This is a genomic window from Streptomyces sp. JLBT605 (assembly GCF_058215555.1).
Genome location: NZ_CM177087.1, coordinates 4090661 through 4203719 on the forward strand (window position 1 = coordinate 4090661; position 113059 = coordinate 4203719).

Sequence of the window (113059 nt, forward strand, 5' to 3'; positions counted from 1 at the left end):
CTGGGCGTTCGAGGTGATCGCTCCGGCGGTGGCCGGGGCGGTGCTGCTGGCGGTGCTGCTCGCGGTGGGCTGACATCTGGAGGCACTGTCGCCCACCTCGCTCCGCAAGGGCGAGGGCATGACAAGACCCCGGACGACCTGGTCCGGGGTCTCGCATTCGAAGTTCAGACGCTGGTCATCGAAGGGCCAGCACCATGGCGTCGTACAGCGGAGAGTCATCGAACGGCTGCATCTGGCCGACCTTCCGGTAGCCCCAGCTCTCGTACTTGGCACGGACCCTCGGGCGCGCACTGTCCACGATCAGCGAAGCGCGGGCCTCCCGACGCTGGCCCATCAGCTCGTCGTGAAGGCACCGCGCGATCCCTTTCCCGCGCCACGGCGCACGTACCATGATCTCGCACAGGCCGAAGGTGCCCTCGTCACCGTACTTCCGGACGCCTGCGTCGATGGGAGTCAGGACCTCGCGCCACTCACGGTCGCTGTCGAGTCGTCCATACGCATAGCCAATCGACTCGCCACCGATCTCGCCGAGGACACACGCCCAGCTGGAGCCCGAGGCGTGACCGGACAGCCGCTGCTCGAAACGCTCAACGGAGAAGAACGGGTCTGCCGCTGCCTTCTCGGAGTACACCTCTGCGTATACCTCCACGAGCGTGTCACGTATCTTCGGCAGGTGTTCGCGTGAGTAGTGGCTCACCGTGAGCACGTCTGCCGTCATTTTGTCGCCTTCCTGTATCGGTCTGCGAAGTCCGCGGTGCCTTGCGGAGCGCAGCTCAGCACGTCATCGCGGAAGTTCGCCAGATGAGTGCTCCAGCGCTGACTCCGCACCTGTGGAAGCAGTTTGAGGGCGTCGTGTCCGGCTTCCAGGGCTCCATCAGCGTCGCCGGTCGCCAGGAGGTTGCGAGCCAGGCTGACATGGGTGGCGAACTCGTTCCGGCGGAACGTGTTCGGTGCGACTAGCCTCAGTGAGTCGCGGTCGGCCTTGGCTGCCCGTGCGTAGTCGCCAAGGTGGTAGAAGCACAAGGCTGTCTGTCCGACCAGTTCATCCAGGCCGCAAAACTCCAGCCACGCGGGCGCTGGGCCGGAGGCTCGGTCCAGCTCCTGCTCAGCACGGTGCAGAGATCGTACGCAGCGGCCTTTCTCTCCTTCTACAGAGTGTCCCAGGGCAACCCGGGTGTGCAGAAGTGCGGACAGGCGCGGATCCCTGCGACCTCGGGTGGTCGCCAATGCAGCTCGGGCGATGGCGACGGCTTCACCGCCGTGCCCGAGGTCCGCAGCCTGCCGGGACATGCCGGCCCAGATTCTGGCCTGAAGCATTGAGTCCCCTGCCAGCAGTGCGTAGCGCAGCGCGGTGTCCCAACGGCTCTGCGCCTGACCCTGCCGCCCGCAGTCGTAGGCCAGCCAGGCTGCCTCGTCGCACATCTCGCCCAGCGCCTGGTGCAGTTGGGTCTGCACCCGCCCGCCGTACGTGCATCGCCGCATGACGTGCTCGACGTGCTCCACGTACCGGCCGGCCATGTCAGCCAATTGAGCACTGCCGTACCTGCGGTCAAGCTGTACCAGCTGCGCCTCTGCTGCCCGGACTCGGGCGACATCGCTCATGCCCAGACGGCCCGACTCAGGGAGGGCAGGTAAGGCGATGAGGGTGCCGAGACCAAGAACGAATTTGCGGCGAATCACGGGCGAATCCTGTGGAAGGGCGGGTGGTGACGTCGGCGCGGCAGCCCCGACGGTAGCCGAAGCAGGAGGTCTGAATCCCAGTTCAACAGCAGATCGGCCGAATACCGCCTCCAGGGGCAACCGACTGGCGGTCCTTGGCCACGCCACCTCGCCCTTCAGCCAGCGGCCTACATGACGTGCGGTGCAGTTCCCCCGCTGACCGAAGCGCCGTTCGGCCGAGTCGTTCAGCGCCTCGGCCAGCCCCTCGCGAGTGAAGCCATGCTCGGCCATGAGCCGCCGGAGCGTCAGATTCGGGTGCAGGTGTTCTGGCATCAGTTCTCCCGGAAGCGACCTGCATCACCGTAGCGGTGTCGTGACGATGAGTGAAGAAGAGTGTCCCGCTCGGCTGAAGTAGGTGGAGACGCGACTGTCCTTTCACGGGGGTCCCCGCCGCGCGACCGTTGTCGCAACGTCGAAGAGAGGCGACAACATGGCTCCAGAGCAGCACCACTCGGAGGAAAAACCGCCCGTACTGGCGTTCATCTACGACCGCCACGCAACCCCCGACGCGAAAGCGCTCAATGAGCGCATCGCGGCATGTCGCGGCTACGCCGCCAAGCGCGGATGGGAGGTCGCGGGCCAGTACATCGACTACGGGGCCAACGCCATCGGCGGTCGGAGGCCCGCGCTGAAGTTCCTCGCGGCGGAGATCGGGTATCGCGCGAGCTTCGACCGCACGGCGGTGTGCCTGGTCCACGACTGGGACCGAATCAGCAGGGACGCCGACCAGTCTCTGGTACTGCGCCGCCGGATCACGCTGGTGGGTGGTCACTGCGTGACGATCGACGGCGTGGACGACACCGGCGAGGGTGCCGGGCGCGGCTTGCTCAGTGCGCCGATTTCCGTTGTGCGGTACATCGGTGAGCCGCCGCGACGCATCGGTCGTGAGATTTCGCCGGGGGCCATCCTGACGCCTCCGAGCCTGAAGTGAGAGCCGCGCAGGTTGTCTTCAAGGCTGAGCAGCCCCAGCCGACCCAACAGGCGGCCGCTCCCGCGCCGGTCGCCGGCACGGACGACCACAGCAGAAGCCGGAGCCAACAGCTCCCTTCGTACTCCCGTCCCAGCCGGAACCTTGGCCGGACACGGCTGGGACGGGCCGCCCCCTCTCGGGGGCTCGGCAGTGCACAACCGGCGCAGCGGGTTGCCGTGCGCCCGTCCTACACAGGAGATCACCATGCGACAGCCGATGGGTCGGGTCAAGCCCGGCGTGGCCAATCACGATCCCGAGGACGAGAGTCCGGACCGCGACGCCCCCAGTGAACCGACCGGCAGCGGGTGCGGTGACGGCCAGGGCTGCGGTCGTAGCTGACCTGCTCGAAGCCCGTTGAACCGGACACCCCTCGCCTTCCGGCCGGGGGTGTCCCCTGCTTGGAGGAGCACGATGGCAGGTACACCACACCACCACGCCTACGAGTGGCTCGGGCCCGGTCGGGAGCTGATCAGGCCTGGCGACGCGGTACGTCGGCCTCATCATCCTGAGTTCGCGTCCACGGGGATGATGCCCTTGGAGTGTGCCGACTGGCTCAGGAAGCCCGTCCGCTTCATCCGGGCCACCTTCGGGGCTCCGGCCGAGGCGGTCGGCTGGTTCTCTGAGCGGATGGACGAGCACGGTCAACTGTTCAAGGAGCCGTACAGCCCCTTCGGCGGCTGGGAGGGAGTCCAGCGGCGTCTGATCGCGGGTGAGGACTTCGTCGGCGGCTGGTACGTCACGGGCGATCGATTCCTGTCACTAAACCTGATCGCATGCCCGAACCGGTTCCGGCCCGAGTACGCATGTCCCCTTCACTAGTTCACTAGCGCATCGCTGTGCTGTCCGTCCGCCGGCCACCAGGTCCGTCGGATCTCCGTTCGCCGCGCGGTGGGCGGGCGTCAGTGGCGCCGGGAGCCTCACGGCGCGCTCGGCCAGACCAGGGCCATGTACGCGCCGAAGTACGCCGAGGACAGCGCCGCGCCGCCGATCACCAGGATTTTGGTGCGCGCACTGCCGTGGGCCACGGCGAGTGCGATCGGCAGCAGCAGCGGGAAACCCGGGAGCAGGAAGCGGGCGCGCGGGAAGTAGACACCGCCGCTGCCGAGCCCGATCAGCAGCAGTATCCCGGTGAAGACCAGCAGCGGCAGCGGCTGCCGGTCGGCCAGCGAGAGCAGGTAGAGCAGACCGGCGGCGACCAGGCTGACCGAGACGATGACCAGGAACAGCTCCGGCCGCGACTGATACATCAGGTTGGCGCGCAGGTCGCGCAGGGTCCGCACCCCCCAGTCCAGCTCGTTGGTCCAGGTCCGCTGGACCGCGAAGTAGCCGTCCCAGCGGTGCAGACGCAGCCCCACCCAGGTGATGTAGCCGAGCCAGCCGAGCGGGGCGAGAGCCGCGCCGAGGGCGATCCGCGCCCGCCGCGTCCCGGCCGTACCGCGCCGCCGCCACAGCAGGATCAGCGCGCAGACGGTGACGGCGGTGGCCACCGCTATCCCCGTCGGCCGGGTGAGCCCGGCCAGCAGGGACAGCGAGCCGGCCCACACCCAGCGGCCGGTCAGCACGGCGTACAGCGACCAGGCCGCCATCGCCGTGAACAGCGATTCGGTGTAGCCCATCCACTGGACGAGGGCGACCGGCGTCGAGCCCCACAGGACGGCGAGGATCGCCCCGACGGCACGCCCGTGGAGGCGGTCGCCCACCGCGAAGATCCCCCAGGCGGCGAAGAGCGAGGCGAGCAGCGAGAGCAGCAGGCCGATGGTGGCCCGGGAGCCCGGGGTCACCCCGGCGACGCCCTTGACCAGCACCGGATAGAGCGGGAAGAAGGCCAGATCGCTGCTGTCGCGGGCGCCGGTGAGCACCCGGTCGTAGCCGTGGTCGGCGATGCCCAGATACCACTTGGAGTCCCACTGCGCGGCGAGCTGCGGCCACAGCCCGTGGCCCTTGGCGTGCGCCCACAGGGCCAGGACGACGAGGCCGAGCAGCCGGACGGCCGCGTAGCCGATCAGCGCGGGCGCGGCCCGGCGCAGCCGCCGGGCGAGTCTGGCACGGTGGCGACGGAACCGGTCGCCCCGTGCGGGCCGGAGCGGCCGGACGGCGGGGACGCCGTCCGGGCGCGGGGAGGTCTCAGGGGATGCGGAGGGGAGCAAAGCGGCAACTCCTGTGACGGGGACCTGTGAGTTCAGCGTGTCCCGGGCGGAGAGTCGGCGCGTGGGGGAGGTGCGGCAGGCGCAGTAGGGGAGTCACCGGTTCGGGTGCGGGGGAGGGGCGGGGGGTTTGAACCGGGGGAGGTGGGAGTGCGGGCTGGGATGGGCGCGGAAACGGGTGGGGCCCGGCCTTGCGGACACCAGCAGTGTCCTGAAGGCCGGGCCCCTGCCCGTGACGGCCCGTGAAGGCCCGTGAAGCGGCGGCGCGACGCCGGGTCAGATGCCCGCGGCGGCGGCCAGGTCCGTCTTGAGCGCGTCCAGGACGGTGCCGGCCGTGCGGCGGGCGGCGGTCAGGTCCTGGGCCGTGGGGACGTCGACGACGACCTCCAGATAGCACTTGATCTTGGGCTCGGTGCCGCTGGGGCGGACGATGACCCGGGCGGCGCGGACGCCCCCCGGCGCCTCGCCCCCGGTGGCGGCCAGCTGGTAGCGCAGGCCGTCGGTGGGCGGCAGGGTCTCGGTGCCCTGGGTGAGGTCCTCGGCCGAGGTGACGGTCAGTCCGGCCAGCTCGGTCGGCGGCTGTTCGCGCAGCCGCCGCATCGCGTCCGCGATCAGCGAGAGGTCCTCCACGCGCGCCGACAGCTGGTCGGTGGCGTGCAGACCGTGCTTCATCGCGATGTCGTCGAGCAGGCTCGACAGGGACCGGCCCTCCGCCTTGAGGGTGGCGGCCAGCTCCGCGACGAGCAGCGCGGCGGTGATGCCGTCCTTGTCGCGTACGCCGTCCGGGTCGACGCAGTAGCCCAGCGCCTCCTCGTAGGCGAAGCGCAGCCCCTCCACCCGCGACAGCCACTTGAAGCCGGTCAGCGTCTCGTCGTACGGGAGCCCGCCACGCGCGGCGATACGGGAGAGCAGCGACGAGGAGACGATGGTGGTCGCCAGGGTGCCGCTCGCGCCCTTGCGCACCAGGTGGGTGGCGAGCAGCGCGCCCACCTCGTCGCCGCGGAGCATCCGCCAGCCGGACTCGGTACCGGGCGCGGGCACCGCCACGGCGCAGCGGTCGGCGTCCGGGTCGTTGGCGATGATGATGTCCGGACCGGCCTCCCGCGCCGTCGCGAAGGCCAGGTCCATCGCGCCCGGCTCCTCCGGATTGGGGAAGGCCACGGTCGGGAAGTCCGGGTCCGGGTCGGCCTGCGCGGCGACCACGACCGGCTCCGGGAAGCCCGCGCGGGCGAACGCGGCGGTGAGCGTGGTCCGGCCGACGCCGTGCATCGGGGTGTAGACCACCCGCACCTCGCGCGGCGAGCCGGGGGTGAGCACCGCGTCGGTGCGCGCCAGGTACGCCTCGACCACCTCGTCACCCAGGGTCTCCCAGCCCTCGGACGGGCGCGGGACGTCGTTCAGGGAGGCGACGGCGGCGATCTCGGCGGCGATCTCACCGTCGGCGGGCGGCACGATCTGGGAGCCGTCGCCGAGGTAGACCTTGTAGCCGTTGTCGCGCGGCGGGTTGTGGCTGGCGGTGACCTCCACGCCCGCGACCGCGCCCAGGTGCCGGATGGCGAAGGCGAGGACGGGCGTCGGCAGCGGCCCGGGCAGCAGGGCCGCCCGCAGTCCGGCGCCGATCATCACCGCGGCGGTGTCCCGGGCGAAGTCGGCGCTCTTGTAGCGGGCGTCGTAGCCGATCACCACCAGGCCGCCGGTGTGGCCCTGGCCACCCAGGTACGCGGCGAGCCCGGCGGCGGCGCGGATCACCACGGCGCGGTTCATCCGCATCGGCCCCGCGCCCAGCTCCCCGCGGAGTCCGGCGGTGCCGAACTGGAGGGTGCCGGCGAAGCGGGCGCCGATCTCCTCGGTGTCCTCGGCGTCGAGCAGCTTGCCCAGCTCGGCGCGGGTGTCGGGGTCGGGGTCCTCGGCCAGCCAGGCTCGGGCACGGGCGATCAGTGCGGACTCCACGGATCCTCCTCCGGAGGGGTCGGGTCTGGACGGGGCCGGGCGGTTCACGTGCACCGCCCGGCGGTGTGCCGGAAAACTGCCCGCGGGGCGGGGCGGGGTGGTGCGGGGCGCACCGGGGTGGTGCGGTGGGTGTCGCCATGGTGCGGCGGGCACCCGTGCGGGTGTCGCCACGGTGCGGCCCGCACCTGTGGGTGCTGCCGCGGCACGGCGCGCATCCGTGGGGTGTGGCCCCGTGTGGCGCGCACCTGCGGTGGTGCCGGCACGGCGCGGCGTGCCCGTGGCGCGCCCCGCTGCCGGCGCGCGGTGCGGCGTGCGCCGCGTACGCCCCGGGCGGATGCGCCGCCATGGCTCGCACCCGTGCGGGGGTGCGGCCGCGGCATGCACATCGTGCGCGTGGTACGTCGCGTCCGCACCCGGGATGGGCGGTGCGGCCGCGGCACCCAGGTCGCGCATGGTGGTGCCACGCGCGCCCCGGGACGGTGGTGCGGTCGGATCACCCCCGTCGTGCGTGGCGGCGCCCCGCGCGCCCCACGGTGACGTGGCCCGCGCGCCCCACGGCGACGTGGCCCGCGCGCCCCACGGCGACGTGGCCCGGACACCGTGCGGTGACGCGCCCGCGCACGAACCGGGCGTGGGTGACGCGCCCGCACACCCCGCGGCGACGTCGTACGCACACCGCGCGGTGACGCGCTCGCACACCGCGAGGTGGCGCGCCCGCACACCGCGAGGTGGCGCGCCCGCGCACGGACGGGTCTCGGTGACTCGCCCCTCAACCCGGTGCGGCGCCGCGCACAGGCGTGCGGGGCGCCGCACCGGGTCGGGGGGAGGACCGCTCGGTGGCGCGGGGTGGACGGACTCCGGCCACCGAGCGGCGTCGTCGGGACCAGCCTGCCGCACGGTGCGCGGCGCGCACCGGGGGACCGGTCAGATCCGGTCGAGGATCTGCGCCAGCAGGCTGCCCATCCGGGTGGCGGAGTCGCGGCCGGCCTGGAGCACCTCTTCGTGGTTGAGGGGCTCACCGGTCATGCCCGCGGCCAGGTTGGTGACCAGGGAGATGCCCAGCACCTCGGCGCCGGCCTCGCGAGCGGCGATCGCCTCCAGCGTGGTCGACATGCCGACCAGGTCCGCGCCGAGGGTCCGGGCCATGCGGATCTCGGCCGGGGTCTCGTAGTGCGGGCCGGGGAACTGGAGGTAGACGCCCTCCTCCAGCGACGGGTCGACCTGCTTGCACAGCGTGCGCAGCCGCGGCGAGTACAGGTCGGTGAGGTCGACGAAGTTCGCGCCGGCGATCGGCGAGGTGGCCGTCATGTTGATGTGGTCGCTGATCAGCACCGGCTGACCGGGGCGCATGCCCTCGCGCAGGCCGCCGCAGCCGTTGGTCAGCACGATGGTCTTGCAGCCGGCGGCGACGGCGGTGCGCACGCCGTGGGCGACGGCGGCGACGCCGCGGCCCTCGTAGAAGTGGGTGCGGCCCAGGAAGACCAGGGCGCGCTTCTCACCGATCTTGTACGAGCGGATGGTGCCCGAGTGGCCCGCGACGGCGGGCGGCGGGAAACCGGGCAGTTCGGTGACGGGGAACTCGTGCTCCGGCGTACCGAGAGCGTCGGTGGCGGGGACCCAGCCAGAGCCCATGACGAGGGCCACATCGTGGGTCTCGGCGCCGGTCAGCTCGCGCAGTCGCGCGGCGGCGGCACCGGCAGCGGCGTGGGGGTCGCCCTGGATGTCCGAAGTAACTGATGCGTTCACGCGCATGAGGGTAGCCGGAAATCGCCTACGCGCGTAGACATTCCAGATGGTGGTATTCGGATCGTTGTCTTCCACCTGGCCGCACGCGGGTTCCACGACCCTCTCCGGCCCAGGTCAGCGGGGCACGGCCACCCGGTCCGGGGACGGCTCCCAGACAGCCGAATGAGGCCAGGCTCACGCCGCGATCCGGGCCGACGGCCGAAGGGGTCGGCGCGGGGCAGGCCCTCGGGCGCGACCCGCGGGGAGCCCCGGTCAGCAGGGGCGCTTGCGGAGTTCCATGACGTAGTCGTGCGGGGCGCCGGCCGACTCCGCGGCGTCGGCGACCTCGCCCAGGTAGCGGGCCGAGGGCAGCCCGCCCTCGTAGCCGTTGAGCACGTACAGCCACGCGGTCTCGTCGCCGTCGAGGGTGTGCACCCGCACCCGCACCCGGCGGTATATGCCGAGGCCGACGCCCTCCCAGCGGTCCAGCGACTCCTCGTCCATCGGTGCGACGTCGTATAGCGCGACGAAGACCTGTGAGCGGGGGCCGTCCTGCTCGCGGTCCGGGCCGGAGGCGGGCGGGTCCTCGACCACGGTGGCCAGGGCGCCCTCCCATCCCATCTGCTCGCCGCCGAAGGTCAGCCGCCAGCCGGTGAGCCAGCCCGTGCCGCGCAGCGGTGAGTGCGGTGCGCGGCGGGACATCAGCCGCGCGTCGAGGTTGCCGGCGTACGCGGCGTAGAGCGACATGGTTCCGAGGGTACGGGAGTGCGGCGGATCGGCATTTGAGGTGGCAGGCTCGTAGAGAGATTCATACGAAAACCGGACGCGGGCTGCCGGGTGTGGCTCACTGAGAGTGTCGAGTGCGGGTCGAGCGGTCCCCGAGTGGGGCGCGAACGGTCGTATGGGGAAGACGCCGGGAAGACGCGGGGAAGACCCCGGGGAGAGCCCGGCGAGGCCCGAGGGGGCCATCGGTGGGGGCTCGAGTGGGCCCCAGGGGAGCCCCGAGCGGAGCGGCTTTGATGGGTGCGGGACAATGGAGCATGTGACTCGGATCGTGATCATCGGTGGCGGACCCGGCGGCTATGAGGCGGCGCTGGTCGCTGCCCAGCTCGGTGCGGAGGTGACCGTCGTCGACTGCGACGGTCTGGGCGGGGCGTCGGTGCTCACCGACTGCGTGCCGTCGAAGACGTTGATCGCCACGGCCGAGGTCATGACCACCTTCGACTCTTCGTACGAGGAGTTGGGGATCATCGTGGCCGATGACACCCCGCCGCTGGAGCAGGCGGCCCGGGTCGTCGGCGTCGACCTGGGCAAGGTGAACCGCCGTGTGAAGCGGCTGGCGCTCGCCCAGTCACACGACATCACCGCCTCGGTCACCCGCGCGGGTGGCCGGGTGCTGCGCGGACGCGGCCGGCTCGCCCCCGGGCAGGCGCCGGACGGGTCCCGGCAGGTGATCGTCCGGGCGGCGGACGGCTCCGAGACCACGCTGACCGCGGACGCGGTGCTGATCGCCACCGGCGCGCACCCGCGGGAGATCCCGGACGCGCTGCCGGACGGCGAGCGCATCCTCAACTGGACGCAGGTCTACGACCTGGACGAGCTGCCCGAAGAGCTGATCGTGGTCGGCTCCGGTGTGACCGGTGCCGAGTTCGCCGGCGCGTACCAGGCGCTGGGTTCCAAGGTGACCCTGGTCTCCAGCCGCGACCGGGTGCTGCCGGGCGAGGACCCGGACGCGGCCGCGGTGCTGGAGGACGTCTTCCGGCGGCGCGGGATGAACGTCATGGCGCGGTCCCGCGCGCAGGCCGCCAAGAGGGTCGGCGACCGGGTCGAGGTCACGCTGGCGGACGGCCGTACCATCACCGGCTCCCACTGCCTGATGGCGGTCGGCTCCATCCCCAACACCGCGGGCATCGGTCTGGAGGAGGCCGGGGTCCGGATGCACGAGTCGGGGCACATCTGGACCGACAAGGTCTCGCGCACCAGCGCGCCCGGCGTCTACGCCGCGGGCGACTGCACCGGCGTCTTCGCGCTGGCCTCGGTGGCGGCGATGCAGGGCCGGATCGCGATGTACCACTTCCTGGGCGACGCGGTCGCGCCGCTGAACCTCAAGACGGTCTCGGCGAACGTCTTCACCGACCCGGAGATCGCCACCGTCGGCTACTCCCAGGCGGACGTGGACGCCGGCAGGATCGACGCCCGGGTGGTGAAGCTGCCGCTGCTGCGCAACCCGCGCGCCAAGATGCAGGGCATCCGGGACGGCTTCGTGAAGATCTTCTGCCGCCCGGGCACCGGCATCGTGGTCGGTGGCGTGGTCGTCGCGCCGCGGGCCAGTGAGCTCATCCACCCGATCTCGATAGCGGTCGACAACAACCTCACCGTCGAGCAGATCGCCAACGCCTTCACGGTGTACCCGTCGCTGTCCGGCTCGATCGCCGAGGTGGCGCGGCAGCTCCACACCCGCAAGACGCAGAGCGAGACTTAAGGGCCCGGGGGCCGTCCCGTCAGTCGCCTGGACTGCTCCCGTATCAGCTGGCGCTTATACCACTGAGTGAACTTTCTTGCGCTCAACTTCCGTAATTTGGTGCAAGCTGCTGAATGTAGACGGTCGTTGGGGTTACTGTCAGTTTCGTGTTCGCTGCAGAACGTCGCCAATTGATCCTTGAAATGGTGCGAGCGAATGGAGCGGTTTCGCTCCGTGAGCTCGCCCGTGTCGTCCAGACCTCAGAAGTGACCGTACGGCGGGACGTGCGCGCGCTGGAGGCAGAGGGACTCCTCGACCGCCGGCACGGCGGTGCGGTGTTGCCCGGTGGCCTCACCAGGGAGTCCGGCTTTCCACAGAAATCCCATCTAGCGACCGCGGAGAAGACGGCCATCGCCGACCTCGCCGCCGGTCTCGTCCAGGAGGGCGAGGCCGTGGTGGTCGGCGCCGGGACCACCACGCAGGAGCTGGCCCGCCGGCTCGCGCGTGTCCCGGGGCTGACCGTGGTCACCAACTCCCTGCTGGTCGCGCAGGCATTGGCACATGCCAACCGAGTCGAGGTCGTGATGACCGGCGGCACCCTGCGCGGCTCCAACTACGCCCTCGTCGGCAGCGGAGCCGAGCAGTCCCTCCAGGGGCTGCGGGTCTCCCGTGCCTTCCTCTCCGGCAGTGGGCTGACCGCGGAGCGCGGGCTGTCCACCTCCAACATGCTCTCCGCCAGCGTGGATCGGGCGCTCGTCCAGGCCGCCGCCGAAGTGGTCGTCCTCGCCGACCACTCCAAGCTGGGCACCGACACGATGTTCCAGACGGTGCCCACCGATCTGATCACCCGGCTGGTGACCGACGAGCCGCCGCCCCACGACGACCGGGCCGCCACCGAGCTCCAGGCCCTCGCCGACCAGGGCGTGCAGATCGCGGTGGCCGGACCGGGCTCGGCATCCGGCCTCGTGCCCGGCGGCCCGGTCGGCATGGAGCAAGGTCCGGCGGGGCGGCCGGGGCGGCTGGCACCGGGGCAGCACCCCTCGGGCCGCGGCGCCGAGGACGGCATGCCACTCCCGGGACAGCGCCGCACCCACCCGCAGACGCCCACCGGGCCCCAGCTACGCGGTGCGATGCCCCTGATCGAGAACGGCGGCCGGGTCGCGGACCTGGCCCCCCGCCGCCGCTGACGGCCCTGCGGAAGGCGTGCACTGGACGCCTCAGGGCGGGACGGCGGAAAGGTGCGCGTCGGCGGAAGGGGGCGTACCAGGGCACTCCCCGCAGCCCGGCGAACCGATCGTCGCTCACCTCGCGATCGGCCCGTCGGGTTCGCCGGGTGAGGAGATGCCCCGGTGGGCCCTCGACCCACCACCCGGCGCGGCGCACCACCCGGCGCGGCGCACCACCCGGCCGGCCGACCGCGTCAGCGCGCCTTCAGCCCCGAAAACGTGAGCGCGAGCAGGCGGTCGGCCAGCCCCGGATCGTCCGGGGACTGCTCGACCGCCAGCGCGATCGCGTTGGTCAGCTGCATCAGGTCGGTGATCTCCACATCCGACCGCACCGCCCCCGCCTGCTGCGCGCGGACCAGCAGCGACCGGCCTGCCTCGCGCATCGGCTCACTGCACCGCGACAGCTCCGCACTCTCCTCGGCGGAGGCGGAGAGAAACGCCTGGGACAGCCCTCGGTAGGTGCTGGCGTGATCGATGACCGCGCGCAGCCAGTCCACCAGCGCCCGGCACGGCTGCGCCGCCTGCGCCAACTCCCGCGCGCTCGCCATCAGCGCGTCGATCTCGCCGTAGAAGACCGCACCCATCAGCGCGGTGCGGTTGGGGAAGTGCCGGTAGAGGGTGCCGATGCCGACCCCCGCGCGGCGCGCGATGTCCTCCAGCGAGGCGTCGGTGCCCTGCTCGGCGAAGGCGGTACGCGCCTCGGCCAGCAGTCGCTCGTAATTGCGACGCGCGTCGGCGCGCATGGGCCGCCCCGGGGGGCAGCTGTGCCCGTGCGCCGTCTCGGTCGCCATCGCCGGTCCTTCCCGTCCTTCCCTCAGCTTCCACGGGCCCGCCGGACTCCCGCCCGGCCCGTGGCTCAAGGATGCCATCCAACGGCCCGCGGCCGCTGACGGAGTGTACGGCCGGTGACACCCGCGCGAACCAGGTGGACGCGGAAGAGACAGGAAGGGGAACAGCACGCGAATTCCCCGATCTCGGGCAACGCCGTTTCGATCAAGCGGCATCAAACAAGGCGTTGAGCACGGGGAGCGGAGAAACCATGATGGAACTGACCAGCCGGACACTCGAATACACGGTGACGGGCGTGGCCGTGATCAGCGTGGGGATGACGGTCTGGCTGTGGCCCCGCCTGGCGCGCCGCTCGGTCCCCGCTGTGCTGGGCAGACTCGGCGCGATCGCCTTCACCCAGGTGGCGATCGTCTCGGCGCTCGCACTCGCGGTCAACCAGAACTTCCAGTTCTACGGCACCTGGGCGGAACTGCTCGGCAATGACGACGCGGCGCCCGCGGCCCTGGCCAAGTGGGGCGACAACGGCGGGCCGGGGCGGGCCGGGGACCCGTCGGCCGGGTTGGTGCAGCCCGCGGGCCCGGACGGGCTGGACCGGGTGCACGGGCTGCCCGAGGGCCCGGCGGCCCGGAACGGCAAGGTCGAGTCGGTGAAGATCGTGGGGCGCCGCAGCCAGGTGGCCAACCCCGCCTACGTCTACCTGCCGCCGCAGTACTTCCAGCGCCAGTACAACCGGCAGCGCTTCCCGGTCATCGTCACCATCAGCGGCTACCCCGGAGGCTCGTTCCTGCTCGGGCAGCATCTGCGGGTGCCGCAGACCGCCGGCAAGCTCATCCGCGAGGGCAAGCTGCCGCCCAGCGTCATCGTGATGATCCGGCCCACCATCGCCCCGCCGCGCGACACCCAGTGCGTGGACGTGCCGGACGGGCCGCAGGCCGAGACCTTCTTCGCCCAGGACCTGCCGGAGGCGCTGAAGGGCCACTACCGGGTCGGACACGACCCCGGAGCCTGGGGCGTCCTCGGCTACTCGTCCGGCGGCAGCTGCGCCCTCCAGCTCGCCATGCGCCACCCGGGCACCTACCCCGCGGCGGCGGCGCTGTCGCCGGACTACCGGGTGCGCAACGACCCGACCACCGGCAACCTCTTCGGCTCCGGAAAGGGCAGGGTGCGCCGGATGCGGGAGCACGACCTGATGTGGCGGCTCGCTCATCTGCCGGCGCCCCGGGTGTCGGTGCTGGTCGCCACCAGTCGCGCGGGGGAGAAGAACTATCCGCAGGCGCGGGAGTTCCTGGACGCGGTCAAGCCGCCGATGCGCGCCGAGTCGATCGTGCTGGACCGGGGCAGCCACAACTTCCGGACCTGGCGGCGCGAGTTGCCCGCGACACTGGAGTGGATGGGCCGTCAGCTGACCTTCCCGCAGGACGTGACGGGGGACTGAGGCGGCGCGGCGAAGGCTCCTGACGGGGCCTCAAGCGCCTTTGCCGTCAGGTGTGGGAACGGGTGGGCCCCGGCCGGAGATCCGGCCGGGGCCCACTCGCTGTAGCGCGCTACGGCTGTCCCGAAGGTCAGTCCTTGATTTCGCAGATGACGGCGCCGGAGGTGATGGACGCGCCGACCTCGGCGGCAAGGCCCTTGACGGTCCCGGCCCGGTGGGCGTTGAGCGGCTGTTCCATCTTCATCGCTTCCAGGACCACGATCAGCTCGCCTTCCGCGACGACCTGACCCTCCTCGACCGCGACCTTCACGATCGTGCCCTGCATCGGCGAGGCCAGCGCATCACCCGACGCGGCCGACCCCGACTTCTTCGCCGCCTTCCGCTTCGGCTTCTTCCCCCCGCCGCCGGCGGCGGCCCCGGCCGAGACCACACCGAGCGAGGCGGGCAGCGACACCTCCAGCCGCTTGCCCCCCACCTCCACAACCACCGTCTCCCGCACATCCGGCTCGGCCTCATCGGTCGCGGGGGCGGCGAAGGCAGGGATGTCGTTGACGAACTCGGTCTCGATCCACCGCGTGTGCACGGTGAACGCACTGCCGTCGGTGGGGGCGAAGGCGGGATCGGTGACCACGGCACGATGGAAGGGGATGGCGGTGGCCATGCCCTCCACCTGGAACTCGCCCAGCGCCCGCGCGGCCCGCTGCAACGCCTGCTCACGAGTGGCACCGGTGATGATCAGCTTGGCCAGCAGCGAGTCCCACGCCGGACCGATCACCGACCCCGACTCCACCCCTGCGTCCAGCCGCACACCCGGACCCGCCGGCGGGTTGAAGACGGTCACGGTGCCGGGGGCGGGCAGGAAGTTCCGGCCCGGGTCCTCACCATTGATCCGGAACTCAAACGAGTGCCCGCGCACCGGCGGGTCGTCATAGCCCAGCTCCTCGCCGTCGGCGATCCGGAACATCTCCCGCACCAGATCGATGCCGGTGACTTCCTCGGTGACCGGGTGCTCCACCTGAAGGCGGGTGTTGACCTCCAGGAAGGAGATCGTGCCGTCCATACCGACCAGGAACTCCACCGTCCCGGCACCGACGTAACCGGCTTCCTTCAAAATCGCCTTCGACGCCGCATACAGCTCCGCGTTCTGCTCGGGCGACAAAAACGGCGCGGGGGCCTCCTCGACGAGCTTTTGGTGCCGGCGCTGCAGCGAGCAGTCACGGGTGGAGACCACCACCACATTGCCGTGGCTGTCGGCCAGGCACTGGGTCTCCACATGCCGCGGCTTGTCCAGGTAGCGCTCCACGAAGCACTCACCCCGGCCGAAGGCGGCCACCGCCTCCCGCACCGCGGAGTCATACAGCTCCGGGACCTCCTCCAGGGTGCGGGCCACCTTCAGACCACGCCCACCACCACCAAAAGCCGCCTTGATCGCGATCGGCAGACCATGCTCCTTGGCGAAGGCCACCACCTCCTCCGCCCCAGAGACCGGATCCGGAGTACCGGCCACCAGCGGAGCACCGGCCCGCTGCGCGATATGCCGGGCCGCGACCTTGTCACCCAGATCCCGGATCGCCTGCGGCGGCGGACCGATCCAGATCAGCCCCGCGTCCAGCACCGCCTGCGCGAACTCCGCGTTCTCGGAAAGAAAGCCGTAACCAGGGTGGATCGCGTCCGCCCCCGACTCCGCCGCCGCGGCCAGCACCTTCGCGATATCCAGATAACTCGCCGCCGGGGTGTCACCACCCAACGCGTAAGCTTCGTCGGCCGCGCGTACATGCACCGCGTCCCGGTCCGGATCGGCGTACACCGCCACACTCGCGATCCCCGCATCCCGACAAGCACGGGCAACGCGGACAGCGATTTCGCCACGGTTGGCGATGAGCACCTTGCGCACGATGGCTCCCTCCTTGAAACAAGCCGAGTTTAGGTACTGGCGACACTGCGCGCCGAGAAGAACCCAGGGGTGAGCTTGACCACACGGAGGGTTAAGTGGTCTCCGGGCAGCGGTCCGATTCCCCTGTCGCTCCACGGTACGCCCGTAATTCGGGGCCTCGGGCGGCTCTCGGGTGTGGCCTAGGTCTCCGCTGAGGCGTGCGACGCCTGTTGGCGATTCTTTGTGGAATCCCTACGAATGGGGGACGGAAACTTTGCCGCGGCCTCTCGCCCGTACGGCGGTGTCACGGGCCTGCCGCAGACCTCTTGTCGCCAGGCTTACCCGTTAGTAGCGTGCCGGTGTCGAAGATACTCCCGGTAACGGGGGTCGTGGGGAGGGAGAGGTGAGCGGGGTGGCACGCAGACCGGTGGCCGCGGTGGCGGCCGTGGTGTTGATGGGGGAAGCCGTCGGCATCGCCCTGCTCAACTGGATCCTGGGCCTGGTCGTCGACCGGCAGAGCATGTCCATGGGCGGCATGGATCCCGACGTGATGTCCGTCGGCACCTGGGTCATGGGCGGCGTCTTCGGCCTCTACCTGCTCTTCTGCGGGCTGGTCCTGCTGCGCGCGGCCCTCCGAGACCGCGGCCCGGGCCGGTTCGCCCGCATCCTGCTCATCAGCTGCGCCGTGGTGCACGGGGTGCTGGGCGCGCTGACGGTGGGTCTGGTGGGCTGGCTGGCCTTCGCGTTCATGATGATCGTGCTGGGCCTGATCGTGCTCTCGCTGATGGCGTACGACGAGGGCGCCGCCGCCGACGGAAGCACGGACGCGGACGCGGCCGGGGACGGCGGGCAGCTGCCGGCCGAGCCGGGGCCGACTCCGGCCTGAGCGGCCTGAACGCTTAAGACTGGTCCGCGGAGGCCCACAGGTCGGTGATGGAGATGCCCAGCTCGGCCAGGAGCCGGCGCAGCAGCGGCAGCGACAGGCCGATCACATTGCCCGGGTCGCCGTCGATCCCGTCGATGAACGGCGCCGAGCGGCCGTCCAGGGTGAACGCGCCCGCCACGTGCAGCGGTTCGCCGCTGGCCACGTACGCGGCGATCTCCGCGTCGCTCGGCTCGCCGAAGCGGACCGTGGTGGAGGCGGTGCCGGAGGCCCGTCGTCCACTCACCGTGTCGATCACGCTGTGCCCGGTGCGCAGCACCCCGGAGCGGCCGCGCATCGCCTTCCAGCGGGCGGTGGCCTCCTCCTCGTCGGCCGGCTTGCCGAGCGCCTGACCGTCCAGGTCAAGCACCGAGTCGCAGCCGACGACGAGCGCGCCCGCGGCCTCCGGGCGGTCCGCGACCACGCCCGCCTTCGCCTCGGCCAGCAGCAGGGCCAGCTCGCCGGGCGAGGCGGCCTCGATGGCGTCCTCGTCGAATCCGCTGACGATCACCTCGGGCGCCAGCCCGGCCTGGCGCAGCAGCCCGAGCCGGGCGGGTGAGGCGGAGGCGAGGACGAGCGTGCGGGAATCAGCCATGCGGCCTAGCGTATCGGGGTGCCGCCCGGGCGCCGGTCCGCCGCTTGTGTGAGGCGCTGGTCCGCCGCTTGTGCGACGGGAGTCCGCTCACCGGTGCGACTGGAGCACCGCCTCCATGACCTGCTTGGCGATCGGGCCCGCGAGCCCGCCGCCGGAGATCTGGTCGCGCGGGATGGAGTCGTCCGGGTCGATCATCACCGCGACCGCGACCGGCGAGCCGTCGCCCTGCTTGGCGTAGGAGATGAACCAGGCCAGCGGCGGGGTGCGGTTGTCCACTCCGCGCTGGGCGGTGCCGGTCTTGGCGCCGACGGTGACACCGGAGATCCGGCCGGGCCTGCCGGTGCCCTTCTCCGCGGTGTCCTCCATCATCCGCTGGACCTTCTTCGCGGTGTCCTCGGAGACGGCCTCGGACATCACCTCGGGGTCGTGCTTCTCGACCGTGTCGAGATCGGCGTCGCGCAGCTCCTCGACCATGTACGGCTTCATCATCGTGCCGTTGTTGGCGATCGCGGCGGTCATCATCGCGATCTGCAGCGGGGTGGCGCGGACGCTGGACTGGCCGATGCCGGACATCGCGGTCTGCGGGCGGTCCATCTCCGCCGGGAAGACGCTCTCCGCGGCGCGGGTCGGCGTGTCGACCTCGGGGTCGTTGAAGCCGAACTTCTCCGCCGTCTCGCGCATCTTCTCCTTGCCGAGGTCGGCGCTGATCTTGCCGTAGACGTTGTTGCAGGAGCGCTGCATGGCCACGGTGAGGCTGGCGTCCCGGCACGCCCCGCTCTTGTCCTGGTTGGGCAGCACCGTGGTGGTGTCGGGCATGGTCCACGGGTCGGGGGACCTGGTCGGGGTGTTGATGTCCGTGTACAGCTCGTGCTCCAGGGCCGCGGCCGCCGTGATCACCTTGAAGGTGGAGCCGGGGGGATAGACCTCCTTCAGTGCCCGGTTGGTCATCGGCTTGCGCGGGTCCTTCTCCAGCTTCTCCCAGGCCTCGGTGTCCTTCTTGCCGGCTCCCGCGAAGGCGGACGGGTCGTAGGACGGGGTGGAGACCAGGGCGAGGATCTTGCCGGTGGTCGGCTCGATGGCGACCACCGCGCCGGTCTTGTCCCCCAGCCCTTCGAACGCGGCCTTCTGCGCCTTGGGGTCGATGGTGGTCACCACGTCCCCGCCGCGCTTCTTCTCGCCGGTGAGCATGGAGACGGTGTTCTGCAGGAAGAGCCGGTCGTCGGTGCCGCTCAGCAGCTTGTCGTTGAGCGCTTCCAGGTGCTTGGCCCCGTAGAGCTGGGAGGAGAAGCCGGTGACCGGCGCGTACATCGCGCCTTCCTTGAAGACGCGCTTGTACTTGAAGTTGATGCCGCCGGTCTCCACCGAGCCGGTGATCGGGCGACCGCCCACGATGATGTCGCCGCGCGGGTGGGCGTAGGCGGCGATCTTCACGCGGTCGTTGTGGTCGTGCTCCGCCAGCTCGTCGGCCTGCTGGAACTGCAGCCAGGTGGAGCGCAGCAGCAGCGAGAGGACCAGCAGACCGGCGAAGACGGAGATATGGCGTATCGGTCGGTTCATCGGTCGGCTGCGCTCCCTGATCCGGCTGCGATGGACGGCCTTGTCGAGAAGATGGTGATCTTCTTCGGAAGATGCCGGATCCGCCCGTGGCGTTCCTTCAGGCCAGGATCAGGACGAGCAGTGTGATCACCATCGCGGTCGCCAGCACGGCGCGTGCGCGGCGGAGCATCGCCTGGGCCTCGCGCAGCTCCTCGGGCGGCTCGTCGGACGGGTCGGACCACAGCATGTGTCGATCCTGCCGCCGGCACGCGCGTGGCGCCTGAGTACGGGTACTCAGGCGCCACGGTGAACAGTGGTGGTCAGGCGGGCCAGAAGCTCGTGCGCCAGGACGTCGGCCCCGGGTGCGGGACCCGGCTGCCGGGGATGGTGCGGGCCGGGTCGGCCCACTCGTCCGGCACCCGCAGCCCCGGCGCGGCGGCGGCGGTCGCCGCCGCGCGGGCTTGGACCACCGCGAGGGCGGCGGCCAGCTCCTCGGGGGTCGGGTTGCCACGGAGAACCTTGATCATGGAAACAACCCTTTCTAGAGGGGGATGTTGCCGTGCTTCTTCGGCGGCAGTGCCTCGCGCTTGTTCCGCAGGGCGCGCAGCCCGCGCACGATGTAACGGCGGGTCTCGGACGGCCGGATCACCGTGTCGACATAGCCGCGCTCTGCCGCGACGTACGGGTTGAGGAGGGTGTCCTCGTAGTCCGCGATCAGCTCCGCGCGGGTGGCGTCGACGTCCTCGGCCTCGGCGAGGGTCCGCCGGTGCAGGATGTTCACCGCGCCCTGCGCGCCCATCACCGCGATCTGCGCCGTCGGCCAGGCCATGTTCAGGTCCGCGCCCAGGTGCTTGGAGCCCATGACGTCGTACGCGCCGCCGTATGCCTTGCGGGTGATCACCGTGATCAGCGGGACGGTGGCCTCCGCGTAGGCGTAGATCAGCTTGGCGCCGCGCCGGATGATGCCGTTGTACTCCTGGTCCGTGCCCGGCAGGAAGCCCGGCACGTCCACGAAGGTCAGCACCGGCACGTTGAAGGCGTCGCAGCTGCGGACGAAGCGGGCCGCCTTCTCCGAGGCGTCGATGTCCAGGCAGCCGGCGAACTGCATCGGCTGGTTGGCGACGATGCCCACCGGCTGGCCCTCGACGCGCCCGAAGCCGGTGATGATGTTCGGCGCGAACAGCGGCTGGGTCTCCAGGAAGTCGCCGTCGTCCAGCACATGCTCGATGACCTTGTGCATGTCGTACGGCTGGTTCGCGGAGTCCGGGATGATCTCGTCCAGCTCCCGGTCCTCCTCCGAGAGCTCCAGATCGGCCTGCTCGGGGAAGGCCGGGGGCTCGGAGAGGTTGTTGGAGGGCAGGTAGGACAGCAGCGAGCGGACGTAGTCGATGGCGTCCTTCTCGTCGCCGGCCATGTAGTGCGCGACACCGGAGGTGGTGTTGTGGGTGCGGGCGCCGCCCAGCGCCTCGAAGCCCACGTCCTCACCGGTGACGGTCTTGATCACGTCGGGGCCGGTGATGAACATGTGCGAGGTCTGGTCGACCATGACGGTGAAGTCGGTGATCGCCGGGGAGTAGACCGCACCGCCCGCGCAGGGGCCGACGATCAGGCTGATCTGCGGGATCACGCCGGACGCGTGAACGTTCCGGCGGAAGATCTCGCCGTACGCGCCGAGGGCCATGACGCCCTCCTGGATGCGGGCGCCACCGGAGTCGTTGATGCCGATGACCGGACAGCCGGTCTTCAGCGCGAAGTCCATCACCTTGACGATCTTCTCGCCGTAGACCTCGCCGAGGGCGCCGCCGAAGACCGTGAAGTCCTGGGAGAACACCGCCACCGGGCGGCCGTCGACCGTGCCGTAGCCGGTGACGACGCCGTCGCCGTAGGGGCGGTTCTTCTCCAGGCCGAAGTTGGTCGAGCGGTGCCGGGCGAACTCGTCGAGCTCGATGAACGAGCCCTCGTCGAGAAGCAGATCGATGCGCTCACGCGCGGTCAGCTTGCCCTTGGCGTGCTGCTTCTCCACCGCACGCGCGGAACCGGCGTGGGTGGCCTCTTCGACGCGGCGCTGCAGATCCGCGAGCTTCCCCGCGGTGGTGTGGCTGTCGGGGCTGTCGGGGGCAATCTCCGGCTCGGACATCGGGATGCGGCTCCTGCTCGTCCTCGGTTACGTGGGTCACGGGTTCGGGGGGCGGCGCGACTTAGGACACGGCGGCGGCTTCGCACCCCGCCAACTCGGCACTGCGGCGTTTCACGGCGTTGCTGGGCACTGCTGGCACTCATGAGGGGTAAAAGTGACATACGGGGTTTTCCGGGCGGGTGTCCTCGGCTACCGGCTCGTAGCGTATCGGCGTGAGATACGCCGTGGCACTGCGTCGTTGGCCACACCTCCTGACCCTAGGCTGGCCCGTATGAGCCCTTCTGACACCCATGGCAGCCGGTGGAACGATCTGGATCGGCCACCGCTGAACGCCGCCGCGCTGCGCCGGGCCCTGATCCGGCCCGACGGGCTGTGGACCACCGTCGATGTCGTGGCCGCGACCGGCTCCACCAACACCGACCTGGTCGCCAAGGCGGCCGAAGGCGCGGCCGAGGGGACGGTGCTGATCGCGGAGCAGCAGACCGCCGGCCGCGGCCGGCTGGACCGCAGCTGGGTCGCCCCAGCCCGCTCCGGCCTCTTCTTCTCGGTGCTGCTGCGCCCCGCGGACGCGGTGCCGGTGGCCCGCTGGGGATGGCTGCCGCTGCTCGCCGGAGTCGCGACGGCCACCGCCCTCTCGCGCGCCGCCGGGGTGGACACGGCACTGAAATGGCCCAACGACCTGCTGCTGGCGGTGGAGGGCGAGGAGCGGAAGTTCGGCGGCATCCTCGCCGAGCGCGTCGACGGTGGCGTGGTCGTCGGCATCGGGCTCAACGTCTCGCTGCGCGCGGACGAGCTGCCGGTGCCGGCCGCCGGCTCGCTCGCCCTGGCGAACGCGGTGACCCTGGACCGCGATCCGCTGCTCCGCGCCGTGCTGCGTTCGCTCGAACAGTGGTACGTCAAGTGGCGGGATGCCGGCGGCGATCCGGCCGCGAGCGGGCTCCAGGAGGCGTACGCGGCCGGCTGCGCGACGCTCGGCCGGAAGGTGCGCGCGGAGCTGCCTGGCGGACGGGAGCTGGTCGGCGAGGCGGTGGCGGTGGACGGCGACGGCCGCCTGGTGCTCGCCACCGGCGGCGGGGTGCAGGAGCCGGTCGCCGCGGGTGACATCGTGCATCTGCGCGCCGCCTCTGCGGATGAGTGACCCCAACGCGGCAGAGTGAGCCCCTCGCGGGAGAGTGAGCTACGGCACACCTGCCGTATCGTTGAGGCGGTCCGCCCAGCTCGGCGCGGACCTGGGTGATCCGTAACCGGAAGAGGGAAGCGGCAGGCAGTGCGCAGGACTCGGACAGGGGGCGGGTGGTGACCGTCGATGGCGGCGCGGATCCGGACGCGGTGAGCCCCGGTGCGGAGGGTTCCGGTTCGGGGAGCTCGGGTTCGGGGAGCCCTGGTTGGGCCGGGGCCGGTGCGCCCGGAGCCGGTGCGTCCGGGGCTGGTGCGGACGCGGTGAGCTCGGGTGCGGACGCGGTGAGCTCCAGTGCGGACGCGGTGAGCTCGGGCGTGGACGCGGTGGGCTCTGGTGCGGAGGGCTTGGCGGCGGGGGAGCCGGACGAGGACGAAGAGGACTCGATCGCGCTCCGGCTGGAGCAGCTGATCCTCGGCGCCGAGCGGCGCTACACGCCCTTCCAGGCGGCGCGCAGCGCCGGGGTCTCGGTGGAGCGCGCCACTCGCTTCTGGCACGCGATGGGCTTCGCCGACATCGGGCAGGCCAAGGCGCTGACCGAGGCGGACGTGCTGGCCCTGCGGCGGCTCGCCGGTCTGGTCGAGGCCGGGCTGCTGAGCGAGCCGATGGCGGTCCAGGTCGCCCGCTCCACCGGGCAGACCACCGCGCGGCTGGCGGACTGGCAGATCGACTCCTTCCTGGAAGGGCTGACGGAGCCCCAGGAACCCGGAATGACCCGCACCGAGATCGCGTATCCGCTGGTCGAGCTGCTCCTGCCGGAGCTGGAGGAATTCCTCGTCTACGTCTACCGGCGCCAGCTGGCCGCCGCGACCGGTCGGGTGGTGCAGGCCCAGGACGACGCCGAGATGGTCGACCGGCGGCTGGCGGTCGGCTTCGCGGACCTGGTCGGCTTCACCCGGCTGACCCGGCGGCTGGAGGAGGAGGAGCTCGGCGAGCTGGTCGAGGCGTTCGAGACGACCGCGGCGGATCTGGTCGCCGCGCACGGCGGCCGGCTGATCAAGACGCTCGGCGACGAGGTGCTGTACTCCGCGGACGACGCGGGGACGGCGGCGGAGATCGGGCTGCGGCTCATCGAGACGATGGCGAACGACGCGACCATGCCGGAGCTGCGGGTGGGGATGGCGTTCGGCACGGTGACGACCCGGATGGGCGACGTTTTCGGCACGACGGTGAACCTGGCGAGCCGGCTGACATCGATAGCGCCGAAGGACGCGGTGCTGGTGGACGGGGCGCTGGCGGAGGAGCTGACCCGTACGGGGGAGGCGCCGGTCTCCGAGGCGGAGGCGGCGGAGGCGGCGGCGGCCGCGGAGAAGGAAGGCGAGCAGGGGCCGACGTATCGGTTCGCGCTGCAGCCGATGTGGCAGCGGCCGGTGCGTGGGCTGGGGGTTGTGGAGCCCTGGCTGCTGTCGCGGCGGGGTTAGGCCGTTTCGCGGGTGCGGGTTGCTCTGCGGTGCGCGGTGTTCGTGTGTGGGTCGGGTGCGCACCGGGGCATCTCTCCCCCAGACTCCGTCCGGGGGTGCCCCCACGGCGGCGCAGACGACTGGTACCTCGCGGAGTGACCCTGCGTTGTCTGCGCCTTCTGCGGGGACTGCCCCGATACGCCCCCTCCCGCCGTCCTGCGCCCAACCGCCGGTGGCCCGTCCCGCGCCTGGGATCCGGCATCCGCTCATGTCCTACGCGGTGCCAGACCGGCCCGCCAGGCCTCGTCTCCTGTTGTCGGCCGGTATTTCCAGCCCGTCCGGCGATTGAGGACAGGAACGGGATGGGGCGGGGTGGGGAAAGGTGACTCGGGGCGGTAGCGGGGCGTGGCGCTGGGCTGGGATGATCCCGGTCAACGATCGTTAACATCCACCGGGAGGGCGACGGTATGACGGAGCAGCGGTTCGGCGAGTGGGTCGAGGTGCGGCGGCACGGGCACGCGGCCGAGCTGGTACTCGACCGGCCCAAGGCGATGAACGCGGTGTCCACCGAGATGGCCCGCTGCATCGGGGCGGCCTGCGATGCGCTGGCCGGTGATTCCTCGGTGCGGGCCGTGGTGCTGACCTCCACGCACGAGCGGGCCTTCTGTGTCGGCGCCGATCTGAAGGAGCGCAACTCCTTCACCGACGCCGAGCTGGGGCGGCAGCGCCCGCTGGCCCGGGCGGCGTACACCGGGGTGCTGGAGCTGCCGATGCCCACCATCGCCGCGGTGCACGGGTTCGCGCTGGGTGGCGGCTTCGAGCTGGCGCTGGCCTGCGATGTGATCGTGGCGGACAGCACGGCGGTGGTGGGGCTGCCCGAGGTGTCGGTGGGAGTGATCCCCGGTGGCGGCGGCACCCAGCTGCTGCCGCGCCGGGTGGGCGCCGCGCGGGCCGCAGAGCTGATCTTCACGGCGCGCCGGGTGGCCGCCGAGGAGGCGCGGGAGCTGGGCCTGGTGGATCAGCTGGTCGGCGAGGGGCAGGACCGGGAGGAGGCCCTGGCCCTGGCCGCGCGGATCGCGGCCAATTCGCCGGTCGGGCTCCGGGCCGCCAAGAAGGCGCTGCGGCTGGGGCACGGGCTGGATCTGCGGACCGGTCTGGAGGTGGAGGACGCGGCCTGGCGTTCGGTGGCCTTTTCCGGGGACCGCGCGGAGGGAGTGGCGGCGTTCAACGAGAAGCGCACCCCGCAGTGGCCCGGCGAGTGATGTCATGAGGGTCCGGGTGGTGCGTGCCGCGGCGTAATGCGCGGGTAAAGCGCGGAATGCGCAGAGTATTCCTACGCTGGATGGCGCGGGTGCGCACGGTGAGGGAATGCGAGGCGCGGTGACGGGCGAGGTCAATGGGCGGCTGAGGGCCGTGGTGGGGCTGGCGCAGGCCATGGCGGCGGCGCACACCGCGCGGGACGCGGTGCGTGCCGCGGCGGTGGGCGCGCGCCGGGCTCTGGGTGGGAATTTCGCGGCCGTCTCTGTCTGGGAGCGGGAGCTGGGGCGGCTGCGTGTCCTGGTGAACGTCGGCGAGCTCGCCGACGGGGAAGAGGAATTCCCCGAGGACGAGTGGTACCCGGTCAGTGAATTTCCGGAGATCACCGAATTTCTGCACGACAACTGGGCCCGCGGTGGCGAGCCGCACGCCTGGGTGGAGGTGGCGGATGCCCCGCGCCGCCACGGTGCCGGGCCGTGCGACGGCTCGTACGGGGCGTACTGCCACCAGAGGGTGGAGGCGTTGCGGCGGCGGGGGCGGGGGAGCTGTGTGGTCGCCCCGATCGTGCTGCACGGACGGGCGTGGGGCGAGCTGTATGTGGCGCGGCCGTCCGGGGCCCCGGTGTTCGGGCGGCCGGACGCCGATTTCGCGACCGTGCTGGCGGCGGTGACGGCCGCCGGGATCGCCCAGACCGAGCGGCTGGAGGAGGCCAGGCGGCTGGCGTTCACCGACTCGCTGACCGGGCTGGCCAACCGCCGGGCGGTGGACATACGGCTGGACGAGGCGCTGGAGGAGTACCGCGCCGACGGCACCGTGGTGACCCTGGTGGTGTGCGACCTGAACGGCCTGAAGAGGGTCAACGACACCCAGGGGCACGCCGTCGGCGACCGCCTGCTGGAACGATTCGGCACGGTGCTGTCGCTGTGCGGCGCGATGCTGCCGGGCGCGCTCTCCGCGCGGCTGGGCGGCGACGAGTTCTGTCTGCTGGCGGTGGGTCCGCCGGCCGACGAGGTGGTCCGGGTGGCCGAGCAACTGTGCATGAGGGCCGCGGAGTTGGAGCTCGGCGAGGGGGTGGCCTGCGGGGTCGCCTCGACCGGTGACCCGATCGGCCCGGTGCGCAGCGCCCGCCGGCTCTTCCGGCTGGCGGACGCGGCGCAGTACCGGGCGAAGGCGGCGCGCGCGGTGAAGCCGGTGGTCGCCGGGCGCGACGGCGGCCCGGAGGATCCGGTGGTGCGGCTGGCCGACTCGCCGCCCCAGGTGCCGGCGGCGGAGCGGCGCCGCTTCCGGGGTCAGTCGCCTCCCGGCGAGGAGCCCTGAAAACCGGGTGGTGACAGTTAGCGATTCAGTCTCTAGGGTGCCTGAATATGGATATGCACTCTGTGGTGGTGGGGTCGTCCGGGACGACCGCCGACGATGTCATCGCTGTGGCCCGCGGTGCCGCGCGGATCGAGCTGTCCCCCGAGGCGCTGGCCGCCGTGGCCGCCTCGCGGCAGGTCATCGACGACCTGGCGGCCAAGCCGGAGCCGGTCTACGGCGTCTCCACCGGCTTCGGCGCCCTCGCCGTCCGGCACATCAGCCCTGAGCTGCGCGCACAGCTCCAGCGCAACATCGTGCGTTCGCACGCCGCCGGCATGGGCCCCCGGGTGGAGCGCGAGGTGGTGCGCGCGCTGATGTTCCTGCGGCTGAAGACCCTCGCCTCCGGGCGTACCGGGGTCCGGCCGCTGGTCGTGGAGACCATGGCCGCGATCCTGAACGCCGGCATCACCCCGGTCGTGCACGAGTACGGCTCGCTGGGCTGCTCCGGCGACCTCGCGCCGCTGTCCCACTGCGCCCTGACCCTGATGGGCGAGGGCGAGGCCGAGGGGCCCGACGGCCGGGTGCGGCCCGCCGCCGAGCTGCTCGCCGAGCACGGCATCGAGCCGGTGGAGCTGCGCGAGAAGGAAGGGCTGGCGCTGCTCAACGGCACCGACGGGATGCTCGGCATGCTGGTCATGGCCTGCGCCGACCTGGCCCGGCTCTACACCTCCGCCGACATCACCGCGGCGCTCTCCCTGGAGGCGCTGCTCGGCACCGACAAGGTGCTCGCCCCCGAGCTGCACGCCATCCGCCCGCACCCCGGCCAGGCCGCCAGCGCCGACAACATGCTGCGTGTGCTGGCCGGCTCCGGCCTCACCGGGCACCACCAGGACGACGCGCCGCGCGTCCAGGACGCGTACTCGATCCGCTGCGCCCCGCAGGTCGCGGGCGCCGGCCGGGACACCCTCACGCACGCCCGGCTGGTCGCCGACCGCGAGCTGGCCGCCGCGGTCGACAATCCGGTGGTCCTCCCCGACGGCCGGGTGGAGTCCAACGGCAACTTCCACGGCGCGCCCGTCGGCTACGTCCTGGACTTCCTGGCCATCGCCGCCGCCGACCTGGCCTCCATCGCCGAGCGCCGCACCGACCGGCTGCTGGACAAGAACCGCTCGCACGGTCTGCCGCCGTTCCTCGCGGGCGACGCGGGTGTCGACTCCGGGCTGATGATCGCTCAGTACACCCAGGCTGCGCTGGTCAGCGAGTTGAAGCGGCTCGCGGTCCCGGCCTCGGTGGACTCCATCCCGTCCTCCGCCATGCAGGAGGACCACGTCTCCATGGGCTGGTCGGCGGCGCGCAAGCTGCGCACCGCCGTGGACAACCTGGCGCGGGTGATCGCCGTCGAGCTGATGGCGGCGACCCGGGCGATCGAGCTGCGCGAGGGGCTGACCCCGGCTCCGGCGAGCCAGGCGGTGCTGGCCGCGGTGCGCGCGGCCGGCGTGCAGGGCCCCGGCGAGGACCGCTTCCTGGCGCCCGACCTGGCCGCCGCGGACGCGTTCGTACGCTCCGGTGGGCTGGTCGCGGCGGTGGAGACGGTGACCGGGCCGCTGGCCTGAGGTCCGCGGGGGCGCGGGCGGTGGCCGCTGACGGCCGCCGCCCGCCTTCGCGGGTCGGGCCGGCCCGCTTCCGTGCAGGCCGGCCGCTCGCCCGCCTGGGCGGGGTCGGTGCGCGGGTCAGTAAGCGGTGGGGCGGGTGCGCCGCACGGAGGCGGTGACCATCGCCACGCCGAGGCCGAGGAAGGCCGTCCCGCCGACCAGGTACGGCGTGACGTCGATGCTGCCGGAGTCGGCGAGGTCGAGGCCGTCCGACTCCCCGGTCCCGGCCGGCGCCTGGTCCCCGACGCGGGTCGGTGAGCCCTGGGTGGTCTGGGAGGTCTGCGCGGCGGGGGCGCCGCCGTCCCGGTCGGCCGTCGCGTTGGCCGACGGCACGAACCACAGGGCGCACAGCATCGAACCCGCGGCAGCGGCGGTCAGCAGCGGTCGGCGTGCGGACAACGGAATGCATCCTCCTTGAGGCTGCGGCGAATTGGCCCCGTCCGGCGAATCGTAGTGACAACTGCGGGTCGCACGGAAGCGAGGGCGGCCGCGCCTTACGCTCCGTGCCATGAACACAACGGAAACATCACGACATGTACGGCTTCGGGTCGAGCTCGTGCTGGAGGTCACCGATCCCGGGGCGCTGACCGGGGCCGCCCTGGAACACATCGAGGGTGATGACTTCATGCTGGACGAGGAGCGCGGCCACGCCCGGGACGCGGTGCTGGACGACGCGGCGGAGGCGCTGGCCTATCTGGTCGACCCCGTGGACCTGGTCGACGGGGTGCCGGGGATCGAACTGGCGCAGGCGTCGTGGACGAGCGAGGGCACCGCCTTCGATCCCCAGTCGGCGGACTGGCGGCTGGACGACGAGGACGGCGATGGCGGCGAGGAGGACGAGGACGAGGAGACGCGCGTCTGATCGGGCTCGTCCCGGCGCCGGTCGGACCCCGGGCCCAGGAGGGGGTCTCCAGGGGGCTCTGACCGGCGCCTTTGCTAAGTGGTGTTGGGCACAGTTTTACTGAATGTGGAACCGGCCGGGCAGTGACGGCGTTCCTTATGGAGTGCCGGAGCTCTTGTGGGACGAGTGTTCCGGTTCGGGGTTTTTGGGGTCCAGTAGCAATGGAGATACCTGTGATGACGGACGGCAAGCGCCGCAAGGGCATGGTGGCCGTGGCCGCCCTGCTCGGTGGCGTGCTCACCCTTTCCGCGTGCGGCGGGGACGGCGACAAGAAGGACGAGGGCGGCAGCCAGCACGGGAAGTCGCAGTCCCAGGTCGACGAGGCCGCGGCCAAGGACGCGTCGGACGCCAAGATAACGATCTCGCCCAAGAACGGCGTCACCAACGCCGGTATCAACCGTGACGTGAAGGTCAACGTCAGTGGCGGCAAGCTCACCAGCGTGGTGATGACCGCCCCGGCGACCGGCGCCACCATCGCCGGCACCATCTCCCAGGACGGCTCCGGCTGGAAGCCGAGCACTCAGCTTGAGCGCTCCACCCAGTACAAGATCACCGCGATCGCGAAGGACGCCGAGGGCCGCAAGGCCACCGAGAACTCCTCCTTCACCACCGTCTCCCCGTCCAACAGCTTCATCGGCAACTTCACGCCGGAGGACGGCTCGACGGTCGGCGTGGGCATGCCGGTGTCGATCAACTTCGACAAGGCGGTGACCAACAAGAAGGACGTGCAGTCCCACATCACCGTCTCCACCACCAGCGGCCAGCAGGTCGTCGGGCACTGGTTCAGCCCCACCCGCCTGGACTTCCGCCCGCAGGACTACTGGAAGGCCAACTCCACGGTCACCATGAAGCTGAACCTGGACGGTGTCGAGGCGTCCGACGGCGTCACCGGTGTCCAGGACAAGGTCGTCACCTTCAAGATCGGCCACTCGCAGGTCAGCACGGTCGACGTCAAGGCCAAGACCATGAAGGTCGTGCGTGACGGCAAGCCGCTGAAGACCATCAAGATCTCGGCCGGCAGCCCGGCCAACCCGACGTACAACGGCCAGATGGTGATCTCCGAGAAGTTCAAGGAGACCCGGATGAACGGTGCCACCGTCGGCTTCACCGACGGCGACGGCAAGGGCGAGTACGACATCAAGGACGTGCCGCACGCCATGCGCCTGTCCACCTCCGGCACCTTCATCCACGGCAACTACTGGGGCTCCGACGGCATCTTCGGCGCGGTCAACACCAGCCACGGCTGCGTGGGCCTCAACGACGTCAAGGGCGCGGGCGACCCGAACCAGGACGGCGCCTGGTTCTTCGACAACTCGCAGATCGGCGATGTCGTGGTGGTCTCCGGCTCCCCGGACGAGACCATCAAGCCGGACAACGGCCTCAACGGCTGGAACATGAGCTGGGACCAGTGGGTCGCGGGCAGCGCGACCGGCGCCTGACAGCCGGTTCCTGACAGAGCGTGACATCGGGAGCGCGACCCCCCGGAGCCTGACCCTCAGGCGCGAACCGGACCCCAAGGGCAAGCTCCCCTCCCACCACCGCCGGGCGGCGGTCGGCAGCGATGCCGGCCGCCGCCCGGCGGCATGTGCGGGGCGGCGGCGCGTCACCCGGCCTGGCGTGCCCGGCGCAGCTCCCGGCTGCGGACGATCCGCAGCCCGCAGGCGTCGTCGTACGGATCGCCGTCCGCGCCGACCAGGCTCCGCAAGGGCTGCATCGGTATCCAGGTGAGCCCCATCAGCCAGCGCAGCACGCTCTGCCAGAAGCGCGGGCGTCCCGCGTCCGCCTCCCGTACCACCCGGGCGAAGAACAGGAACTTGCCCACCGTGCCCCGGAACAGCACGCTGCCCAGCACATGGTGGGCGAAGGACACCCCGAACACGCAGACGAGCACGGCGAACACCGAGATGTGCGCCTTGCTGGTGGTGATGGTGCCGATCTGCGATACGCCCAGGTCCGTCCCGTCCGGCAGCGCGAGCGCGATCACAGCACCACCGAGCAGGGTGAGGAAACCGTCGACCAGGGCCGCGCACATCCGGCGGAAATCCCCGACCCCGTCCGGCACGAAGCGGGGCGCCGATCCCGGCCGCGGCTGCGGCGGTGCGTACGGAGTCGGCTGCGGGTAGGGACTCGGCTGCGGGTGCGGCGCGGAGGGCTGCTGCTGGTACGGATGCCGGTACTGAGGCTGGTGAGTGTGGGCTGTCTGAGGATCGTTCACGGAGCGCCATCTTGCCCTGCGGCTGTGACAGCCGCTTCTCAGCTTGATCGCCGGCCGGTATCGGAGAGATCGGGGAACTCGGCCGGCGGTGCGGCGCCGAAGGGGTTGTCGATCACATAGCGCCAGTGCCCGTCGGGCCCGCGGCGGGCGACATCGGTGGCGGTGGCCGTGATCTCGACCCGCTCCCCGTCCGGCCCGGTGCCCGCTATCTCCCAGTCGACCACCAGCAGGGCGAGACCGCAGTCGGTGGTGTGCACGCTGCGCGGCCGCACGGTGATCGGCAGCCCCAGCCCGAGGAACTCGGCATTGGCCTCGGCGATCGCCTCCGGGGTGCGGGCGGCCGGGCCGGACGGCGGCACGAACACCGCCCCTGGCTCGTAGAGCTCCTGGACGGCCCGGGCGTCACCGCTGTTGAAACGGGCGGCGAACGCGGCGGGCAAGTCCTCCGCGGCGAGCGGAAGCGCTCCGGAATGGCTGGAATAGGAGGGCATGACGGGCTCCTTGTGAAGAGGTGAAGGGGTTGAGGGGTGACAGCGGCCGGCGCCCCGACGGCCCGGGCCCGGCACCGGCACCGGCACGGACCACGCTAGGAGGCGCGATCGTGGCTCACCCAACGGTTGGCTACGGCAGGGCGGTTGGTGCCGGCCTGCCGGACGACCCCCGCGCGCGGGTGCAAGAGCCCGCCCCCGGCTGCCCGGTCGAGATCACCCTCGGCGTGCTGCGCGGCCGCTGGACCACCCTGGTCGTCCGGGAGCTGCTGCGCGGCGAGCACACCTACAGCGAGCTGGCGGCCGCGCTCCCCGCGCTCTCCGACAAGGTGCTCACCGACCGGCTCAGCCAGCTCACCGAGGCGGGCGTGGTGCGCCGCCACCGCATCCCCGGCTGGCCGCCGACCGTCCGCTACCGGCTCACCCCGAGCGGGCGGGAGCTGGGCCCGGTGCTCCAGGCCCTGTGGGATTGGGGCGCCGCGCATCCCCCGGGCCCCGGCGAGGCGCGGAGCTGACTCCCCGCGGACCGGGCGCCTGCGGGCCGGGCGAGAATGGTCCGGTACAGCAGCGGGGCATGGAGAGAGAGCCGGATGAACGAGCGCGACCGGGACCGGGGCGGGCAGCGGGGCCGCGCCGGGGGCGGCCCGGGGCAGCGCCCCGGGGCGGGCGAGCAGCTCCGGCAGACCGCCGAACTGCTCGAACGTGTCCTCGGCACGGTGCGCTACGCCCCCGACGACGGCCTCGACGACGCCCTGGACGCCGGGGCCTCCGCGCTCACCGCCGCCCCCGCGGGCTGGGAGACCGTCAGCCGCGCGCTGATCGCCGCCGGCCAGGACGCCGTGCGGCGCTGCTGGGACGGCGGCTGGCAGCCGGCCGACCTGGTGCGGATCGTGCGGCGGCAGCGCGGCGCCGACCGGGTCCGGTTCGTCACCGACCTGATCGCCGCCGAGGCGCGCCGCGGCGGCGGGCCCACCGGCGGCGGCCGGGCCGACGAGCGCTGGGCGGCGCAGATCGAGGAGGTTCAGGCGCGGGTCTGGTGGGATGGCGATCAGAGATACCTGGACGCGCTGGCCCGCCAGGAGCGCACCAGCCGCTTCGAGACCGCCTCCTGCGTGCTGGACGCCCTGCGGCTGGTCGGCAGGCTGCCCCGGATCCCGGCCGCCGGGCGGCAGCCGGCGCGCCGGACCGGCGGCGATCCCCGGGCGCTGGGCCGGGTCCGCGCGCTGCTCGCCAAGGCCGAGTCCAGCTCCTTCCCGGCGGAGGCGGAGGCGCTGTCCGCAAAGGCGCAGGAGCTGATGGCGCGGTACAGCATCGACGCGGCGCTGGTGGACGCCGGCGGGCCCGCGGCCGGGGGCGCGGACGGGCCGGGCTCCTGCCGGATCGGGGTCGACGCGCCGTATGAGTCCGCCAAGGCGCTGCTGCTGGACGCGGTGGCCGAGGCGAACCGCTGCCAGGCGGTGTGGTCGAGCGAGCTGGGCTTCTCCACCGTGGTCGGCTTCGAGGCGGATCTGGAGCTGGTCGAGCTGCTCTACACCTCGCTGCTGCTCCAGGCGACCACCGCGATGAGCCGGGCGGCCGACCGGCACCACGCCAGCGGCCGGGCCCGCCGCACCCGGGACTTCCGGGAGTCCTTCCTCATCGCGTACGCGGGCCGGATCCGGGACCGGCTGACCGCGGCCACCCGGCAGGCGACCGACGAGGCGGCCCGGGAGATGGCGGGTGGCGGCGCGCGGCCGGGCGCCCCCGGGGTGCTGCCGGTGCTCGCGGCCCGTGAGGTGGCGGTCGGGGAGGCCGCCGAGCGGATGTTCCCCTCGACCACCGCGCACCGGCTCAAGGGCCGGGACGCCGAGGGCTGGGCGCACGGCACCGCGGCCGCGGACCGGGCCGATCTGGCCTAGGGGGTGTCCGGCGGGGCACGGTCGGAGCCTTGTCAGGCTCTTGCGGGCAGCTCTGCCGCGAGCCGGTCAGAGGCCGAGGACGGACGGGTCGGTGGCGAGCGCCCGCAGGTAGTCGTCCGGGGACTCCACCAGGCGGCGCTCGGTGAGGTCCAGCATGCCGCCGACGCTGACGATCTCGGCGGAGAGGGTGCCGTCGGTCTTGTGGATGGTCTGCTCGATGGTGAAGGTCTTGCCGCTTCGGAAGGCCAGCGCGCAGCTGACGTCGACCTCGTCGCCCGCCCGCAGCTCCCGGAGGTACTTGATGTTGGTCTCCAGGTTGACCGGGCCGACCCCCTTGCTCAGCAGGGCGTCCTGGGTGATGCCCGCCGTCCGGAAGAACTCCCAGCGCGCGTGCTCGGCGTACTGGATGTACACGCTCATGTTGAGGTGGCCCTGCGAGTCGGTCTCGTACCCGCGGACGGCTATCCGCGTGGAGAACGGCTGTGTCACCGTGGTCCCTTCAGTCGGAGGACGTGAACGCCCCCTGCCGTGCCGACGTGGTCGTACACCACGCCGGGGTGGAGCTGGCGGGCGTACTCCGTCATCTGCTCGGCCGTGCGCACCCCGTCCTCCTTCAACGCGATGTACTCCGGCGCGATTCCCTGGCTGCCGCCGACCCAGAACACCCGGCAGCGCTCGGTGAGCCGGCTGATCGGCCCGACATTGGCCTCGACCGAGGCGCCGTCGGGTATCCGGGCCAGCAGCCGGTCGGCGGCGGCCACCGTGCTGGGCTTGCGGTAGGTCTCGGGTTCGGTGAGCCGGTACAGCGGCAGCGAGGCGGTGAGCGCCAGCGCGGCGGCGGCCACGGCGACCGGCAGCTGGCGGGCGTAGCCGCTCAGCCAGGCGCGCGGGCTGTTGCGGGTGCGGCTGATCGCGTCCACCAGGGCCAGGAAGACCACCGGCATCAGCACCGCGCTGTAGTGCCAGTCGGTGCCCCAGTAGTGGTCGTCGTGCGAGACGAAACGCCAGCCGAGGGTGGGCAGGGCCGCCAGCAGCAGCGGTGAACACAACGCCAGCAGGCCGGTGGTGGGCAGCAGCACCCAGGCCAGGGTGCGCAGCGCGGTGTCCAGCGGAATGGTGGCGTCGGTGGCGCCGCCGTCCATCTTGGACCAGTAGTCGTAGGAGCCGCCGTTGTTGAATCCGGGGATGACGATGCCCAGCGCCACGGCGGAGGCGATGACTCCGAAGGCCGTCAGCCCGATGGCGAGGAGCGACAGCCGGGGCTCCCGCCGCCGCCAGCTGCGGATCAGGATGATGGCGCCGATCGCGGCCACGGTCGCTCCCAGGTCCTCCTTGACGAGCACCAGCGGGGCGGCCCACAGCGCGGCGGCGAACCAGCGTTGGACGATGACCGCTTCGAGCGCGAAGGCCAGCAGCGGGACGGCGAAGGCGATCTCGTGGAAGTCGAAGTCGACGGCCCGCTGGACGCCCCAGGACGTTCCGTAGGCGATGCCGATCAGCAGGCCGCGGCCGCGTCCCAGCAGCCGGGCGGCGACCCGGGTGACGGGCACGGCGGAGATCGCGAACAGCGCGGCCTGGGCGACGAGCAGGGTGACCGGGCCGGGGAAGAGCCGGTAGAGGGGGGCGAGCAGCGCGGTGATCGGGCTGAAGTGGTCGCCCAGTATGTTCGCGCCGGGCCCCTTGAGGTCGGCGACCGGGGTCTTCAGGTGCGCGTAGGCGCGTATCGCCTGTTCGAAGATGCCCAGGTCCCAGGACATGTTCTCCATGCGGCGGTGGCGGGTGACCGACAGCGCGGCGAAGACGGTGAACAGGGCCAGGCTCAGCCAGTACGGATCCATCGAGGGCCGGCGCAGTGCGGCGGCCCGGCTCCGGATGCCGGTGGGGACGAAGGAGCCGTCGGGGCGGGCGGTGGGGCCGGGGGGTGCCGCGGCGGCCGTGTCCATCAGGCTCCAGGTCCTTATCGTGTGGTCGTCTGTGCGAAAAGATACGCGAACGGAAAGTGGGCCTGGTCGTGCGGAGAAGGATTCAGCGGCGGGGCCGGTCGCGGGTGGTCGTCCTCGCCACGACGGCCGTGCTGGGTGTGGCCGGGCTCACCGGATGTACCGTCGATCAGCGGGCCGAGGACTCCGGTACCCGGCCCCCGGCGGGGAGTTCGGCCGGGGTCAGTCCGCTGCGGAACCCGGACGGGACCGGGCCGGGGCTGGCGCCGATCACCTCGGATTCCGACCGGGCGGCCGCCCGCGGGATCATCGACCGGGTCCGCACCGCCGGCCGCGGACCCCGGACCGGCTACGAACGGGACGAGTTCGGCTATGCCTGGACGGACCGGGCGGACGGGGTGGCGCTGGCCCGCAACGGCTGCGACACCCGGAATGACCTGTTGGCCCGGGACGGCCGGGACATCCGTTACCGCGCCGGATCGGACTGCGTCGTCATCGCCATGACGCTGGACGATCCGTACACCGGCAAGCGCGTCGAGTGGCGGAAGCGGCGGGCCACCGAGGTGCAGATCGACCATGTGATGCCGCTGTCGTACGACTGGCAGCTGGGCGCGTCGAGGTGGAGCCGGAGCAAGCGCGAGCGGATAGCCAACGACCCGCTGAACCTGCTGCCGGTGGACGGCCGGGCCAACTCCGCCAAGCGCGACTCCGGTCCGGCCTCCTGGCTTCCGCCGAACCGGACGATCCGCTGCTCCTACGCGGTGCGGTTCGCGCAGGTGGCGCTGAAGTACCAGCTGCCGGTGACGGCCCCGGACAAGCGGATGATGCTGCGGCAGTGCGGCGGTTGACCGCAGGTCGCTGACCGAAGGGCGCGGTGGCCGGACGCGGGGGCCGCGCGCCCGGGGCCGGGCGCGCGGGGCGGGGCCGGGATCCGTCAGAGCGCGTCGAGGTCGACGATGTCGCCGGTGGGGGCGGTGGCCTTGACCGGCTTGCCGAAGTCGCTGAAGGCCATGGTGCCGGGCTCGTCGCCGCCGGTGGTGGCGACCTTCAGGAGATAGGGCTTGCCCTCGGCCGCGACGTGGACCGTGGTGGTCTCCTTGCCGTCCCGCTCGGTGAGCGTGATCACCTTCCGGCCGTCGACCGTGGTGATCTCGCCCTTCTCCACCAGGGTGGGGCCGGTCTCCAGCTCGGCGAGCAGCTCCTTGGTGTCGCAGGCCGCGGTGAGGTCCTTGGCATCGGGGCTGGAGGCGGCCGTCTTGGTCCAGCGGTCGCCGATCGCCTCCGCGGCGGCCTCGCCGTCCGCGCCCTGGGACTTCCAGAAGGCGGCGTCGTACTTCACATAGGCGGTGGCGCCGGTCCTGATCAGCCGCATGGTGCCCGCGTCGCCGATGCCCATGGTGCCGGTGCACTCGCCCTTGCTGTCCGAGGCCATGTGGTACCGGACGCGGGTGCCGTCGCTGACGGCGTCCATGTCCACCTTCAGCGAGCCGGCGGACTTGGTGGCCTCGATGGCCTTGTTCAGGATCTCGGGCCCGGAGAGCTTCGCCACCCCGGCGTCCTCGGCGCCGTGGGACGCCCGGGGGGCGGACTTCCCGGCGGCGTCCTTCGCGCCGTCCTTGGCGTCGTCCTTGTCATCGCCGCCGCAGGCCGTGAGAGCGAGGACGGCCGCCGTGCACAGTGCCGCCAGGGGAAGGGTGGAACGCATCACTTGGTCTTCTTCCAGTTGTTGCAGTCGTTGGTCTTGAAGTAGGCGTCGCCGGGGGCGATGGTCACGACGGCGTCGCCGGTGACGTTCTCGTTGGCGATGATCGAGTCCAGGCCGTGCACCGCGTCCTTCTCCCGCTCCCAGTAGCAGCCGGCGTCCTCGGTGTTGCCGGTGGACTTGTAGGTGCCGGGCGCGATGTCGGCGCCGACGCGGAACATGCCGCCCTTGCCGGAGATCTCGGTCTTGGGAGTCCCGGTGGCCTTGGCCGGGACCGCCTCCCAGTCCTCGCAGCTGTCCGACTTGAAGATCTTGTCGGTGGCCTTGATGGTCACGTAAGCGCTGCCGGAGACGTTGTCGTTGGCGAGGATGGAGTCCGTCTCGCCGGTGGAGTCCTTGGCCCGCTCCCAGTAGCAGCCGTCCATGGCGTCGTTGCCGCTGGTCCGGTAGGTGCCGGGCTTGATGTCGGAGCCGACCTGGAAGGTGCCGTCGCCCTCGAAGGCGGCCTTCTTCTCCTCTTTCTTCTTCTGCTCGCCGCCCTTCCCGCCGCTCTCCGCCGGGTCGGAGCCGCTGGACGCCGAGCTCTCCTTGCCGCCGTCCCCGCCGCCGCTCGCCGCGACGCCTCCGATGGCGATGACCGCGACGACCGCGCCGAGGCCGGTGAGGACCTTGTGCCGGGCGAACCAGTTCTTCTGCTGAGGAGCCGGGGCGTGCTGGGAGTGAGACATGAGAGCACCTTTCGGTGGGTTGGGTTCCCTGCGAACCGACGAGTCAATAACAGCATGAGCTGTGAACCGAGTCAACACGGTTCACAGGAGTTCACGGGTTCACGATGTGAAGGGGTCTCCTTCTGCTTCGTGGGTATGCTCGGCAACACAGCAGCCCAGCGGGCATGGGGACGGGAGCCAGTCAGGTGCCGGAGAACGCAGCGGAGAAGCCGACCAAGCCGGCACCGAGGACGACGGTCGCCGCCACCGGCACCGGTACCGGCACGGGCGCGGCCGGGGCCGGGGCCGGGGCCGGGGCCGCTGAGGGTGTCGGCACCGAGGTGACCGCCGCCGGGATCGCCCGCCTCGCCGGGGTCGGCCGCGCCGCCGTCAGCAACTGGCGCCGCCGGCACGCCGACTTCCCCCGGCCCGTCGGCGGCACCGAGACCAGCCCCACCTTCGCCCTCGGCGAGATCGAGGCGTGGCTGCGTGCCCAGGGCAAGCTCGCCGAGGTGCCGCTGCGGGAGAAGGTCTGGCAGCTGCTCGCCGGACACCCGGCCGGGACCGCCACCGGCCTGCGGCACGCCGGTGCCGTGCTGCTGCTCGTCCACCACCGGCCCGCCGCCTGGCAGGAACTCGGCCCCGCCACCGACGCCCAGCTCGCCCGGCTGCTGCCGACCGCGCTCGCCCCGGTCCTCACCGCCCGGCTCGGCGAGCACCATCCGGTGCGCGTGCCGGGCAGCGCCGAACTCCTCGCCGACGCCGCCCTGGTGCGCGGCGCCGCCGAACTCGCCGCGGAGCTGGGCCCCCGGCAGGCGTTCGAGTTCCTGCTGGGCCGTCACCTCGACGCCAACCCGCGGCAGTACACGCTCACCCCGCCGGGCCCCGCCGCGCTGATGGCCGAGCTCGCCGGGGTCACGTCCGCCGGCGACGGCTCAGCTGCCGCGGACGGCGCGGACGCCTCGCGCGGCACGAGCGGGGCAGACGCCTCGCGCGGCGCGGACGCCGCACACGGCCCGAGTGGCGCGGACGTTTCGCGCGACTCCGGCGGCTCCATCGGCGAGGGCCGCGGTATCGGCGGCGACGGCGGCCGCACCGTGCTCGACCCCGCCTCCGGCACCGGCGGACTGCTGCGCGCCGCCACCGCCGCCCGCGCCATCCACGCCCAGGAGGCGGACCCCGAACTCGCCGCGCTCACAGCCCTGCGCCTGGCTCTGGGCTCCGATGCCGCGATCCGGGTCAGCGCCGCCGACAGCCTGCGCGCCGACGCCTTCCCCCGGCTCGCCGCCGACGCCGTGATCTGCCACCCGCCGTTCAACGAGCGCAACTGGGGCCATGACGAACTCGCCTACGACCCGCGCTGGGAGTACGGCTTCCCGGCCCGCACCGAATCCGAGCTGGCCTGGGTGCAGCACGCCCTGGCCCGACTGCGGGACGGCGGCACCGCCGTGCTGCTGATGCCCCCGGCCGCCGCCTCCCGTCGCTCCGGCCGCCGCATCCGGGCCGATCTGCTGCGCCGCGGGGCACTGCGCGCGGTCATCGCACTGCCCGCCGGTGCCGCGCCGCCCTACGGCATCCCGCTCCACCTGTGGGTGTTGCGCCGCCCCGGCGCCGGGCAGCCCGCCGCCCCGCGGCTCCTGCTGGTGGACGCGGCCGAACTCGCCGCTCCCGGCGGCGGCGGCACCGGACGCGACAAGCTCGACTGGCAGTCCGTGCACAGCACCGTGCTGACCGCCTGGCGGAACTTCGACCGGCCGGGGCGGGACCTCGACCGGCCGGAGCCGGCCGCGGACCCGGCCCAGGGCGCGGGCCTCGCGGAGATCCCCGGTGTCTGCCGGGCGCTGCCGGTCATCGAACTCCTCGACGACGACGTCGATCTGGCCCCCGCCCGTCATCTGCCCCGCCCGGCAGCGGGCGGTGGCGTCGCCGAACTCGCCGCGGTGCGCGACCGGCTCACCGCCACCCTGGCCCGTACCGCGGAGCTGACCCCCGGCGCTCCGGTCGCCCCAGGCGGCGGAGGGGCGGCCGAGCCGCGGACCGCCACCAGCGGCCGCTGGCCGATGACCACCGTCGGCGAACTGGCCCGGGCCGGCGCCCTGGTGCTGCGCACCGGCGGCACCGGCATCACGCCCGGCGGCGGTGGCGCGGCGGGCGCCGACGCCCTGCCCGCCCTCCCGGTGCTCACCGAACACGACGTGCTCGCCGGAACCGCTCCCTCCGGCACGCTGCCGCACGGCGGCGGCGCGGGTGGTGGCGCGGGCGGTGGCTCCACCGGGAGCGCGGCCGGGGGCCGGGCCGAGCGGGCCGGGGCGGAGGAGCCGGTGCTGACCGAGCCCGGCGACGTCGTCCTCCCGGTGCTCGGCGGTGGCACGGTCGCCCGGGTCGTCGACGAGACCACCGCGGGCGCGGCGCTGGCCCGCAACCTGTGCCTGCTGCGCCCCGACCCGGCCGCCCTCGACCCGTGGTTCGTGGCCGGATACCTGCGCGGCAGCGCCAACCAGCGGCAGGCCAGCAGCTACGCCTCGACCGCGACGCGACTCGATGTGCGGCGGCTGCAGCTGCCCCGGCTGCCGCTCGCCGACCAGCGGCGGTACGGCGAGCGGTACCGCGCCCTCGCCTCCTTCGAGGAGGCGCTGCGCCTGGCCGGACGGCTCGGCGAGCAGCTGGTCCAGGGTCTCTACGACGGCCTCGCGGACGGCACGGTCACCCCCGGCTGAACGAACGCCGCCGGGCGTCCGGCCGGGAACACCCCCGGACGGCCGGCGGGGCGCACCGGCGGGAGGGCATCGGCGGACGTCCGGCGCGAGGCACCGATGGACGGCCGGCAGTGACGAGCCCCACGTCCGATCCGTACAACCTCGGCCGGGCTCCCCGCGTCGGATATACGCTCAGGCCGACTGTCGCACTTCAGGAGCAGCAATGTATGGCCCCGGCCCTGGCTTCGTGCCGCCGCAGCACCGCCCGCGCTCGCGTACCGCGGTGATCGTCCTGCGCGTGGTCTTCGCCGTCGTGCCGCTGCTGTCCCTGGGGTTCCTCTCCTGGGTGGCGATGCTGCGGCTGGCCATCATGCGCCGGCGCGGGCTGGACTGGGCTCTGTTCTGGGCCGAGCTCGCGGTCGTCGTCGGGTGTCTGGTGACCCTGGAGGACCACTTCGCCGACCACTGGATATCGGACGTCGGCATGGCCACCCTGCTGATCACCGCCGCCGGTGTCACGGCTTACTACCTGGTCGCCGACATCCGCCACCACCGGCCGGCCGCGGCCGGCCCGCCGCTCGGCGCGCCCGTCGGCCCCTACGGGGCGTACGCCCACCCGCAGCCGGCCCCGGCGCCCCCTTCCCTCCACTCCGCGCACGGCTACGGCTACCCGCCGGTCCACCCGCACCCGCAAGCCCAGCCCCAACCCCAGCCGCAGTCCCCGTCGCCGCTGCCTCCGCCGCAGCCGCCGCACCCGCAGCCACAGGCCACCCCCCAGCCGCAGCGCATCAGCCAGGTCCGGGCCGAGCTCGATGAGCTGAGCGACTTCCTCCGCAAGGAGCAGGGTCGTTGAACGGACGCCTGATCGCGGACCGGTACGAGCTGGCCACCCTGATCGGGCAGGGCGGCATGGGCCAGGTGTGGACCGCGTACGACCGGCGGCTGGACCGCCGGGTCGCGGTCAAGCTGCTGCGCCCCGACCGGATGGCCGGCCCGTCGGCCGACGGCACCCAGGACGCCGCCGAAGAACTCCGCCGCCGCTTCGTCCGCGAATGCCGGGTCACCGCCCAGGTCGACCACCGCGGGCTGGTGACCGTCCATGACGCGGGCAGCGACGGCGACGACCTGTACCTGGTGATGAGCCTGGTCCAGGGCGCGGACCTCGCCGACCACCTCGCCGAACACGACCCGTACCCCTGGCAGTGGGCGGTCTGCGTGGCCGCGCAGCTGTGCGCGGTGCTCTCCGCGGTGCACGCGGTGCCGATCGTGCACCGCGACCTCAAGCCCCGGAACGTCATGGTCCGGCCGGACGGCACGGTGACCGTCCTCGACCTCGGCGTGGCCGCGGTGCTGGACACCGACACCACCCGGCTCACCCACACCGGCTCGCCCATCGGCAGCCCCGCCTACATGGCGCCCGAGCAGGCGATGGGCGGCGCCGTCGGCCCGTACACCGATCTGTACGCGCTCGGTGTGCTGCTGCACGAACTCCTCGTCGGCACCGTCCCCTTCGCCGGGTCCACCGCGCTCGGCGTGCTCCACCGCCACCTCTACGAGCCGCCGGTGCCGGTGCGGCAGGTCCGGCCGGAGATCCCCGAACCCCTCGAAGCGCTGGTGCTGCGGCTGCTCGCCAAGGACCCGCTCCACCGGCCCGCCGACGCCCAGGAGGTCTACCAGGCGCTGGCGCCGCTGCTGCCCTCACCCGGCATGGCCTCCGCCCTTCCCGGGAACGCCGCGGCCCCGGCCGGCCCGATGGACCCCACCCGCCCCTTCCTGCGGCCGCACGCCCCCTGGCCGGACCGGCCGGCGGTACCCGTGGCCCCGCCGGCCGCGGTGCCCGCGGCCGGGCCGGCCGGGCGGCCCGACCTCGCCGCCGCCGTCGACGAGGTCAGGCAGCTGCTGGACCTGGGCCGGATCACCCAGGCCGTGGACCTGCTCGGCGGCGTGCTGCCGACCGCCGCCGCCCAGCACGGCGAGCACTCCGCGGTCGTCCGGTCGCTGCGCAAGCAGTACGCGGCGACCCTGATGGACGACGGGCAGTACCGCCGGGCCCTGCCCGAGCTGCGCCGGCTCGCCGACCAGTACGCCACCGAGTCCGGCCCGGACGCCACTCGCCAGTCGCTGCGCTTCCGCTACGAGGCCGCCCAGTGCCTGGAACAGCTCGGCGAGGCCGCCGACGCGCTGGTGGAGTACCGCACCCTGCTGCCGTACTTCGAGCAGTACGCGGCGACCGACCCGGGCGAACCGCTGGAGATCCGCCGCCGCATCGGGCAGTTGCTGCTCTCCCTCGGCGACCGCCCCGCCGCCCACGACACGCTCGCCCGGCTGCTGTACGACGCGGAGCGGGTGCACGGCCCGCACCACCCGTTCCCGGCCGAGATCCGCCGCACACTGCACTGGCTGGGTCAGGTCCGGGGCTGACCGCTACCCACCCACTTGTGAATCGTTGGTCCCGGCAGTAGCTACCGGCGCTCCGACTCCATACCATCGATCAACGTCAGTCGTTCCATCGCTCAGCTGGTCGCCAGCCCGCCCGTCACCCGACCGCCACCACCGCTCAACCAGGGCTTCGCCCGCCGCTGTTGTCTGGACCATTTCCAAGCCGGGAGGCTCAACGATGATCCGCCGTCGCACCGCGCTCACCGTCTCCGCCGCCTCCGCGCTGCTGCTCGGGACGCCGCTGCTCACCGCCTGCGGCAGCGACGCGCATCCGGGCGCGGCGGCGGTGGTGGACGGGAATCGCATCACCGTCGCCCAGCTCCAGGCGACGGTGAAGGACGTGCGGGAGGCGCAGCAGGACTCCCCGCAGGCCAAGGAGTTGGTGGCCGGTTCCGGTCGGCTGAGCAAGGACACCCTGGTGCGGCTGATCCAGGACCGGGTGATCGAGCGGACGAGCGAGGACCACGGCATCCGGGTCACCCGGCGCGACGTCCAGGAGGCGCGCCGGAAGACCGAGGCGCGGGAGGGCGGAGCCCGGATGCTCCGCGCCCTCTACCTCCAGCAGGGCATCGCGCCCAGCCAGATCGACCAGCAGGTCCGGATGGACCTGCTCCGCGCCAAACTGCTGCAGAAGCTGGGCCCGGAGCGAGCCAACGCGGCGTTCGCGAGCACCTCCAAGGCGCTGCACATCGACGTCAACCCGCGCTACGGGAAGTGGGACGACACCCAGGGCACCGCCACCCTCGCCCAGGAGCCGTGGCTGAAGACCGCGGAGATCGGCCGGCCGCAGGCATAGCCCACCCGCGAGCCGCAGCCGATCAGCCCGGCTGCGGCTCGCTCGGCGCGGCCCACAGCGCGCGAACCTGGTCCAGGTGGCGGCGCATGCACTGCTCCGCCGCCTCCGCGTCCCCGGAGACCATCAGGTCCAGCAGTTCCAGGTGCTCCTTGGCGGACGCGATCAGTCCGCCGCTCTCGTCCAGCCGGGCGAGCCCGAACTGCCGGGAGCGCTTGCGCAGCTGGTCGACGACCTCCACCAGCCGCTCGTTCCCGGCGAGGCCGAGCAGCCGCAGATGGAACCGCCGGTCCGCGTCCAGATAGCCGACGAGGTCATGGCGGGCCGCGGCGGCCACGATCTCCTCGGCGAGCGGCCGCGCCGACTCCAGCTCCTCGGCGGAGGCGGTGCGGGTGACCTGGCCGATGACCGGCACCTCGATCAGCTCCCGCAGCTCGACGCACTCGTCCATGTCGCGTGCGGAGACCTCGGTGATCCGGAAGCCCTTGTTGCGGACCGGCTCCACCAGGCCCTCCCGGGCCAGGGTGAGCATCGCGTCCCGCACCGGGGTCGCGGAGACGCCGAGCCCGGCGGCCAGGGCCGGGGCGGAGTGCACGGTGCCGGGTTGGAGTTCGCCGGAGCCGATGGCCGCGCGCAGTGCGTCGGCCACCTGGTCGCGCAGTCGCTCGTGGACCACGATGAGATTGCGTCGCCGCCGGTCGGTCACGAACCGCCCGCCTTTCTGGATCGCCCGGGACACTCCCGTACCGCCCAGTGTAATTTCACACCGCACCCATTCCGGCCGGGCCGCGCGGAGGATCGCGCCACCGCACCCTGCCCGTACCGCTGCCGCCACGCCGCCCAGGCCGCGCGGAACACCGCGCCGCCCCCGGTCCGGGTGGGGCCAGGACCGGGGGCGGCGCTGTCAGGGGGAGTGCGTGCGGGGGCGAGCGGGGCCGGTCAGGCGGCCGCGCAGCCTCCCTCGGCGCACTCGGTCAGCCACTGGTCGAACTCCCCGTCATAGGCGGAGCCGATGGATCCGCTCAGGTAGGACCGGGCGGTCTCCCAGTCACCGCTGCGGTAGTAGCCGAGCACGGTGTCCACCTCGGAGCGGTGCTTCTCCAGCATGAAGCGGACCGCGAGGTAGCCCCACTGGTAGGTCCGCGTGGTGTTGGTGTTCTCGTAGGTGGTGTCCCACAGCTGGCTGAGCCGGTAGCTGTGCTTGCCCGCCTCCTCGATCGCCTTGTCGTAGTCCTCCTCGCGGTAGGAGTACGACACGTACTCGGCGAAGCCCTCGATCCACCAGACCGTCGGCGTGGTGGTCCCCGCCGTGAAGTCGCCGTGCATGTCGAACCGGCCGTCGAGGTAGTGGGTGTACTCGTGGTTGAGGTTCCAGATGGCGAACTTCGGCCGCAGCCACTCCGCCTCGTAGGCGATGAACCGGGGCTGGTTGCCCGCCGCGGCCGGGTCGCCCTCGAGGTACATGCCGCCGTTGTTGGTGTCGATGCCGTAGATGATCCCGGCGTACGTCTGGTAGTCGGTGCTGGAGTTGAAGGCGATCACCTCGATGGTCTCGTTGTGATCGTCGGCCACCGGACCGTTGTCCCGGACGATGTTGTGGAAGAAGGCGTTCTGTCCCTGCAGGCTGCGGCAGGTGTCGGACAGCTGGGTGCTGTTGACCTCCTGGGCGCGGATGGTGATGCCGCCGCCGCAGTCGTGCCGGACCGGCAGGACCTTCTTGATCAGCCGGTTCCGCAGGTCGCAGGTGCCGTAGTACGAGCAGTTGGCCTTGTCGTACTCCTGGGTCATCTCGGCCACGCCGACCCACAGCGGGGCGGTGCGCCCGGTGATGCGGCTGCGGTCGAGCAGGTGCTTGGCCAGCGGCTTGACCGAGCTGCGCAGCGTGTCGTGGCGGAGGAAGCGGGCCAGCTCACGTCCGGCGTTGGAGGTGAGGTAGCTCTGCTTGCCGCCCAGCAGGTCGAGGTGGTCGATGGCGAAGCGGCGCAGCGTGGTGAGGACGGACGGGTCGCGCTCCACCGCGGTGACGAACTCGGGCACCTGGTGGCCGCGGAAGAGCACGGTGTAGACGTTGTTGACCGCGCTCAGCATCCACCAGGAGTTGTCGTAGCTGCTGTTGTAGCCCTTCAGCATCCGCTTGACGATCGGCAGGTAGCGGGCGTTCTCCGCCGAGCTGTCGATGAGGGTGACGGCCTCGGCGAGCGTCTCGCCGTTGGCGTCGCTGACGTCCTGCGAGTGCGGGGCGGCGAAGAAGGCGTCCAGACCGCCCTGGATGGCCTTGCGCAGGTTGGGCCCGTACTGGCCGACGTCATCGGGGTGGTTCCACTGGACGTAGTACCCGGCCCGCAGGAAGAGCACGATCTGCGGCATGCTCGTGGAGGAGTTCCCGGGGTAGTTCGCGGAGCCGGCGCGCAGCGCGTCCGCGACCGTGACCATCTGCTCCTCGCGGAACGCCCCCCGAGCGTCGGCGCCGGTGACGCTGAAGAGGGTGTTCACGCACTCCGTGGTGGCGCCCTTGATCTTCTCGACCAGGGCGCTGCCGGTGTTGTTGGTGAAGTCGCTGATCCGGCACTCCGCCGCGCCGAGCCCGGACCCCAGCCGCATCGAGGGCCGCTTGCGCGGGCTGGGCTTGTCCCGCCGGTCGTAGTCGACGCGCAGCGCGTCCTTGGCGAACGTGGTCAGCGGCGGCCGGTCGGCCGCCCGCCGCGCCTGCTCGTCCACGTGGTCGGCGTGCTCGGCGGTGGGGGCGGTCGCCAGCTGGGCCTGCGGGCTGGTCCCGACGCGGGGGGTGGGCGGAGCGGACGGGGGGGTCGCGTGCCCCGGGGCGGCCATGAGCCCGCCTCCGATGGTGAGCGCTATCGCGAGGGCCGCGAGTGGCCCTGAGCGTCTGCGTGCCAAAGGCATTCGCATGTTTGCTCTCCCGTGGGGGGTGAGTGAGTGAGAAACGAACAAGGAAACGCGGACGCGGCGCCGCATCCGTGTGCAATGTAAAATTTCACACGTCACACTTCGCATGGGAAGAGGTGTGCAACGGGAAATTCGAACAAGCTGCTTGCGGGGGTGGGCGCTTGCAGGTGCGCGGCATTGGTGAGGTCCCCTCGCCGTCACCCGTACGGCGGGCTGCGCTACGTTCGAAGCGTGAACGCTCCCCGCCTCAGCGGCCCCGGCCGCCTGGTCCTGCTCACCACCAGCCACCGCGTCGCCCCCGGGCTGCTGTCCTGGCCCGCCTGGCAGGCGCTCCGCGGCGCCGATCGCGTGCTCTGCGCCGATCTCGACCATCCGCAGCTGCCGTATCTGCGGGAGGCGGGCGTCGACGTCGAGCGGGCCGAGCCGGAGGCCCGCGAGCTGGTCGACTACTGCACCGACGGCGGGCGGATGGTTGTCGTGATCACCTCCGCCGAGGGGGAGTCGGCGCTCACCGACGGTCTGGCCCGGCTGGCCGGGTCGGGGCGCCGGCAGATGCCCGACCTGGAGCTGCTGCCCGGCTCCTACGACCTGCCCGGCGCCCGGCTGATCGACCTCGTCCAGGTGATGGACCGGATTCGGGGCGAGTGCCCGTGGAGCGGCTCCCGGACCAACGAGGAGCTGGTGAAGTACGGCATCGAGGAGGCGTACGAGCTCGTCGAGGCCATCGAGGAGGGGGACCGCGAGGCGCTCCTGGAGGAGCTCGGCGACGTGCTGCTCCAGGTCGTCTTCCACTCGCGGATCGCGCAGGACGACGCGGACGCGCCGTTCTCGATCGACGATGTGGCCGGCGGCATCGTCGACAAGCTCATCCACCGCCATCCGCACGTCTTCGGCGAGGAGACCGCCGAGACGGCCGAGGAGGTCAAGGCGCACTGGCTGCGCACCAAGGCCGAGGAGAAGCGGCGCAACTCGGTCACCGAGGGCATCCCGCTCGGGCAGCCCGCCCTGGCGCTCACCGCGAAACTCGCCTCCCGGGCCCGTACCGCCGGGCTCGAGGTGTCCCTGCCCGAGGGGGAGGGGCTCGGTTACGAGCTGCTGGCGCTGGCGGTGCGCGCGGAGGCGGCGGGCGTCGAGCCGGAGACCGCGTTGCGCGCGGCGGCCCGCACCTACCGGGACGCGATCCGCGCGGCCGAGAGCGAGAACCCGGCGGGCTGACCAAGAGGCGGCACTCCACCCCATTCGGTGGCGTCTATTCCTTCTGTCCGATCTGTCGCATTACCCACGCCAAAGGGGTATGACATAGGTATGGGTATGAACGACAGCGTCTCGCTCGCCGTCCGGGACCACCTGGTGGGTATCGGACCGCTGGTCGCGGGGGTCGGCATCACCATCATCCTGATCCTGGCCGTCGTGCTGGGGATCAGGGTCATGATGAGGGAGAACCCGCGCCCGCAGGGGCCCCAGCCACGCGCCGGCGCCTGGGAGACCGAGCAGGAGCACGAGAGCGGTCACCCGACGTCGCCCGACCACGGCCCGGGGCACCAGGACTCGCATCCGACCCCCACACGGACGCAGCGCCGCAAACCGATGGAGGTCCCCCAGGACGGCGAGCGGCACATGCCGTACGAATTCGGCAATTTCGGCAGCGAGGAGTGGGATACCGACGAGCCGCCGCCGAAGTGGACCCCCGGACACAGCGGCTCCTTCGGCAACGGCTGAGCACGGCTGAGCACGGCGGTTCGCGGCTGATCGGAAGCGGTGACGGATCCTGCCGGAGGTCTCCGTGAAGGACTCCGGCGCGGATCCGTCGCCGCGGCGTGCGCGAGGCCCGCGATACGGTCGGGAGGTGTTCGACCAGCCCGCCGCCGACCAGCCCGCTCGCCCCTCGCGCGCCGATTCCGGCCCGCCTGCCTCCGGCCCGTCCGCCGCCGACTCCGGCCCGCCTGCCGCCGACTCCGGGCCGCCCGCCTGCCCTCGGCGCGGCGCCGCCGACCAGCCCGCGCCGGAGCTGTTCACCTGGGAGTTCGCCACCGACCCCTACCCCGCCTACGCCTGGCTGCGGGAGCACGCTCCGGTGCACCGCGCCGAGCTGCCCAGCGGGGTGGACGCCTGGCTGGTCACCCGGTACGCCGACGCCCGGCAGGCCCTCGCCGACGGCCGGCTGTCGAAGAACCCCCTCCACCACAGCGAGAACGCGCACGGCAAGGGCAAGGTGGGCATCCCGGGGGAGCGCAGCGCGGGCCTGATGACGCACCTGCTCAACATCGACCCGCCGGACCACACCCGGCTGCGGCGGCTGGTGTCGAAGGCGTTCACCCCGCGCCGGGTGGCCCAGTTCGCGCCCCGGGTGCAGGAGCTCACCGACCGGCTCATCGACGGCTTCGCCGAGCGCGGCGAAGCCGACCTCATCCATGAGTTCGCCTTCCCGCTGCCCATCTACGCCATCTGCGACATGCTCGGCGTCCCGCCCGAGGACCAGGACGACTTCCGCGACTGGGCCGGCATGATGATCCGACACGGAGGGGGTCCCAGGGGCGGCGTCGCCCGGTCGGTCAAGAAGATGCGGGCCTACCTGGCCGAGCTGATCCACCGCAAGCGCGAGTCCCTGCGCGAGGACGGGGCCGACGACCTGATCTCCGGGCTGATCCGGGCCAGCGACCACGGCGAGCACCTGACCGAGAACGAGGCCGCCGCCATGGCCTTCATCCTGCTCTTCGCCGGTTTCGAGACCACCGTCAACCTCATCGGCAACGGCACCTACGCGCTGCTGCGCCATCCGGAGCAGGGGGCGCGGTTCCAGCGGGCCGTCGCCGAGGACGACACCGCGCTGCTCGGGTCCGCCGTGGAGGAGCTGCTGCGCTACGACGGTCCGGTGGAGATGGCCACCTGGCGTTTCGCCACCGAGCCGGTCACCCTCGGCGGGCAGCGCATCGCCGCCGGCGACCCGGTGCTCGTGGTGCTCGCCGCCGCCGACCGCGACCCCGAACGTTTCCTCCACCCCGACGCGCTCGACCTGACGCGCCGTGACAATCAGCATCTCGGCTACGGCCACGGCATCCACTACTGCCTGGGCGCCCCGCTGGCCCGGCTGGAGGCCCAGACCGCCCTCGCCACCCTGCTGCGCCGCCTCCCTGACCTGCGACTCGCGGCAGATTCGGATGATTTGCGATGGCGCGGCGGGCTCATCATGCGCGGACTGCGTTCGCTGCCCGTGGAGTTCACGCCCGAAAGAACCTGACGGTCAGACAGATGCGTTGGTGACGCTCTGTCAGGCTGTGATCTTCGCGTGACCCCCGCTACATCGACTTGTGACTCACCGGCGGCCCGATTATGTTCATCCGACAACTCAGCCGCCACACGAGAGGCAGACCGCATGCGCTCCGGGAACGGTAGACACCGCCGACCCCGTCAGGCTCCGGCCATCGTCGTCGCCGCGGGGGTGACCGGAGCGAGCATCGCGATGCCGCTGCTCGCGGCCACCGGCGCCCACGCCGCCGACAGCGAGACCTGGGACCGCGTCGCGGAATGCGAGAGCGGGGGGATGTGGAGCGCCGACACCGGCAACGGCTTCTACGGCGGTCTGCAGTTGACCCTCGACATGTGGAAGGACTACGGCGGCACCGCCTACGCCCCGCGCCCGGACCTGGCCAGCCGTTCCCAGCAGATCACCGTCGCCGAGAACATGCTCGCCGACACCGGGCCCGAGGGCTGGCCGCGCTGCGCGCTGAACGCCGGGCTGACCGAGGACGGCCAGGCACCCGATGTGAACCCCGGCAGGACCGAGTCCCCGGCGCCCGAGCCGAGCGAGAAGCCCACCGACGGGCCGACCGGCACGCCCGACGACGACAGCTCCGGATCCTCCAAGTCCCGCGACGGGGCGGACGGATCCCGCGACTCCGACGACTCCGCTGACTCCGATGACGCCCGCAAGCCCGGGGACGACGAGCGGAACACCCCGTCCTCCGGCTCCGATGCCAAGCCCGGCAAGGACGGCGACGGCTCCGGCGAGGACGGCGCGAAGCCGGACCCGGACCCGTCCGGCGACAAGGGCGGCGAGCACGGCGAGCCCGGCAAGGGCGACGAGGACGGCAAGACCGGCGACTCCGGCCACGGCACGGACCAGGACCAGGGCAAGGGCGAGCACTCCACCCCGGCTCCCGGCAGCGGCAAGCACCGGGGCCCGTCCGACGACCGGACCGAGAAGGACGGCGACCGGCCCGCCGGACGGCACGCCTCGCGCGGCGAGGGTCGCCAGACCCCGGTGGAGCACGGCCCGGCCGACTACACCGTGCGCCCCGGTGACAACCTGTCAGCCATCGCCGAGGAGCATGAGGTCGCCGGCGGCTGGCCCGCCCTCTACGAAGCCAACGAGAGCGTCATCGGAGACGACCCGGACCTGATCCTGCCCGGCCAGGAGCTCGTCCTGGACGGCGAAAAGTGAGACATGAGTCTCTTCGCACCGCGGGGCGTGTCTGGCATGTCCGGCCTGAGTGGATCACGTCTGACCTGCACGGATAGCTATTCCTTGAGCGCAAACACGGCTGAGTCTCCGTAACTGTCGGGGTTTGAGCTCTCCGGGCGGCTGTGCTTACGGTCGTGACCGCTCGCCACCGCGGGCACCGCCGACCGGCACGCCGAGTCCTGCCACCGGCCGGGGGGTTGTCGACGCGCAAGCGCCGAAGGCAGGAGCGGGGGACCCAGGATTTGCGCCGGTCCGACCGGCTAGGGGTGAAGCCGGGTGCTTGAGAAAAAAGCACCCGGCCGGGCCAGCTCACACGCCCGAACCCGACAGCTCACCTCGTAGGCGTCGGTGAGGAAACGAACCAACCATGCTCAAGTCCAAGGGCAAGCATCGTCGTCCGTCCAAGGCCGCTCGGATCGCCACCCTCGCCGGTGTCACCGGCGCCGCGATCGCCGCTCCGCTGATGGCCGCCACCGGCGCCTCCGCCGCGACCACCGACCAGTGGGACCAGGTCGCCCAGTGCGAGTCCGGCGGCAACTGGTCGATCAACACCGGCAACGGTTACTACGGCGGCCTGCAGTTCTCGGCCTCGACCTGGGCCGCGTACGGCGGTACCGCGTTCGCCCCGACCGCCGACAAGGCCACCAAGGACCAGCAGATCCAGATAGCCCAGAAGGTCCTGGCCAGCCAGGGCAAGGGCGCCTGGCCGCATTGCGGGGTCAACCTGACCCAGGGCGGCTCCCCGGCCCCGCAGACCCAGCCGCAGCAGCAGAGCAAGCCGCAGGCGCAGCCGAAGCCGCAGGCCCAGCCGCAGCAGCAGCAGAGCAAGCCGCAGGCCCAGCCCGCGCCGCAGCCGCGCGCCGAGCGCGCCGAGTCCGCGCCGGCCAACCGGTCCGAGCACCGCACCGTGCGCCAGGGCGACGGCGAGTACACCGTCAAGGCGGGCGACACCCTCTCCACCATCGCCGCCGCACAGCACGTCCAGGGCGGCTGGCAGCAGCTGTACAAGCTGAACGACGACATCGTCGACGACGCCGATCTGATCTACCCCGGTCAGCACCTCGACCTGCGCTGACCTGCTCCGCACATCTCCGGACGGGCCGGCCGCGACCCTATGCGGCTCCGCCGCGTGGCCGGCCCGTCCGGAGGCCGGGGCCCGGGGCCCGCGGCGGAGCCCCGGCGCGGCAAGCCGCGCCCGCCGTCTCGTTCGGCGGGCGCAGCGCGAGCGCAGCCCGCTTCGCCGGTTAGGCTCATGCTGCAGACGCAGACCCACACGAAGGAGATCCTCGTGCCGTCCATCGACGTCGTCGTAGCTCGCGAGATCCTCGACTCGCGAGGCAACCCCACGGTCGAGGTCGAGGTCGGCCTCGACGACGGCAGCACTGGCCGTGCTGCCGTGCCGTCCGGCGCCTCGACCGGCGCTTTCGAGGCGCTTGAGCTGCGTGACGGGGACAAGAACCGCTACCTCGGCAAGGGCGTCGAGAAGGCCGTCCTCGCCGTGATCGAGCAGATCGGCCCGGAGCTGGTCGGCTACGACGCCACCGAGCAGCGGCTGATCGACCAGGCGATGTTCGACCTGGACGCCACCCCGGACAAGTCCTCGCTCGGCGCCAACGCCATCCTCGGCGTCTCGCTCGCCGTCGCGCACGCCGCCTCCGAGGCCAGCGACCTCCCGCTCTTCCGGTACCTGGGCGGCCCCAACGCCCACCTGCTGCCGGTCCCGATGATGAACATCCTCAACGGCGGCTCGCACGCCGACTCCAACGTGGACATCCAGGAGTTCATGATCGCGCCGGTCGGCGCGGAGTCCTTCTCCGAGGCCCTGCGCTGGGGCACCGAGGTCTACCACACCCTCAAGGCCGTGCTGAAGGCCAAGGGCCTGTCCACCGGCCTGGGCGACGAGGGCGGCTTCGCCCCGAACCTCGGCTCCAACCGCGAGGCCCTGGACCTGATCCTGGAGGCCATCAAGCAGGCCGGCTACACCCCCGGCCAGGACATCGCGCTCGCGCTGGACGTCGCCGCCTCCGAGTTCTACAAGGACGGCTCGTACAACTTCGAGGGCCAGTCCCGCACCGCCGCCGAGATGACCGAGTACTACGCCGAGCTCGTCGCGGCCTACCCGCTGGTCTCCATCGAGGACCCGCTCTTCGAGGACGACTGGGACGGCTGGAAGACCATCACCGCCAAGCTCGGCGACAAGGTCCAGCTGGTCGGCGACGACCTGTTCGTCACCAACCCGGAGCGCCTGGGCCGCGGCATCGAGGAGGGCGCCGCGAACGCCCTGCTGGTGAAGGTGAACCAGATCGGCTCGCTGACCGAGACCCTCGACGCCGTCGAGCTGGCCCAGCGCAGCGGCTTCAAGTGCATGATGTCGCACCGCTCCGGCGAGACCGAGGACGTCACCATCGCCGACCTGGCCGTCGCCACCAACTGCGGCCAGATCAAGACCGGCGCCCCGGCCCGCTCCGAGCGCGTCGCCAAGTACAACCAGCTGCTGCGCATCGAGGAGATCCTCGACGACGCCGCGGTGTACGCCGGCCGCTCCGCCTTCCCGCGGTTCAAGGGCTGAACACCCCGGTCCAAGGGCTGAACGCCCGGCACGCGCGAAGAGCCGGCAGGCACGGCAGGGGCTGACCGGCCCCGGCTGACCGCCCGTCGTCCGTCCGTCCCCGCACCCGGTCCCGTACCGTGGGCGGGGACGGACGCGCGTGGCGCGGCCGGTCGGGCTTTGACGCACCAGGCGACGCATCGGGCGCCACGCAGGCAGGGGAGGCGGACATGGGCGCGGACCGGGCACGGTTCTCCACCGCGACCAGGCTCAAGGCGCTCGGCGAGCACGCCGCCGCCCGCGTCTACCGGGCGCGCGGCCGGCGCAACCGCCTCACCGGCCGGGCGGCGCTGCTCGCGCTCGTGCTGTGCTCGCTGGTCGTCGCCCTCGCCTACCCGATACGGCAGTACGTCTCCCAGCGCGCGGACATCGCCGAGCAGCGGCGGCTGGCCGAACAGGAGCGCCGGGAAGCCGACCGGCTGCGCGACCAGAAGGCCCGGCTGAAGGACCCCGCGTACATCGAGCGGCTGGCGCGCGAGCAGCTGCACTATGTGCGGCCGGGCGAGACCGGCTTCAACATGGTGGGCCAGGGCCCAGGCGCCGACCGCGCCGACGGCCGCAGGGCCGCCGACCAGCCCTGGTACCGCAATCTGCTGGACGGCCTGGAGGCGGCGGACACAGCTCCGCGACCGCGGCGCTGACCCACGCCCCCGCGTCCCGCGCGCGGGCGTGCCGACGCTCCGCCCGGCCGTCCTGCCCTCCCCGCCTCTCCGCATCCGCACCGCATCCGCACCGCATCCGCTTCCGTCCGTCCCGACACGACACGAAGAGAACCGCCACTCATGGACACGCCCCCTCCGCAGACGGAGCCCACCCCGCCCACCGCCGCGGACGTCGCCGCCTTCAAAGAGCAGCTGGGCCGCCCGCCGCGCGGTCTGCGCGCCATCGCCCACCGCTGCCCGTGCGGCAACCCGGACGTCGTCGAGACGGCGCCGCGCCTTGAGGACGGCACGCCGTTCCCGACGCTGTACTACCTGACCTGCCCGCGCGCCGCGTCCGCCATCGGCACCCTGGAGGCGGAGGGCGTGATGAAGGAGATGCAGGCCCGGCTCGCCACCGACCCGGAGCTGGCCGCCGCCTACCGGGCCGCCCACGAGGACTACATCGCGCGCCGGGACGCCATCGAGGTGCTGGAGGGCTTCCCCAGCGCGGGCGGCATGCCGGACCGGGTGAAGTGCCTGCACGTGCTCGTCGGCCACTCGCTGGCCGCCGGCCCCGGGGTCAACCCGCTGGGCGACGAGACCATCGCGATGCTGCCGGAGTGGTGGCGCAAGGGCCCCTGCGTCACTCCGTGCGCCGAGTCCGCCGAGGGCACGGAGCACCCTGCCGGCGCCGAGGGTGGCGACCAGTGAAGCGCGTCGCCGCCATCGACTGCGGCACCAACTCCATCCGGCTGCTCGTCGCCGACATCGACCCGGCGACCGGCGAGCTGACCGAGCTGGACCGCCGGATGCGGATCGTCCGGCTGGGCCAGGGCGTGGACCGCACCGGCCGGTTCGCTCCGGAGGCGCTGGAGCGGACCTTCGCGGCCTGCCGCGAGTACGCCGCCGTGATCAAGGAGCTGGGCGCCGGCAGCCTCCGCTTCGTCGCCACCTCGGCCTCCCGGGACGTGGAGAACCGGGCGGACTTCGTCCAGGGCGTGCTGGACATCCTGGGCGTCGAGCCCGAGGTGATCACCGGCGACCAGGAGGCGGAGTTCTCCTTCACCGGCGCCACCCGGGAGTTGGTGGCTCTGGAGAGAGGGGCGGGTGCGGAGCGCCCTTCGGTTGAGGGTGGTGGTGGGCGACGGGTGGGCCACGTCGAGAAGCCGTATCTGGTGGTGGACATCGGCGGCGGCTCGACGGAGTTCGTCGTCGGTGAGGAGCATGCCCACCCGTCGCCCACCACCACCCTTGCCGGAGGCTCCCCCAGACTTCGTCCGGGGGGACCCCCATCGCGCCACCCCTCGCTCGCCGCCCGCAGCGTGGACATCGGCTGTGTGCGGATGACCGAGCGCCATCTGGTGGTGGACGGCCGGGTCACCGACCCGCCGGCTCCGGAGCAGGTCGCGGCCATAGAGGCGGACGTCGAGGCGGCGCTCGCGCTCGCCGAGGAGACGGTGCCATTGACACGGGCCCGTACCCTGGTGGGACTGGCCGGCTCGGTCACCACCGTCGCCGCCATCGCGCTGGGGCTCCCGGAGTACGACTCCACCGTCGTCCACCACGCGCGGATCTCCTACGACCAGGTCCGCGACATCACCACGCGGCTGCTCGCCTCCACCCACGCCGATCGGGTGGCGATCCCGGTGATCCACCCGGGACGGGTCGACGTCATCACCGCCGGCGCGGTCATCCTGCTGAAGATCATGGACCGGATCGGTGCCGAAGAGGTCGTGGTGAGCGAACACGACATCCTCGACGGGATCGCTTTCGCCGCGGCTGCCGACGAGGCGTAGCACCCCCGGCCAGGGGTCGTCTTTCAGCCGTTTCGGACCCCTTCCGGGGCGGCTGGGGGCCTCCTCCGGAAAAAGGGTCGTGAAATCCTTCACATGAAAAAGGGGTCCGACAGTCGCATCTGGAGGCCGTCGGACCCTGTTTCCGGGGTCTCGCAGGGGTGTTGGGTGTGAAACGCCATGTTTCCGAAGGGTCGCCGAACCGCCCCCGAAACCGCTGGTTCACCCGGCTCGGCAGCCCCAAGCGCAGATCAGTGGGGGTGAACAACGCGCCTGGCGGGGAGGTGGTTCCCTCCCGGGGGTATGGCGTGGGTCACGGTGGCGGCGGAGTGTAGCAGATGCCTTCGCGATGCTTGTGAAGGGGCTCACGAGCACCCCTCCAATGGGTGCTGGATACTCGAAACATGAGCACCACGGAGCGTCCCAGGATCCTCGTTGTAGGCGGTGGGTACGTAGGCCTGTACGCGGCACGCCGCATCCTCAAGAAGATGCGGTACGGCGAGGCGACCGTCACGGTCGTCGACCCGCGCTCGTACATGACGTACCAGCCCTTCCTCCCCGAAGCTGCTGCCGGCAGCATCTCCCCGCGCCACGTCGTGGTCCCGCTGCGGCGCGTGCTCCCCAAGGCGGAGGTCCTCACCGGCCGCGTCACGACCATCGACCAGGACCGCAAGGTCGCCAGCGTCCAGCCGCTCGTCGGCGAGGCGTACGAGCTGCCCTTCGACTACCTGGTCATCGCGCTCGGCGCGGTCTCCCGGACCTTCCCGATCCCCGGCCTGGCCGAGAACGGCATCGGCATGAAGGGTGTGGAGGAGGCCATCGGCCTGCGCAACCACGTCCTCGAGCAGCTCGACAAGGCCGACTCGACCACCGACGAGGAGGTCCGCCGCAAGGCGCTGACCTTCGTCTTCGTCGGCGGTGGCTTCGCCGGCGCGGAGACCATCGGCGAGGTCGAGGACATGGCCCGCGACGCCGCGAAGTACTACCCCACGGTGAACCGCGAGGACATGCGCTTCATCCTGGTCGACGCCGCGGACAAGATCCTCCCCGAGGTCGGCCCCAAGCTCGGCCAGTGGGGCCTTGAGCACCTCAAGAAGCGCGGCATCGAGATCTACCTCCAGACCTCGATGGAGTCCTGCGTCGACGGTCACGTCGTGCTGAAGAACGGCCTGGAGGTCGACTCCAGCACCATCGTGTGGACCGCCGGTGTGAAGCCGAACCCGGCGCTCGCCCGCTTCGGCCTGCCGCTGGGCCCGCGCGGCCACGTGGACACCGCCCCCACCCTCCAGGTGCAGGGCACCGACTACATCTGGGCCGCCGGCGACAACGCCCAGGTCCCGGACCTCGCCGTCGGCGAGGGCGCCTGGTGCCCGCCCAACGCCCAGCACGCGCTGCGCCAGTCCAAGGTCCTCGGCGACAACGTCATCTCGGGCATGCGCGGTTTCCCGCAGCGCGAGTACAAGCACGCCAACAAGGGCGCCGTGGCCGGTCTCGGCCTGCACAAGGGCGTCGCGATGCTGGTCTTCGGCAAGACGAAGATCAAGCTCAAGGGCCGTCTCGCCTGGTACATGCACCGCGGCTACCACGGCATGGCGATGCCGACCTTCAACCGCAAGATCCGGGTGCTGGCCGACTGGACCCTGCAGATGTTCCTCAAGCGCGAGGTCGTCTCGCTCGGCGCCATCGAGAACCCCCGCGAGGAGTTCTACGAGGCCGCCGCCCCGGTCAGCGCGGCCGCCGCGGCCAAGAAGGACGAGACCAAGGTCGAGCAGGCCAAGGCTTCCTGACCCGGTCGGACACGACCTGCCCGGCTCATCCGGCGGAACACCGCCGGGCGAGTCGGACACACATCGACGCCGAGGGCGTCCGCCATCCGTGGGGCGGGCGCCCTTCGGCGTTCCCCGGGCGCGCGGTGCGCGCCGCGCGAATCGGCCGCGGCCGGGGCCGGGCGGCTGAATCCGGTTTTCCGCCGACTGCGGTCGTGCACACGGGACTGTGCGCCGGGCCCGGCGGTGTTTACGTGAGGGGTGGGCCTTTGCTGACCCCCCATCACGGAGGTGTGCGACATGGTCGATACCGCTGCCCGGCTCACCGCGCTCGCCCAGGAGGCACTGGGAGCCCCCCTCCCGGTCCGCCTCCGCGCCTGGGACGGCAGTGAGGCCGGCCCCCCGGACGCGCCCACAGTGGTCCTGCGCCGGCGCCGTGCCCTGCACCGGATCCTGTGGAAGCCGGGCGAACTCGGCCTGGCCCGCGCCTGGGTGGCCGGCGACCTCGACATCGAGGGCGACCTCTACGTCGCCCTGGACCGGCTCTCCGGCCTGATATGGGAGCGCGCCACCCCGCTCCGGCACGGCAGCGGACCGGTGGCCGGGCTGCGCGCCCTGCGCGACCCGGCGGTGCGGGCCGGCATCCGCGAACTGCTCGCCCTCGCCGGCCCGGGACTGCCGCCCGCCCCGCCCCCGGAGGAGGTCCGCTTCCGCCGCGGGCCGCTGCACACCCTCCGCCGCGACAAGGCCGCCATCAGCCACCACTACGACGTGGGAAACGACTTCTACGAGCTGGTGCTGGGCCCCTCGATGGTCTACTCGTGCGCCTACTGGGAGTCCGGGATGGATTCCCTGGAGGAGGCGCAGCGCGCCAAGCTCGACCTGATCTGCCGCAAGCTGGCCCTGCGGCCCGGTCGCCGGCTGCTGGACGTGGGCTGCGGCTGGGGCTCGATGGTGCTGCACGCCGCCCGGGAGTACGGCGTGCGGGCGGTCGGCATCACGCTCTCCGCGGAGCAGGCCGCCTACGCCCGCAAGCGGGTCGCGGACGCCGGGCTGGCCGACCGGGTGGAGATCCGGGTCCAGGACTACCGGCAGGTGCCGGACGGGCCGTTCGACGCGATCTCCTCCATCGGCATGGCCGAGCACGTCGGCTCCGCCCAGTACGCCCAGTACGCCGCCGACCTCCACCGGCTGCTCGCCCCCGGCGGCCGGCTCCTCAACCACCAGATCGCGCGCCGCCCCGAGCCGGACGAGGAGGCGTACCGCGTCGACCGGTTCATCGACGCCTACGTCTTCCCGGACGGCGAGCTGGCCCCGCTGGGCCGCACCGTCGCCCAGCTGGAGCGGGCGGGCTTCGAGGTGCGGGACGTGGAGGCGATACGCGAGCACTATGCCCTGACCCTGCGGCGCTGGGTGGCCAATCTGGAGGCCGCCTGGCCGCGGGCGGTACGGGCCGCCTCGCCGGGCCGGGCCCGGGTCTGGCGGCTCTACATGGCGGCGTGCGCGCTGTCCTTCGAGCGCAACCGGATCGGGGTCAACCAGGTGCTCGCCGTCCGCACCCCGGACTCCGGCGCCTCCCGCATGCCGCTGCGCTCCCGCGACTGGAGGGGCTAGTACGCCGAAGGAAAGGCTCGGGCGGGCTGCATCTTTGCCAGCCCGCCCGAGCGCAATCCAGCCCCTCCGGCGCTTGAGGAGCGGGGTCTGGGGCGGAGCCCCAGGAATCCGCTACGACTTGATCGCCGTCAGCATGTTCAGCTTGGCCGCCCGCCGTGCCGGCCACGTCGCGGCCAGCACACCGACCACCGCGGCCAGCGCCAGGAAGATCGCCATCCGGCCCCACGGCAGGACCAGCTCGTAGGTGGACAGGCCCGAGGAGATCAGCTCACCGGCCGCCCAGCCGAAGAAGGTGCCCAGACCGATGCCGAGCACACCGCCGAAGAGCGAGATGACCAGCGACTCCAGCCGCACCATCCGCTTGATGCCGCGCCGGTCGAGGCCGATCGCCCGCAGCATCCCGATCTCCTGGGAGCGTTCGAAGACCGACATCGCCAGGGTGTTGATGACGCCGAGCACCGCGATGACCACGGCCATGCCGAGCAGCCCGTAGAGCATGTTCAGCATCAGGTTGAAGAACTTGGCGATGTCGTTGGAGACGTCGTCCATGTCCTGGACGCGGATCGCCGGGTTGTCGCCGAGCGCCTTCTCCAGGGTGTCCTTGGTGGCGTCGGACGGGCCGCCGGTGGTCTTCAGCATCAGCTGGAAGTCGTTGACCCGGTCCAGGTGCGGGGTGAGCGTGGTGTTGTCCACCATGATGCCGTTGACGATCTCGTTGCCCTCGTAGACACCGCTGACCTTGAGCCGCCCGCGCGCGGCGTCCTCGTAGGTCACGTTGAGGGTGGAGCCGACCTTCCAGCCCTTGTCCTCGGCGAGGTCCTTGTCGACCAGGACGGTGTCCGGGCGGAGGGAGGAGATCGAGCCCTGGGTGAAGTCCAGGTTCAGCAGCTCCTTGATGGTCTTGCCGTTGACGCCGACCAGCGTCTCGTCGTCACCGTTGATCCGGGACTCGGACATGCGCATCGGGCTGGAGGCGGTGACCTCCTTGAGCGCGGTGAGCTTCTTCTCCACGCCCGGGGAGAGCGGGGTGGAGGAGTCCTTGTCGCCCATCGTGACGAAGTAGTCCGCGGAGAGGGAGTCCCGGGCCATCTTGTCGATGCTCTTCTGGACGCTGCCCGCGATCACCGTCAGACCGGTGATCAGGGTGAGGCCGACCATCAGCGCCGAGGCGGTGGCCGCGGTGCGGCGCGGGTTGCGGACGGCGTTCTGCCGGGCGAGCTTGCCGGAGATCCCGAAGACCCGGAGCAGTGGCGCGGCGGCCGCGATGATCGGCCGGGACAGCAGCGGGGTCAGGATGAACACGCCGATCAGCAGCACGACCGCGCCCAGCCCCATGGCCTGCTTGCCGTCGCTCATCCCGGTGCCGGCCAGGACGAGGGCGACACCCACGCCGGCGAAGATGGCGCCGATGGTGTTGCGCACCACCAGGCTGCGGGTGGAGGCGACCGCGTGGACGCTGCTCATCGCGGCGACCGGCGGGATCTTGGCGGCGCGGCGGCCGGGCAGCCAGGCGGCGAGCACGGTCACCACGATGCCGACGATCATCGAGGTCAGGACGGTGTTGGTGTCGACCACCAGCGGGCCGTCCGGAACGGTGGCGCCGGTGGTGCCCAGCAGCGAGCGCAGTCCGGCGCCGAGGCCGACACCGGCGAGCAGGCCGATGGCGGACGCGATGGTGCCGACGACGGTGGCCTCGATCAGCACCGAGCGGGTCACCTGGCGGCGGCTGGCGCCGACCGCCCGCATCAGGGCGAGTTCCTTGGTGCGCTGGGCGACCAGCATGGTGAAGGTGTTGGCGATGATGAAGATGCCGACGAAGAGCGAGATGCCGGCGAAGACCAGCATGAAGGTGCGCAGGCCGTCGGTGCCCTTCTTGATGGCCTCGGCCTGGTCGTCGGAGATCTTCTGGCCGGTCTCGGCCTCCGCCTTGCCCTTGGGCAGGATCTTGTCGACCTGGGCCTTGAGGGCCGCCTGCGAGGTGCCGGGCTTGGCCTTGATGTCGATCTCGCTGAACTCGCCCGGCTTGGCGAACAGCTTCTGGGCGGTGGCGGTGTCGAAGAGCGCGAGGCTGCCGCCGGCCGCGACATTGCCGTCGTCGGTGGTGAAGATGCCGGTGACCTTCGGCTTCAGCACCGGGCCGTCGACGGAGACCCGGATGATGTCGCCGACCTTGTAGTGGCCCTTGTCGGCGCTCTTGCTGTCCAGGGCGATCTCGCCCGGGGCGGTCGGCGCCCGGCCGCTGGTCATCGGGTACCGGGCGTCCTTGCCGTCCTTGCCCGGGTAGTAGTTGGCGCCGATGGTGGAGAAGCCGCCGCCCAGCAGGTCGCCGTCCTTGTCGGACAGCGCGGTGAAGCCGGAGATGGCGCCGGTGGCGTAGTCGGCGCCGGGCACCTTCGCGGCCTTGTCCAGCAGCTGCTGGGTCAGCTTGGGGGCGTCGCCCGGCCGGTCCTTGTCGTCATCGTCGTCCTCGGGGGTGATGGCGACGTCGACGTTGCGGTAGCCCTTCTCGGAGCTCTTCTGGTACGCGTCGGAGACGGTGTTGGTGAAGACCAGGGTGCCGGAGACGCACGCCACGCCGAGGAGGACGGCGAGCACGGTCATCAGCAGCCGGGCCTTGTGCGCGAGCACGTTGCGCAAGGCGGTACGGAACATGGTGAGGTCAGTCCTGTGGAAGAGGCCGGGTGACGGTCGGGCGGTGGCGGGTCAGCTGACGCGGCCGCGGGCGTCGAAGCGCTTCATCCGGTCGAGCACGGCCTCGGCCGAGGGGTTCGCCATGTCGTCGACGATCCGGCCGTCGGCGAGGAAGACGACCCGGTCGGCGTAGGAGGCGGCGACCGGGTCGTGGGTCACCATCACCACGGTCTGGCCGAGCTCGCGCACCGAGTTGCGGAGGAAGCCGAGCACCTCGGCGCCGGAGCGGGAGTCGAGGTTTCCGGTCGGCTCGTCCGCGAAGATGATCTCGGGCTTGCCGGCCAGCGCGCGGGCCACCGCGACACGCTGCTGCTGACCGCCGGAGAGCTGGTTGGGCCGGTGCTTGAGCCGCCCGGAGAGCCCGACGGTGGTGACCACCTGGTCCAGCCACTGCTTGTCGGCCTTCCGGCCCGCTATGTCCATCGGCAGGGTGATGTTCTCCAGGGCGTTGAGCGTGGGCAGCAGGTTGAACGCCTGGAAGATGAAGCCGATCTTGTCCCGGCGCAGCTGGGTGAGCTTCTTGTCCTTCAGGGAGGTCAGCTCGACGTCACCGATGCGGGCCGAGCCGCTGGAGATCGAGTCCAGCCCGGCCATGCAGTGCATCAGCGTGGACTTGCCGGAGCCCGAGGGGCCCATGATGGCGGTGAACTCCGCCTGGCGGAACTCCACGGACACCGCGTCCAGGGCGACCACCTGGGTCTCGCCCTGTCCGTAGACCTTGGTCAGGTCCGTGGCGTGTGCCGCGGCCGCGGTGGAGCGGGGGGCGGTCCGGACGCCGGAGGGGGTGGTGGTCACGGCGAGCTCTCCTGTCGGATCGGCTGATCGAAGCGTGCCGTTCCATCGTCCTGGCCGAAGCGGGCCCTGGGATCAGCCCGTGCTCTCGTTCCGGGGGAGACCAGGGAGGTACTCCGATGGAGGTGTCCTCCTCCTTGGGTAGGAGACGGGCCCCGAGAGGCCCGGGCCCGCCCGGGCCGTCGCGGGGCGGCGAGATTTCGTCATTCATTGTCACTACCGCACCGCAGTCGGTGACAGCGCTGATCAGCCCTTGGCATGCCGCGATGGCTCCGCTGATCTGCTGATGGACCCTCAGTTGCCAATAAAATAAGACAACCTCGGGTCGTCGTTCCGCTGTTCGGGGGCATTTCCCCGGATAGGCTCGTCCTTGCTCTCCATGGGTGGGATCGCGCACGTGTGCGATCCGAGGGGGCCAAGCCCGGATGGTGGAATGCAGACACGGCGAGCTTAAACCTCGCTGGCCTTCGGGCCGTGCCGGTTCAAGTCCGGCTCCGGGCACCGACGTGCCCTTTCGGCACACGCTCCGTAGGGAAACGGTCGCCCACCGTCCCGGTGATCCGCCCGAAAACCGGCGGACCCTGTGGCAAAGATCCTCCTAAGATCCTGCCTGAGCACTAGGGTGCTTCTTTTGCTTACCCATTACCCTTGTGTCGAGGTCGCGCCCGGCGGCCATCGGAGGAGTGAGATGAGGAGCAGCAACCCGGTCTTCTCGCGACGGGGGTTCAGCCGCGACGGCGGCTATGCGGGCTTCGGCGCGGCGCCGCAGGCCGGGGGCCCCGCCGCAGCCCAGGGCAACCCGTACGCGCAAGCGGGCAACCCGTACGCCCAGCCCCAGGCCCCGACCAACCCGTACGCGGTCGGTGACCAGCACAATCTGACCCCTGACCAGCTCCAGCAGATGTACGGTGCGCCGCCGGCCGCCCCGCTGCTGACCGGCCGGATGACGATGGATGACGTCGTCATGCGCACCGGCATGACGCTGGGCACCGTGATCGTCGCGGCGGCCATCGCCTGGATCGCCGAGCTGCCGATCGGCGTGGGCGTCGGCGCGGCCCTGGTCGCGATGGTGCTCGGCCTGGTCCAGTCGTTCAAGCGCAAGGCGAACCCGGCGCTCATCATCGGGTACGCCGCCTTCGAGGGCCTCTTCCTCGGCGTCATCAGCCAGGCGTTCAACGAGCGCTGGTCCGGCATCCCGATGCAGGCCGTGCTCGGCACGATGGCGGTCTTCGTCGGTGTGCTCGTCGCCTACAAGACCCGCCTGGTGCGGGTCGACGCGCGCTTCATGCGCTTCGTGCTGGCGGCCTCGATCGGCTTCGTCCTGCTGATGGCGGTCAACCTGCTCTTCGCGGCCATCGGCGGCGGTGACGGCCTCGGCTTCCGCAGCGGCGGCCTCGGTGTCGTCTTCGGCATCATCGGCGTGGTGCTCGGCGCGGCCTTCCTCGCGATGGACTTCAAGCAGGTCGAGGACGGCATCCGGTACGGCGCCCCGCGCGAGGAGTCGTGGATGGCCGCCTTCGGCCTGACGCTCTCGCTGGTGTGGATCTACCTGGAGCTGCTGCGGCTGATCGCCATCCTCCGGGAGTTGTGATCCGGCCGACTGTGACTCAGGGCACAGGGAAGGGCCCGCGGCATCCGTGCCGCGGGCCCTTCGTCATGTCGGCGGCCTAGCCCAGCTTGCGTGCGGCCCGGCGCAGATCGTGCTCATGGATGATCGCTTTGGCGTGCCCGTAGGCGAGCTGGTGCGCGCCGCGCAACCAGCTGACCTTCTCCTCGAAGCGGAAGAGCGCGGGCCCTTCGTCCACCGTGCGCAGCCAGTCGGCGACTTCACGGCCGGTGCAGTGAGGGATTCGGGAGAGCAGGTTCCGGTGGGTCTCTTCGGAGAAGACTTGGGACATCGGCGCCTCCGGCGTGTCCTATCGCAGTGCCATTCATGGCCTGGACGGTTCTTCTTCAGCTCACCGTGCCTGAGCGTCGGCCTGTTGGCAACAGGCCGTTGGCGGCGCATAGGCTCGCACTTGTGACTGATACGACCCCCTTGCTGACCGCCGTCGACCGTCTCGCCGACCGGTTGCGCGCCTTGCCGCAGTCCGCCCTGGCCCGGAGCGCGGCGGCCGAAGGGCTCGCGCTGGCACGGGAGTTGACCGCCCGCGCACAGCGCATCGAGCAGCCCGGCGGCGAGGTGCGGACGGTGCCGGATGCGGGGATGTTCGTGGTGGCCGACCAGGTGGCGGTGGCCGGCCACGATCTGGCCGAAGCCTTGCGGTACGCCCCGGACGCGGGCCGCGAACTCGCCGAGGCGCTGGAGCTGGTCGCCGCCGCGGAGGCGGCGACGGGCCGCGGAACCGGCCCGTCGGTGACAGGGGGAAGCTGACTGCGGGGAGGGCCTGACTACAGGGAGGCGATGACCCGGTCCGCCAGCACGTAGACGTTCTCCTCGGCGCAGGCGAAGGTCAGCGCGTACGCCCCGGAGACGCCGGAGCTGCCCAGCAGCACCGGGGTGATGCCGTCGCGCAGCGCGGCGGCGAGCCGGTCGGCGGTCTCCCGGTGGCCCGGCGTCATGCAGATCGTGGTGCCGTCGGCGAAGACGTACACGTCGAGGGTGCCCAGCGGGCCGGGGCGGACGTCGGCCAGCGGGGTGCGGGCGCCGGAGAGTTCGGCGAGCCGGTCCACGGTGCGCTCGTGGTCGGAGACCGCGGGGGCCGGGCTGAAGTCCGGGTGCGAGGGGTGGCGGCGCCGGGCGGCGGCCAGCTCCGCGGACTCCACCGGGTCCGGGTCGAGCTCGACCTCCCCGGCCGGGTCGGCGGCCTCCGGACCGAACAGCGGGCCCTCCACGTCGAAGCCGATGGACGGCTCCAGGCCGGCGAAGTCCGTCTGGCGGGGCACATAGATGTGGGTGTCGGGGTGGGCGTCCAGCGGGGAGTCGTCGCCGAGCCCGGCCAGCCCGCCCAGCAGCGAGGTGGTGTCGGCGGCGGCCGCGGCGCCGCTCACGTCACGAGCCTCCTGGGCGGCCCAGAACGCGCGGGCCTCGGCCAGCTCACGCTCGCGCTCCTCGGCGAGGGCGTCGGCCACGGCGGCCCGTATCTCGGCAGCCGGGGTGGGACGCGCCATCGGCACCATGGCGGCCCGCTCCTGCCGCAGGGCGGCGGAGTCGGCCAGCTCCGCACGGAGTTCGGTGATCTGCCGACGGAGGCCGCGAGCGGTGTGCAGGGCTGCGGTGCCCATGGCCGTGGCGGCAGCCGCGGCCAGCAGGAGGGCAAGAGTCATGGCGCTCACTGACGTACTCCCGGTTGCTGTTGATCCCCCGAATTCCTACCCCAGCTTGACCCGCGCCGCAGAGGCTTGTCAGTGCACAATGTCACCGTCAGGACGGGTATGTGGTCCCGGGTCTTTGGTCCGTATCGGCTCTGACCTGCGAGAATGCCGCTCCCCCAGGACGCAGATCACATCCTGGGGGAGATTCGGTCACAACTGGGGCTACACCCGCAACCGACCACGGCCCGACCCGCTCCGGGCCGCCGGCCCATCAGGCCACGGCGGCCCGGCCCAGAACGGTCGGCTCAGTTCGGGTCGGCCTCAGCCGCTCGCGTTCTTGGTCGCGCTGAGCTTCGCTTCCGCTGCGGGCAGGTCCCGCCCTCCGCTCCAGCTCAGCTCAGCCGCTCGATGACCATCGCCATGCCCTGGCCGCCGCCCACGCACATCGTCTCCAGACCGAACTGCTTGTCGTGGAACTGCAGGGAGTTGATCAGCGTGCCGGTGATCCGCGCGCCCGTCATGCCGAAGGGGTGGCCGACCGCGATGGCGCCGCCGTTGACGTTGAGCTTGTCGATGTCGATGCCCAGGTCCCGGTAGGACGGGATGACCTGGGCGGCGAACGCCTCGTTGATCTCCACCAGGTCGATGTCGTCGATGGTCAGCCCGGCGCGGCTCAGCGCCTGCCGGGACGCCTCGACCGGGCCGTAGCCCATGATCTCCGGGGACAGGCCGGAGACGCCGGTGGACACGATCCGCGCCAGCGGCGTGATGCCCAGCTCCCGCGCCTTGGTGTCCGACATGATCACCAGGGCGGCGGCGCCGTCGTTCAGCGGGCAGCAGTTGCCCGCGGTGACCAGGCCGTCAGGGCGGAAGACCGGCTTCAGGCCCTGCACGCCCTCCAGCGTGGTGCCCGCCCGCGGACCGTCGTCGGTCGACACCACGGTGCCGTCGGGGGTGGTGACCGGGGTGATCTCCCGCTCCCAGAAGCCCTTCTTGATGGCCTCCTCGGCGAGGTTCTGGGACCGTACGCCGAACTCGTCCATCTCCTGCCGGGTGATGCCCTTGAGGCGGGCCAGGTTCTCCGCGGTCTGGCCCATCGCGATGTACGCGTCCGGGATCAGGCCGTCCTCGCGCGGGTCGTGCCAGTCCGTGCCCTCCTGCTCGGCGCGTGCCGCGGTACGGGCCTCGGCCTCGGCGAAGAGCGGGTTGTGGGTGTCCGGCAGCCCGTCCGAGGTGCCCTTGACGGAGCGGGACACCATCTCCACTCCGGCGGAGATGAAGACGTCGCCCTCGCCCGCCTTGATGGCGTGCATGGCCATCCGGGAGGTCTGGAGGGAGGACGAGCAGTAACGGGTGATGGTGCAGCCCGGCAGGTGGTCCATGCCCATCTGCACGGCGACGATCCGGCCCAGGTTGTGGCCCTGCTCGCCACCGGGCAGGCCACAGCCCAGCATCAGGTCCTCGATCTCCCGCGGGTCCAGCTGGGGAACCTTGGCGAGAGCGGCCTGGATGATCTCGGCGGTCAGGTCGTCCGGCCGCAGATCCTTCAGCGACCCCTTGAAGGCGCGACCGATGGGGGAGCGGGCGGCAGAGACGATCACGGCTTCGGGCATCACGGCTCCATACAGGGAAAGGGCGGGACTGAAGGGAAGTTACCCGGACGTATGGCGGTGGTCACGGTCTGCCGCCTGTGATGCCGGACTCTTTTCTAAGCGCCCGCTCAGCGGTGCCCTCGCCGGGCGGGCCGCTCCGCGCAATGCCCGCGCTGTGCGGGCCGGGCCTTTCTCCAGCCTGCCACCTGGTGTCCCGAACTGGGGCTCCGCCGCAGGCCCCGGTCCTCAAACGCCGGACGGGCTGGAAAATCCAGCCCGTCCTGGGGGTCCCCCCGGACGGAGTCTGGGGGAGCTTGAGGACATGCCTGGAGGGCGCAGGGGGAGGGGCGCGTCAGGGGAGGGAGGGTTCGATGGGGGCGGGGTGGGGGGCTGGCTCGGTGTCGGTGGGCAGGCGCCTGCGGCGCCGCCGCAGCAGCAGCGCCCATGGCCCGCGCGCCGCCGTCACCTCCGTGCCGCCCTCGGCCGCCGCCTCCGCCGCCGCGCGGGCGACCGGCAGGAAGCCCTCCTCGCGGGCCGCCTCCGGAGGCCCCTCCTCCGGCCACAGGTCGAGCACGGCGCACAGCGTCGGCAGGATGGCCATCGCGGCGGTGGCGTACCCCTCCGCGGAGGGGTGGTAGCTGTCCGGGCCGAACAGCTCCCGCGGGTTCGCCGCGAACTCCGGCCCGAGCAGATCGCCCAGCGACACCGTCCGCCCGCCCTCCTCGATCACCGCGATGGTCTGCGCGGCGGCCAGCTGACGGCTCAGCCGCCGCGCGATCCAGCGCAGCGGCTGATAGACGGGCTCGATGGTGCCCAGGTCGGGACAGGTGCCGACGACCACCGCGCAGTCCGCCTGACGCAGCCGGCGGACGGCGGCGGCCAGCAGCCGCACCGAGCGGGCGGGCGGCATCCGGTGCGTGACGTCATTGGCGCCGATCATGATCACGCAGACGTCGGGGCGGCGCTCCGGCTCGTCTTCCAGCAGCATGTCCACCTGCCGGTCGAGGTCGTCGGACTGCGCCCCGGGCCGGGCCACGTTCCGCAGGTCCACGGGGCGCTCGGCCACCGCCGCCAGCCCCGAGGCGAGCAGGGCTCCGGGGGTCTGGCTGGGCCGGTGCACGCCCTGACCCGCTGCCGTCGAATCGCCCAGGAACCCCAGCCGCAGCGGGGCGCGGCCGTTGCGCAGCGCGAAGGAGAAGCCGTACCGGCCGTCCGCGGCGGGCGGTGTCTCCTCCGACTCCCCGATGACCCGCCGGGCCAGCGACACCTCGGTCAGCACCACCCCGACGGTCACCCCGCCCAGCAGCCCGATCCCGCCGCCGCCATAGGCCGCGGCGGTGGCGATCCGCCGGGCGACCCTCGCCCTCGACATCGACATGGGACGTCCACCTCCGCTCGCACGGGCCTCGCCGAGCGCTCCTCGGGGGCGCTCGGCGGGGAGCACTCGGGTACTCCCCGCTATCTGCTAGTTGCCCCGTGTGAGCACGCGCGCAACGCGCCAGGTGGGCGGCTGGGAGGTGTGGGGAGGTGTCAGGCCTCGGACGCGGCGGAGAGCCATCTCAGACCCCCGGAGCCGATTAGGCTGGCAGGGTGGGACCGCGACGGCGGCCACCCCTTGACTCGCGGAGATCCCGCTTAACCAGGAGTAGGGCGTGCAGTACTACGAATCGATGATCGAGCTGGTCGGCAATACCCCGCTGGTGAAGCTCAACCACGTCACGGAAGGCATCCGGGCGACGGTCCTCGCCAAGGTCGAATACTTCAACCCCGGCGGGTCGGTGAAGGACCGGATCGCGATCCGGATGATCGAGGCGGCGGAAGCCTCCGGCGAGCTCAAGCCCGGCGGCACGATCGTCGAGCCCACCTCGGGCAACACCGGCGTCGGGCTGGCCATGGTGGCCCAGCGCAAGGGCTACAAGTGCATCTTCGTCTGCCCCGACAAGGTCTCCACCGACAAGATCAACGTGCTGCGGGCCTACGGCGCGGAGGTCGTCGTCTGCCCGACCGCGGTGGACCCCGAGCACCCCGACTCCTACTACAACGTCTCCGACCGCCTGGTCCGTGAGACGCCGGGCGCCTGGAAGCCGGACCAGTACAGCAACCCGAACAACCCGCGCTCGCACTACGAGACCACCGGTCCGGAGCTGTGGGAGCAGACGGAGGGGAAGATCACCCACTTCGTCGCGGGCGTCGGCACCGGCGGCACCATCAGCGGCACCGGCCGCTACCTGAAGGACGCCAGCGACGGCAAGGTCAGGGTCATCGGCGCCGACCCCGAGGGCTCGGTCTACAGCGGCGGCTCCGGCCGCCCGTACCTGATCGAGGGCGTCGGCGAGGACTTCTGGCCGACCGCCTACGACCAGGGCGTCGCGGACGAGATCGTCGCGGTCTCCGACAAGGACGCCTTCCAGATGACGCGCCGGCTGGCCAAGGAGGAGGGCCTGCTGGTCGGCGGCTCCTGCGGCATGGCCGTGGTGGCCGCGCTGCGCGTCGCCGAGGGGCTGACCGAGGACGACGTGGTCGTCGTGCTGCTGCCGGACAGCGGCCGCGGCTACCTGTCGAAGATCTTCAACGACGACTGGATGGCCGACTACGGCTTCCTCGAGGAGGCCGGCCCGGCCGTCCGCGTCGGGGACGTCCTCCAGGGCAAGGAGGGCGGCCTGCCCTCGCTGGTCCACATGCACCCGGAGGAGACGGTCGGCGAGGCGATCGAGGTGCTGCGCGAGTACGGCGTCTCCCAGATGCCCATCGTCAAGCCCGGCGCCGGCCACCCGGACGTGATGGCCGCCGAGGTCGTCGGCTCGGTCGTCGAGCGGGAGCTGCTGGACGCGCTGTTCACCCAGCGCGCCTCGCTCACCGACCCGCTGGAGAAGCACATGAGCCCGCCGCTGCCGCAGGTCGGCTCGGGCGAGCCGGTCGAGGACCTGATGGCGGCACTGGGCGACGCGGACGCGGCCATCGTGCTGGTCGAGGGCAAGCCGAAGGGCGTCGTCAGCCGGCAGGACCTGCTGGCCTACCTCGCCAAGGCGCACTGATTTCCTGTCAGTGCTGATCACGCGTCAGCGCTGATGCCGCGACCGCGCTGAGCGCGCTTCGCACTCGGGCCGGGGACCGCTGGTTCCCGGCCCGAGCCGTTTTCCGGGGTCGTTTTCCGGGGGGGCGGTGAGGGCGATGAGTGGCCATCAGGTGGCCGTCAGGGAAAGAGCGCTGGGCGCGGTCGCGCGTCAACGGTACGTATGCGTCACGCGCCCGCAGCACTCACTTAACACGCGTCGGGCACAGTAGAGCCTGTCGGGAGGACGCCCCCGACACCCGAATGCGGCGACAGGACCTCCGGAGCGGCTCCCGGACCTCCATGGTCGCCCGACGCGGTCCCGGCCCTGACCCGAGCCCGCGTCCCGGAGGGGGACCGCCGTCGTCCCGCCCTCGGCGGCTCACGCCGGGGTGCGGCGGTCCCCCCTTTCTTCCCTGCCTTCTCCTCGCTTCCCGCGCCGCTCTGCCGTTCGCCGCGCTCAGTCGTCCTGTCCGGTGCCGCGGCGGAGCCAGGAGAAGCCGCCCATGCCGTGCACCGCGTTGACGCCGAAGATGCCGGCCCAGGCGATGAGCAGGCCCGGCAGGCCCTCGTTGACCACGGCGATCGCGGACAGGGGGATCGCCAGGACCAGCGAGACGGCCACGAAGCCGAAGCGCTCGCCGACCCCCATGCCCTCGCCCTGCCCGTGTCCTCCGGCCGCGTACGGGCGGGCACCCCGCGCGGCGGCCATCTGCTGCTCCGCCATGTGGCGGCGCACATGGCGGTCGGCGGTCTCGTCGAACCGCTTCTCGACCTTCTCCAGGAAGGCGTCCACGAGCTCCGACTCGTGCTCGTCCCCCAGCTCTCTGCGGGTCTGGAGCGTCGCGTCGAGTTCCTTCTTCACCTCAGGGTCACGGGCGTTCATGGTGACGACGGTACGGTCACCCAGTGCCGTTGTAAGTAGGGTTAGCCCCCCGAAGTGGAGCGGGGGCGCCCCGCGTCGAAGGAGCAGTCCATGGCCGCACCACTGCTGACCTCGCTCACGGAGCCCGGTGGCGACCGTCCCGACGCGCTGAGCGTCGCCGGCCGCGCCTGCTCCCGTGAGGAGCTGCTGGGCGCCGCGGGTGCCGTGGCGGCCCGCATCGCGGGTGCCCCGGTCGTCGCGGTGCGGGCGACCCCGACGCTGGAGACGGTGACCGCGGTGGTGGGCGCCCTGCTGGCCGGGGTGCCGGTGGTGCCCGTACCGCCGGACTCCGGGCCCGCCGAGCGGGACCACATCGTGCGCGACTCCGGGGCGGTGCTGCTGCTCGGCGGCGGCGAGGAGACCCCGGGCGGCGGGTCCTGGGCGGACGCGGCCGGCGGCACGGGCGGTACCGGCGGCGGGGCCCCGGGCGCGGGCCGCGGTGCCGGCGCGGCCGTGGAGTACGTGCCGGTACGCCTCGGTGAGCGCGCCGCCTGGTCGGGGCCGGAGCCCGAGCCGGACGCCACCGCCTTCGTCCTCTACACCTCCGGGACCACCGGCGCCCCCAAGGGCGCGCTGATATCGCGCCGCGCGGTCGCCGCCGACCTGGACGGGCTGGCCGACGCCTGGGCGTGGACGGCGGAGGACACGCTGGTGCACGGACTGCCGCTGTTCCACGTGCACGGGCTCGTCCTGGGAGTGCTGGGCGCGCTGCGCACCGGCAGCAGGCTGGTGCACACCGGCCGGCCCACCCCGGAGGCGTACGCGGCGGCGGGCGGCAGCCTGTACTTCGGCGTGCCCACGGTGTGGGGCCGGGTGGTCCGTGAGGCGTCCGCGGCGCGGGCGCTCGGCGGCGCCCGGCTGCTGGTCTCCGGGAGCGCGCCGCTGCCCGCGCCGGTCTTCCGCGATCTGGAGCTGCTGACCGGGCAGCGGCCGGTCGAGCGGTACGGCATGACGGAGACGCTGATCACGGTGTCCGCGCGGGCGGACGGGGAGCGGCGGCCCGGCTGCGTCGGCACGCCGCTGCCGGGCATCTCGACCCGGGTGGTGGCCGAGGACGGCGCCGACATCGGCGAGCTGGAGGTGTCCGGCCCCACGCTCTTCGACGGCTACCTGAACCGGCCGGAGGCAACCGACGCCTCGTACACGGCGGACGGCTGGTTCCGTACCGGCGACATCGCCGCCATCGAGCCGGACGGCTCGCACCGGATCGTCGGGCGGGCCTCCACCGACATGATCAAGTCGGGCGGCTACCGGATCGGGGCGGGCGAGGTGGAGAACGCGCTGCTGGACCACCCGGCGGTGCGGGAGGCCGCAGTGGTCGGCGCGCCGCACGAGGACCTGGGCCAGGAGATCGTCGCCTATGTCGTCGCGGACGGGGTGGGCGAGAAGGACCTGATCGACTTCGTGGCCGGGCAGCTGTCGGTGCACAAGCGGCCGCGGAAGGTCCGGTTCCTGGAGGCGCTGCCGCGCAACGCGATGGGCAAGCCGCAGAAGAAGCTCCTGCCCCCCGCCTGAGAACCCTCCCGGTCCGGGCCGCACCCCCACCGATGGGAGGGGTGCGGAAAGGGTCTGACGGCTGATGCCCACTCCGGGGTGGCGGGCATACGGTGCGCTGGACCGGGGTTTCCGCCGGTCCCCGGATGTTCGTTGAAGGAGTGGCATGCTCGGCTTCGGTAACCAGGGCCTCAATGTGCTGGTGCTGCGAGACGCGGAGGAGATCGGCCTCACCCTGCGCCGGGCGCTGGCCACCGCGGACGAGGTCGAGCGCCCGGGCCTGGAACGCGCCGTCGCGCTGATCAACGAGTACGCCACGCTGAGCGACGCCGATCTGCGGGTGCGCTGGGTGCGCCGGACACTGGCCGGTTCCGGGGTCGACGAGGGCACCGACCAGGTCTCGGTGGTGCGGGCCCTGCGCAAGGCCGAACCGGACCTGGGCCTGGCGACCGCGGTGCGGCTCGCCAACGAGGCGTACGGCAAGGCCGACTGACAGCCCGCCGGGGCCGGGCGGGCTGCGCCTCATCCCGCCCCGGACGGTCGCGGCCCGCCGGGCCCGCCCGGCCGGGCCCGGCTGCTTTCGTTCAGGCGTCTCACGGGCACCGTCCCGCATATAGTTATGCAACGGATTTGGTGCGTGAATAGGCGCGCCGGGGCGCGGGGCAGCGGGGCCAGGAGGCGCGATGGGCACGGAGCGGCACGGGGCGAACGGCGCGACGGTGGATCCCGCGACGGTGAGTGCCACCCGGCTGCAGAAGCTCTTCGAGGGGCACCGGCTCACCCCGACCCAGCGGCGCATCGCGCACTGCATGGTGCGGCGGGCCGCCGACGCGCCCTTCCTGTCCAGTGTGGAGCTGGCCGAGCTGGCCGGCGTGAGCCAGCCGTCCGTCACCCGCTTCGCCGTCGCGCTCGGCTTCGACGGCTACCCCGCGCTGCGCAAGCACCTGCGGGACGTCGCCCCCGCCCCGGCCGCGCCCGGCGGGGCGTACAACGAGTACCAGCAGGCGGTGCAGGCGGAGATCGACAACCTCCAGCACCTCGCCTCGCTGCTGGCCGACCCCGCCCCCGTCGACCGCGCCGGCCGGCTGCTCGCCGCATCCCGGCCGCTGCCGGTGCTCGGCCTGCGCGCCGCCTCCGCCCAGGCGGCCGGCTTCGCGTACTTCGCCCGCAAGGTCCACCCCGATGTGCGCCTGCTCGACGAGGGCGGCACCATGCTCGCCGACCGCGTCGACGCGGCCGTCCAGGCGGGCGCCACCGCCCTGCTCTGCTTCGCGCTGCCGCGCCATCCGCGCGAGGTGGTCGAGGCGCTGGAGTACTCCCGGGGCGCGGGGCTCACCGTGGTCGCGGTGGCGGACAGCGCCTTCGCCCCGGTGGCCCGGCACAGCGATCTGCTGCTGCCCGCCGCGGTCGGCACCGGCCTGGCCTTCGACACCGCCTGTGCCCCGATGCTGCTCGGCCGGGTGCTGCTGGAGGCGATGTGCGACGCCCTCCCGGACGCCCAGGCGCGTCTGGAGGAGTTCGACACCAAGGCCGCCGCCCGGGGCCTCTTCGCGGACTGAGCCCGCTTCGGCCGCCCGGCGCTCCCGCGCGCGGGAGCGCCGTTCGCCATGCGCCGGTCCCGTCGCCTCGCCCCAGTCCGGACCGGTCACGGCCCCGTCGCGACGCGCCCTTCCCGACCCTGTTGACTAGAGGTATTCAGGAGCTTCAAGATGTGAATAACTCGATCCAGTCGATGAGAGGGAGGCATCCCATGTCAGGACCGCGACCCGTGCGGGCCCCGCGTGGTACGGAACTGAGCGCTCAGGGATGGCAGCAGGAAGCCGCGCTGCGGATGCTGCAGAACAACCTCGACCCGGAGGTGGCCGAGCACCCGGACAAGCTCGTCGTCTACGGCGGCACCGGCAAGGCCGCGCGGGACTGGCGGTCCTTCGACGCCATGGTGCGCACGCTGAAGACGCTGAAGCAGGACGAGACGATGCTCGTCCAGTCCGGCCGCCCGGTGGGCGTCATGCAGACCCACGAGTGGGCGCCGCGGGTGCTGATCGCCAACTCCAACCTGGTCGGCGACTGGGCCAACTGGGAGGAGTTCCGCCGCCTGGAGCAGCTGGGCCTGACCATGTACGGCCAGATGACCGCCGGCTCGTGGATCTACATCGGCACCCAGGGAATCCTCCAGGGCACCTACGAGACCTTCGCCGCCGTCGCCGCCAAGAAGTTCGGCGGGTCGCTGGCCGGGACGATCACGCTCACCGCCGGCCTCGGCGGCATGGGCGGCGCCCAGCCGCTGGCGGTCACCATGAACGACGGTGTGGCGATCTGCATCGACTGCGACCCGCGCGCCATCGAGCGCCGGATCGAGCACCGCTACCTGGACGTGAAGGCCGACAACCTGGGGCACGCCCTCCAGCTCGCCGTCGAGGCGCGCGACCAGCGCAAGCCGCTGTCCATCGGCGTGCTGGGCAACGCGGCGGAGCTGGTCCCGCAGCTGCTCGCGATGGGCGCGCCGATCGACATCGTGACCGACCAGACCTCCGCCCACGACCCGCTGGCCTACCTCCCGCTCGGCGTGGCCTTCGAGGACATGGCCGACGCCGCCGCCAAGGACCCGGCGGGCTTCACCACCAGCGCCCGCGAGTCCATGGCCAAGCACGTCGAGGCGATGGTCGGCTTCATGGACGCCGGGGCCGAGGTCTTCGACTACGGCAACTCCATCCGGGGCGAGGCCCAGCTCGCCGGCTACGACCGGGCCTTCGCCTTCCCCGGCTTCGTGCCCGCCTACATCCGCCCGCTGTTCTGCGAGGGCAAGGGCCCGTTCCGCTGGGCCGCGCTCTCCGGCGACCCGGCCGACATCGCCAAGACCGACAAGGCGATCCTCGACCTCTTCCCGGAGAACGAGTCCCTGGCCCGCTGGATCAAGCTGGCCGGCGCGCGGGTGCACTTCCAGGGCCTGCCCGCCCGTATCTGCTGGCTCGGCTACGGCGAGCGCGACAAGGCCGGCGAGCGCTTCAACGACATGGTGGCGAGCGGGGAGCTGGCCGCGCCGCTGGCGATCGGCCGCGACCACCTGGACTGCGGCTCGGTGGCCTCCCCGTACCGCGAGACCGAGGCCATGCTGGACGGCTCGGACGCCATCGCCGACTGGCCGCTGCTCAACGCCATGGTCAACGTCGCCTCCGGTGCGTCCTGGGTCTCCATCCACCACGGCGGCGGCGTCGGCATGGGCCGCTCCATCCACGCGGGCCAGGTCACGGTGGCCGACGGCACCAAGCTGGGTGGCGAGAAGATCCGCCGGGTGCTGACCAACGACCCGGGCATGGGCGTGATCCGGCACGTCGACGCGGGATACGACATCGCCGAGCAGGTCGCCGACGAGCGCGAGGTGCGCGTGCCGATGCGCGAGGGTGACGCGTGATGCGTGCGGCCGCGCACGAAACGGAAACCCCTGGCGGGGGTGGCGTGCCGTCGCCGGGTGCGGGTTTCCACGAGATGTGGAAGGACCTGCTGCCGATCGGGCGGAACGCCGAAAGCGGCGGGTACCGCCGCTTCGCCTGGACGGAGGCCGACCGGGACTGCCGTGAGTGGTTCCGCGCGCAATCCGAGGCGCGCGGCCTCACCTACGAGGTGGACCGCAACGGCAACCAGTGGGCCTGGCTCGGCGACCCGGCCGCCGGGGACGCCGTGGTCACCGGCTCGCACCTGGACTCCGTCCCGGACGGCGGCGCCTTCGACGGCCCGCTGGGCGTCGTCTCCTCCTTCGCCGCGCTCGACGAGCTCCGCTCCCGGCAGGCGCGGCCGACCCGGCCGCTGGCCATCGTCAACTTCGGCGACGAGGAGGGCGCCCGCTTCGGGCTGGCCTGCGTCGGTTCCCGGCTGGCCGCCGGGCAGCTGACCGTCGAGGCCGCCCACCGGCTGCGGGACGCCGACGGGATCAGCCTGCCGCGGGCGATGGAGCGCGCCGGGTACGACCCGGAGGCGATCGGAGCCGACCCCGAGCGGCTCGGCCGGATCGGCGCCTTCGTCGAGCTCCATGTGGAGCAGGGCCGGGCCCTGGACCTCTCCGGTAACCCGGTCGGCATCGCCTCCGCGATCTGGCCGCACGGCCGCTGGCGGTTCGATTTCCACGGCGAGGCCAACCACGCCGGCACCACCCGGCTGGAGGACCGGCGCGACCCCATGCTGACCTACGCCAACACCGTGCTCGCGGCGCGTAAGAAAGCCAAGATCGCCGGGGCGCTGGCGACCTTCGGGAAGGTCAGCGTCGAGCCGAACGGCGTCAACGCCATCCCCTCCCTGGTCCGCGGCTGGCTGGACTCCCGGGCCGCCGACCAGGAGACCCTGGACGCCGTCATCGCCGAGATCGAACGCGCCGCGGTCGAGCGCGGCGCCCGCGACGGGGTCGACGTGACCGTGACCCGCGAGTCGTTCACCCCGGTCGTGGAGTTCGGGCACGCGCTGCGGGACCGGCTCTCCGGGCTGCTCGGCGAGGTGCCCGTGCTGCCCACCGGCGCCGGACACGACGCGGGCATTTTGTCCGCGTCGGTGCCCACCGCCATGCTGTTCGTACGGAACCCCACCGGCGTCTCGCACTCGCCCGCCGAGGCGGCGGCCGAGGACGACTGCCTCGCCGGAGTGACCGCACTCGCCGACGTACTGGAGGGCCTCGCGTGTCACTGACGACGCAGACCTACTGGGCGGAGCACGCCCTGCTGGCCCCCCGGCCGGGCCGGCCCGGCCAGGTCACCCATGTGGAGCCGGGCGTGCTCATCGAGAGCGATGCCGACGGACGGATCGCCGCGGTGACCACCGGGGTCGCCGCCCCGCCGGTCGGCGCCGTCTCGCTGCGCGGCCTCACCCTCCCCGGGCTGGCCAACGCCCACTCGCACGCCTTCCACCGCGCGCTGCGCGGCACCGTGCAGGTCGGCAGCGGCACTTTCTGGACCTGGCGCGAGGTGATGTACCAGTTCGCCTCCCGGCTCACCCCCGACTCGTACTTCGCGCTGGCCCGGGCGGTGTACGCGGAGATGGCGCTGGCGGGCATCACCTGCGTCGGCGAGTTCCACTACGTGCACCACGCCCCCGGCGGCACCCACTACGCGGACCCCAACGCCATGGGCGAGGCCCTGATCGAGGCCGCCGCCGAGGCCGGCATCCGCATCACCCTCCTGGACACCGCGTATCTCTCCGCCGGCTTCGGCGAGCCGCCCAGCCGGCCCCAGCTCCGCTTCAGCGACGGCACCGCCGATGCCTGGGCGGAGCGGGCCGCCGCGCTCACCGACCGCCCGCACGCCCGGATCGGCGCCGCGATCCACTCCGTCCGCGCGGTGCCCGCGGCCCAGCTGTCCACCGTCGCCCGGTGGGCCGCCGACCGGGCCGCCCCGCTGCACGTCCACCTCTCCGAGCAGACCGCCGAGAACGACGCCTGCCTGGACGCGCACGGCTGCACCCCCACCCGGCTGCTCGCCGACCACGGCGCGCTGGGGCCCCGCACCACCGCGGTGCACGCCACCCACCTCACCGCCGAGGACATCCAGCTGCTCGGCGGCAGCGGCACCGGCGTGTGCATGTGCCCCACCACCGAGCGTGACCTGGCCGACGGGATCGGCCCGGCCGCCGCGGTGCAGAGCGCCGGCAGCCCGCTCAGCCTGGGCAGCGACAGCCACGCCGTGATCGACCTGCTCGAAGAGGCCCGCGCCATGGAGCTGGACGAGCGGCTTCGCACCCGTACCCGGGGCCACTGGACGGCGGCCGCGCTGCTGCGCGCCGCCACCGCCGACGGGCACGCCGCGCTCGGCTGGGGAGCCGCCGGCCGGATCGAGGCGGGCGCGCTCGCCGACCTCACCACCATCGCGCTGGACTCGGTGCGCACCGCGGGGCCGCTGCCCCGGCTGGGCGCCGAGACGGCCGTGTTCGCCGCGACCGGCGCGGACGTCCGGCACACCGTCGTCGGCGGCCGCCATATCGTGCGGGACGGGCACCACCAGCTGGTGCCGGAGGTCCCCAAGGCCCTGTCCGAGTCCATCGACGCGCTACGCGGCTGACGCGTCGTAGCGCGCGTCGCCGCACGAGTCGTCGCTCAAGGAGAGCATTCGCGATGAGCCCCCAGCCCCCCGCGCACACCCCGGCCGGACCCGGCACCGCGGCCACGACCGCCATCACCGGCATCGGCCTGCTGGTCACCAACGACCCCGCCTTCGCCTCCGGCCTGGGCGACCCGGCGCTCGGCGCGGGTCCGCTCGGTCTGGTCAAGGACGCGGCGGTCGTCATCGAGGGCGACCGCATCGCCTGGGTCGGTCCGTCAAGCAAGGCACCCGCCACCGACAACCGGTTCGACGCGCAGGGCCGGGCCATGATCCCGGGGTTCGTCGACTCCCACTCCCACCTGGTCTTCGCGGGCGACCGCACCGAGGAGTTCAACGCCCGGATGTCGGGCCGTGGTTACAGCGCCGGTGGCATCCGCACCACGGTGGCCGCCACCCGCGCCGCCTCCGACCAGGCTCTGGACGCCAATGTGGCGCGCTTCGTCCGCGAGGCGCGCCGCCAGGGCACCACCACGATCGAGATCAAGTCCGGCTACGGTCTCACCACCGAGGACGAGGCCCGCGCCCTGGACATCGCCGCCGATCACACTGACGAACTCACCTATCTGGGCGCGCACATCGTCGCCCCGGAGTTCGCCGACCGTCCGGAGGCCTATGTCGAGCTGGTCACCGGCCCGATGCTGGACGCCTGCGCGCCGCGCGCCCGGTGGATCGACGTCTTCTGCGAGCAGGGCGCGTTCGACGGCGACCAGGCCCGGACCATCCTCACCGCGGGCGCCGCGCGCGGCCTGACCCCCCGGGTGCACGCCAACCAGCTCTCCTTCGGGCCCGGTGTGCAGCTCGCGGTCGAGCTCGGCGCCGCCTCCGCCGACCACTGCACCCACCTCACCGACGCGGACGTGGACGCCCTGGCGAGCGGCAGCACGGTCGCCACGCTGCTGCCCGGCGCGGAGTTCTCCACCCGGGCCACCTACCCCGACGCCCGGCGGCTGCTGGACGCGGGCGTCACCGTGGCCCTGTCGCCCGACTGCAACCCCGGCTCGTCCTTCACCAGTTCGATGCCGTTCTGCGTGGCGCTGGCCGTCCGCGACATGCGGATGACCCCCGACGAGGCGGTGTGGGCGGCCACCGCGGGCGGCGCCGCGGCCCTGCGCCGCACCGACATCGGCCGGATCAGCCCGGGCGCCCGCGCCGATCTGGCCCTGCTGGACGCCCCCTCGCACGTCCACCTCGCCTACCGTCCCGGCGTCCCGCTGGTCTCGGCGGTCTGGGCGGCCGGCCGGCTGAGCGGGGACGGCGTCTGAGCCACCGCGCACACCGCGCAACACCGCGCGCACGGCACACACGGCAGAAGGGCCCGCCCCGGATCACCGGGGCGGGCCCTGCGTTCTCTCGCCGTCCGCGGGAGTCAGGCGCCGTCTGCGCCGTCGGCCCTCACTCCTCGACCATCAGCCCCCTGCGCAGCCGCACCAGGGTGCGCGAGAGCAGACGGGAGACGTGCATCTGGGAGATGCCCAGCTCCTCGCCGATCTCGGACTGCGTCATGTTCGCCACGAAGCGCAGCGAGAGGATCGTCCGGTCGCGCGGGGCGAGTTCGGCGATCATCGGCTTGAGCGACTCGACGTACTCGATGCCCTCGAGACCGTGGTCCTCGTAGCCGATGCGGTCCGCGAGCGCGCCCTCGTTCTCGTCCTCCTCCGGCTGGGCGTCCAGCGAGCTCGCGGTGTACGCGTTGCTCGCGGCCATGCCCTCGACGACCTCGTCGGGCGTGATGTCCAGCCGCTCGGCCAGTTCACCGACGGTCGGTGCCCGGTCGAGCCGCTGTGCCAGCTCGTCCCCGGCCTTGGCCAGGTCCAGTCGCAGCTCCTGGAGCCGCCTGGGCACGCGCACGGACCAACTGGTGTCCCGGAAGAAGCGCTTGATCTCGCCGACGATGGTCGGCATCGCGAAGGTGGGGAACTCGACGCCCCGGCTGAGCTCGAAGCGGTCGATGGCCTTGATCAGGCCGATGGTGCCGACCTGGACGATGTCCTCCATCGGTTCGCTGCGGGAGCGGAACCGGGCGGCGGCGAACTTCACCAGCGCGAGGTTGAGTTCGACCAGGGTGTTGCGGACGTACGCGTACTCGTGCGTCCCTTCCTCGAGCACTTCGAGGCGCTCGAAGAGAGTCTTGGAAAGTGCCCTCGCGTCCACCGGTCCCACCTCGTCGTACGGCGGGATCTCGGGCAGTTCCTCGAGGAACTCGGCCTGCCCGGGCACGGTGGGGTCCTCATGGGCTCCCTCGTGCGAGCGGGCCTGCGAGGGGGTCGACGTCGCGGTGGCCGCGCCGCGGGCGGTGCCCTCGGCGGCGTCCTCGTGGGTAAAGGAGCGCGATTCGTCGAGCTGGGGTGACATGGTGTCTCCTCCATCATTCTCGGCATATGGCAGCCGAAGCCATAAACGTTCTTCCTGCGGTGAGCGGCGCCTCCAAAGCCGGCCGTTGTTTGCGTGTGTCTTTACTACGCCTACCGGTATCCACCCGACGATGGCAAGTCCAGGATGTCCGTATTTGGTGATGGATGTGAATTGTTCGGGTACCGGAGCGCGTAGGGAAGGCGTAGTGTTCAAGGCGCGCAATCGAAAGCAACGAGACGCCAGAAGAGGTGCGCACATGGACCGCGGGATGGTCGGCAGCACAAGCAAGGGCCGGCTCCAGGTCGAGGTTCGCCACCACGGGGCGAGTGCGGTCGTGACGCCGGTGGGTGAGCTTGACCACCACACCGCCGAGGCGCTGCGTGAACCGCTGGAGAAAAGCCTGGAGGAGGGGCGGGTCCGTCTGGTCGTGGACTGTTCACGACTGGACTTCTGTGACTCCACCGGCCTCAACGTCCTGCTCGGAGCCCGCCTGAAGGCGGAGGCCGAGGGGGGCGGGGTCCACCTCGCCGCGATGCGGCCTGTTGTCGCTCGGGTGTTCGAGATCACGGGGGCGGACGCCGTCTTCACCGTGCACGACACCTTGGCGGCAGCGCTCGACGAATGAGCAGTGAATTGATTCACGCGTTGCCTCCGCCACACCGCTCATACCGAAGAAGTGGGTGTTCTCACGCTTTGGCCGGGCAGGAGACAGCTGAATCCGTTGAGCACGCGAGATAAACCATGTCCCCTGAATTCGGCGAATCGGTGAGGTGAAGCGCTGATGAGCACCACCCGGCCGTACCCACCGGGCGACCTCGGCCCGGAGTCGGACGGCGCCGCCGCTGGGCCGGCTGCGCCGCCGACCGGCCAGGTCCGCAGACTCCGCCTGACCGAGGCCAGCGGCGCAGTGCCGCGCGCCCGCGACTTCACCCGGCAGGCGCTGCGTGACTGGGGGTGGCTGCCCGCGGCCAACGCCGACCAGCGCGCCGCCGCCGAGGACGTCCTGCTGGTCGTCTCGGAGCTCGTCACCAATGCCTGCCTGCACGCGGAGGGCCCCGAGGAACTGCGGGTCAGCTGCCACGGCAAGGTGCTCCGCCTGGAGGTCGCCGACCTCGGCGCCGGTACGCCCGCACCCCGCACCCCGCACCGGGCCGGGCGGCCGGGCGGGCACGGGATGTTCATCGTGCAGCGGCTCTGCCTGGACTGGGGCGTCGTCCGGCACCCCGACACCAGCGGCAAGACGGTCTGGGCGGAGCTCGCGGCACCCGCCTGAAGCAGGCCGGATTCTCATCCGGCGCGTTCTCTCTCTTCCTGTCTCAAGGTCCCCGGCGTACCGTCAGCGGCCGATCTGATGTGCCGTCAGCAACGGGAGGGGAACCGACGTGCCCCACTCTTCACGCCGCGCACTCGCCGCCGCCGCACTGGTCGGCCCCGCTGCGCTCCTGACCCTCACCGCCCCCGCCGCGCGCGCCGACACGGTGGACGTCGACTACCAGTGCAAGACCCCCATCGGCGAGAAGGGGGCGGTGTCGCCGATCGCCATCACCAGCAAGCGGAGCGGCGAGACCTACCAGCTCACCATGGCCTTCGAGAAGGGCGTCTCCTCCAGCCCGGTGGAACTGGGCAAGGGCGCGATGAAGCCCAGCGCGCTGATCGCGCTGGGCGGCGCGGCCTCCGGCACGGTCGCGGTCAGCGGCCCGGCCAACACCGAGGCCATCCCCGCGAACACCCCCATCAAAATCAGTGACCTGACGGGCGCTTACACCCCGAAGAAGAGCGGCAAGGTCACCTTCACCGCCTCCACACTGACCATCAAGGCGCTCGGCACCACGACCACCTGCCGGCCCAAGAACACCCCCAAACCCTCACTGACGCTGGACGTGCGGGGCCCGGGCGGCTCCACGGCGACCGGCGGCTCCGGGGCCTCCGGGGGAGCGGGGGGTTCCGGAGGCTCGGGCGGATCGGGCGCCTCCGGCTCCTCCGGGGGAGCGGGCGACGACGCGGGGACCCTGCCGCAGACCGGACCCGCCGACTCCGCGATCGCGCTGGGCACCCTCGGCGGAACGGTCCTGCTCACCGGAGTGGCCGGAACCCTCTGGCTCACCCGCCGCCGCGCCCCGAGCTGACCCTCCCTCACCCCCTCAGGGGCCACAGGGAACCCCCTCGGCCAGAGCGCCCGAGCCCCGACTCGGGAGCCGCAGCCACGCCACTGGAGCCGCCGATGACGCCCGGCACCGCCCCGACCCGTCGGACACCCCCCGGTGCGCCGCCCGCGCCGGCGGTGGTGCCGGCCGTGGCGCTGGCCGTCATCGCCACCGTCATCGCCGCGCTGCTCGGCGGCGCGCCGGCGGCACGGGCGGTCCCGTCGGCCCCGCATGCGCCCGCCGCGGCGCAGTGGTCGGCCGCACCCGCGGGCGGCGGGGGCCGGGCCTACTTCTACCTGGAGGGGCGGCCCGGGGCCGTCCTGAAGGACACCCTCTCGATCAGCAACCCCACCGCCCGGCCCCGCACACTCCGGCTGCGGGGCGCCGCCGCCGGAACGGGCACCGCCGGCTCACCGGCGCCCTGGATGGCGTTCGCGGTGCGGCGGGTGACGGTGCCCCCGCGCACCCGTGCCGACGTCCCGTTCACCGTGACGGTCCCGCTGGACGCCGCGCTCGGCGACCACCCGGGCACGGTACGGGTCACCGGCGGCGGCCGGGAGGAGCGGCTCGACGTACGGCTGCGGGTGAGCGGACGGCCGCTCGCCGCGCTCTCCGTCGAGGACATGAGGGTCGTCGCCCACCGGGACGGCGGCGCGGTGATCCACTACGTGCTGGTCAACCGGGGCAACACAACGCTGGCGCCCCGGCTGGAAGTCCGCGCGGAGGGGCTCTTCGGCGAGGTGCTGCACCGTGGCTCCCGCCCGCTGCCGGTGACCCTCCGGCCCGGCAAGCGCCTGCCGCTCACCGAGCGGTGGCGTGACGCCCCCGGGCTGGACGCGGTGGACGTGACGCTGACCGCGACGGCGGACGGCGGCGCCCGCTCCTCGGCGACCGCCGCGTACACCGCCGTACCGGGCTGGGCCTGGGCGCTGGGGGCCGCCCTGGCGGCGGTCACGGCCGGCGCGTGCGGCGTGGGCCTGCGGCGATGGCGGCGCGCGCGGCGTCGGCGGCGGGGACGTGGGGGCCCGGGCGGGCGTCCGGGCATACGGATGCGGTGGTCCGGGACGGCACGGGCGCGCCGCCGACCGCGAGCGGCGTCGGCGGCGCGCACGGCGCGGGCCGCGGTGCTGCTGCCCGCGGTGCTCGGCCTGGTGGTGGTCTGCGGGGCGGGCGGCACCCCGGCCGTCGTCCGGGACCGGGTGGAGGACCTCGCCGGATCCCGCATCGACCACGCCCGAACAGGCTGGGATCGGGCCGACCGGGAGCCGTCCGTCACGCTGGACCCGGCCAAGGCGGGCAAGGGCGGCACGATCACCGTGCGCGGGACGGGCTGGCGGCCCGGCGCCCTGCTCACCCTGCTGATCTGCGGGCAGAACATGATCGGCGGTACCAACTCCTGCGCGAACGCCGCCGGCCGGGCCGTCACCGCCGACGCGGTCGGGTCCTTCTCCCGCCGGCTGCCCGTCGTCGGGCCGCCCAAGCCCTGCCCCTGCGTCGTCCACGTGGCCACGGTCACCGGCGAACCAGCCGCCGCCGACGCGGCCCTCACCCTCCGCGGCCATCGCGTGGCACCACTGCCCAGGGACACCGGCGGGGAGCGGCTGAGCGTGCTGTCGGCGCGGCTGGACGGGACGAGCACCCCGCTCACCTGGTTCGGCGCACCGGCGCGCCGGAAGCTCGTCCTCACCATCGGCAATCTCGGCTCCGCCCCGGCCCGCGACCCGGTCTTCGAGGTGGGCACCTCGCATGGCGTCCTGGCCCCCGAATGGGCGGAGCAGCAATGGCGCGGGACCATTCCGGCGGGCCGGAAGACGCAGGTCACGCTGGATGTCGAGCTGCCGGCCGGCGCCCATGGTGACTATCTGGTCTCGCTGCGGTACGGGAAGCGGACTCTGGTGGAGCAGCCCTGGTCGGTGGGGCGGCCCTGGGGCGTGACGCTCTTCTGGGTGCTGCTCTGCCTGGTGATCCCGGCCGGTGTCTTCCGGGTCGGGATGGCCGTGGTGGACCGGATCCGGCCGCGCACCGCCCCCACGGACCCCGGGGAGCCCGCCGCTTCCACGAGCCGCCGGGATGCCGCCGCTTCCACGAGCCGCCGGGAGCCCGCTGCCCCCGCCCGCCCCGCCCGCGAGGCCAAGAGCGCCGCGCCGTCGTCGCACCCGGCGGCGCTGCCCTGGTTCGCCCCGGACACCCAGCCCCGGCCGGACCGGGGGCGTCGGGCGCGTTCCGGGCGTACCGAGGATCCGCACCGTCCGACGACCGAACCACCCGGAAGGGGATCTGCGTGAGTACGGAACGGAGAGTGAGTACGGAACGGAGAGTGAGTGCGGCGGCCGTCGCGCTGCTGCTCGGCGGCGCGGGAGTGCTGTGGGCCGGGGGACCCGCGCGGGCCGCCGAGGTGTCGTACCAGACGGAGTGCGTGCCGCCGCCGATCTCGGGCCTGCCACCGGTGCAGGGCACCACCAAGGTGGATGTGCGGGCTCCGGCGACGGCCAAGGTCGGCGACGAGGTCGAGGTGGTGTGGAAGACGGTCTCGGCCGCCTCCAGGAATCCCGACATCCTCGACCTGGAGAAGGACACCGTCAAACCCACCGGCACCATCACGCTGGGCGGGGCGCAGACCGGCGAACTCCGGGTCGAGGGCCCGCGCCAGAACCCGCCGATCCCGAAGAACAGCCCGATGGTGCTCTCCGACATGAAGGCCAAGGTGAAGCTGACGGCGGCCGGGGAGGTCACGTTGACGCCCGGCTTCTACAACATCAACGTCAGCAAGCCGCTCTCCACGGACACCAAGTGCACGCCGAAGGAGGCGGTGAAGCCCGCGGCCACCATCAAGGTCACCGGCGACGGCGGCACCACCGGCGGCACGAGCGGCGGCACCACCGGCGGGACGACGGGAGGCACCACCGGCGGGACGACCGGCGGGACGACGGGAGGTACCACCGGGGGTACGAGCGGCGGCACCACCGGCGGCAGTACCGGCGGCACCACCGGTGGGACCACCGGCGGGACCGCGACCGGTGGCACCACCGGCGGCGGTGACCCCGGTGGCGGTTCCCACACCGGTAAGGAGATCGAGGTCGACTACGCCTGCAAGACGCCCATCGGCGACAAGCGCGCCGTCTCCCCGGTGCGCGTCGACGCCAAGGGGAAGAGCGGCAGCGGCGCGTTCGACCTGACCGTGAAGTTCGCCAAGTCGGTGATGGACAGCCCGGCCGACATCCCCGCCGGCTCGGTCAAACCGTCGATGGCGGTGGTGGTCGGCGGCGCGGACAAGGGCACCGTCACCGTCGAGGGACCGCTCAACAAGGAGCCGATCAAGGCCGGGGACCCGATCGCGATCCCGGACCTCACCGGCACCTACAAGCCCGGCGCCGACGGCAAGGCGACGCTGAGCCCCGGCGTGCTGACCGTGAAGGCACTCGGCACGACCACCACCTGCACCCCGGTCAAGGACCCCGGAGTGTCGCTGGAACTGGACACCACGGCCCAGCCCGGTGGCGTCTCGGGCGGCACCGGCGGCTCCGGCGGGAGCGGCGGCGGTACGGGCGGAGCCACCGGCGGGTCCGCGGCCTCCGGAGGCTCCGGCACCAGCGGCTCCGGAGGCACCAGTGGTGGCCTTGCCAACACCGGGGCGAGCGACCACGGCGGGCTGAAAGCACTGGGGCTGATCGGCGGAACGGTCATGCTGCTGGGCACCGGGCTGCTCACCCTCACGGCGTGGCGGCGCTCACCGCGTCCCCGCCGCTGACCTCAGCCGGAGTGCTCGCGGGCCCAGGCGAGGACCAGCGCCAGCACCTCCGGCTCCCGGAGCAGCGCGGCCCCGTGCGCGCTGCCCGGGACGAGCTCGACCACCATGTCCCGCTCCGCCATGCCCGCCGCGCGCTCGGCCTCCGCGAGGTCGTCCGAGTGCGCGACGGGCACGAAGTCCTCCGCCGAGTGCAGCAGGTACATCGGCGCGTCATCCGCGCCCGAGGCGTGGCCGCCGACCGCCGCGTCCCGCCACACCCGCCGGCAGGCCGACCGCCGTGAGTCGGGTCGGCAGCCGGCCAGCCGCTCCGCCTCCCGCCGCAGCACGCGCTGCTCGGCCCGCGCGCCCGGCCGCCCGCCGTCCTGCCAGGCGCGGTGCGGGGAGGCCACCGGGGAGAGCCCGATCACGCCGGACACCCGGGCGCCGCCCGCCCCGTAGGCCCCCACCGAGGCCGCGATCTGCCCGCCCGCCGAGGACCCGAGGAGGAGCAGCCGGTCCGGTGCCACCCCGAACCCGTCGGCATGGCGCCGTACCCAGCCCAGCGCGGCCAGCAGATCATCGCGCTGGGCGGGCCAGCGGGCGTCGGAGTTGAGCCGGTAGTCGACGTCGAAGACCACGAAGCCCAGGGTGGCGAAGGTGCGCGCCCAGCTCTCCCAGTCCGTGTCGTGCGCCCAGTAGCCGCCGTGGACGATCAGCAGGCCGGGGGCGGGGCCGACCGGCGCCACCTCCGGCGGCAGGCCGTACGCCGCGTACGCGGTGAGCCGCTGCCGCGCGTGGCCGCCGTAGGGATAGGTCCCCACGGGCCCCACCGCCCGCACGGCCGGCACCGCCCGCACGGTCCGCACCGCAGACACCGCAGGTACGGCCGGCACCGCGGGTACGGCCGACACCGCGGGCACGGCCGGCACCGCGTGCACCACCCCCGGGGCGTCGTGGGCCGGGGCGGTCGCCGGGGAGAGGGCCAGCGAGCAGCCCAGGAGCAGCGCCACGCAGAGCGCGCGGCGGGCCGGCGTCCGGCCGGACCTACGACGGGTCGCCATCACCGCCATATCGTCCGCGGCGCCCGGACCACCCCGCACCCGCAGCGCGCCGATCGGGTGGCGCGGAACGCGAAGAGGGCCCGGCGCGCATCCGCGCCGGGCCCTCTACCGGTCAGACCGCCCCTACAGGGCTCAGCTGGCGTCCGCCAGCTCGGCGATCCGCTTGCGGTACATCCACACCGCGACACCGGCCAGCACCGCCAGCGCCGCCTGCGCCGCGATGATGCCCACGCCGCTGAGGTCCACCTCGGCGATGGACAGCAGACCGGTGGTGCAGTCACCGGCGGTGACGGCCAGGAACCACACACCCATCATCTGGCTGGCGTACTTCTGCGGGGCCATCTTGGTGGTCACCGAGAGGCCGACCGGGGAGAGGCACAGCTCACCGATGGTCTGGATCATGTAGATCGAGATCAGCCACAGCGGGGTGACCTTGCCGCCGTCGTCGGCCATCTGCATCGGCACGACGAAGACGAAGAACGAGGCACCGATGGCGACCAGCGCCATGGCGAACTTCACCGTGGTGTTCGGCTCCCGGTTGCGCCGTGCCAGGTACAGCCACATCCAGGAGAAGACCGGGGCCAGCGCCATCACCCACAGCGGGTTCACCGACTGGAACCAGGAGGTGGAGAAGTGGAAGCCGAGGACGCTGTCCGTGGTCTTCTTCTCGGCGAAGGCGGACATCGTCGAGCCGCCCTGGTCGAAGATCATCCAGAAGACGGCCGCGGCCACGAAGAACCAGATGTAGCCGCTCATCTTCCGCTGCTCGAGCGGCGAGAGGTCCTTGTCGCGCTTGATGCGGAGCAGCACCCCGGCCGGGATGATCAGGCCCGCGATGGTGATCGGGACCAGCGCCCAGTTCAGCGTCCAGTGGCCGGAGACCCCGACGACCGTGTAGAAGACCGCGGCGATGGCGAGCCAGATCAGGCCCTTGCGCAGCCAGGAGTTGCGCTCCGCGACGGTCAGCGGCGTCGGCACGACGCTGGAGCGCGGGGAGAGGTGGCGGGTGCCGATCAGGAACTGGATCAGGCCCATCGCCATGCCCGCCGCGGCGAGCGCGAAGCCCAGGTGCCAGTTGTGCTCCTCACCGACGGTGCCGATGACCAGCGGGGCGGCGAAGGCACCGATGTTGATGCCCATGTAGAAGACGGTGAAGCCACCATCCCGGCGCGGGTCGTCCGGGCCGTCGTAGAGGTGGCCGACCATCGTGGAGATGTTGGCCTTCAGCAGACCGGAGCCGAGCGCCACCAGCGCCAGGCCGACGAAGAACATCGCCTGGCCGGGCACGGCCAGGCACAGGTGGCCGGCCATGATGATGCTCGCCGCGATGGTGACCGTCTTGCGCGGGCCCCAGACCCGGTCGCCGATCCAGCCGCCGGGCATCGCCAGCAGGTAGACCAGGGCGACGTAGACGGAGTAGATGGCCGTGGCGTCCAGCTTGTCCATGCCCAGCCCGCCGCCCTGGCTGCCCTTGTCGGCGTCCGGGCCGCCGGAGAGCAGGTACAGAACGAGCAGGGCGCGCATGCCGTAGTAGCTGAAGCGCTCCCACATCTCGGTCATGAACAGAGTGGCCAGGCCGCGGGGGTGGCCGAAGAAGGATCTCTCGCTGACCGGGGTGTTGCCCCGGCTCGCGCCGTCCTTCGTCAGGCTGGACGCCATGCTGATTCCTTCGGTTGTTCGCTCTGTGGGGGGCGGCTGGAGTGCCAGCCGGGCACAAAGAAGACCTCCGGCGCGTCGTGTGCGCCAAAGGTCTTCGGTCGTGCTACAGACGTCCCGTCACGATAGTCCCGTCCTGGTCAAGAATGGGCGGGATGAGAGATACGTCACGGGTGGTGCACGCAACTGTTCACGTTTTACCGGTGGAACAGTGCGTATCCGAGTCCCTACCCCATCGGACTACCATCACTCCATGACCCGAGTACTGCTCGCTGAGGATGACGCATCCATCTCGGAGCCGCTCGCCCGCGCACTGCGCCGCGAGGGATACGAGGTCGAGGTGCGGGAGGACGGACCGACCGCTCTGGACGCCGGGCTCCAAGGGGGAGTCGACCTTCTCGTCCTCGACCTGGGTCTGCCGGGGATGGACGGCCTGGAGGTATGCCGCCGGCTGCGCACCGAAGGCCACGGCTTCCCGGTGCTGGTGCTCACCGCCCGCGCCGACGAGGTCGACACCGTGGTCGGCCTGGACGCCGGCGCCGACGACTACGTCACCAAGCCCTTCCGCCTCGCCGAACTGCTCGCCCGCGTCCGGGCCCTGCTGCGGCGCGGAGCCGCCGAGGCCCAGGCGCAGCAGCCGACCACGCACGGGGTGCGGATCGACGTCGAGTCGCACCGCGCCTGGATGGGCGACGAGGAGCTCCAGCTCACCGCCAAGGAGTTCGACCTGCTGCGGGTGCTGGTGCGCGACGCCGGCCGGGTCGTCACCCGCGACCAGCTGATGCGCGAGGTCTGGGACACCACCTGGTGGTCGTCGACCAAGACCCTGGACATGCACATCTCCTGGCTGCGCAAGAAGCTCGGCGACGACGCCGCCAACCCGCGCTACATCGCCACCGTGCGCGGCGTGGGTTTCCGCTTCGAGAAGAGCTGAGCCTTTACGCCCCCTCGCGACAAACCGGCCCGGAGGGCACTGTGCGCCGCCGTCTGATCAACTCCACGCTCGCCGTGGTGCTCGTCGTCATCGCCGTCTTCGGCGTCTCGCTGGTGATCGTGGAGACCCGCACCATCGAGAACAGCGCCCAGGAGAGCGTGGAGTCCGACGCGGTGCGCCTGGTCTCCATCGTCGACAGCAGGCTGATCGGCGGCGAGGGCATCACCCCCCGGGTGATGCGCGAGCAGATCGGGTCCGGCCGCTACGCCCGGATCAGCATCCCCGGCCGTGATGTGGTCGAGGTCGGCGAGCGGCCCGGCGGCAGCGTCATCGCCTCCCGGAAGGTCGGCGACCAGGGCGAGAGCGTGCTGGTCGAGGCGGACCGCTCGACGGTGAGCAAGGAGGTCGGCCGGACCCTGCTGATCATCGCCGCGGTGGCGCTGCTCGCCGTACTGGCCGCCGTCCTGCTGGCGGTGCGGCAGGCGCACCGGCTCTCCGCGCCGCTGACCGACCTCGCCGAGACCGCCGAGCGGCTGGGCTCCGGCGACCCGCGCCCCCGCCACCGCCGTTACGGGGTGCCGGAGCTGGACCGGGTCGCCGATGTGCTGGACAGCAGCGCGGAACGCATCGCCCGGATGCTCACCGCCGAGCGGCGCCTGGCCGCCGACGCCTCCCACCAGCTGCGCACCCCGCTGACCGCGCTGTCCATGCGACTGGAGGAGATCACGCTCACCGACGACCCGGAGACGGTCAAGGAAGAGGCGACGATCGCGCTGGGCCAGGTCGAGCGGCTCACCGACGTGGTGCAGCGGCTGCTCACCAACTCCCGGGACCCGCGCACCGGGTCCGCCGTCGCCTTCGACCTCGACGAGGTGGTCAAGCAGCAGATCGAGGAGTGGCGGCCGGCGATGCGCAGCGAGGGCCGGGCCATCGTGCGCTCCGGCAAGGAGGGGCTGCGGGCCGTCGGCACCCCCGGTGCGGTCGCCCAGGTGCTGGCCACGCTGATCGAGAACTCGCTGATGCACGGGGACGGCACGGTCGCGATCCGCACCCGGGTCACCGGCAACCAGGCGGTGGTGGAGGTCACCGACGAGGGCCCGGGGGTCTCGCCGGACCTCGGCGCCCGGGTCTTCGAGCGCACCGTCAGCGGACGGAACTCCACCGGTCTGGGGCTGGCCGTCGCCCGCGATCTGGCCGAGGCGGACGGTGGACGGCTGGAACTGCTCCAGGGCCGGCCACCGGTCTTCGCGCTCTTCCTGAGCCGCGCCGGGGTCACCCCCGGGCAGCGCCCGGAGGAGGACCAGGCGACAGAGGGCCCCTGAAGCCGGGAAGGCCGGGGGGAAGGCAGGGAAGGTGATCAGGCGGCGGACGCGGTGTGACCCCGTCGGCTACTTCTTCGAGGCGGCGGCGTCGGCCTCGCTGAGAAACGATTCCGCTGCCGCGACGGCCTCCGTGCCCTCCCGGACCGGCAGCGCCCGGAAGACCCAGGTCCGGTAGGACCAGAAGCGGAAGAGGGTGGCGACTCCGATGCCGATGAACTTGAACACGTTGCTCTGCAGCCGGCTGTCCCAGCCGAAGCCGTACGTCGTGGCGTAGAGCAGGCCGTTCTCGATGACCAGCCCGACCGCGCTGAAGAGCATGAAGAGGGTGAGCTCCCGGGTGCGTCCGCTCTTGTCGCGCTCCCGGTAGGTGAAGTAGCGGAAGCCCACGTAGTTGAAGACGATCGCGACGGCGGTCGCGACGATGCCGGCCCGGACCATCGGCAGGTCGGTGGTGTGCCGCACGAGGTTGAAGACGCCGAGGTTCACCAGGACGCCGATCCCGCCGACCGCGCCGAACTTCGCGATCTCCCGGAGGAACTGATCCACCTGTGCGCGCAGCGTGCGCTGTTCACTCATGGTGATCGCTCAGCCCCGTCCGATCGGCAAACACAACACGGGCCATGCTAACCAGCGCTCCTGAGTGCTGCCCGCAAGTGTCGTCATTCGGGCGCCGGCGACGTATCTGGAGGATCGTCCAAGGGCGGGCCGGAGCCGGTGCGCGGGGCGTTTACTCTGGGGAGGTGACTTTCCCGGTAGTCGGCATGGTCGGCGGTGGCCAGCTCGCCCGTATGACCCACGAGGCAGGCATCCCGCTCGGCATCAGGTTCAAGCTGCTCAGTGACACTCCGCAGGATTCGGCGGCCCAGGTGGTCAGCGACGTCGTCATCGGCGACTACCGCGACCTGGAAACCCTTCGTGCTTTCGCACAAGGCTGCGATGTGGTCACCTTCGATCACGAACATGTGCCCGCCGGGCATCTGCGCACCCTGGAGGCGGAAGGCGTCGTCATCCGCCCTGGCGTCGAGGCGCTGCTGCACGCCCAGGACAAGGGTGTGATGCGCGCCAAACTGACCGAGATCGGGGTGCCCTGCCCCCGGCACCGCATCGTGAGCGACCCCGCCGACGTCGCGGCCTTCGCCGCCGAGGGCGCCGGATTCCCGGTGATCCTCAAGACCGTGCGCGGCGGCTACGACGGCAAGGGCGTCTGGGTGGTGCGCGACGAGGCGGAGGCCGCCGAGCCGTTCCGCGCCGGCGTCCCGGTGCTGGCCGAGGAGAAGGTCGACTTCGCGCGCGAGCTGGCCGCCAACGTCGTACGGTCCCCGCACGGCCAGGCCGTCGCCTACCCGGTGGTGGAGTCCATCCAGACCGACGGCGTGTGCGACACCGTCATCGCTCCCGCCCCCGGGCTCTCCGACGAGCTGTCCGCCCAGGCCCAGCAGCTCGCGCTGCGGGTCGCCCAGGAGCTGGACGTCGTCGGCCATCTCGCGGTCGAGCTCTTCGAGGCCGTGACGCCCGACGGCGAGCACCGCCTCCTCGTCAACGAGCTGGCGATGCGCCCGCACAACTCCGGGCACTGGACCCAGGACGGCGCGGTCACCTCGCAGTTCGCCAACCATGTGCGCGCCGTGCTGGACCTGCCGCTGGGCGATCCGCGTCCGCGCGCCAGGTGGACCGTGATGGCCAATGTGCTGGGCGGCGACTACCCGGACATGTACGCCGCCTACCTGCACTGCATGGCCCGCGACCCGGGGCTGAAGATCCACATGTACGGCAAGGACGTGAAGCCAGGCCGTAAGGTCGGCCATGTCAACACCTATGGCGACGACCTGGCCGAGGTGCGCGAGCGCGCCCGGCACGCCGCCGACTACCTCAGAGGGACCATCACCGAATGAGCAACACCTCCTCTCTCGGCCCCGTCGTCGGCATCGTCATGGGCTCCGACTCCGACTGGCCGGTCATGGAGGCCGCGGCCAAGGCCCTCGACGAGTTCGAGATCGCCTACGAGGTCGATGTCGTCTCCGCGCACCGGATGCCGCGCGAGATGGTCGCCTACGGCGAGAACGCCGCCTCCCGCGGCCTGAAGGCGATCATCGCGGGCGCGGGCGGCGCCGCCCATCTGCCAGGCATGCTCGCCTCCGTCACCCCGCTGCCGGTCATCGGTGTGCCGGTCCCGCTGAAGTACCTCGACGGCATGGACTCCCTGCTGTCCATCGTGCAGATGCCCGCCGGCGTGCCGGTGGCCACGGTCTCCGTCGGCGGCGCGCGCAACGCCGGCCTGCTCGCCGCCCGGATCCTCGCCAGCCACGACCCGGAACTGCTGGAGCGGATGCGGCACTTCCAGGACGAGCTGAACGAGCAGGCCACCGAGAAGGGCAAGCGACTGCGCGCGAAGGTGGACGGCGCGGGCCGCTTCGGCTTCGCCAAGTGACACCGCGGCGGTGGGCGGGGCCGCCGGCGCTCGCGTGACTTCGCGCGTCCCACCCATGAGGATGGGGCGATGACCGATCTTCTCGCACGGGCACGTGAACTGCTGACCGCCCACCCCGTGGTCGACGGGCACAACGACCTCCCGTGGGCGCTGCGCCAGCACGTCCGGTACGACCTCGACCGGCTCGACATCGCCGCCGACCAGCGCGGCCGGCTGCACACCGACATCCCCCGGCTGCGCGCGGGCGGGGTCGGCGCGCAGTTCTGGTCGGTCTACGTACGCTCGGACTTCAGCGGCGACGACGCGGTGAGCGCCACCCTGGAACAGGTCGACCTGGTCCGGCAGTTGACCGAGCGCTACCCGGAGGACCTGCGGCTCGCGCTCACCGCCGACGACATGGAGGCGGCCCGCCGGGACGGCCGGATCGCCTCCCTGATGGGCGCCGAGGGCGGGCACAGCATCAACTGCTCACTGGCCACCCTGCGCGCCCTGTACGCGCTGGGCGTCCGCTATATGACGCTCACTCACAACGACAACGTCCCCTGGGCCGACTCGGCGACCGACGAGCCCGCGGCGGGCGGCCTCACCCGCTTCGGCGAGGAGGTCGTCCGCGAGATGAACCGGCTGGGCATGCTCGTCGACCTCTCGCACGTCTCGGCCGGCACCATGCGCGACGCGCTCCGGGTGACCGCCGCCCCGGTGGTCTTCTCGCACTCCTCGGCGCGCGCCGTCTGCGACCACCCGCGGAACATCCCGGACGACGTGCTGGCCCAGCTGCCCGCCAACGGCGGCCTGGCGATGGCTACCTTCGTGCCGAAGTTCGTCCTGCCGGAGGCGGTCGCCTGGACCCGCGCCGCGGACGAGAACATGCGCGCCCACGGGCTGCACCCGCTGGACACCACGGAGAAGGCCATGGCGGTGCACCGGGCCTTCGAGGAGTCCCACCCGCGCCCGGTGGCGACCGCCGGGACCGTCGCCGACCACCTGGACCACATGCGCGAGGTGGCCGGCATCGACCACATCGGCATCGGCGGGGACTACGACGGCACCGCCTTCACGCCCGCCGGACTCGAGGACGTCGCCGGCTACCCGAACCTGGTGGCCGAGCTGCTGGACCGCGGTTGGTCGACCGCCGACCTGGCCAAGCTCACCTGGGGCAACGCGGTACGGACGCTGCGCGCGGCCGAGGACGTGGCGCGCGACCTACGGGCGACCACCGGCCCGTCCATCGCCACCATCGACCAGCTGGACGGCTAGCGGGTGCCGGGCCTGGCCGCCGGGACGCCGCTCAGCTGCGCCCGGCCGCCGGGACGGCCGCTCAGGCGCGGGGGCGGCCCATCGCGCGGAAGTCCCAGCCCGCGTCCCGCCACTGCGCCGGGTCGAGCGCGTTCCGGCCGTCCAGGATGCGCCGCTCCGCGGCCACCTCGCCCAGCTCGGCCGGGTCCAGCTCACCGAACTCGCGCCACTCCGTCAGGTGCAGCACCACATGCGCGCCGCGCACCGCGTCCAGCGCGGTCGGCGCGTACCCCAGGGTGGGGAAGAGGGCGCGGGCGTTGTCCATGCCCTTGGGGTCGAAGACCGTCACCTGGCCGCCCTGGAGGTGGATCTGCCCGGCGACGTTGAGCGCGGGGGAGTCCCGAACGTCGTCGGAGTCGGGCTTGAAGGTGGCGCCGAGCACCGCGACCCGCTTGCCGAGGAAGCCGCCGCCGACCGCCTCGCGGGCCAGCTCCACCATGTGCCCACGGCGCCGCATGTTGATCGAGTCGACCTCGCGCAGGAAGGTCAGCGCCTGGTCCGCGCCCACCTCGCCGGCGCGCGCCATGAACGCCCGGATGTCCTTGGGCAGGCAGCCGCCGCCGAAGCCGATGCCGGCGCGCAGGAACTTCTTCCCGATCCGCTCGTCGTGGCCGATGGCCTCGGCCAGCTTCACCACATCGCCGTCCGCGGCCTCGCAGACCTCGGCCATCGCGTTGATGAAGGAGATCTTGGTGGCGAGGAAGGAGTTGGCGGCCGTCTTCACCAGCTCGGCGGTCGGGAAGTCGGTGACCACGAACGGCGAGCCCTCGGCGACCGGTGTGGCGTACACCTCGCGCAGCTGCTTCTCGGCCCGGTCGCTGGTGACGCCCACCACGATGCGGTCCGGGTGCAGGGTGTCCCGCACCGCGAACCCCTCGCGCAGGAACTCCGGGTTCCACGCCAGCTCCGCCTCGGCGCCCGCCGGGGCCAGCTCGGCCAGCCGGGCCGCCAGCCGCTCCGCGCTGCCGACCGGCACCGTCGACTTGCCGACCACCAGCGCCGAGCGGCGCAGATGGGGGGCGAGCGACTCCACGGCGTTGTCCACGTAAGCCATGTCGCAGGCGTACTCGCCGTGCTTCTGCGGCGTGTTCACGCAGATGAAGTGGATGTCGCCGAACTCCGCCACCTCCTCGTAGGAGGTGGTGAACCGCAGCCGGCCCGTCGAGCCCTCGATCCCGGCGACATGCCGCCGCAGCAGCTCCTCGAGACCCGGCTCGTACATCGGCACCCGGGCCGCGGCGAGCATCGCGATCTTCTCCGGGACCACGTCCATCCCCAGGACCTCGAAGCCCAGCTCGGCCATGGCCGCGGCGTGGGTGGCGCCGAGGTAGCCGGTGCCGATCACGGTGATCTTGAGGGCCATGCGGGACTCCAGGTACGAACGGGCTAGATGCGCTGCCTGAGCATAGTCCGGCCCGCCGGGTCAGTTACCGGAGACCGTGACCTTCTCGTCATTGTTCAGCTGCTGGACCAGCTGCTTGACCTTGGCCTGGTCCCACAGCAGGTTCCCGCCCTTGCTGCCCGCCAGCGGCATGTTCATGGAGGTGCCGTCGCCGCCGGAGACGCCCTTCATCGCCCAGAACATCTCCGCCAGGTCGAACAGGTCCATGTCCTTGTCGACGATCACGGTGTCCAGACCGGCGCTCATGGTCGGGTAGAGCTTGAAGGGGTTGAGGATGGTCCCCGGGGTCGCCGTCTGGCTGGCCAGGGCCGACAGGAACTTCTGCTGGTTCTTGGTGCGGTCCAGGTCGCTGCCGGGCAGCGCGTAGCGGGTGCGGACGAAGGCCAGCGCCTGCTCGCCGTTGAGGGTCTGCTTGCCCGCCTCGAAGTCCGCGCCGGACTTCTTGTCCTTGAAGCCCTTGGGGATGTCCAGCTCGACGCCGCCGACCGAGTCCACGATGTCGGCGAAGCCGCCGAAGCCGATCTCCGCGTAGTGGTCGATGCGCAGCCCGGTGTTGTGCTCCACGGTGCGCACCAGCAGCTGCGGGCCGTCGATGGCGTAGGCCGCGTTGAGCTTGTTCTCGCCCAGCGCGTTGCGGAGCTTGCCCGATTCCGAGCCCTGGAACTTCGGTATGACCACGTTGGAGTCGCGCGGCAGCGAGATCATGGTGTTCCCGTTGTCACCGACGTGCAGGATCATCATCGAGTCGGTGCGCTTGCCCTCGGCCGAGCCGGTGTGGAGCTTCTTCTTCTCCTCGGCCGACATGCCCTCGCGGCTGTCCGAGCCCACGATCAGGTAGTTCGTTCCGGACCCGCCCTCGGGCCGGTCTATGACGTTGCTCAGGTCGACCTCGCGCCGCAGCTTGGAGTCGGCCCAGAAGTAGGTGCCGACCGACACCACGATCAGCAGGCCCAGGAAGCTGACCAGCCCGATGGTGATCCGCTTCTTCCAGTTCTTCGGCCGGGCCGGCCTGGCCGGCCGGGGCGGGCGTCCGCCAGGGCCGCCGCCCTGCCCGGGGGAGCCGTCGCCGTGGCCGCCCGGGCCGCCGGGGCCGCCCGGGCCGTTGGCGGTGCCGTGGCCGTAGACCTGTCCGGTGTTGTAGCCGTCGTCGTAAGGGTCCTGGGAGTCGTATCCGCCGTTCGGCGGGCCGCCTATCTGCTGGTTCTGCTGCGGCCCGCTCCGGCGGGGCGAGAGCTCCGGGGGCAGCGGCGGCTCGGTGTGCGGCTGCCGGTGGGCACCGGGAGCGCCGCCGGGAGCGCCGCCGGGAACGTTCCGCCGCACCTGCGGCATGGCGCGGGCGGCCTCCGGCTCGGCGGCGCCGCTGCCGCGTCCGTACCGTTCCCTGCCGTCGCTGGTCCACCCGTCGGGCCACTGGTTCATGGGAGGAGTGTGCCCGCTCTGCCCGGAGGGCTTACAGGCCGGGTACTGGTTCGGGTCTCTGCTGTTGCAGACCTGATGCAAAGGTGCCGGATCTGTCAGTGTTCGCGCGATTTGCCCCGTGATCGCCCCGGACCGCGGGGTGGGGGACGCGGCCTACAGTGGACACATGATCGAGCAGCCCGCCGCTGAGCCCCTGCCGGGGAAGCCCACCTCCGCTTCCCGCACCACGCTCAGCCACATCATGACCGCGAGCGACACCAACCTGCTGGGCACGGTCCACGGTGGCGTGATCATGAAGCTGGTCGACGACGCCGCCGGAGCGGTGGCCGGACGCCACTCGGGCGGGCCGGCGGTGACCGCGTCCATGGACGAGATGGCCTTCCTGGAGCCGGTCCGGGTCGGCGATCTGGTCCATGTGAAGGCCCAGTGCAACTGGACCGGGCGCTCCTCGATGGAGGTCGGCGTGCGGGTGCTCGCCGAGCGGTGGAACGAGTCCGCCCCCGCCACCCAGGTCGGCAGCGCCTATCTGGTCTTCGCGGCGGTCGACGAGGAGGGCAGGCCCCGGCTCGTCCCCCAGGTGATCCCGGAGACCGAGCAGGACAAGCGGCGCTACCAGGAGGCGCAGATCCGCCGCACCCACCGGCTGGCGCGGCGCCGGGCCATCAAGGAGCTGCGGGCCAAGCGGGCCGCCGAGGGCATCGCCGACTGAGCCGGCCCGGGATAGGCCGGCCAGGGACGCTTCGTTGGCGGTGGGTCGCCCCCTTCCGCCGTCGTGCGGCGGCCGGGTGTCCGGGTCTGCCGCCCGGGTCAGTGGCAGTCGACCTGGTCGCCGGTGACGGCCTCGTAGCCCGCGCGGCCACCGCGGGGCGAGGGGGCTTCGCGCACCCGGCGCACCCGGGGGCGGTCCGTGCCGAGGGTCACGCGCAGGATCGGGCCCTGGCCCGGCACCGCGCGCAGCCGGGCGCCCGGGAGCGCGGCCTGGAGTGAGCGGGCGGAGCGGTCCCAGCCCGGGTCGTAGGCGATCACGGTGCGCGCCTGGCCCTTCTCCGGGGCGTCGGCGGGGGAGCCGGTGGTGGCGAAGCCGGTGGCCCGCAGCGCCCGGTCGACCTTGCCGCCGAGCCCGGAGGTCCGGGTGCCGTTGAGGACCTGCACCCGGATCTGGCCGGGGGCCACATCGACCAGCGTGGGGCGGACGGCCTTCCTGCCGTGCTGCTGGGCGAGCGGCTGGTCCTGGCGGACGGCCTGGAAGAGGCGCTCGGCCCGTGCGGTGTCCCATTTCACGGTCGAGCCCACGTTCGGCACCGAGAAGCCGACGTCTCCCAGGGGCACCGAGGCGAATTCCGAGGAGGCCGGGGAGAAGTCGCGCATCGCCCGGCCCAGGGCGACCAGCTCGGCGGTGCCCAGCCCGTGGTCGGCGCGGACCGAGCCGAGCAGGCTGCCGGCGACCCGGTTGAACTTCACCGGGTTCAGCAGCATTCCGCTGTCCATGGACTTGCGCAGCAGCGCGGCGAGGAAGCGCTGCTGGCGGGTCATCCGGCCCAGGTCGGCGTCGCCGTCGAGGTGCCGGGAGCGCACGTACTGCAGCGCCTGACCGCCGTTGAGGGTGTGCGAGCCGGCCGGCAGGTCCAGTCCGGTGTAGCTGTCCTTGAGGGGCTTGGGGGTGCACACCCGCACCCCGCCCACCATGTCGACGGTCTTCATGAAGCTGGTGAAGTCGACCTCCAGGTAGTGGTCGACGTGCACGCCGGTCATGTGCTCGACGGTGCGCACGGTCAGACTCGGCCCGCCCTCGGCGTACGCGGCGTTGATCTTCTGCGCGTGCGCGGGATGGCTCCGCCCGGTGACCGGGTCGGTGTACGCCGGGATCTCGGCGTACGAATCCCGGGGCAGGCTGATCACACTGGCCCGGTCCCGGCCCGCGGAGAGGTGCACCAGCATGATCGTGTCGGTGCAGTGGCAGGGGGCGCCGCCCAGCCGGTAGCGCTGCCGCTCCTGACGGCTGACCTTCTCCCGTCCGTCCGTACCGACCACCAGGATGTTCATCCCGTCGCTGCCCTTGGGCCGGTCGTTGAGGCCGCCGAAGGCGTCCACCCGCTCGATGTGGGACTCCAGCCCGGCGAGCATGGCGTGCCCGACCCCCGCCGCGACCAGCACCAGGCCGGAGAACCCGGTGGTGATGCGCAGACCCCAGCGCGCGCCGCGGCGGCGCGGGGCGGGGCGGCCGCCGGGGGTGGGCGGGGAGCTGGCGGGCTCGGTCACTGCGCAAGACCTCCGCGGACGGGGACGGGCGGGGCACAGGGAACCGTAGGGCCATAGGATGAGCGCCTCGGGACGCCCACGCCGCCCGCACGCCCACTGCCACCCGGGCGGGGCGTTCCGGTGTCCCCCATTAGCGGTAACGTGGCCCGCGATACAGCAGTCACCCGGGGCGCTGCCGCGATGGCGGTCGCCGCCCGCGGGGCCGTCCCCCCGAGGAACGATGTCTGAGCAGCAGCCTCCGGCCGTCTCCGTGATCATGCCGGTGCTCAATGAGGAACGCCATCTGCGCAATTCCGTGCGGCACATCCTGGCGCAGGAGTACGCCGGCGAGATGGAGGTGGTGATCGCGCTCGGGCCGTCCACGGACCGCACCGACGAGATCGCCGCCGAGCTGGTGCGTGAGGACCCGCGGGTGCACACGGTGCCCAACCCCACGGGCCGCACCCCCGCCGCGCTGAACGCCGCGATCAAGGCGTCGCGCCACCCCATCGTGGTGCGCGTCGACGGCCACGGCATGCTCTCGCCGAACTACATCGCCACCGCCGTGCGGCTCCTGGAGGAGACCGGCGCGCAGAACGTCGGCGGGATCATGCACGCCGAGGGCGAGAACGACTGGGAGCACGCCGTCGCGGCCGCCATGACCTCCAAGATCGGAGTGGGCAACGCCGCCTTCCACACCGGAGGCGACGCGGCCCCGGCCGAAACCGTGTATCTGGGGGTCTTCCGGCGCGAGGCGCTGGAGCGGCAGGGCGGCTACAACGAGGAGTTCATCCGCGCCCAGGACTGGGAGCTGAACTTCCGCATCCGCGAGGCGGGCGGGCTGATCTGGTTCTCGCCCGAGCTGAAGGTCTCCTACCGGCCGCGGCCCAACGTCAAGGCGCTGGCCAAGCAGTACAAGGACTACGGCCGCTGGCGGCATGTGGTCGCCCGGTACCACCAGGGCTCGATCAATCTGCGCTACCTCGCCCCGCCGACCGCCGTCCTCGCCATCGCGGCGGGTGCCGTGGTGGGCGCCGCGCTCACCCCGTGGGGCTTCCTCGTCCCCGGCGGCTATCTCGCGGCGATCGTCGCGGGCTCCCTCCCGGCCGGCAAGGGCCTGCCGGTGAAGGCGCGGCTGCGGATCCCGGTGGCGCTGGCCACCATGCACATGTCGTGGGGCTGGGGCTTCCTCACCAGCCCGCGCTCGCTGGCGAAGAAGGTGATCGCCAGCCGCCGCCCGGCGGTGGTCACCCGGTAGCCGGCAGGCCGACCGATGCGACAGGGGCCGGAACCCGAGGGAATCGGGTTCCGGCCCCTGACGCGTCCTGAGGGGGGTGCGGGTCAGAAGGTGTTTTCGGGATTGACCTTCATGCAGGCGCCCTTGTCCTCGCCGTTGAGCAGGTTCGCGCTCTTGGGCGTCTTGCCGGAGTCCGCGTCTGCCTTGTCGTCACTGCCCGAGCCCTTGGGGTAGACCGTGCCGTCCCGCCAGTCCGAGCCGATGACCAGGGTCACCTGCTCGACCGAGGTGGACAGCTTCACCGCCCTGGCCGGCAGGCCCAGCGCCTTCGCCACGGCCAGCGCGTCCCCGTGCAGCGCTTCCTTGGGGTAGCTGATGGTGGTGTCCGCCTGCGACTTGGGCGTGGAGTCGGCCACGGCCCGGGCGAAGCCGCCTTGGACCAGGGCGTCCGTGATGACCCTGGCGCGTCCGGTGACCGGGCCCAGGCTGGTGGTGCTGGTGCCGTTCTGCACCGTCACCGGCAGCTCGTTCTTGCCCATCGACGGGGCGGGCGGGGGAGTCTTCTTCGGCTTCTTCTTGTCCTTGCCGTCCAGCGCGATGTCGTTGCGCACCAGGGAGAACAGCTGCTCGGCGTCGCCCTCCTGGGGGATGACGTGCGCGTCGGGGTCCATCGGGTCCGGCACCCACGGCATGGTCGTCATGGTGATCCGCTTGGTCGGCACCCGCTTGAGGTCGTTCCCCAGGTCGTACAGCTTCTTGACCGTCCCGATGCCGCGGTCGACGGTGAGCGCGCCGGTCGCCGCCTCCGCCAGGTTCATCAGCTTGCCCGGATCGGTCAGCTTGGTGCCGGACTTGAGCTGCCGGACCATCGCGCTCATGTACATGTGCTGCGCCTTGGCGCGGCCGATGTCGCTGCCGTCCTCGAAGCCGTGCCGGGTGCGCAGCCACTGCAGGGCCTGCTGACCCTTCACCTCGTGGGTGCCCTCGGTCATCCGCAGGCCCGAGTCCTTGTCGTAGACGTTGTCCTTGACGCAGACCGGCACGCCGCCGACCGCGTCGGCCATGTCCACCACACCCGCGAAGTCGACCATCATGAAGTGGTCGATGGGTATCCCGGTGAGCGACTCCCAGGTGGCCACCGTGCAGCCCGGACCGCCGTTCTCCAGGCTGGAGTTGATGATCCGGCTGGTGGTCTCCGGGTAGACCGTCCCGTCCTTGTCGACGCACTCGGGGATCTTCACCCGGGTGTCGCGCGGAATGCTGATCACCGACATGTTGCTGCGGTCGGCGGAGACGTGCAGCAGCATCTGGACGTCGGCGCGGGGCTTGTCGCCCCGGGTGTCACGGGCGCCGCCGAGCTTGACGTTGGCGTCGGAGTTCCGGCTGTCGGAGCCCAGCAGCAGGATGTTCATCGGTGTCTGGCCGTCCGCGTTGGGCGCGGCCTTGTCCAGCTGGTTCCTGCCGAGGTTGAGGTCGTCCTTCTTGATCCTGTTGTTGAGGTGCTGGTAGTAGAGGTAGCCCGCGCCCGCCGCGCCCAGGATCAGGACCGCCAGCGACAGGGCGGTCCACTTCAGTATTCGTACGCCTTTGCCGCGCTTCTTCCGCGCTGCCCGGCGCCGCCGCCGGCCGCGCTGCCCGGGTACGGTGCCCGCCTCGCCGGAGGGGCCGCTACCCGCGCCGCCGCCCGGAGCGGAACCGGAGCCCTCCCCCGGACCCCGGGCACCCCCAGGGCCGGGGGAGTCGGCGGCCGTGGCGGTCGCCGAGTGGCCGAGCGCACCGGCCCCGCCGAACGCGCCGGCCGCGCCCGCGTCGCCGACCGGGCCGCCGGGAGCGCCGACGGGGCCGCCAGGAACGCCGCCCGGGGCGCCCGCGCCCTGGTACCGGTTGTCGTCCCAGCCCAGCTCCTCGGCCGAGGGCGCGCGTCGCCGCCGCCTGCCCTCCCCGTGCGGACTGTTCTGCTGGCCCATCGGGCCCTCCCCGTCTTTATGCGGCGCTTCCGGCCCGATGGGCGGGGATGCTCCGGTTCGTCGTCGTCACTTGGCGCAGACGCTCTTGTCGTCGGCGCCGACCTTCTGGATGTCGTCCGGAGCCTTCCGCGGGGCGGCGATGGGCGTGCCGGCCCCCTTGAAGTCCGCGCCCAGGATGAGCGTCATCTCGGCCATCGGCTCGGCGTCCTTCGTGCCCGGCTTCAGCGCGGATCCGGGCAGCCCCATGCTCGCGGCCAGGCGGCGTGCCTGGTCGGCCTGGTTGGGCGCGTACTCCAGGGTCGTCTTCTTCTGTTCCGCCGGAGCGTTTCCGCCGTTGCCGGAGCGGATCATCCCTTCGATGTTCTGCATCCACTCGACCGTGTCCTGGGCGGCGCCGAACTGGCCGCTACCGTTGAGTACCTTGACTCGGACGTCGGCCGGCGCGGCCTTGGTTCCCTTGAGCCGGGCGTCCTCCTTGGCCTTGGCGGCCTTCTGCTTCTTCTTCACCTCGGTCAGCGAAATGTCGTCCCGGACCATCGCGAAGAGCGCCTCGGCCTTGGGCTTGTTCAGCACCACGGTCTTGTGCACCGGACCCTCGTCCGGGTTGTCGATCACCGGGACGGTGGCGAAGGTGACGTGCTTGAGATCCACCTTGCTCAGGTCCATCGCCAGGTCCTTGAGCTTGCCGACCGTGCCTATCCCGGTGTCGACGGTGAGCGCCTTGGTCGCCGCGTTCGACAGCTTCCACAGCTTCTTGGGGTTGGTGAGGGTGCCACCGGACTTCATCTTCCGCAGCATCGAGCTGAGGAACTGCTGCTGCATCTTGATCCTGTCCAGGTCGCTGCCGAAGCCGACCGCGTGCCGGGTGCGGACGAAGGCCAGCGCCTGCTCACCCTCGATGGTGTGGCGCCCCTTGGCGAGCTTCAGGTGGGACTTGGGGTCGTCGATGTCGTGCGCCACGCACACGTCCACGCCGTCGACGGCGGAGGACAGCGTCTTGACCGCGTTGAAGTCGGCCATCATGAAGTGGGTGACGTTCAGCCCGGTGATCTTCTCGACCGTGTTCCAGGTGCACGACGGGTCGCGGCCGTACTGGCCCAGGCTCTCGTTGAAGCGGACGCCCGCGGTGGGGGCGATCGGCTTCCGGGGGCCCTCGTCCTGCGCGACCGAGCACTTCGGGATGTCGGTGATCAGGTCGCGCGGGATGGACAGCACGGTGGCGTTGGAGCGGTCCTCGGAGACGTGGAAGAGCAGGGTGGTGTCGGCGTGGCCGACGCTGCCCTCGTCGCCGTAGCCCTTGTTGCCCTTGCCCTCGCGCTTGTCGGTGCCGATGAGCAGGATGTTGACCGGGCCGTCGACCACCGCGGGATTGTCCTCGCCGACGTCGACCTTTTTGATGTTGCCGTTGAGGTGCAGGTAGATCAGATACGCCGCGACCGAGGTTCCGAGGAGCAGGAAAGCCAGGGTGCCGCCGGTCCAGTAGAGGATCTTCTTCTTCTTGGACTTCTTCGGCTTGGGCTTGCGACGGCTGACAGGGCCAGAGGCCTTGCCGGAACTGTCCGGATTGTCGGAGGGATTGGCCGCCCGGCGGCGGCCGCCGCGCGACTCGGAAGCCGGGCGCGGCTCCGGGACGGCGCGCCTGCGGCGCCCGCCGGGGATGCCGGGAGCCCGGTCGGGTGCGGGAGCCGGTTGGCCGGCGGAGTCCAGCCGCAGCTCATAGCTGCCGGTGTTCGGATCGAACACCCACTGATCGGCGGGGTCGATGCCGTCCCCATGCCCACGGCCTTGCGCGTCCACGGTCGCCTGTGTCCTCCGTCGGTGCCACGCGGCGCCTCCCCCTCAAGGCGCTCGGTCGGTCAGTCGGTCTTAACTACGGTCGGTTTCTGCACGGCGTGGCCGGTGGGCCGCCCTCGCCGGATCGCTCACACTATCCGGCCAGTTCAGCGTCAAGCGACGTCGGTGACAAATTCCACTCCCCTACAACTGGGCAATCTGCCCAATCCTTTCGAGATCGCTTCCGGGGGCGAATCGGGCTGCCGGCCGGGTGTTTCACCCCTTTATTTACATGTGTCCCGCACTGAGTTGGTTCCCGAGTGGCCCACCCGGCCGTCGCCCTGGCGGCTGGCCGGGGTGTGGGTGCCGGTGGCCGCGGCGCTCGGCGCGTCTGTGGCCGTTGTCTCAGTCGCCGGCACCGGCTGGTCGAGCCGCAGGCTCTCGAAGAGCCGATCCGCGGCCGGTTGCACCAGTTCGTCGCGATTGTGGTCGTATGAGTACGGCTGGCGCGGCACGGTGACGAACCGGATCCCGTCCTCGCCAAGACCGCGCAGCTCACCGGCGAGCCCGTAGAGCTTCCGCAGCGAGCCGAGGCCGGGGTCCGTGGTCAGTGACGAGGTCGCCGCGTCGAGCACCGGGAACAGCCGCCGCGGGTTGAGCAGGACGCCATCGCTGCGCACCTTGCGCGCCAGCGACCCGAGGAACTCCTGCTGGCGGCCGATGCGCCCGGTGTCGCTGCCGTCGCCGATGCTGTAGCGGGCGCGGACGTAGCCGAGCGCGTCCTCGCCGCGCAGGGTCTGCCGCCCGGCGGGCAGCCGCAGGTGCGCCTTGGTGTCGTCGACCGGCTCGGCCAGGCACACCTCGACTCCGCCCACCGCGTCCACCAGCCTCTTGAAGCCGCGGAAGTCGACGATCATGTGGTGGTCGATCCGGACCCCGGTCATCTTCTCGACCGTACGGATCGTGCAGGCCGCGCCCCCGAATTCGTATGCCCAGTTGAACTGCGCGAACCGGGCCGCGGCGGTCCGGCCCTCCTCCTGGCCGTCGGTCTCGGAGGCGTCGCCGGCCGAGCGGCAGGCCGGGATGTCCGCCATCAGGTCGCGCGGGATGCTGACGGCCGTCGCGCTGCGCCGGTCGGCGGCCAGGTGCAGCAGGATCGTGGTGTCCGAGCGCTGGGTCCCCGAGTCCTGGCCGTACTCGCCGTTGCCCGTTCCCGAGCGCGTGTCCGAGCCGATGAGCAGGATGTTCTGCGCGTCCCGCACCACCACCGCGGGCCGCTCGGCCTCGTACCGCTTCAGCTCCCGCTCGGTGCGGGTGTCGGTCTTGATGTTGCCGTCCAGCCGCTGGTAGAGCCACCAGGCCGCGCCCGCGGTGCCCAGCACCAGGACGGCCGAGGCCAGGGCCAGCCAGCGCAGCCAGCGACGCTTGCGTGGCGGCCGCCCGCCGGGACTGTCGTCACTCACTCGGACCCTCCGCCATCACCCATCACCGGTCAACGGAGCAGACGACCAACCCGCGCGCATGGTTGTACGCGCCCAGGCGCGCGCTGCGAACAATCGCGCGGGGCGCGGCAGCCCGGCGCGGGGCGAGCGGGGCGCGCCCGCGGGCCGCTCGGGCGCGGCAGACGGGGTGTCCGCCTCGCGGGCCGGCGGCGACGTGCGCGCTGCGACGGGGGCCGCCCGATGCGAGCCGCCGGGTGGGGCGGGGCCGTCGCCAGGCGGCCGGGGCGTGGGCTGGCCGCACGGCGAGGTGGTCTATCGGCATCGCGGCCCCAGCCGGCACGCACGCCGAGGCGGCCCGCCACCGGGGCGAGGGTGCGCCCCCGGGCCGCTCGGGCGAGTGAGGCCGCGGGTCTTCTGCCTCGCGGGCCGCGGTGACGGGTGCGGCGGGCCGCGGCACCGGCGCAGGGCCTGCGGCCGGCGGCCCGGTGCGTGGGCGCGCGCTGGAGACGGGCGCGCCCGGCGCGGGGCCCGCCGGGAGGGCGGCGTGGTGCGGGGGCGGGGCTGTCTCGCGGGCCGCGGCGACGCGGAAGCCCGGCGCAGGCTGGGCCTGCCGCGTCGCCCGGCGGCCGGCGGGCCGGGTCGGTGAGCGTGCGCTGGGACGTGGTCGCCCGGCGCGGGGCGAGTGGGGCGCGCCGGGGGCCTCTGGCTGGGCGGGGTTGGCGCGGGACGCCGGGACGGCGGACGCGCGGCCGGTCTGTGGGCAAAGGTGCGCGACGCGCGGGGCGCGTCCTGAGGCGGCGGCGGGCGCGGCGGGCCTGCCGTGCCCGCAGGGTGGGCGAGGTGGCCGTGAGTGGCTGCTCGGGCCACCCCACCCCGCGTCAGACGGCGAGTGCCGTCACCCGCTCGCTCTCCTGGCGCTTGGCGAGACCGTCCGACCCGAGCTGGTCGAGGTTGCGGCAGAGCACCACCGAGCCACCGCAGGCGAGCGGTGCGTAGAGGCCGGCCGAGACGCCCTCCCAGCCGTCGTACGGCAGGCCGGAGAGCAGCCGCGAGCCCGCCTGGAGGCCGCGGGCCGCCGCGTCGGCGCGCGCCCGCTCGACGATCTGGGCCCCGGTCAGCTCCGTGCCGCCGACGACGAGCGCGGGTGCGTCCGGGACCACCGGGGCGTACGGCGTGAAGCGGTCGCCCTGGCCGGGGACCTCGACGGCGTAGTCGGCGAAGCCCGCCGGCGGCTGCGGGAACCGGCCGCCCAGCGGGCGCAGGGCCAGCGCGACCCGCTCCCCGGAGCAGGCGCGCGCCGCGTCCAGCATGTCCGGGCCGCTGACCACCAGGTCGGCCGAGGCGGGGTCGCCGCCGAGCTCGGCGACCACCCCGGTGGAGGCGCAGGCCAGCAGCCAGACGGCGGTCTGCCAGTGCGCGGGCAGCAGCAGCGCCAGCCGGTCGCCTGGCTCGGCGCCCAGGTCGCCCTGGATCAGATTGGCGGTCTTCGCCACCCAGTTGGCGAAGGTGGCCACGGACAGTTCGACGCGCTCGCCGGTGGCGTCGTCGTAGAAGGTGACAAGCGGACGACCCGGGTCCGTGGCGAGGGCGGATCGCAGCAGGTCGGCAGGGGTGCGGTCGGTGGCGTTCATCGCCGTCAGGGTACGCGGCGGGCCCCGGCGCACCACCCCGGGAGGCGGCGCCGCCCGGCGAACCGGCCACCCGTCAGGAGTAGTTGCGAATGACAGATATATGACGGTATGTCCACGATGAGCTACATGCGTGCATTCCTGGCATCCTCGATCGGCGTCGCCTGCGCGACCGCTCTCGCCCTCCCGCTCACGGCGCACGCCGGCGTCCCCGGTGACCCCGCGCCGGGGCGCGCACCAGCCCGCGCCGAACCCTCCGGCAGTACCCAGTCGCTGCCGCTCGCCCCGCTCTCCGAGGGGGCCTCGCGCCGCTCGGCGGACGTCCCGGGACGCGGCGTCCCGGCCCGTGACGTGCGGCCCTTCTCCCTGGTCGGCGTCGTCTGGGACGACCCGACCGTCCATCTGCACGGCCGGGTCGAGGTACGGACCCGGCCCACCGGAACCCGCGCCTGGTCCCCCTGGCGGACCCTGGAGACCCACAACGACGACGCCCCCGACGCGGACTCGCCCGAGGGGCGCGGCCAGCACGCCCGGGGCAGCACCGCGCCGCTGTGGGTCGGCGACTCCGACGGCGTACAGGCCCGGGTACGGCTGGAGCACGGCTCCATCGCGCCACTCCCCGCCGGTCTGCGGCTGGACCTGGTCGACCCCGGCGGACCGCCCGGCCGCGGCGCCGCGACCCCCGAGCCGCCGACCACCGGGGCCACCTCCGGGTCGACGGCGAACGCGACCGGAGCCGACGACCCCCCGCCGCTGATCCTGGAACCGGAGGAAGACGCCGAGCGGTCGAACGCCCGCCCCTACGTCGGGCCGCGCCCGCGCATCGTCACCCGCGCCGGCTGGGGCGCCGACGAGAGCCTCCGCGAGCCCAAGTACGCGTACACCAAGACCATCAAGGTCGCCTTCGTCCACCACACCGCCACCGGCAACAGCTACAGCTGCGACGAGGTCCCCTCGGTGCTGCGCGGCATCTACCGCTACCACGTCAAGAGCAGCGGCTGGCGCGACTTCGGCTACAACTTCACCGTCGACAAGTGCGGAAACATCTACGAGGGGCGTGCCGGGGGAGTGACCCGGGCCGTCAAGGGCGCACACACCCTCGGCTTCAACAGCAACAGCATGGGCATCGCCCTCCTGGGCACCTTCAGCAACGCCGGACCGTCCAAGGACGCGGTGCAGGCCCTCGCCAGGCTCACCGCCTGGAAGCTCGGGCTGTTCGGCGTCAACCCGGCCGGCACCACGACCATGGTCTCCGCCGGCAGCAACAAGTACCGCAAGGGCGCCCGGGTCCGGCTCAAGGTGATCTCCGGCCACCGCGACGGCTTCGTCACCGAGTGCCCCGGCGCCCGCCTCTACGCCCGGCTGGCCACCGCCCGCAGCTCCGCCGCCGACCTCCAGGGCCGCTGATCGGGTGCCGAGCGGGAAGGGCCCGCGGGGCATCCCGGGAAGGGTGGCGTCCGGTGACGGGCGGGCCTGCATAAACTGTCGCGGGTCCGGTGAGCCCCAAGGAAGCAGAGACGACACGTGCCATTCGCGTCGAAGCCGACAGAAGCGATCCTCCTGGTCGGCGGCAAGGGGACCCGGCTGCGCCCGCTCACGGTGCACACCCCCAAGCCGATGGTCCCGGCGGCAGGTGTGCCGTTCCTGACCCACCAGCTGGCCCGCGCCCGCGCCGCCGGGGTCGAGCACATCGTGCTGGCCACCTCCTACCTGGCCGAGGTCTTCGAGCCGTACTTCGGTGACGGCTCGTCCCTCGGCCTCCATCTGGAGTACGTCACCGAGGAGGAGCCCCTCGGCACCGGCGGCGCCATCCGCAACGTCGCCTCCCGGCTGAACTCCGACCCCGGCGACCCCGTCCTGATCTTCAACGGCGACATCCTCACCGGCCTGGACATCGGCGCGCTGGTCGACACCCACCGCACCAGCGGCGCCGACGTCTCCCTCCACCTCACCCGGGTCAGCGACCCCCGCGCGTTCGGGCTGGTGCCCACCGACCCGAACGGGAGGGTGACGGCGTTCCTGGAGAAGCCGCAGACCCCCGAGGAGATCGTCACCGACCAGATCAACGCGGGCTGCTACGTCTTCACCCGCTCGGTCATCGACACCATCCCGGCCGGCCGCCCGGTCTCCGTCGAGCGCGAGACCTTCCCCGGCCTGCTGGCCGCCGGGGCCCACCTCCAGGGCATGGTCGACTCCACCTACTGGCTGGACCTCGGCACACCGCAGGCGTTCGTCCGCGGCTCCGCCGACCTCGTCCTGGGCCGTGCCCCCTCCCCGGCGGTCCCGGGCCGGCACGGGGACCGGCTGGTCCTCGCCGGCGCCCAGGTCGCCGGGGACGCCAAGCTCACCGGCGGCACCGTCATCGGCGCCCGGGCCCGGATCGGCTCCGGCGCCTGCGTCGAGGGCAGCGCGGTCCTGGACGGCGCGGTCATCGAGGACGGCGCCCAGGTACGCGACTCGCTCATCGGTGCGGGCGCCCGGATCGGCGCCCGCACCGTGCTCCAGGGCGCGGTGATCGGCGACGGCGCGCTGGTCGGCGCGGACAACGAACTCCGCGACGGTGTCCGGATCTGGTGCGACGCCGACATCCCCGCCGGCGCGCTGCGCTTCTCCTCCGACCAGTGATCAGGACGGGCGCGGCCGGTGATGACCCGGCCGCGGCCCGCTGATCACATCGCTCGGAAGGCCCGCACCGCTCACATCGCTCGGAAGGCCCGCACCGCTCACATCGCGCGGAAGTCGCGCACCGAGAACCGCGGCGCGCGCCGCGGCGGGACCCGCCCGGACAGCAGCACCAGCCGCGCGGCCCGGTGGCGCTGCCCGGCGTACGGCGCCAGCAGCTCCAGCATGGTCGCGTCGTCCGCACCCCGCTGCCCGGTGAGCGCGTAGCCGACGATCCGCGGCAGATGGAGATCGCCGACCGTGATCGCGTCCGGCGCGCCGTTGCTGCGCTGGAGCGTCTCCGCCGCCGTCCACGGCCCCACGCCCGGGATCAGCCGGAGGCGGGCGGAGGCGTCGGCCAGCTCCATCCCGGCCGCCTCCTCCAGCCGCCGCGCGGCCCGTACCGCCCGCATGATCGTCTCCGCGCGCTTGGCGTCCACCCCCGCCTTGTGCCACTCCCAGGACGGGATCAGCGCCCAGGCCCGCGGCTCCGGCATCACCCGCAGCCGCGGGTCCGGCCCCGGCGCGGGCTCCCCGAACCGCTGCAGCAGCAGCCGCCAGGCCCGGTACGCCTCGTCGCTGGTGACCTTCTGCTCCAGGATCGACGGAATCAGCGACTCCAGCACCAGCCCGGTACGGCCCAGCCGCAGCCCCGGGCTCCGC

The 113059-nt window shown here is 72.3% G+C and carries 97 protein-coding genes, 1 tRNA gene and 1 riboswitch (2 of these 99 cut by a window edge); of the genes, 57 read left to right on the forward strand and 41 right to left on the reverse strand.

Annotated elements, in window-relative coordinates; genetic code table 11:
* A protein-coding gene (locus tag AC4BDD_RS17770) for a PH domain-containing protein (protein ID WP_490686426.1) crosses the window boundary here: on the forward strand, positions 1-73 show its 3' portion. 557 nt of this gene lie to the left of the window's left edge; only the last 73 of its 630 coding nucleotides appear in the window; its start codon lies beyond the left edge, outside the window; the stop codon is at positions 71-73.
* Between the two features lie 102 nt (positions 74-175).
* Here the strand turns inward: AC4BDD_RS17770 and AC4BDD_RS17775 are convergent, their stop codons facing one another.
* Both AC4BDD_RS17775 and AC4BDD_RS17780 read right to left on the reverse strand, forming a co-directional pair.
* Complete coding sequence (locus tag AC4BDD_RS17775) at positions 176-718, reverse strand: GNAT family N-acetyltransferase (RefSeq protein WP_490686427.1); 543 nt, start codon at positions 716-718, stop codon at positions 176-178.
* The gene (locus tag AC4BDD_RS17780; protein WP_490686428.1) at positions 715-1992 is read right to left on the reverse strand and encodes an NsdA family TPR-like regulatory protein; all 1278 of its coding nucleotides are present in this window, start codon (positions 1990-1992) and stop codon (positions 715-717) included. Before AC4BDD_RS17780 ends, AC4BDD_RS17775 begins: the two co-directional genes overlap by 4 nt.
* A gap of 157 nt (positions 1993-2149) precedes the next feature.
* Here AC4BDD_RS17780 and AC4BDD_RS17785 point away from each other — a divergent pair, with 157 nt between their 5' ends.
* The gene (locus AC4BDD_RS17785; RefSeq protein WP_490686429.1) at positions 2150-2650 is read left to right on the forward strand and encodes a recombinase family protein; all 501 of its coding nucleotides are present in this window, start codon (positions 2150-2152) and stop codon (positions 2648-2650) included.
* Positions 2651-3100: 450 nt separating this feature from the next.
* Positions 3101-3508 (forward strand): hypothetical protein, encoded by a 408-nt coding sequence (locus tag AC4BDD_RS17790; protein ID WP_490686430.1) that lies wholly within the window; start codon positions 3101-3103, stop codon positions 3506-3508.
* 98 nt (positions 3509-3606) lie between these two features.
* On the opposite strand, the gene AC4BDD_RS17795 is transcribed toward AC4BDD_RS17790, so the two are convergent.
* The 4 genes from AC4BDD_RS17795 to AC4BDD_RS17810 all read right to left on the reverse strand — a co-directional run bounded on the left by AC4BDD_RS17795 (position 3607) and on the right by AC4BDD_RS17810 (position 9255).
* Positions 3607-4836: a hypothetical protein gene (locus AC4BDD_RS17795; RefSeq protein ID WP_490686431.1), complete on the reverse strand. Its 1230-nt coding sequence runs from the start codon at positions 4834-4836 to the stop codon at positions 3607-3609.
* A gap of 273 nt (positions 4837-5109) precedes the next feature.
* Positions 5110-6783, reverse strand: a complete 1674-nt coding sequence (locus AC4BDD_RS17800; RefSeq protein ID WP_490686432.1) for a phospho-sugar mutase — start codon at positions 6781-6783, stop codon at positions 5110-5112.
* Positions 6784-7707: 924 nt separating this feature from the next.
* Positions 7708-8529 (reverse strand): purine-nucleoside phosphorylase, encoded by an 822-nt coding sequence (locus tag AC4BDD_RS17805; protein WP_490686433.1) that lies wholly within the window; start codon positions 8527-8529, stop codon positions 7708-7710.
* Between the two features lie 252 nt (positions 8530-8781).
* The gene (locus AC4BDD_RS17810; protein WP_490686434.1) at positions 8782-9255 is read right to left on the reverse strand and encodes a gamma-glutamylcyclotransferase family protein; all 474 of its coding nucleotides are present in this window, start codon (positions 9253-9255) and stop codon (positions 8782-8784) included.
* Between the two features lie 286 nt (positions 9256-9541).
* On the opposite strand from AC4BDD_RS17810, the gene AC4BDD_RS17815 reads away from it, so the two are divergent.
* Positions 9542-10990 carry an NAD(P)H-quinone dehydrogenase gene (locus tag AC4BDD_RS17815; RefSeq protein ID WP_490686435.1) on the forward strand — a complete coding sequence of 483 codons (1449 nt, stop codon included), beginning with the start codon at positions 9542-9544 and terminating at the stop codon, positions 10988-10990.
* Positions 10991-11172: 182 nt separating this feature from the next.
* Complete coding sequence (locus AC4BDD_RS17820) at positions 11173-12156, forward strand: DeoR/GlpR family DNA-binding transcription regulator (protein ID WP_490686436.1); 984 nt, start codon at positions 11173-11175, stop codon at positions 12154-12156.
* A 233-nt stretch (positions 12157-12389) separates the two neighbouring features.
* Here the strand turns inward: AC4BDD_RS17820 and AC4BDD_RS17825 are convergent, their stop codons facing one another.
* Positions 12390-12986, reverse strand: a complete 597-nt coding sequence (locus AC4BDD_RS17825; protein WP_490686437.1) for a TetR/AcrR family transcriptional regulator — start codon at positions 12984-12986, stop codon at positions 12390-12392.
* A gap of 251 nt (positions 12987-13237) precedes the next feature.
* Here AC4BDD_RS17825 and AC4BDD_RS17830 point away from each other — a divergent pair, with 251 nt between their 5' ends.
* Complete coding sequence (locus AC4BDD_RS17830; RefSeq protein ID WP_490691823.1) at positions 13238-14419, forward strand: alpha/beta hydrolase; 1182 nt, start codon at positions 13238-13240, stop codon at positions 14417-14419.
* A gap of 127 nt (positions 14420-14546) precedes the next feature.
* Here the strand turns inward: AC4BDD_RS17830 and AC4BDD_RS17835 are convergent, their stop codons facing one another.
* Positions 14547-16310, reverse strand: a complete 1764-nt coding sequence (locus tag AC4BDD_RS17835; RefSeq protein ID WP_490691824.1) for an acetyl/propionyl/methylcrotonyl-CoA carboxylase subunit alpha — start codon at positions 16308-16310, stop codon at positions 14547-14549.
* Positions 16311-16701: 391 nt separating this feature from the next.
* On the opposite strand from AC4BDD_RS17835, the gene AC4BDD_RS17840 reads away from it, so the two are divergent.
* Positions 16702-17175, forward strand: coding sequence for a hypothetical protein (locus tag AC4BDD_RS17840; protein ID WP_490686438.1), 474 nt, complete (start codon positions 16702-16704; stop codon positions 17173-17175).
* 13 nt (positions 17176-17188) lie between these two features.
* Here the strand turns inward: AC4BDD_RS17840 and AC4BDD_RS17845 are convergent, their stop codons facing one another.
* The 5 genes from AC4BDD_RS17845 to AC4BDD_RS17865 all read right to left on the reverse strand — a co-directional run bounded on the left by AC4BDD_RS17845 (position 17189) and on the right by AC4BDD_RS17865 (position 21479).
* Positions 17189-17806 carry a nucleoside triphosphate pyrophosphatase gene (locus AC4BDD_RS17845; RefSeq protein ID WP_490686439.1) on the reverse strand — a complete coding sequence of 206 codons (618 nt, stop codon included), beginning with the start codon at positions 17804-17806 and terminating at the stop codon, positions 17189-17191.
* An 87-nt stretch (positions 17807-17893) separates the two neighbouring features.
* On the reverse strand, positions 17894-19363 hold the full coding sequence (locus AC4BDD_RS17850; protein ID WP_490686440.1) for a peptidoglycan D,D-transpeptidase FtsI family protein: 1470 nt from the start codon (positions 19361-19363) through the stop codon (positions 17894-17896).
* A 97-nt stretch (positions 19364-19460) separates the two neighbouring features.
* Entirely contained in the window at positions 19461-19589 is a 129-nt protein-coding gene (gene mmpB, locus AC4BDD_RS17855; protein WP_490686441.1) for a morphogenic membrane protein MmpB, read from the reverse strand.
* 73 nt (positions 19590-19662) lie between these two features.
* Positions 19663-19869: an acyl-CoA carboxylase subunit epsilon gene (locus AC4BDD_RS17860; protein ID WP_490686442.1), complete on the reverse strand. Its 207-nt coding sequence runs from the start codon at positions 19867-19869 to the stop codon at positions 19663-19665.
* Positions 19870-19883: 14 nt separating this feature from the next.
* Positions 19884-21479 carry an acyl-CoA carboxylase subunit beta gene (locus AC4BDD_RS17865; protein WP_490686443.1) on the reverse strand — a complete coding sequence of 532 codons (1596 nt, stop codon included), beginning with the start codon at positions 21477-21479 and terminating at the stop codon, positions 19884-19886.
* A 271-nt stretch (positions 21480-21750) separates the two neighbouring features.
* Between AC4BDD_RS17865 and AC4BDD_RS17870 the strand changes: the two genes are divergently transcribed.
* The 5 genes from AC4BDD_RS17870 to hutH all read left to right on the forward strand — a co-directional run bounded on the left by AC4BDD_RS17870 (position 21751) and on the right by hutH (position 28222).
* On the forward strand, positions 21751-22617 hold the full coding sequence (locus AC4BDD_RS17870; protein WP_490686444.1) for a biotin--[acetyl-CoA-carboxylase] ligase: 867 nt from the start codon (positions 21751-21753) through the stop codon (positions 22615-22617).
* Between the two features lie 365 nt (positions 22618-22982).
* Positions 22983-24077 carry an adenylate/guanylate cyclase domain-containing protein gene (locus AC4BDD_RS17875; protein ID WP_490691825.1) on the forward strand — a complete coding sequence of 365 codons (1095 nt, stop codon included), beginning with the start codon at positions 22983-22985 and terminating at the stop codon, positions 24075-24077.
* Positions 24078-24523: 446 nt separating this feature from the next.
* Complete coding sequence (locus AC4BDD_RS17880; protein ID WP_490686445.1) at positions 24524-25318, forward strand: enoyl-CoA hydratase/isomerase family protein; 795 nt, start codon at positions 24524-24526, stop codon at positions 25316-25318.
* Positions 25319-25424: 106 nt separating this feature from the next.
* A complete protein-coding gene (locus AC4BDD_RS17885) occupies positions 25425-26630 on the forward strand; it encodes a GGDEF domain-containing protein (RefSeq protein ID WP_490686446.1) in 1206 nt (401 codons plus the stop codon).
* Between the two features lie 47 nt (positions 26631-26677).
* Positions 26678-28222: a histidine ammonia-lyase gene (gene hutH, locus AC4BDD_RS17890; RefSeq protein ID WP_490686447.1), complete on the forward strand. Its 1545-nt coding sequence runs from the start codon at positions 26678-26680 to the stop codon at positions 28220-28222.
* 117 nt (positions 28223-28339) lie between these two features.
* On the opposite strand, the gene AC4BDD_RS17895 is transcribed toward hutH, so the two are convergent.
* Positions 28340-28660, reverse strand: coding sequence for a hypothetical protein (locus AC4BDD_RS17895; RefSeq protein ID WP_490686448.1), 321 nt, complete (start codon positions 28658-28660; stop codon positions 28340-28342).
* 109 nt (positions 28661-28769) lie between these two features.
* Between AC4BDD_RS17895 and AC4BDD_RS17900 the strand changes: the two genes are divergently transcribed.
* Both AC4BDD_RS17900 and AC4BDD_RS17905 read left to right on the forward strand, forming a co-directional pair.
* Positions 28770-29123, forward strand: coding sequence for a hypothetical protein (locus tag AC4BDD_RS17900; protein ID WP_490686449.1), 354 nt, complete (start codon positions 28770-28772; stop codon positions 29121-29123).
* A 200-nt stretch (positions 29124-29323) separates the two neighbouring features.
* Positions 29324-30601: a L,D-transpeptidase gene (locus AC4BDD_RS17905; protein WP_490686450.1), complete on the forward strand. Its 1278-nt coding sequence runs from the start codon at positions 29324-29326 to the stop codon at positions 30599-30601.
* 164 nt (positions 30602-30765) lie between these two features.
* On the opposite strand, the gene AC4BDD_RS17910 is transcribed toward AC4BDD_RS17905, so the two are convergent.
* Both AC4BDD_RS17910 and AC4BDD_RS17915 read right to left on the reverse strand, forming a co-directional pair.
* Positions 30766-31377 (reverse strand): RDD family protein, encoded by a 612-nt coding sequence (locus AC4BDD_RS17910; protein WP_490686451.1) that lies wholly within the window; start codon positions 31375-31377, stop codon positions 30766-30768.
* Between the two features lie 38 nt (positions 31378-31415).
* Complete coding sequence (locus AC4BDD_RS17915) at positions 31416-31868, reverse strand: YybH family protein (RefSeq protein ID WP_490686452.1); 453 nt, start codon at positions 31866-31868, stop codon at positions 31416-31418.
* Positions 31869-31978: 110 nt separating this feature from the next.
* Here AC4BDD_RS17915 and AC4BDD_RS17920 point away from each other — a divergent pair, with 110 nt between their 5' ends.
* Together AC4BDD_RS17920 and AC4BDD_RS17925 are read left to right on the forward strand one after the other, a co-directional pair.
* Positions 31979-32380 carry a winged helix-turn-helix transcriptional regulator gene (locus AC4BDD_RS17920; protein WP_490686453.1) on the forward strand — a complete coding sequence of 134 codons (402 nt, stop codon included), beginning with the start codon at positions 31979-31981 and terminating at the stop codon, positions 32378-32380.
* A 75-nt stretch (positions 32381-32455) separates the two neighbouring features.
* Positions 32456-33763, forward strand: a complete 1308-nt coding sequence (locus AC4BDD_RS17925) for a DUF2786 domain-containing protein (protein ID WP_490686454.1) — start codon at positions 32456-32458, stop codon at positions 33761-33763.
* Between the two features lie 66 nt (positions 33764-33829).
* Here AC4BDD_RS17925 and AC4BDD_RS17930 read toward each other — a convergent pair whose 3' ends face one another.
* Both AC4BDD_RS17930 and AC4BDD_RS17935 read right to left on the reverse strand, forming a co-directional pair.
* A complete protein-coding gene (locus AC4BDD_RS17930; RefSeq protein WP_490686455.1) occupies positions 33830-34252 on the reverse strand; it encodes an acyl-CoA thioesterase in 423 nt (140 codons plus the stop codon).
* The gene (locus AC4BDD_RS17935) at positions 34249-35706 is read right to left on the reverse strand and encodes a DUF2079 domain-containing protein (RefSeq protein WP_490686456.1); all 1458 of its coding nucleotides are present in this window, start codon (positions 35704-35706) and stop codon (positions 34249-34251) included. The genes AC4BDD_RS17930 and AC4BDD_RS17935 overlap by 4 nt, the downstream gene beginning before the upstream one ends.
* Before the next feature lie 68 nt (positions 35707-35774).
* Here AC4BDD_RS17935 and AC4BDD_RS17940 point away from each other — a divergent pair, with 68 nt between their 5' ends.
* On the forward strand, positions 35775-36551 hold the full coding sequence (locus tag AC4BDD_RS17940; protein WP_490686457.1) for an HNH endonuclease family protein: 777 nt from the start codon (positions 35775-35777) through the stop codon (positions 36549-36551).
* Between the two features lie 86 nt (positions 36552-36637).
* Here AC4BDD_RS17940 and AC4BDD_RS17945 read toward each other — a convergent pair whose 3' ends face one another.
* The gene (locus AC4BDD_RS17945) at positions 36638-37408 is read right to left on the reverse strand and encodes a hypothetical protein (RefSeq protein ID WP_490686458.1); all 771 of its coding nucleotides are present in this window, start codon (positions 37406-37408) and stop codon (positions 36638-36640) included.
* The gene (locus tag AC4BDD_RS17950; protein ID WP_490686459.1) at positions 37408-38133 is read right to left on the reverse strand and encodes an Rv1352/Rv1906c domain-containing protein; all 726 of its coding nucleotides are present in this window, start codon (positions 38131-38133) and stop codon (positions 37408-37410) included. The genes AC4BDD_RS17945 and AC4BDD_RS17950 overlap by 1 nt, the downstream gene beginning before the upstream one ends.
* Positions 38134-38453: 320 nt before the next feature.
* Here AC4BDD_RS17950 and AC4BDD_RS17955 point away from each other — a divergent pair, with 320 nt between their 5' ends.
* The 4 genes from AC4BDD_RS17955 to AC4BDD_RS17970 all read left to right on the forward strand — a co-directional run bounded on the left by AC4BDD_RS17955 (position 38454) and on the right by AC4BDD_RS17970 (position 44043).
* On the forward strand, positions 38454-40829 hold the full coding sequence (locus AC4BDD_RS17955; protein ID WP_490691826.1) for an N-6 DNA methylase: 2376 nt from the start codon (positions 38454-38456) through the stop codon (positions 40827-40829).
* A gap of 202 nt (positions 40830-41031) precedes the next feature.
* The gene (locus AC4BDD_RS17960) at positions 41032-41661 is read left to right on the forward strand and encodes a hypothetical protein (RefSeq protein WP_490686460.1); all 630 of its coding nucleotides are present in this window, start codon (positions 41032-41034) and stop codon (positions 41659-41661) included.
* Between the two features lie 56 nt (positions 41662-41717).
* The gene (locus AC4BDD_RS17965) at positions 41718-43229 is read left to right on the forward strand and encodes a protein kinase domain-containing protein (protein ID WP_490691827.1); all 1512 of its coding nucleotides are present in this window, start codon (positions 41718-41720) and stop codon (positions 43227-43229) included.
* 196 nt (positions 43230-43425) lie between these two features.
* The gene (locus AC4BDD_RS17970; protein WP_490686461.1) at positions 43426-44043 is read left to right on the forward strand and encodes a SurA N-terminal domain-containing protein; all 618 of its coding nucleotides are present in this window, start codon (positions 43426-43428) and stop codon (positions 44041-44043) included.
* 22 nt (positions 44044-44065) lie between these two features.
* On the opposite strand, the gene AC4BDD_RS17975 is transcribed toward AC4BDD_RS17970, so the two are convergent.
* Positions 44066-44746 carry a GntR family transcriptional regulator gene (locus AC4BDD_RS17975; protein ID WP_490686462.1) on the reverse strand — a complete coding sequence of 227 codons (681 nt, stop codon included), beginning with the start codon at positions 44744-44746 and terminating at the stop codon, positions 44066-44068.
* 233 nt (positions 44747-44979) lie between these two features.
* Positions 44980-46869 (reverse strand): collagenase, encoded by a 1890-nt coding sequence (locus tag AC4BDD_RS17980; protein ID WP_490686463.1) that lies wholly within the window; start codon positions 46867-46869, stop codon positions 44980-44982.
* Positions 46870-47175: 306 nt separating this feature from the next.
* Between AC4BDD_RS17980 and AC4BDD_RS17985 the strand changes: the two genes are divergently transcribed.
* The 11 genes from AC4BDD_RS17985 (at position 47176) to AC4BDD_RS18035 (ending at position 59828) form a co-directional block, all read left to right on the forward strand.
* A complete protein-coding gene (locus AC4BDD_RS17985) occupies positions 47176-48159 on the forward strand; it encodes a nucleoside triphosphate pyrophosphohydrolase (RefSeq protein WP_490686464.1) in 984 nt (327 codons plus the stop codon).
* A gap of 90 nt (positions 48160-48249) precedes the next feature.
* Positions 48250-48663, forward strand: coding sequence for a DUF6479 family protein (locus tag AC4BDD_RS17990; RefSeq protein ID WP_490686465.1), 414 nt, complete (start codon positions 48250-48252; stop codon positions 48661-48663).
* A 127-nt stretch (positions 48664-48790) separates the two neighbouring features.
* A complete protein-coding gene (locus tag AC4BDD_RS17995) occupies positions 48791-50182 on the forward strand; it encodes a cytochrome P450 family protein (protein WP_490686466.1) in 1392 nt (463 codons plus the stop codon).
* A 201-nt stretch (positions 50183-50383) separates the two neighbouring features.
* Positions 50384-51385: a transglycosylase family protein gene (locus AC4BDD_RS18000; RefSeq protein ID WP_490686467.1), complete on the forward strand. Its 1002-nt coding sequence runs from the start codon at positions 50384-50386 to the stop codon at positions 51383-51385.
* Between the two features lie 223 nt (positions 51386-51608).
* Positions 51609-51766, forward strand: a riboswitch (cyclic di-AMP (ydaO/yuaA leader).
* Between the two features lie 7 nt (positions 51767-51773).
* Positions 51774-52481, forward strand: a complete 708-nt coding sequence (locus tag AC4BDD_RS18005; RefSeq protein WP_490686468.1) for a transglycosylase family protein — start codon at positions 51774-51776, stop codon at positions 52479-52481.
* Positions 52482-52694: 213 nt separating this feature from the next.
* The gene (gene eno / locus AC4BDD_RS18010; protein WP_490691828.1) at positions 52695-53975 is read left to right on the forward strand and encodes a phosphopyruvate hydratase; all 1281 of its coding nucleotides are present in this window, start codon (positions 52695-52697) and stop codon (positions 53973-53975) included.
* A 209-nt stretch (positions 53976-54184) separates the two neighbouring features.
* Positions 54185-54655 carry an FtsB family cell division protein gene (locus tag AC4BDD_RS18015; RefSeq protein ID WP_490686469.1) on the forward strand — a complete coding sequence of 157 codons (471 nt, stop codon included), beginning with the start codon at positions 54185-54187 and terminating at the stop codon, positions 54653-54655.
* A 141-nt stretch (positions 54656-54796) separates the two neighbouring features.
* Positions 54797-55366, forward strand: a complete 570-nt coding sequence (locus AC4BDD_RS18020; protein ID WP_490686470.1) for a DUF501 domain-containing protein — start codon at positions 54797-54799, stop codon at positions 55364-55366.
* Positions 55363-56451, forward strand: a complete 1089-nt coding sequence (locus AC4BDD_RS18025; RefSeq protein WP_490686471.1) for a Ppx/GppA phosphatase family protein — start codon at positions 55363-55365, stop codon at positions 56449-56451. Before AC4BDD_RS18020 ends, AC4BDD_RS18025 begins: the two co-directional genes overlap by 4 nt.
* A 401-nt stretch (positions 56452-56852) precedes the next feature.
* Positions 56853-58235: an NAD(P)/FAD-dependent oxidoreductase gene (locus AC4BDD_RS18030; protein ID WP_490686472.1), complete on the forward strand. Its 1383-nt coding sequence runs from the start codon at positions 56853-56855 to the stop codon at positions 58233-58235.
* 279 nt (positions 58236-58514) lie between these two features.
* On the forward strand, positions 58515-59828 hold the full coding sequence (locus tag AC4BDD_RS18035; protein WP_490686473.1) for a class I SAM-dependent methyltransferase: 1314 nt from the start codon (positions 58515-58517) through the stop codon (positions 59826-59828).
* 111 nt (positions 59829-59939) lie between these two features.
* Here AC4BDD_RS18035 and AC4BDD_RS18040 read toward each other — a convergent pair whose 3' ends face one another.
* Together AC4BDD_RS18040 and AC4BDD_RS18045 are read right to left on the reverse strand one after the other, a co-directional pair.
* On the reverse strand, positions 59940-62480 hold the full coding sequence (locus AC4BDD_RS18040; protein WP_490686474.1) for an ABC transporter permease: 2541 nt from the start codon (positions 62478-62480) through the stop codon (positions 59940-59942).
* 51 nt (positions 62481-62531) lie between these two features.
* Positions 62532-63314 (reverse strand): ABC transporter ATP-binding protein, encoded by a 783-nt coding sequence (locus AC4BDD_RS18045; RefSeq protein WP_490686475.1) that lies wholly within the window; start codon positions 63312-63314, stop codon positions 62532-62534.
* A gap of 416 nt (positions 63315-63730) precedes the next feature.
* On the opposite strand from AC4BDD_RS18045, the gene AC4BDD_RS18050 reads away from it, so the two are divergent.
* Both AC4BDD_RS18050 and AC4BDD_RS18055 read left to right on the forward strand, forming a co-directional pair.
* Positions 63731-63812, forward strand: a tRNA-Leu gene (locus AC4BDD_RS18050).
* 187 nt (positions 63813-63999) lie between these two features.
* Positions 64000-64902 (forward strand): Bax inhibitor-1/YccA family protein, encoded by a 903-nt coding sequence (locus tag AC4BDD_RS18055; protein ID WP_490686476.1) that lies wholly within the window; start codon positions 64000-64002, stop codon positions 64900-64902.
* A gap of 76 nt (positions 64903-64978) precedes the next feature.
* On the opposite strand, the gene AC4BDD_RS18060 is transcribed toward AC4BDD_RS18055, so the two are convergent.
* Complete coding sequence (locus AC4BDD_RS18060; RefSeq protein WP_490686477.1) at positions 64979-65209, reverse strand: DUF4287 domain-containing protein; 231 nt, start codon at positions 65207-65209, stop codon at positions 64979-64981.
* A gap of 122 nt (positions 65210-65331) precedes the next feature.
* Here AC4BDD_RS18060 and AC4BDD_RS18065 point away from each other — a divergent pair, with 122 nt between their 5' ends.
* Positions 65332-65685, forward strand: coding sequence for a hypothetical protein (locus tag AC4BDD_RS18065; RefSeq protein WP_490686478.1), 354 nt, complete (start codon positions 65332-65334; stop codon positions 65683-65685).
* A 17-nt stretch (positions 65686-65702) separates the two neighbouring features.
* Here the strand turns inward: AC4BDD_RS18065 and AC4BDD_RS18070 are convergent, their stop codons facing one another.
* The 3 genes from AC4BDD_RS18070 to AC4BDD_RS18080 all read right to left on the reverse strand — a co-directional run bounded on the left by AC4BDD_RS18070 (position 65703) and on the right by AC4BDD_RS18080 (position 69536).
* Positions 65703-66587 (reverse strand): hypothetical protein, encoded by an 885-nt coding sequence (locus tag AC4BDD_RS18070; protein WP_490686479.1) that lies wholly within the window; start codon positions 66585-66587, stop codon positions 65703-65705.
* A gap of 371 nt (positions 66588-66958) precedes the next feature.
* On the reverse strand, positions 66959-68179 hold the full coding sequence (locus tag AC4BDD_RS18075; protein ID WP_490686480.1) for an acetyl-CoA C-acetyltransferase: 1221 nt from the start codon (positions 68177-68179) through the stop codon (positions 66959-66961).
* A 331-nt stretch (positions 68180-68510) separates the two neighbouring features.
* The gene (locus tag AC4BDD_RS18080) at positions 68511-69536 is read right to left on the reverse strand and encodes an SGNH/GDSL hydrolase family protein (RefSeq protein ID WP_490686481.1); all 1026 of its coding nucleotides are present in this window, start codon (positions 69534-69536) and stop codon (positions 68511-68513) included.
* 274 nt (positions 69537-69810) lie between these two features.
* Between AC4BDD_RS18080 and AC4BDD_RS18085 the strand changes: the two genes are divergently transcribed.
* The gene (locus AC4BDD_RS18085) at positions 69811-71193 is read left to right on the forward strand and encodes a cystathionine beta-synthase (protein ID WP_490686482.1); all 1383 of its coding nucleotides are present in this window, start codon (positions 69811-69813) and stop codon (positions 71191-71193) included.
* Between the two features lie 477 nt (positions 71194-71670).
* Here the strand turns inward: AC4BDD_RS18085 and AC4BDD_RS18090 are convergent, their stop codons facing one another.
* Positions 71671-72096 carry a hypothetical protein gene (locus AC4BDD_RS18090; RefSeq protein WP_490686483.1) on the reverse strand — a complete coding sequence of 142 codons (426 nt, stop codon included), beginning with the start codon at positions 72094-72096 and terminating at the stop codon, positions 71671-71673.
* Between the two features lie 90 nt (positions 72097-72186).
* On the opposite strand from AC4BDD_RS18090, the gene AC4BDD_RS18095 reads away from it, so the two are divergent.
* The 7 genes from AC4BDD_RS18095 (at position 72187) to hutI (ending at position 80971) form a co-directional block, all read left to right on the forward strand.
* Positions 72187-73650 carry an acyl-CoA synthetase gene (locus AC4BDD_RS18095; protein ID WP_490686484.1) on the forward strand — a complete coding sequence of 488 codons (1464 nt, stop codon included), beginning with the start codon at positions 72187-72189 and terminating at the stop codon, positions 73648-73650.
* A gap of 145 nt (positions 73651-73795) precedes the next feature.
* A complete protein-coding gene (locus AC4BDD_RS18100; RefSeq protein WP_490686485.1) occupies positions 73796-74122 on the forward strand; it encodes a hypothetical protein in 327 nt (108 codons plus the stop codon).
* Positions 74123-74312: 190 nt separating this feature from the next.
* On the forward strand, positions 74313-75188 hold the full coding sequence (locus tag AC4BDD_RS18105) for a MurR/RpiR family transcriptional regulator (protein WP_490686486.1): 876 nt from the start codon (positions 74313-74315) through the stop codon (positions 75186-75188).
* Between the two features lie 191 nt (positions 75189-75379).
* Positions 75380-77041, forward strand: coding sequence for a urocanate hydratase (gene hutU, locus AC4BDD_RS18110; RefSeq protein WP_490686487.1), 1662 nt, complete (start codon positions 75380-75382; stop codon positions 77039-77041).
* Between the two features lie 74 nt (positions 77042-77115).
* Positions 77116-78303, forward strand: coding sequence for an allantoate amidohydrolase (locus AC4BDD_RS18115; protein WP_490691829.1), 1188 nt, complete (start codon positions 77116-77118; stop codon positions 78301-78303).
* Positions 78300-79667 carry a formimidoylglutamate deiminase gene (locus tag AC4BDD_RS18120; protein ID WP_490691830.1) on the forward strand — a complete coding sequence of 456 codons (1368 nt, stop codon included), beginning with the start codon at positions 78300-78302 and terminating at the stop codon, positions 79665-79667. Before AC4BDD_RS18115 ends, AC4BDD_RS18120 begins: the two co-directional genes overlap by 4 nt.
* Positions 79668-79720: 53 nt before the next feature.
* Positions 79721-80971, forward strand: coding sequence for an imidazolonepropionase (gene hutI / locus AC4BDD_RS18125; protein WP_490686488.1), 1251 nt, complete (start codon positions 79721-79723; stop codon positions 80969-80971).
* 130 nt (positions 80972-81101) lie between these two features.
* On the opposite strand, the gene AC4BDD_RS18130 is transcribed toward hutI, so the two are convergent.
* Positions 81102-82061 carry an RNA polymerase sigma factor SigF gene (locus tag AC4BDD_RS18130; protein ID WP_490686489.1) on the reverse strand — a complete coding sequence of 320 codons (960 nt, stop codon included), beginning with the start codon at positions 82059-82061 and terminating at the stop codon, positions 81102-81104.
* Positions 82062-82317: 256 nt separating this feature from the next.
* On the opposite strand from AC4BDD_RS18130, the gene AC4BDD_RS18135 reads away from it, so the two are divergent.
* From AC4BDD_RS18135 to AC4BDD_RS18155, 5 genes are all read left to right on the forward strand, one after another.
* Positions 82318-82686, forward strand: a complete 369-nt coding sequence (locus AC4BDD_RS18135; RefSeq protein ID WP_490686490.1) for an STAS domain-containing protein — start codon at positions 82318-82320, stop codon at positions 82684-82686.
* Between the two features lie 156 nt (positions 82687-82842).
* A complete protein-coding gene (locus AC4BDD_RS18140; protein ID WP_490686491.1) occupies positions 82843-83334 on the forward strand; it encodes an ATP-binding protein in 492 nt (163 codons plus the stop codon).
* A 109-nt stretch (positions 83335-83443) separates the two neighbouring features.
* On the forward strand, positions 83444-84187 hold the full coding sequence (locus tag AC4BDD_RS18145; RefSeq protein WP_490686492.1) for an LPXTG cell wall anchor domain-containing protein: 744 nt from the start codon (positions 83444-83446) through the stop codon (positions 84185-84187).
* A gap of 1067 nt (positions 84188-85254) precedes the next feature.
* Complete coding sequence (locus AC4BDD_RS18150) at positions 85255-86490, forward strand: neocarzinostatin apoprotein domain-containing protein (RefSeq protein WP_490691831.1); 1236 nt, start codon at positions 85255-85257, stop codon at positions 86488-86490.
* Positions 86491-86522: 32 nt separating this feature from the next.
* The gene (locus tag AC4BDD_RS18155) at positions 86523-87953 is read left to right on the forward strand and encodes a hypothetical protein (RefSeq protein WP_490686493.1); all 1431 of its coding nucleotides are present in this window, start codon (positions 86523-86525) and stop codon (positions 87951-87953) included.
* Between the two features lie 2 nt (positions 87954-87955).
* Here the strand turns inward: AC4BDD_RS18155 and AC4BDD_RS18160 are convergent, their stop codons facing one another.
* The gene (locus AC4BDD_RS18160) at positions 87956-88993 is read right to left on the reverse strand and encodes an alpha/beta hydrolase (RefSeq protein ID WP_490686494.1); all 1038 of its coding nucleotides are present in this window, start codon (positions 88991-88993) and stop codon (positions 87956-87958) included.
* A gap of 132 nt (positions 88994-89125) precedes the next feature.
* Positions 89126-90652, reverse strand: a complete 1527-nt coding sequence (locus AC4BDD_RS18165; RefSeq protein WP_490686495.1) for a peptide MFS transporter — start codon at positions 90650-90652, stop codon at positions 89126-89128.
* A 250-nt stretch (positions 90653-90902) separates the two neighbouring features.
* Here AC4BDD_RS18165 and AC4BDD_RS18170 point away from each other — a divergent pair, with 250 nt between their 5' ends.
* Both AC4BDD_RS18170 and AC4BDD_RS18175 read left to right on the forward strand, forming a co-directional pair.
* Entirely contained in the window at positions 90903-91583 is a 681-nt protein-coding gene (locus AC4BDD_RS18170; RefSeq protein WP_490686496.1) for a response regulator transcription factor, read from the forward strand.
* A 41-nt stretch (positions 91584-91624) separates the two neighbouring features.
* Complete coding sequence (locus AC4BDD_RS18175; RefSeq protein ID WP_490686497.1) at positions 91625-92905, forward strand: ATP-binding protein; 1281 nt, start codon at positions 91625-91627, stop codon at positions 92903-92905.
* A gap of 66 nt (positions 92906-92971) precedes the next feature.
* Here AC4BDD_RS18175 and AC4BDD_RS18180 read toward each other — a convergent pair whose 3' ends face one another.
* Complete coding sequence (locus AC4BDD_RS18180; protein ID WP_490686498.1) at positions 92972-93481, reverse strand: GtrA family protein; 510 nt, start codon at positions 93479-93481, stop codon at positions 92972-92974.
* 185 nt (positions 93482-93666) lie between these two features.
* On the opposite strand from AC4BDD_RS18180, the gene AC4BDD_RS18185 reads away from it, so the two are divergent.
* The 3 genes from AC4BDD_RS18185 to AC4BDD_RS18195 all read left to right on the forward strand — a co-directional run bounded on the left by AC4BDD_RS18185 (position 93667) and on the right by AC4BDD_RS18195 (position 96590).
* Positions 93667-94797: a 5-(carboxyamino)imidazole ribonucleotide synthase gene (locus tag AC4BDD_RS18185; protein ID WP_490691832.1), complete on the forward strand. Its 1131-nt coding sequence runs from the start codon at positions 93667-93669 to the stop codon at positions 94795-94797.
* Positions 94794-95333 (forward strand): 5-(carboxyamino)imidazole ribonucleotide mutase, encoded by a 540-nt coding sequence (gene purE / locus AC4BDD_RS18190; protein WP_490686499.1) that lies wholly within the window; start codon positions 94794-94796, stop codon positions 95331-95333. Before AC4BDD_RS18185 ends, purE begins: the two co-directional genes overlap by 4 nt.
* Positions 95334-95402: 69 nt before the next feature.
* Positions 95403-96590 carry a dipeptidase gene (locus AC4BDD_RS18195; protein WP_490686500.1) on the forward strand — a complete coding sequence of 396 codons (1188 nt, stop codon included), beginning with the start codon at positions 95403-95405 and terminating at the stop codon, positions 96588-96590.
* 61 nt (positions 96591-96651) lie between these two features.
* Here AC4BDD_RS18195 and AC4BDD_RS18200 read toward each other — a convergent pair whose 3' ends face one another.
* Both AC4BDD_RS18200 and AC4BDD_RS18205 read right to left on the reverse strand, forming a co-directional pair.
* Positions 96652-97992, reverse strand: coding sequence for a UDP-glucose dehydrogenase family protein (locus AC4BDD_RS18200; RefSeq protein ID WP_490686501.1), 1341 nt, complete (start codon positions 97990-97992; stop codon positions 96652-96654).
* A gap of 60 nt (positions 97993-98052) precedes the next feature.
* On the reverse strand, positions 98053-99450 hold the full coding sequence (locus AC4BDD_RS18205; protein ID WP_490686502.1) for an LCP family protein: 1398 nt from the start codon (positions 99448-99450) through the stop codon (positions 98053-98055).
* A 166-nt stretch (positions 99451-99616) separates the two neighbouring features.
* On the opposite strand from AC4BDD_RS18205, the gene AC4BDD_RS18210 reads away from it, so the two are divergent.
* A complete protein-coding gene (locus AC4BDD_RS18210; RefSeq protein ID WP_490686503.1) occupies positions 99617-100159 on the forward strand; it encodes an acyl-CoA thioesterase in 543 nt (180 codons plus the stop codon).
* Positions 100160-100257: 98 nt separating this feature from the next.
* Here AC4BDD_RS18210 and AC4BDD_RS18215 read toward each other — a convergent pair whose 3' ends face one another.
* Positions 100258-101709, reverse strand: coding sequence for an LCP family protein (locus AC4BDD_RS18215; RefSeq protein WP_490686504.1), 1452 nt, complete (start codon positions 101707-101709; stop codon positions 100258-100260).
* 220 nt (positions 101710-101929) lie between these two features.
* Here AC4BDD_RS18215 and AC4BDD_RS18220 point away from each other — a divergent pair, with 220 nt between their 5' ends.
* Positions 101930-102946, forward strand: a complete 1017-nt coding sequence (locus AC4BDD_RS18220) for a glycosyltransferase family 2 protein (protein WP_490686505.1) — start codon at positions 101930-101932, stop codon at positions 102944-102946.
* An 83-nt stretch (positions 102947-103029) separates the two neighbouring features.
* Here the strand turns inward: AC4BDD_RS18220 and AC4BDD_RS18225 are convergent, their stop codons facing one another.
* From AC4BDD_RS18225 to AC4BDD_RS18240, 4 genes are all read right to left on the reverse strand, one after another.
* On the reverse strand, positions 103030-104892 hold the full coding sequence (locus AC4BDD_RS18225) for an LCP family protein (protein WP_490686506.1): 1863 nt from the start codon (positions 104890-104892) through the stop codon (positions 103030-103032).
* Between the two features lie 66 nt (positions 104893-104958).
* Positions 104959-106689: an LCP family protein gene (locus tag AC4BDD_RS18230; protein ID WP_490686507.1), complete on the reverse strand. Its 1731-nt coding sequence runs from the start codon at positions 106687-106689 to the stop codon at positions 104959-104961.
* A 260-nt stretch (positions 106690-106949) separates the two neighbouring features.
* Positions 106950-108128, reverse strand: coding sequence for an LCP family protein (locus tag AC4BDD_RS18235; protein ID WP_490686508.1), 1179 nt, complete (start codon positions 108126-108128; stop codon positions 106950-106952).
* Between the two features lie 857 nt (positions 108129-108985).
* Positions 108986-109738: a TIGR03089 family protein gene (locus tag AC4BDD_RS18240; RefSeq protein ID WP_490686509.1), complete on the reverse strand. Its 753-nt coding sequence runs from the start codon at positions 109736-109738 to the stop codon at positions 108986-108988.
* A 126-nt stretch (positions 109739-109864) separates the two neighbouring features.
* Between AC4BDD_RS18240 and AC4BDD_RS18245 the strand changes: the two genes are divergently transcribed.
* Positions 109865-111142, forward strand: a complete 1278-nt coding sequence (locus tag AC4BDD_RS18245; protein WP_490686510.1) for a peptidoglycan recognition protein family protein — start codon at positions 109865-109867, stop codon at positions 111140-111142.
* A 117-nt stretch (positions 111143-111259) separates the two neighbouring features.
* Entirely contained in the window at positions 111260-112360 is a 1101-nt protein-coding gene (manB, locus tag AC4BDD_RS18250; RefSeq protein ID WP_490686511.1) for a mannose-1-phosphate guanylyltransferase, read from the forward strand.
* A gap of 98 nt (positions 112361-112458) precedes the next feature.
* On the opposite strand, the gene AC4BDD_RS18255 is transcribed toward manB, so the two are convergent.
* On the reverse strand, positions 112459-113059 hold the 3' portion of the coding sequence (locus tag AC4BDD_RS18255; RefSeq protein ID WP_490686512.1) for a DNA-3-methyladenine glycosylase family protein. 383 nt of this gene lie beyond the right edge of the window; only the last 601 of its 984 coding nucleotides appear in the window; the start codon falls outside the window, past its right edge; it ends in the stop codon at positions 112459-112461.

What these genes read in the sequence shown, in the direction of transcription:
- AC4BDD_RS17775 (WP_490686427.1), bottom strand. Translation starts at nt 718, where the DNA reads ATGACGGCAGACGTGCTCACGGTGAGCCACTACTCACGCGAACACCTG.
- AC4BDD_RS17780 (WP_490686428.1), bottom strand. Translation starts at nt 1,992, where the DNA reads ATGCCAGAACACCTGCACCCGAATCTGACGCTCCGGCGGCTCATGGCC.
- AC4BDD_RS17785 (WP_490686429.1), top strand. Translation starts at nt 2,150, where the DNA reads ATGGCTCCAGAGCAGCACCACTCGGAGGAAAAACCGCCCGTACTGGCG.
- AC4BDD_RS17790 (WP_490686430.1), top strand. Translation starts at nt 3,101, where the DNA reads ATGGCAGGTACACCACACCACCACGCCTACGAGTGGCTCGGGCCCGGT.
- AC4BDD_RS17810 (WP_490686434.1), bottom strand. Translation starts at nt 9,255, where the DNA reads ATGTCGCTCTACGCCGCGTACGCCGGCAACCTCGACGCGCGGCTGATG.
- AC4BDD_RS17815 (WP_490686435.1), top strand. Translation starts at nt 9,542, where the DNA reads ATGGAGCATGTGACTCGGATCGTGATCATCGGTGGCGGACCCGGCGGC.
- AC4BDD_RS17820 (WP_490686436.1), top strand. Translation starts at nt 11,173, where the DNA reads ATGGTGCGAGCGAATGGAGCGGTTTCGCTCCGTGAGCTCGCCCGTGTC.
- AC4BDD_RS17825 (WP_490686437.1), bottom strand. Translation starts at nt 12,986, where the DNA reads ATGGCGACCGAGACGGCGCACGGGCACAGCTGCCCCCCGGGGCGGCCC.
- AC4BDD_RS17830 (WP_490691823.1), top strand. Translation starts at nt 13,238, where the DNA reads ATGGAACTGACCAGCCGGACACTCGAATACACGGTGACGGGCGTGGCC.
- AC4BDD_RS17845 (WP_490686439.1), bottom strand. Translation starts at nt 17,806, where the DNA reads ATGGCTGATTCCCGCACGCTCGTCCTCGCCTCCGCCTCACCCGCCCGG.
- AC4BDD_RS17850 (WP_490686440.1), bottom strand. Translation starts at nt 19,363, where the DNA reads ATGAACCGACCGATACGCCATATCTCCGTCTTCGCCGGTCTGCTGGTC.
- mmpB (WP_490686441.1), bottom strand. Translation starts at nt 19,589, where the DNA reads ATGCTGTGGTCCGACCCGTCCGACGAGCCGCCCGAGGAGCTGCGCGAG.
- AC4BDD_RS17860 (WP_490686442.1), bottom strand. Translation starts at nt 19,869, where the DNA reads ATGATCAAGGTTCTCCGTGGCAACCCGACCCCCGAGGAGCTGGCCGCC.
- AC4BDD_RS17865 (WP_490686443.1), bottom strand. Translation starts at nt 21,479, where the DNA reads ATGTCCGAGCCGGAGATTGCCCCCGACAGCCCCGACAGCCACACCACC.
- AC4BDD_RS17870 (WP_490686444.1), top strand. Translation starts at nt 21,751, where the DNA reads ATGAGCCCTTCTGACACCCATGGCAGCCGGTGGAACGATCTGGATCGG.
- AC4BDD_RS17880 (WP_490686445.1), top strand. Translation starts at nt 24,524, where the DNA reads ATGACGGAGCAGCGGTTCGGCGAGTGGGTCGAGGTGCGGCGGCACGGG.
- AC4BDD_RS17885 (WP_490686446.1), top strand. Translation starts at nt 25,425, where the DNA reads ATGCGAGGCGCGGTGACGGGCGAGGTCAATGGGCGGCTGAGGGCCGTG.
- hutH (WP_490686447.1), top strand. Translation starts at nt 26,678, where the DNA reads ATGGATATGCACTCTGTGGTGGTGGGGTCGTCCGGGACGACCGCCGAC.
- AC4BDD_RS17900 (WP_490686449.1), top strand. Translation starts at nt 28,770, where the DNA reads ATGAACACAACGGAAACATCACGACATGTACGGCTTCGGGTCGAGCTC.
- AC4BDD_RS17905 (WP_490686450.1), top strand. Translation starts at nt 29,324, where the DNA reads ATGGAGATACCTGTGATGACGGACGGCAAGCGCCGCAAGGGCATGGTG.
- AC4BDD_RS17915 (WP_490686452.1), bottom strand. Translation starts at nt 31,868, where the DNA reads ATGCCCTCCTATTCCAGCCATTCCGGAGCGCTTCCGCTCGCCGCGGAG.
- AC4BDD_RS17925 (WP_490686454.1), top strand. Translation starts at nt 32,456, where the DNA reads ATGAACGAGCGCGACCGGGACCGGGGCGGGCAGCGGGGCCGCGCCGGG.
- AC4BDD_RS17935 (WP_490686456.1), bottom strand. Translation starts at nt 35,706, where the DNA reads ATGGACACGGCCGCCGCGGCACCCCCCGGCCCCACCGCCCGCCCCGAC.
- AC4BDD_RS17945 (WP_490686458.1), bottom strand. Translation starts at nt 37,408, where the DNA reads ATGCGTTCCACCCTTCCCCTGGCGGCACTGTGCACGGCGGCCGTCCTC.
- AC4BDD_RS17950 (WP_490686459.1), bottom strand. Translation starts at nt 38,133, where the DNA reads ATGTCTCACTCCCAGCACGCCCCGGCTCCTCAGCAGAAGAACTGGTTC.
- AC4BDD_RS17960 (WP_490686460.1), top strand. Translation starts at nt 41,032, where the DNA reads ATGTATGGCCCCGGCCCTGGCTTCGTGCCGCCGCAGCACCGCCCGCGC.
- AC4BDD_RS17965 (WP_490691827.1), top strand. Translation starts at nt 41,718, where the DNA reads ATGGGCCAGGTGTGGACCGCGTACGACCGGCGGCTGGACCGCCGGGTC.
- AC4BDD_RS17970 (WP_490686461.1), top strand. Translation starts at nt 43,426, where the DNA reads ATGATCCGCCGTCGCACCGCGCTCACCGTCTCCGCCGCCTCCGCGCTG.
- AC4BDD_RS17980 (WP_490686463.1), bottom strand. Translation starts at nt 46,869, where the DNA reads ATGGCCGCCCCGGGGCACGCGACCCCCCCGTCCGCTCCGCCCACCCCC.
- AC4BDD_RS17990 (WP_490686465.1), top strand. Translation starts at nt 48,250, where the DNA reads ATGGGTATGAACGACAGCGTCTCGCTCGCCGTCCGGGACCACCTGGTG.
- AC4BDD_RS18005 (WP_490686468.1), top strand. Translation starts at nt 51,774, where the DNA reads ATGCTCAAGTCCAAGGGCAAGCATCGTCGTCCGTCCAAGGCCGCTCGG.
- AC4BDD_RS18015 (WP_490686469.1), top strand. Translation starts at nt 54,185, where the DNA reads ATGGGCGCGGACCGGGCACGGTTCTCCACCGCGACCAGGCTCAAGGCG.
- AC4BDD_RS18020 (WP_490686470.1), top strand. Translation starts at nt 54,797, where the DNA reads ATGGACACGCCCCCTCCGCAGACGGAGCCCACCCCGCCCACCGCCGCG.
- AC4BDD_RS18030 (WP_490686472.1), top strand. Translation starts at nt 56,853, where the DNA reads ATGAGCACCACGGAGCGTCCCAGGATCCTCGTTGTAGGCGGTGGGTAC.
- AC4BDD_RS18035 (WP_490686473.1), top strand. Translation starts at nt 58,515, where the DNA reads ATGGTCGATACCGCTGCCCGGCTCACCGCGCTCGCCCAGGAGGCACTG.
- AC4BDD_RS18040 (WP_490686474.1), bottom strand. Translation starts at nt 62,480, where the DNA reads ATGTTCCGTACCGCCTTGCGCAACGTGCTCGCGCACAAGGCCCGGCTG.
- AC4BDD_RS18055 (WP_490686476.1), top strand. Translation starts at nt 64,000, where the DNA reads ATGAGGAGCAGCAACCCGGTCTTCTCGCGACGGGGGTTCAGCCGCGAC.
- AC4BDD_RS18060 (WP_490686477.1), bottom strand. Translation starts at nt 65,209, where the DNA reads ATGTCCCAAGTCTTCTCCGAAGAGACCCACCGGAACCTGCTCTCCCGA.
- AC4BDD_RS18075 (WP_490686480.1), bottom strand. Translation starts at nt 68,179, where the DNA reads ATGCCCGAAGCCGTGATCGTCTCTGCCGCCCGCTCCCCCATCGGTCGC.
- AC4BDD_RS18080 (WP_490686481.1), bottom strand. Translation starts at nt 69,536, where the DNA reads ATGTCGATGTCGAGGGCGAGGGTCGCCCGGCGGATCGCCACCGCCGCG.
- AC4BDD_RS18090 (WP_490686483.1), bottom strand. Translation starts at nt 72,096, where the DNA reads ATGAACGCCCGTGACCCTGAGGTGAAGAAGGAACTCGACGCGACGCTC.
- AC4BDD_RS18095 (WP_490686484.1), top strand. Translation starts at nt 72,187, where the DNA reads ATGGCCGCACCACTGCTGACCTCGCTCACGGAGCCCGGTGGCGACCGT.
- AC4BDD_RS18100 (WP_490686485.1), top strand. Translation starts at nt 73,796, where the DNA reads ATGCTCGGCTTCGGTAACCAGGGCCTCAATGTGCTGGTGCTGCGAGAC.
- AC4BDD_RS18105 (WP_490686486.1), top strand. Translation starts at nt 74,313, where the DNA reads ATGGGCACGGAGCGGCACGGGGCGAACGGCGCGACGGTGGATCCCGCG.
- hutU (WP_490686487.1), top strand. Translation starts at nt 75,380, where the DNA reads ATGTCAGGACCGCGACCCGTGCGGGCCCCGCGTGGTACGGAACTGAGC.
- AC4BDD_RS18115 (WP_490691829.1), top strand. Translation starts at nt 77,116, where the DNA reads ATGTGGAAGGACCTGCTGCCGATCGGGCGGAACGCCGAAAGCGGCGGG.
- hutI (WP_490686488.1), top strand. Translation starts at nt 79,721, where the DNA reads ATGAGCCCCCAGCCCCCCGCGCACACCCCGGCCGGACCCGGCACCGCG.
- AC4BDD_RS18130 (WP_490686489.1), bottom strand. Translation starts at nt 82,061, where the DNA reads ATGTCACCCCAGCTCGACGAATCGCGCTCCTTTACCCACGAGGACGCC.
- AC4BDD_RS18135 (WP_490686490.1), top strand. Translation starts at nt 82,318, where the DNA reads ATGGACCGCGGGATGGTCGGCAGCACAAGCAAGGGCCGGCTCCAGGTC.
- AC4BDD_RS18140 (WP_490686491.1), top strand. Translation starts at nt 82,843, where the DNA reads ATGAGCACCACCCGGCCGTACCCACCGGGCGACCTCGGCCCGGAGTCG.
- AC4BDD_RS18150 (WP_490691831.1), top strand. Translation starts at nt 85,255, where the DNA reads ATGCGGTGGTCCGGGACGGCACGGGCGCGCCGCCGACCGCGAGCGGCG.
- AC4BDD_RS18160 (WP_490686494.1), bottom strand. Translation starts at nt 88,993, where the DNA reads ATGGCGACCCGTCGTAGGTCCGGCCGGACGCCGGCCCGCCGCGCGCTC.
- AC4BDD_RS18165 (WP_490686495.1), bottom strand. Translation starts at nt 90,652, where the DNA reads ATGGCGTCCAGCCTGACGAAGGACGGCGCGAGCCGGGGCAACACCCCG.
- AC4BDD_RS18170 (WP_490686496.1), top strand. Translation starts at nt 90,903, where the DNA reads ATGACCCGAGTACTGCTCGCTGAGGATGACGCATCCATCTCGGAGCCG.
- AC4BDD_RS18180 (WP_490686498.1), bottom strand. Translation starts at nt 93,481, where the DNA reads ATGAGTGAACAGCGCACGCTGCGCGCACAGGTGGATCAGTTCCTCCGG.
- AC4BDD_RS18185 (WP_490691832.1), top strand. Translation starts at nt 93,667, where the DNA reads ATGGTCGGCGGTGGCCAGCTCGCCCGTATGACCCACGAGGCAGGCATC.
- purE (WP_490686499.1), top strand. Translation starts at nt 94,794, where the DNA reads ATGAGCAACACCTCCTCTCTCGGCCCCGTCGTCGGCATCGTCATGGGC.
- AC4BDD_RS18195 (WP_490686500.1), top strand. Translation starts at nt 95,403, where the DNA reads ATGACCGATCTTCTCGCACGGGCACGTGAACTGCTGACCGCCCACCCC.
- AC4BDD_RS18200 (WP_490686501.1), bottom strand. Translation starts at nt 97,992, where the DNA reads ATGGCCCTCAAGATCACCGTGATCGGCACCGGCTACCTCGGCGCCACC.
- AC4BDD_RS18205 (WP_490686502.1), bottom strand. Translation starts at nt 99,450, where the DNA reads ATGAACCAGTGGCCCGACGGGTGGACCAGCGACGGCAGGGAACGGTAC.
- AC4BDD_RS18210 (WP_490686503.1), top strand. Translation starts at nt 99,617, where the DNA reads ATGATCGAGCAGCCCGCCGCTGAGCCCCTGCCGGGGAAGCCCACCTCC.
- AC4BDD_RS18220 (WP_490686505.1), top strand. Translation starts at nt 101,930, where the DNA reads ATGTCTGAGCAGCAGCCTCCGGCCGTCTCCGTGATCATGCCGGTGCTC.
- AC4BDD_RS18225 (WP_490686506.1), bottom strand. Translation starts at nt 104,892, where the DNA reads ATGGGCCAGCAGAACAGTCCGCACGGGGAGGGCAGGCGGCGGCGACGC.
- AC4BDD_RS18240 (WP_490686509.1), bottom strand. Translation starts at nt 109,738, where the DNA reads ATGAACGCCACCGACCGCACCCCTGCCGACCTGCTGCGATCCGCCCTC.
- AC4BDD_RS18245 (WP_490686510.1), top strand. Translation starts at nt 109,865, where the DNA reads ATGCGTGCATTCCTGGCATCCTCGATCGGCGTCGCCTGCGCGACCGCT.